Origin of the sequence: Arhodomonas sp. AD133 (assembly GCF_051195215.1) — a bacterium.
GTDB lineage: Bacteria > Pseudomonadota > Gammaproteobacteria > Nitrococcales > Nitrococcaceae > Arhodomonas.
Map to the genome: position 1 here is coordinate 57,154 of NZ_JBNAZM010000005.1, position 110,416 is coordinate 167,569.

Annotated in this window: 106 protein-coding genes (1 of these 106 cut by a window edge); 51 read left to right on the forward strand and 55 right to left on the reverse strand. The window is 67.2% G+C overall.

The annotated features are described in order from the left end of the window. The 6 genes from ACPEES_RS04695 to ilvN form a co-directional block, all read right to left on the reverse strand. Positions 1-1,088: the 5' portion of an MFS transporter gene (locus tag ACPEES_RS04695; protein WP_435101549.1), read on the reverse strand. The gene continues 169 nt to the left of window position 1, outside the view; only the first 1,088 of its 1,257 coding nucleotides appear in the window; the start codon lies at positions 1,086-1,088; its stop codon lies beyond the left edge, outside the window. Beyond that, on the reverse strand, positions 1,085-1,558 hold the full coding sequence (rimI, locus tag ACPEES_RS04700; protein ID WP_435101551.1) for a ribosomal protein S18-alanine N-acetyltransferase: 474 nt from the start codon (positions 1,556-1,558) through the stop codon (positions 1,085-1,087). Before rimI ends, ACPEES_RS04695 begins: the two co-directional genes overlap by 4 nt. Continuing rightward, positions 1,555-2,433, reverse strand: a complete 879-nt coding sequence (locus ACPEES_RS04705) for a uracil-DNA glycosylase (RefSeq protein WP_435101553.1) — start codon at positions 2,431-2,433, stop codon at positions 1,555-1,557. Before ACPEES_RS04705 ends, rimI begins: the two co-directional genes overlap by 4 nt. After that, positions 2,402-3,178, reverse strand: a complete 777-nt coding sequence (gene pssA, locus ACPEES_RS04710; RefSeq protein ID WP_435101555.1) for a CDP-diacylglycerol--serine O-phosphatidyltransferase — start codon at positions 3,176-3,178, stop codon at positions 2,402-2,404. Before pssA ends, ACPEES_RS04705 begins: the two co-directional genes overlap by 32 nt. Positions 3,179-3,297: 119 nt before the next feature. Continuing rightward, positions 3,298-4,314: a ketol-acid reductoisomerase gene (ilvC, locus tag ACPEES_RS04715; protein WP_435101557.1), complete on the reverse strand. Its 1,017-nt coding sequence runs from the start codon at positions 4,312-4,314 to the stop codon at positions 3,298-3,300. Positions 4,315-4,406: 92 nt separating this feature from the next. Further along, complete coding sequence (gene ilvN / locus ACPEES_RS04720) at positions 4,407-4,901, reverse strand: acetolactate synthase small subunit (RefSeq protein WP_435101559.1); 495 nt, start codon at positions 4,899-4,901, stop codon at positions 4,407-4,409. A 242-nt stretch (positions 4,902-5,143) separates the two neighbouring features. Here ilvN and ACPEES_RS04725 point away from each other — a divergent pair, with 242 nt between their 5' ends. The 3 genes from ACPEES_RS04725 to ACPEES_RS04735 all read left to right on the forward strand — a co-directional run bounded on the left by ACPEES_RS04725 (position 5,144) and on the right by ACPEES_RS04735 (position 8,045). Then, a complete protein-coding gene (locus tag ACPEES_RS04725) occupies positions 5,144-5,617 on the forward strand; it encodes a DUF4124 domain-containing protein (protein WP_435101561.1) in 474 nt (157 codons plus the stop codon). 120 nt (positions 5,618-5,737) lie between these two features. Next, positions 5,738-7,441, forward strand: a complete 1,704-nt coding sequence (locus ACPEES_RS04730; RefSeq protein WP_435101563.1) for a proline--tRNA ligase — start codon at positions 5,738-5,740, stop codon at positions 7,439-7,441. A 10-nt stretch (positions 7,442-7,451) separates the two neighbouring features. After that, entirely contained in the window at positions 7,452-8,045 is a 594-nt protein-coding gene (locus tag ACPEES_RS04735; RefSeq protein ID WP_435101565.1) for a lytic transglycosylase domain-containing protein, read from the forward strand. Between the two features lies 1 nt (position 8,046). Here the strand turns inward: ACPEES_RS04735 and trmH are convergent, their stop codons facing one another. Next, entirely contained in the window at positions 8,047-8,709 is a 663-nt protein-coding gene (gene trmH / locus ACPEES_RS04740) for a tRNA (guanosine(18)-2'-O)-methyltransferase TrmH (RefSeq protein ID WP_435101567.1), read from the reverse strand. A gap of 372 nt (positions 8,710-9,081) precedes the next feature. Between trmH and ACPEES_RS04745 the strand changes: the two genes are divergently transcribed. Beyond that, positions 9,082-9,951 carry a sugar nucleotide-binding protein gene (locus ACPEES_RS04745; RefSeq protein ID WP_435101569.1) on the forward strand — a complete coding sequence of 290 codons (870 nt, stop codon included), beginning with the start codon at positions 9,082-9,084 and terminating at the stop codon, positions 9,949-9,951. 30 nt (positions 9,952-9,981) lie between these two features. Here ACPEES_RS04745 and ACPEES_RS04750 read toward each other — a convergent pair whose 3' ends face one another. From ACPEES_RS04750 to ACPEES_RS04770, 5 genes are all read right to left on the reverse strand, one after another. Then, positions 9,982-10,341 (reverse strand): sirohydrochlorin chelatase, encoded by a 360-nt coding sequence (locus ACPEES_RS04750; protein WP_435101571.1) that lies wholly within the window; start codon positions 10,339-10,341, stop codon positions 9,982-9,984. A 12-nt stretch (positions 10,342-10,353) separates the two neighbouring features. After that, a complete protein-coding gene (locus ACPEES_RS04755; protein WP_435101573.1) occupies positions 10,354-10,686 on the reverse strand; it encodes a c-type cytochrome in 333 nt (110 codons plus the stop codon). Positions 10,687-10,698: 12 nt separating this feature from the next. Beyond that, entirely contained in the window at positions 10,699-11,022 is a 324-nt protein-coding gene (locus ACPEES_RS04760; protein WP_435101575.1) for a c-type cytochrome, read from the reverse strand. A 249-nt stretch (positions 11,023-11,271) separates the two neighbouring features. Next, positions 11,272-11,541, reverse strand: a complete 270-nt coding sequence (locus ACPEES_RS04765) for an acylphosphatase (RefSeq protein WP_435101577.1) — start codon at positions 11,539-11,541, stop codon at positions 11,272-11,274. A 42-nt stretch (positions 11,542-11,583) separates the two neighbouring features. Beyond that, positions 11,584-11,889, reverse strand: a complete 306-nt coding sequence (locus ACPEES_RS04770) for a DUF4398 domain-containing protein (protein ID WP_435101579.1) — start codon at positions 11,887-11,889, stop codon at positions 11,584-11,586. 84 nt (positions 11,890-11,973) lie between these two features. Here ACPEES_RS04770 and arsC point away from each other — a divergent pair, with 84 nt between their 5' ends. The 3 genes from arsC to ACPEES_RS04785 are packed head-to-tail and all read left to right on the forward strand — an operon-like array spanning position 11,974 to position 13,288. Beyond that, positions 11,974-12,318 (forward strand): arsenate reductase (glutaredoxin), encoded by a 345-nt coding sequence (arsC, locus tag ACPEES_RS04775; RefSeq protein WP_435101581.1) that lies wholly within the window; start codon positions 11,974-11,976, stop codon positions 12,316-12,318. A gap of 2 nt (positions 12,319-12,320) precedes the next feature. Then, positions 12,321-12,926 (forward strand): NAD(P)H:quinone oxidoreductase, encoded by a 606-nt coding sequence (gene wrbA, locus ACPEES_RS04780; RefSeq protein ID WP_435101583.1) that lies wholly within the window; start codon positions 12,321-12,323, stop codon positions 12,924-12,926. Further along, positions 12,923-13,288, forward strand: a complete 366-nt coding sequence (locus ACPEES_RS04785) for a DUF2069 domain-containing protein (protein WP_435101585.1) — start codon at positions 12,923-12,925, stop codon at positions 13,286-13,288. Before wrbA ends, ACPEES_RS04785 begins: the two co-directional genes overlap by 4 nt. 21 nt (positions 13,289-13,309) lie before the next feature. On the opposite strand, the gene hda is transcribed toward ACPEES_RS04785, so the two are convergent. Both hda and ACPEES_RS04795 read right to left on the reverse strand, forming a co-directional pair. Beyond that, positions 13,310-14,038: a DnaA regulatory inactivator Hda gene (gene hda / locus ACPEES_RS04790; protein ID WP_435101587.1), complete on the reverse strand. Its 729-nt coding sequence runs from the start codon at positions 14,036-14,038 to the stop codon at positions 13,310-13,312. After that, positions 14,035-15,078 carry a DUF2066 domain-containing protein gene (locus ACPEES_RS04795; RefSeq protein ID WP_435101589.1) on the reverse strand — a complete coding sequence of 348 codons (1,044 nt, stop codon included), beginning with the start codon at positions 15,076-15,078 and terminating at the stop codon, positions 14,035-14,037. Before ACPEES_RS04795 ends, hda begins: the two co-directional genes overlap by 4 nt. A gap of 180 nt (positions 15,079-15,258) precedes the next feature. Between ACPEES_RS04795 and purM the strand changes: the two genes are divergently transcribed. From purM to ACPEES_RS04810, 3 genes are read left to right on the forward strand one after another with little or no spacing between them, the layout of a single operon-like run. Continuing rightward, positions 15,259-16,314, forward strand: a complete 1,056-nt coding sequence (gene purM / locus ACPEES_RS04800; RefSeq protein WP_435101591.1) for a phosphoribosylformylglycinamidine cyclo-ligase — start codon at positions 15,259-15,261, stop codon at positions 16,312-16,314. After that, a complete protein-coding gene (gene purN / locus ACPEES_RS04805) occupies positions 16,311-16,979 on the forward strand; it encodes a phosphoribosylglycinamide formyltransferase (RefSeq protein ID WP_435101593.1) in 669 nt (222 codons plus the stop codon). The genes purM and purN overlap by 4 nt, the downstream gene beginning before the upstream one ends. Before the next feature lie 13 nt (positions 16,980-16,992). Continuing rightward, positions 16,993-17,727 carry a DUF3108 domain-containing protein gene (locus ACPEES_RS04810; protein ID WP_435101595.1) on the forward strand — a complete coding sequence of 245 codons (735 nt, stop codon included), beginning with the start codon at positions 16,993-16,995 and terminating at the stop codon, positions 17,725-17,727. Between the two features lie 581 nt (positions 17,728-18,308). Here ACPEES_RS04810 and dcd read toward each other — a convergent pair. Then, positions 18,309-18,878, reverse strand: coding sequence for a dCTP deaminase (gene dcd / locus ACPEES_RS04815; protein ID WP_435101597.1), 570 nt, complete (start codon positions 18,876-18,878; stop codon positions 18,309-18,311). Between the two features lie 106 nt (positions 18,879-18,984). Then, positions 18,985-20,076 carry an iron-sulfur cluster carrier protein ApbC gene (apbC, locus tag ACPEES_RS04820; RefSeq protein ID WP_435101599.1) on the reverse strand — a complete coding sequence of 364 codons (1,092 nt, stop codon included), beginning with the start codon at positions 20,074-20,076 and terminating at the stop codon, positions 18,985-18,987. Between the two features lie 182 nt (positions 20,077-20,258). On the opposite strand from apbC, the gene ACPEES_RS04825 reads away from it, so the two are divergent. From ACPEES_RS04825 to ACPEES_RS04905, 17 genes are all read left to right on the forward strand, one after another. Further along, on the forward strand, positions 20,259-21,404 hold the full coding sequence (locus ACPEES_RS04825; RefSeq protein WP_435101601.1) for a hypothetical protein: 1,146 nt from the start codon (positions 20,259-20,261) through the stop codon (positions 21,402-21,404). A gap of 175 nt (positions 21,405-21,579) precedes the next feature. Continuing rightward, on the forward strand, positions 21,580-22,110 hold the full coding sequence (locus ACPEES_RS04830; RefSeq protein ID WP_435101603.1) for a GNAT family N-acetyltransferase: 531 nt from the start codon (positions 21,580-21,582) through the stop codon (positions 22,108-22,110). Further along, positions 22,107-22,634: a shikimate kinase gene (locus ACPEES_RS04835; RefSeq protein WP_435101605.1), complete on the forward strand. Its 528-nt coding sequence runs from the start codon at positions 22,107-22,109 to the stop codon at positions 22,632-22,634. The genes ACPEES_RS04830 and ACPEES_RS04835 overlap by 4 nt, the downstream gene beginning before the upstream one ends. Before the next feature lie 194 nt (positions 22,635-22,828). Next, positions 22,829-23,287, forward strand: a complete 459-nt coding sequence (locus tag ACPEES_RS04840; RefSeq protein WP_435101607.1) for a PaaI family thioesterase — start codon at positions 22,829-22,831, stop codon at positions 23,285-23,287. Further along, on the forward strand, positions 23,284-23,931 hold the full coding sequence (locus tag ACPEES_RS04845) for a glutathione S-transferase family protein (RefSeq protein ID WP_435101609.1): 648 nt from the start codon (positions 23,284-23,286) through the stop codon (positions 23,929-23,931). The genes ACPEES_RS04840 and ACPEES_RS04845 overlap by 4 nt, the downstream gene beginning before the upstream one ends. Then, entirely contained in the window at positions 23,931-24,719 is a 789-nt protein-coding gene (locus tag ACPEES_RS04850) for an alpha/beta fold hydrolase (protein ID WP_435101611.1), read from the forward strand. The genes ACPEES_RS04845 and ACPEES_RS04850 overlap by 1 nt, the downstream gene beginning before the upstream one ends. An 87-nt stretch (positions 24,720-24,806) precedes the next feature. Beyond that, on the forward strand, positions 24,807-26,834 hold the full coding sequence (metG, locus tag ACPEES_RS04855; RefSeq protein ID WP_435101613.1) for a methionine--tRNA ligase: 2,028 nt from the start codon (positions 24,807-24,809) through the stop codon (positions 26,832-26,834). Positions 26,835-26,944: 110 nt separating this feature from the next. Next, entirely contained in the window at positions 26,945-27,532 is a 588-nt protein-coding gene (rsxA, locus tag ACPEES_RS04860) for an electron transport complex subunit RsxA (protein WP_435101615.1), read from the forward strand. Between the two features lie 4 nt (positions 27,533-27,536). Further along, the gene (gene rsxB, locus ACPEES_RS04865; RefSeq protein WP_435101617.1) at positions 27,537-28,094 is read left to right on the forward strand and encodes an electron transport complex subunit RsxB; all 558 of its coding nucleotides are present in this window, start codon (positions 27,537-27,539) and stop codon (positions 28,092-28,094) included. After that, complete coding sequence (rsxC, locus tag ACPEES_RS04870; protein WP_435101619.1) at positions 28,091-29,668, forward strand: electron transport complex subunit RsxC; 1,578 nt, start codon at positions 28,091-28,093, stop codon at positions 29,666-29,668. Before rsxB ends, rsxC begins: the two co-directional genes overlap by 4 nt. Beyond that, complete coding sequence (gene rsxD / locus ACPEES_RS04875) at positions 29,668-30,705, forward strand: electron transport complex subunit RsxD (protein ID WP_435101621.1); 1,038 nt, start codon at positions 29,668-29,670, stop codon at positions 30,703-30,705. The genes rsxC and rsxD overlap by 1 nt, the downstream gene beginning before the upstream one ends. Then, complete coding sequence (gene rsxG, locus ACPEES_RS04880; RefSeq protein WP_435101623.1) at positions 30,702-31,367, forward strand: electron transport complex subunit RsxG; 666 nt, start codon at positions 30,702-30,704, stop codon at positions 31,365-31,367. Before rsxD ends, rsxG begins: the two co-directional genes overlap by 4 nt. Then, positions 31,364-32,059 carry an electron transport complex subunit E gene (locus ACPEES_RS04885; RefSeq protein WP_435101625.1) on the forward strand — a complete coding sequence of 232 codons (696 nt, stop codon included), beginning with the start codon at positions 31,364-31,366 and terminating at the stop codon, positions 32,057-32,059. The genes rsxG and ACPEES_RS04885 overlap by 4 nt, the downstream gene beginning before the upstream one ends. Next, entirely contained in the window at positions 32,056-32,700 is a 645-nt protein-coding gene (gene nth, locus ACPEES_RS04890; RefSeq protein ID WP_435101627.1) for an endonuclease III, read from the forward strand. The genes ACPEES_RS04885 and nth overlap by 4 nt, the downstream gene beginning before the upstream one ends. A gap of 176 nt (positions 32,701-32,876) precedes the next feature. Then, a complete protein-coding gene (locus ACPEES_RS04895; RefSeq protein WP_435101629.1) occupies positions 32,877-33,323 on the forward strand; it encodes a DUF1841 family protein in 447 nt (148 codons plus the stop codon). A gap of 406 nt (positions 33,324-33,729) precedes the next feature. Further along, positions 33,730-36,228, forward strand: a complete 2,499-nt coding sequence (locus tag ACPEES_RS04900; protein WP_435101631.1) for a VWA domain-containing protein — start codon at positions 33,730-33,732, stop codon at positions 36,226-36,228. A gap of 127 nt (positions 36,229-36,355) precedes the next feature. Next, positions 36,356-36,913, forward strand: a complete 558-nt coding sequence (locus ACPEES_RS04905; protein ID WP_435101633.1) for a DUF2478 domain-containing protein — start codon at positions 36,356-36,358, stop codon at positions 36,911-36,913. 65 nt (positions 36,914-36,978) lie between these two features. Here the strand turns inward: ACPEES_RS04905 and ACPEES_RS04910 are convergent, their stop codons facing one another. Next, positions 36,979-38,061 carry a helix-turn-helix domain-containing protein gene (locus tag ACPEES_RS04910; protein ID WP_435101635.1) on the reverse strand — a complete coding sequence of 361 codons (1,083 nt, stop codon included), beginning with the start codon at positions 38,059-38,061 and terminating at the stop codon, positions 36,979-36,981. A 130-nt stretch (positions 38,062-38,191) separates the two neighbouring features. Continuing rightward, positions 38,192-39,406, reverse strand: a complete 1,215-nt coding sequence (locus ACPEES_RS04915; protein ID WP_435101637.1) for an argininosuccinate synthase — start codon at positions 39,404-39,406, stop codon at positions 38,192-38,194. A gap of 577 nt (positions 39,407-39,983) precedes the next feature. On the opposite strand from ACPEES_RS04915, the gene pyrC reads away from it, so the two are divergent. After that, the gene (gene pyrC, locus ACPEES_RS04920; RefSeq protein ID WP_435101639.1) at positions 39,984-41,015 is read left to right on the forward strand and encodes a dihydroorotase; all 1,032 of its coding nucleotides are present in this window, start codon (positions 39,984-39,986) and stop codon (positions 41,013-41,015) included. Between the two features lie 223 nt (positions 41,016-41,238). Beyond that, a complete protein-coding gene (rnt, locus tag ACPEES_RS04925; protein ID WP_435101641.1) occupies positions 41,239-41,907 on the forward strand; it encodes a ribonuclease T in 669 nt (222 codons plus the stop codon). A 60-nt stretch (positions 41,908-41,967) separates the two neighbouring features. Here rnt and grxD read toward each other — a convergent pair whose 3' ends face one another. Next, on the reverse strand, positions 41,968-42,297 hold the full coding sequence (gene grxD, locus ACPEES_RS04930; protein ID WP_435101643.1) for a Grx4 family monothiol glutaredoxin: 330 nt from the start codon (positions 42,295-42,297) through the stop codon (positions 41,968-41,970). A 160-nt stretch (positions 42,298-42,457) separates the two neighbouring features. Between grxD and ACPEES_RS04935 the strand changes: the two genes are divergently transcribed. The 3 genes from ACPEES_RS04935 to ACPEES_RS04945 all read left to right on the forward strand — a co-directional run bounded on the left by ACPEES_RS04935 (position 42,458) and on the right by ACPEES_RS04945 (position 45,438). Continuing rightward, positions 42,458-43,741 (forward strand): DEAD/DEAH box helicase, encoded by a 1,284-nt coding sequence (locus ACPEES_RS04935; RefSeq protein ID WP_435101645.1) that lies wholly within the window; start codon positions 42,458-42,460, stop codon positions 43,739-43,741. A gap of 118 nt (positions 43,742-43,859) precedes the next feature. Then, the gene (locus ACPEES_RS04940; RefSeq protein WP_435101647.1) at positions 43,860-44,828 is read left to right on the forward strand and encodes a GlxA family transcriptional regulator; all 969 of its coding nucleotides are present in this window, start codon (positions 43,860-43,862) and stop codon (positions 44,826-44,828) included. Between the two features lie 127 nt (positions 44,829-44,955). Next, positions 44,956-45,438, forward strand: coding sequence for a ferritin-like domain-containing protein (locus ACPEES_RS04945; RefSeq protein WP_435101649.1), 483 nt, complete (start codon positions 44,956-44,958; stop codon positions 45,436-45,438). A gap of 216 nt (positions 45,439-45,654) precedes the next feature. Here the strand turns inward: ACPEES_RS04945 and ACPEES_RS04950 are convergent, their stop codons facing one another. From ACPEES_RS04950 to ACPEES_RS04960, 3 genes are all read right to left on the reverse strand, one after another. Continuing rightward, positions 45,655-46,119, reverse strand: coding sequence for a thioesterase family protein (locus ACPEES_RS04950; protein WP_435101651.1), 465 nt, complete (start codon positions 46,117-46,119; stop codon positions 45,655-45,657). Then, the gene (locus ACPEES_RS04955) at positions 46,119-47,081 is read right to left on the reverse strand and encodes an L-carnitine dehydrogenase (RefSeq protein ID WP_435101653.1); all 963 of its coding nucleotides are present in this window, start codon (positions 47,079-47,081) and stop codon (positions 46,119-46,121) included. Before ACPEES_RS04955 ends, ACPEES_RS04950 begins: the two co-directional genes overlap by 1 nt. Before the next feature lie 69 nt (positions 47,082-47,150). Beyond that, a complete protein-coding gene (locus tag ACPEES_RS04960) occupies positions 47,151-48,035 on the reverse strand; it encodes a 3-keto-5-aminohexanoate cleavage protein (RefSeq protein ID WP_435101655.1) in 885 nt (294 codons plus the stop codon). A 141-nt stretch (positions 48,036-48,176) separates the two neighbouring features. Here ACPEES_RS04960 and ACPEES_RS04965 point away from each other — a divergent pair, with 141 nt between their 5' ends. Genes ACPEES_RS04965 through ACPEES_RS04975 form a run of 3 tightly spaced genes read left to right on the forward strand, consistent with a single transcriptional unit; the run spans position 48,177 to position 50,475 of the window. Beyond that, positions 48,177-48,602, forward strand: a complete 426-nt coding sequence (locus ACPEES_RS04965; RefSeq protein ID WP_435101657.1) for an acyl-CoA thioesterase — start codon at positions 48,177-48,179, stop codon at positions 48,600-48,602. Beyond that, a complete protein-coding gene (locus ACPEES_RS04970; protein WP_435101659.1) occupies positions 48,599-49,210 on the forward strand; it encodes an ACP phosphodiesterase in 612 nt (203 codons plus the stop codon). The genes ACPEES_RS04965 and ACPEES_RS04970 overlap by 4 nt, the downstream gene beginning before the upstream one ends. Then, entirely contained in the window at positions 49,207-50,475 is a 1,269-nt protein-coding gene (locus tag ACPEES_RS04975; protein ID WP_435101661.1) for a hypothetical protein, read from the forward strand. Before ACPEES_RS04970 ends, ACPEES_RS04975 begins: the two co-directional genes overlap by 4 nt. A 127-nt stretch (positions 50,476-50,602) precedes the next feature. Here ACPEES_RS04975 and ACPEES_RS04980 read toward each other — a convergent pair whose 3' ends face one another. After that, positions 50,603-51,961: a sigma-54-dependent transcriptional regulator gene (locus tag ACPEES_RS04980; protein WP_435101663.1), complete on the reverse strand. Its 1,359-nt coding sequence runs from the start codon at positions 51,959-51,961 to the stop codon at positions 50,603-50,605. A gap of 5 nt (positions 51,962-51,966) precedes the next feature. Further along, positions 51,967-53,442, reverse strand: coding sequence for a sensor histidine kinase (locus ACPEES_RS04985; protein WP_435101665.1), 1,476 nt, complete (start codon positions 53,440-53,442; stop codon positions 51,967-51,969). A 160-nt stretch (positions 53,443-53,602) separates the two neighbouring features. Here ACPEES_RS04985 and ACPEES_RS04990 point away from each other — a divergent pair, with 160 nt between their 5' ends. Beyond that, positions 53,603-53,959: a DUF4168 domain-containing protein gene (locus tag ACPEES_RS04990; RefSeq protein ID WP_435101667.1), complete on the forward strand. Its 357-nt coding sequence runs from the start codon at positions 53,603-53,605 to the stop codon at positions 53,957-53,959. A gap of 50 nt (positions 53,960-54,009) precedes the next feature. Here ACPEES_RS04990 and ACPEES_RS04995 read toward each other — a convergent pair whose 3' ends face one another. The 12 genes from ACPEES_RS04995 to ACPEES_RS05050 form a co-directional block, all read right to left on the reverse strand. Beyond that, positions 54,010-55,608: a ribulokinase gene (locus ACPEES_RS04995; protein ID WP_435101669.1), complete on the reverse strand. Its 1,599-nt coding sequence runs from the start codon at positions 55,606-55,608 to the stop codon at positions 54,010-54,012. An 83-nt stretch (positions 55,609-55,691) separates the two neighbouring features. Then, the gene (locus ACPEES_RS05000; protein WP_435101671.1) at positions 55,692-56,633 is read right to left on the reverse strand and encodes a sugar-binding transcriptional regulator; all 942 of its coding nucleotides are present in this window, start codon (positions 56,631-56,633) and stop codon (positions 55,692-55,694) included. An 18-nt stretch (positions 56,634-56,651) separates the two neighbouring features. Further along, positions 56,652-57,422, reverse strand: coding sequence for an SDR family oxidoreductase (locus ACPEES_RS05005; protein WP_435101672.1), 771 nt, complete (start codon positions 57,420-57,422; stop codon positions 56,652-56,654). A gap of 21 nt (positions 57,423-57,443) precedes the next feature. Next, the gene (locus ACPEES_RS05010; RefSeq protein WP_435101674.1) at positions 57,444-58,109 is read right to left on the reverse strand and encodes an HAD family hydrolase; all 666 of its coding nucleotides are present in this window, start codon (positions 58,107-58,109) and stop codon (positions 57,444-57,446) included. Positions 58,110-58,124: 15 nt separating this feature from the next. Further along, positions 58,125-59,258 carry an ABC transporter ATP-binding protein gene (locus ACPEES_RS05015; protein ID WP_435101676.1) on the reverse strand — a complete coding sequence of 378 codons (1,134 nt, stop codon included), beginning with the start codon at positions 59,256-59,258 and terminating at the stop codon, positions 58,125-58,127. Between the two features lie 17 nt (positions 59,259-59,275). Further along, complete coding sequence (locus ACPEES_RS05020) at positions 59,276-60,103, reverse strand: carbohydrate ABC transporter permease (protein ID WP_435101678.1); 828 nt, start codon at positions 60,101-60,103, stop codon at positions 59,276-59,278. 4 nt (positions 60,104-60,107) lie between these two features. Beyond that, the gene (locus ACPEES_RS05025; protein WP_435101680.1) at positions 60,108-61,049 is read right to left on the reverse strand and encodes a carbohydrate ABC transporter permease; all 942 of its coding nucleotides are present in this window, start codon (positions 61,047-61,049) and stop codon (positions 60,108-60,110) included. After that, the gene (locus tag ACPEES_RS05030) at positions 61,042-62,364 is read right to left on the reverse strand and encodes an ABC transporter substrate-binding protein (protein ID WP_435101682.1); all 1,323 of its coding nucleotides are present in this window, start codon (positions 62,362-62,364) and stop codon (positions 61,042-61,044) included. The genes ACPEES_RS05025 and ACPEES_RS05030 overlap by 8 nt, the downstream gene beginning before the upstream one ends. A gap of 132 nt (positions 62,365-62,496) precedes the next feature. Next, on the reverse strand, positions 62,497-63,270 hold the full coding sequence (locus ACPEES_RS05035) for an L-iditol 2-dehydrogenase (RefSeq protein ID WP_435101684.1): 774 nt from the start codon (positions 63,268-63,270) through the stop codon (positions 62,497-62,499). 243 nt (positions 63,271-63,513) lie between these two features. Then, positions 63,514-63,966 (reverse strand): PaaI family thioesterase, encoded by a 453-nt coding sequence (locus tag ACPEES_RS05040; protein WP_435101686.1) that lies wholly within the window; start codon positions 63,964-63,966, stop codon positions 63,514-63,516. Continuing rightward, a complete protein-coding gene (locus ACPEES_RS05045) occupies positions 63,963-64,430 on the reverse strand; it encodes a PaaI family thioesterase (protein ID WP_435101688.1) in 468 nt (155 codons plus the stop codon). The genes ACPEES_RS05040 and ACPEES_RS05045 overlap by 4 nt, the downstream gene beginning before the upstream one ends. Positions 64,431-64,765: 335 nt before the next feature. Beyond that, on the reverse strand, positions 64,766-65,968 hold the full coding sequence (locus tag ACPEES_RS05050; RefSeq protein ID WP_435101690.1) for an AGE family epimerase/isomerase: 1,203 nt from the start codon (positions 65,966-65,968) through the stop codon (positions 64,766-64,768). A gap of 145 nt (positions 65,969-66,113) precedes the next feature. Between ACPEES_RS05050 and ACPEES_RS05055 the strand changes: the two genes are divergently transcribed. Next, positions 66,114-67,076: a carbohydrate kinase family protein gene (locus ACPEES_RS05055; RefSeq protein ID WP_435101692.1), complete on the forward strand. Its 963-nt coding sequence runs from the start codon at positions 66,114-66,116 to the stop codon at positions 67,074-67,076. Positions 67,077-67,261: 185 nt separating this feature from the next. On the opposite strand, the gene mgtE is transcribed toward ACPEES_RS05055, so the two are convergent. Further along, positions 67,262-68,629, reverse strand: coding sequence for a magnesium transporter (gene mgtE / locus ACPEES_RS05060; RefSeq protein WP_435101694.1), 1,368 nt, complete (start codon positions 68,627-68,629; stop codon positions 67,262-67,264). Between the two features lie 93 nt (positions 68,630-68,722). Here mgtE and ACPEES_RS05065 point away from each other — a divergent pair, with 93 nt between their 5' ends. Next, entirely contained in the window at positions 68,723-69,415 is a 693-nt protein-coding gene (locus ACPEES_RS05065; protein ID WP_435101696.1) for a BON domain-containing protein, read from the forward strand. Between the two features lie 84 nt (positions 69,416-69,499). Here ACPEES_RS05065 and ACPEES_RS05070 read toward each other — a convergent pair whose 3' ends face one another. Continuing rightward, positions 69,500-70,459, reverse strand: a complete 960-nt coding sequence (locus ACPEES_RS05070) for a glycine betaine ABC transporter substrate-binding protein (protein ID WP_435101698.1) — start codon at positions 70,457-70,459, stop codon at positions 69,500-69,502. A gap of 168 nt (positions 70,460-70,627) precedes the next feature. Here ACPEES_RS05070 and betI point away from each other — a divergent pair, with 168 nt between their 5' ends. The 9 genes from betI (at position 70,628) to ACPEES_RS05115 (ending at position 82,833) form a co-directional block, all read left to right on the forward strand. Further along, the gene (gene betI / locus ACPEES_RS05075) at positions 70,628-71,239 is read left to right on the forward strand and encodes a choline-binding transcriptional repressor BetI (protein WP_435101700.1); all 612 of its coding nucleotides are present in this window, start codon (positions 70,628-70,630) and stop codon (positions 71,237-71,239) included. After that, entirely contained in the window at positions 71,223-72,686 is a 1,464-nt protein-coding gene (gene betB, locus ACPEES_RS05080) for a betaine-aldehyde dehydrogenase (RefSeq protein ID WP_435101702.1), read from the forward strand. Before betI ends, betB begins: the two co-directional genes overlap by 17 nt. Before the next feature lie 222 nt (positions 72,687-72,908). Next, entirely contained in the window at positions 72,909-74,564 is a 1,656-nt protein-coding gene (gene betA, locus ACPEES_RS05085; RefSeq protein ID WP_435101704.1) for a choline dehydrogenase, read from the forward strand. Positions 74,565-74,656: 92 nt separating this feature from the next. Then, the gene (locus ACPEES_RS05090; protein ID WP_435101706.1) at positions 74,657-76,036 is read left to right on the forward strand and encodes a sigma-54 interaction domain-containing protein; all 1,380 of its coding nucleotides are present in this window, start codon (positions 74,657-74,659) and stop codon (positions 76,034-76,036) included. A 224-nt stretch (positions 76,037-76,260) separates the two neighbouring features. Next, positions 76,261-77,310 carry a TRAP transporter substrate-binding protein gene (locus ACPEES_RS05095; protein ID WP_435101708.1) on the forward strand — a complete coding sequence of 350 codons (1,050 nt, stop codon included), beginning with the start codon at positions 76,261-76,263 and terminating at the stop codon, positions 77,308-77,310. Next, complete coding sequence (locus ACPEES_RS05100) at positions 77,303-77,923, forward strand: TRAP transporter small permease subunit (RefSeq protein ID WP_435101710.1); 621 nt, start codon at positions 77,303-77,305, stop codon at positions 77,921-77,923. The genes ACPEES_RS05095 and ACPEES_RS05100 overlap by 8 nt, the downstream gene beginning before the upstream one ends. Continuing rightward, positions 77,923-79,272, forward strand: a complete 1,350-nt coding sequence (locus ACPEES_RS05105; RefSeq protein WP_435101712.1) for a TRAP transporter large permease — start codon at positions 77,923-77,925, stop codon at positions 79,270-79,272. Before ACPEES_RS05100 ends, ACPEES_RS05105 begins: the two co-directional genes overlap by 1 nt. A 92-nt stretch (positions 79,273-79,364) precedes the next feature. Further along, positions 79,365-80,588 carry an extracellular catalytic domain type 1 short-chain-length polyhydroxyalkanoate depolymerase gene (locus ACPEES_RS05110; protein ID WP_435101714.1) on the forward strand — a complete coding sequence of 408 codons (1,224 nt, stop codon included), beginning with the start codon at positions 79,365-79,367 and terminating at the stop codon, positions 80,586-80,588. A gap of 109 nt (positions 80,589-80,697) precedes the next feature. Next, positions 80,698-82,833 (forward strand): 3-hydroxybutyrate oligomer hydrolase family protein, encoded by a 2,136-nt coding sequence (locus ACPEES_RS05115; RefSeq protein WP_435101716.1) that lies wholly within the window; start codon positions 80,698-80,700, stop codon positions 82,831-82,833. A gap of 60 nt (positions 82,834-82,893) precedes the next feature. Here ACPEES_RS05115 and ACPEES_RS05120 read toward each other — a convergent pair whose 3' ends face one another. Together ACPEES_RS05120 and ACPEES_RS05125 are read right to left on the reverse strand one after the other, a co-directional pair. Continuing rightward, positions 82,894-84,630: a carbohydrate-binding module family 20 domain-containing protein gene (locus ACPEES_RS05120; RefSeq protein WP_435101718.1), complete on the reverse strand. Its 1,737-nt coding sequence runs from the start codon at positions 84,628-84,630 to the stop codon at positions 82,894-82,896. A 203-nt stretch (positions 84,631-84,833) separates the two neighbouring features. Then, a complete protein-coding gene (locus ACPEES_RS05125; RefSeq protein ID WP_435101721.1) occupies positions 84,834-85,559 on the reverse strand; it encodes an SDR family oxidoreductase in 726 nt (241 codons plus the stop codon). A 123-nt stretch (positions 85,560-85,682) separates the two neighbouring features. Between ACPEES_RS05125 and ACPEES_RS05130 the strand changes: the two genes are divergently transcribed. After that, positions 85,683-88,589 carry an FAD-binding and (Fe-S)-binding domain-containing protein gene (locus ACPEES_RS05130; protein WP_435101723.1) on the forward strand — a complete coding sequence of 969 codons (2,907 nt, stop codon included), beginning with the start codon at positions 85,683-85,685 and terminating at the stop codon, positions 88,587-88,589. A 640-nt stretch (positions 88,590-89,229) separates the two neighbouring features. Here the strand turns inward: ACPEES_RS05130 and ACPEES_RS05135 are convergent. From ACPEES_RS05135 to ACPEES_RS05155, 5 genes are all read right to left on the reverse strand, one after another. Continuing rightward, complete coding sequence (locus ACPEES_RS05135; protein WP_435101725.1) at positions 89,230-90,204, reverse strand: sugar-binding transcriptional regulator; 975 nt, start codon at positions 90,202-90,204, stop codon at positions 89,230-89,232. Between the two features lie 67 nt (positions 90,205-90,271). Continuing rightward, positions 90,272-91,096 carry a carbohydrate ABC transporter permease gene (locus ACPEES_RS05140; protein WP_435101727.1) on the reverse strand — a complete coding sequence of 275 codons (825 nt, stop codon included), beginning with the start codon at positions 91,094-91,096 and terminating at the stop codon, positions 90,272-90,274. A 7-nt stretch (positions 91,097-91,103) separates the two neighbouring features. Further along, positions 91,104-92,042, reverse strand: a complete 939-nt coding sequence (locus ACPEES_RS05145; RefSeq protein ID WP_435101729.1) for a carbohydrate ABC transporter permease — start codon at positions 92,040-92,042, stop codon at positions 91,104-91,106. Between the two features lie 86 nt (positions 92,043-92,128). Then, complete coding sequence (locus tag ACPEES_RS05150; RefSeq protein ID WP_435101731.1) at positions 92,129-93,475, reverse strand: ABC transporter substrate-binding protein; 1,347 nt, start codon at positions 93,473-93,475, stop codon at positions 92,129-92,131. A 77-nt stretch (positions 93,476-93,552) separates the two neighbouring features. Then, on the reverse strand, positions 93,553-94,578 hold the full coding sequence (locus ACPEES_RS05155) for a zinc-dependent alcohol dehydrogenase (protein ID WP_435101733.1): 1,026 nt from the start codon (positions 94,576-94,578) through the stop codon (positions 93,553-93,555). A 126-nt stretch (positions 94,579-94,704) separates the two neighbouring features. Here ACPEES_RS05155 and ACPEES_RS05160 point away from each other — a divergent pair, with 126 nt between their 5' ends. Continuing rightward, positions 94,705-95,844 carry an ABC transporter ATP-binding protein gene (locus tag ACPEES_RS05160; RefSeq protein WP_435101735.1) on the forward strand — a complete coding sequence of 380 codons (1,140 nt, stop codon included), beginning with the start codon at positions 94,705-94,707 and terminating at the stop codon, positions 95,842-95,844. 4 nt (positions 95,845-95,848) lie between these two features. Then, a complete protein-coding gene (locus ACPEES_RS05165; RefSeq protein WP_435101737.1) occupies positions 95,849-97,381 on the forward strand; it encodes a xylulokinase in 1,533 nt (510 codons plus the stop codon). A 42-nt stretch (positions 97,382-97,423) separates the two neighbouring features. On the opposite strand, the gene ACPEES_RS05170 is transcribed toward ACPEES_RS05165, so the two are convergent. The 9 genes from ACPEES_RS05170 to ACPEES_RS05210 all read right to left on the reverse strand — a co-directional run bounded on the left by ACPEES_RS05170 (position 97,424) and on the right by ACPEES_RS05210 (position 108,141). Next, positions 97,424-99,181 carry an ABC transporter substrate-binding protein gene (locus ACPEES_RS05170; RefSeq protein WP_435101739.1) on the reverse strand — a complete coding sequence of 586 codons (1,758 nt, stop codon included), beginning with the start codon at positions 99,179-99,181 and terminating at the stop codon, positions 97,424-97,426. A gap of 388 nt (positions 99,182-99,569) precedes the next feature. Then, a complete protein-coding gene (locus ACPEES_RS05175; RefSeq protein ID WP_435101741.1) occupies positions 99,570-101,318 on the reverse strand; it encodes an ABC transporter substrate-binding protein in 1,749 nt (582 codons plus the stop codon). A gap of 114 nt (positions 101,319-101,432) precedes the next feature. Continuing rightward, positions 101,433-101,708, reverse strand: a complete 276-nt coding sequence (locus tag ACPEES_RS05180) for a DUF2160 domain-containing protein (protein ID WP_435101743.1) — start codon at positions 101,706-101,708, stop codon at positions 101,433-101,435. Positions 101,709-101,720: 12 nt separating this feature from the next. Then, a complete protein-coding gene (locus tag ACPEES_RS05185) occupies positions 101,721-102,623 on the reverse strand; it encodes a carbohydrate ABC transporter permease (RefSeq protein WP_435101745.1) in 903 nt (300 codons plus the stop codon). Between the two features lie 13 nt (positions 102,624-102,636). Then, positions 102,637-103,506: a carbohydrate ABC transporter permease gene (locus ACPEES_RS05190; protein ID WP_435101747.1), complete on the reverse strand. Its 870-nt coding sequence runs from the start codon at positions 103,504-103,506 to the stop codon at positions 102,637-102,639. A gap of 28 nt (positions 103,507-103,534) precedes the next feature. Beyond that, complete coding sequence (locus ACPEES_RS05195) at positions 103,535-104,611, reverse strand: ABC transporter ATP-binding protein (protein WP_435101749.1); 1,077 nt, start codon at positions 104,609-104,611, stop codon at positions 103,535-103,537. A 4-nt stretch (positions 104,612-104,615) separates the two neighbouring features. Next, positions 104,616-105,719, reverse strand: a complete 1,104-nt coding sequence (locus ACPEES_RS05200) for an ABC transporter ATP-binding protein (RefSeq protein ID WP_435101751.1) — start codon at positions 105,717-105,719, stop codon at positions 104,616-104,618. Continuing rightward, positions 105,716-107,242 (reverse strand): glycerol-3-phosphate dehydrogenase, encoded by a 1,527-nt coding sequence (glpD, locus tag ACPEES_RS05205; protein WP_435101753.1) that lies wholly within the window; start codon positions 107,240-107,242, stop codon positions 105,716-105,718. Before glpD ends, ACPEES_RS05200 begins: the two co-directional genes overlap by 4 nt. Positions 107,243-107,361: 119 nt before the next feature. After that, positions 107,362-108,141: a DeoR family transcriptional regulator gene (locus ACPEES_RS05210; RefSeq protein WP_435101755.1), complete on the reverse strand. Its 780-nt coding sequence runs from the start codon at positions 108,139-108,141 to the stop codon at positions 107,362-107,364. Positions 108,142-108,299: 158 nt separating this feature from the next. Between ACPEES_RS05210 and glpK the strand changes: the two genes are divergently transcribed. Continuing rightward, a complete protein-coding gene (glpK, locus tag ACPEES_RS05215) occupies positions 108,300-109,796 on the forward strand; it encodes a glycerol kinase GlpK (RefSeq protein WP_435101757.1) in 1,497 nt (498 codons plus the stop codon). Positions 109,797-109,915: 119 nt separating this feature from the next. Here glpK and ACPEES_RS05220 read toward each other — a convergent pair whose 3' ends face one another. Continuing rightward, positions 109,916-110,332 (reverse strand): GlcG/HbpS family heme-binding protein, encoded by a 417-nt coding sequence (locus ACPEES_RS05220; protein WP_435101759.1) that lies wholly within the window; start codon positions 110,330-110,332, stop codon positions 109,916-109,918. Positions 110,333-110,416: the final 84 nt, after the last annotated feature.

Below are 110,416 nucleotides of genomic sequence, written 5' to 3' on the forward strand. Positions count from 1 at the left end.
CCCAACAGATTGTAGAAACCGAAGAACTCGCCGGCGCGTTCCGCCGGAATCAATCGGGCGTAGAGCGAGCGGCTGAGTGCCTGCACGCCACCCTGCACCAGCCCCACGAGCACCGCAATCACGTAGAATTCCCAGGGCTCGCGAATAAGCGCACCCCATACGCAAACCACAGCATAGACCAGCAGCCCGAGGTAAATCGCGCGCCGCGGGCCGATACGTTCGCCCAGCCGCCCGTAGGCGATGGCCGCGGGAAAGCCGACGAACTGCACCACGAGCAACGCGATGATCAGATCCGACTGCTCGAAGCCCAGGGAGCGACCGTAAGCCACGGCCATGCGGATCACGGTATGCACCGCGTCAATATAGAGCCAGTAGGCGACGAGAAAGATCACCACGGCGCGCAGCCCGCGCAGGTGACGGAAGGTCGCCGCCAGCTGCCGCACACCGGCGCGCAATGCCCCGCTACGCGGTCGCACCGGACGTTCGGGCACCAAGGCGGCCAGCGGTACAGAGAATACCGCCCACCACAATGCCGTCGCCACGAAACCGGCGCGGGCCGCGGCGCCACCATCGGCGAAACCGAATACGCCGGGATTGAGCGCTGCGAACACGCACCCCAGGTAGAGCAGCCCCCCGCCGAGATAGCCGAGCCCATAACCGAACCCCGAGACCGAGTGCCAGCGCTCGCTCGGCGCGATCTCGACCAGCAGGGCATCGTAGAATACGTTGGCGGCCATGAAGCCCACGGACGCGCAGACGAACAATGCCGCCGCCGTTACCCAGGCACCGCCCGGCACCCAGGCCAATGCCGCGGTGGCGAACATGCCAGGAACGGCGAAAACGAAAAGCAGCCGTTTGTGCGCGTGGGTGCTGTCAGCGATCGCACCCAGCAGCGGAGCCGTCAGCATGAGAATCAGGCTGCCGAGCGCATTGGCCCAGCCGAGACGGAGATTGGAAGCCGCCGGCGTGGCGTCGGCACTCCAGTAGTCCTGGAACAGCAGCGGGAAGAAGCCTGCCATCACCACGGTGGAGAAGGCGGAGTTGGCCCAGTCGTACCACGCCCACGCCCAGATCTGGCGCCGATTCACGAGACGTCGACGCTCCGGCAGAGTACCAGTGCATCCTCGCGACCGTCGTCGCTCGGATAGTAGTCCCGCCGCCGCCCCACCTGTCGGAATCCTTCACTGAGATAGAGACGCAGGGCGTGCACGTTGCTCGGGCGCACCTCCAGGAAAACGTTGTCCGCGCCCAGACGCTCGGCCTGGCGGACGGCCCGCCGCAGCAGCCGACGGCCGAACCCCTGCCCCTGGCGCGCCGGCGTCACCGCGAGGTTGAGCACATGCGCCTCGCCCCCGGCCGAGGAGAGCAGCAGATACCCCACCACCTCGCCGGCGTCGAGCTGCACGGAGCAGTCGTAGCCCACCCGCAGGCAGTCCCGGAAGATGCCGCGTGTCCAGGGATAGTCGTAGGCGGCACACTCGATACGCAGCACGGCATCTAGGTCCGACTCCCGCATCGGCCGGATGACGGAGAGAAAGGCAGACGGCTCGGCACTCATGACACGCGCTCCTCTTCCCGCAGCCGATCACGGACCTGCTTCAGATCCTGCCATGCCTTGGCCTTTTGTGCTGGGCTACGTAGAAGGTAAGCGGGGTGATAGGTGGCGAGCAACGGCGTCTGCCGCGGCCCGTACTGATGCCAGCGGCCGCGCAGCCGCCCCAGGGGCTGGCCCGAGCCGACCAGGTGCTGCGCAGCGATGCGCCCCACGGCAAGCAGCACGCGCGGCCGGACCAGCTCTATCTGGCGGCGCAGGTAACCCTCGCAGGCAGCGATCTCCTCGGGACGCGGATCACGGTTGCCCGGCGGGCGGGACTTCAGAATGTTCGTGATATAGACGCCGTCGCGACTGAGATCGATGGCGCGGAGCATTTCGTCCAGCAGCCGGCCGGCGCGGCCGACGAATGGCTCGCCCCGCCGGTCCTCTTCGGCACCGGGAGCCTCGCCGACGATCATCAAATCGGCGCTGTGGCAGCCTACCCCGAACACCGCCTGTGTGCGGCTTTCGTGGAGGGGACAGGCGGTGCAGTCCACGACTTCCTCGCGCAGACGCTCCCAGGCCTGCTCGTCACCGGAGGGCGGCGGCTCCGCCTCGCCCCCGTCGCCAGTGATGGCTCGTTCCCGGGAGGGCGCTTCGGATTCCACTGCGGCCGGCGGCGCCCCCGTGGCGCATTCGCCGGCTGGGTCCGATTGGGGAGCGGGGATCTCCTCGCGAGCAGCGGTCGCCTGATCGGTGGCTTCATCCGCATCCGGCCCGGGGCGATGTCGGCGGACCCACACCGGCACGCCCATGCGTTCGAGGTAGGCCCGTTGCCGTTCGCCGCTCACCCCGTTCCCCCGGAAATCACGGGTGGTGATGATGCTGATGCCGGGCACGCAGCCGCCGGCGCCTGAGAATCACCGTCAGCACCGGCCCCGATCCCATGTACCCGAGCGCGACCAGGAACAGTACCGTGGGCGGATGGACCGAGGTGAGCGCCACTACCAGCACCAGCAGGACGATGACAATGAACGGCACCCGGTAGCGGAAGTCCACCTCCTTGAAGCTGTAGTAGCGGACGTTGCTCACCATCAGGATGCCGGCGGCCACCACCAGCAGGAAAGCAGGCACGCCCGCGCCCCAGCCTCCGAAGTCGAGGCGGTTGCCGGCCCACACCATTCCCGCCAGGGTGGCGGCCGCCGCGGGACTGGGCAGGCCCTGGAAAAAGCGCTTGTCGGCCACCCCGGCCTGGGTATTGAAGCGGGCGAGACGCAGCCCCGCGCAGGCCGTGTAGACAAACGCCCCCAGCCAGCCGAGCTTCGCCCAGAATTCCCCGAGCTCGGCGAGATCCCGCAGCGCCCACTGGTACATCACCAGCGAGGGCGCGATACCGAAGGAGACCATGTCGGCGATGCTGTCGTACTGCACGCCGAAATCGCTCTGGGTGTTGGTCAGCCGGGCCACGCGACCGTCCATGCCATCCATCACCATGGCGACGAATATGGCGATCGCGGCGGTCTGGTAAGCGTCGTTGTTGGCGGCCACCACCGCATAGAAGCCGAAGAACAGGGCAACGGTGGTAAGCAGGTTGGGTAGCAGGTAGATGCCGCGACGCCGCGGCCGTGGAGTGTCCTGGTTCATGGCCCTCTCGGGTCGCCGAATTCACGCCCGCCAGCATAGCAACGGACGGCCGCGGCCGACGGGGCGCGGCACAGCGCGCGGACGGCGTCCGGCCCCCGGACGCCGCCGTAACGTTACACCTAGTTACGCTCGCGATCGACGAGCTGCTTGGCCCGGATCCAGGGCATCATGTCGCGAAGCTTGCCGCCCACCTCTTCGATGGGGTGCTCGGCGGCCTTGCGACGCATGGCCTTCAGCGTCGGCGCGTTGGCCTGGTTCTCGAGGACGAACTCCTTCGCGAACTCGCCGTTCTGGATCTCGGTGAGAATCTCGCGCATCGCCGCGCGGGAATGCTCGTTGATCACCCGCGGGCCGCGCGTGAAGTCACCGTACTCCGCCGTGTTGGAGATGGAGTAGCGCATGTTGGCGATACCGCCCTCGTAGAGCAGGTCCACGATGAGCTTGGTCTCGTGCAGGCACTCGAAGTACGCCATCTCCGGGGAGTACCCGGCGTCCACGAGGGTCTCGAAACCGGCCTTGATGAGCTCGGTCATGCCGCCGCAGAGCACCACCTGCTCGCCGAAGAGATCCGTCTCGGTCTCCTCGCGGAAGGTGGTCTCGATGACGCCGGAGCGCCCGCCGCCGATGGCTGACGCGTAGGACAGCGCCACATCGCGGGCGCGCCCGGTGGGGTCGCGATGAATGGCGATGAGCGCGGGCACGCCACCACCTTCGACGTAGGTGGAACGCACCAGATGCCCCGGGCCCTTGGGTGCGATCATCATCACGTCGAGATCGGCGCGCGGCTCGATCTGGCCGTAATGCACGTTGAAGCCGTGGGCGAAGGCGATCGCGGCGCCTTCCTTGAGGTTGGGTTCGATCTTGGCCGCGTAGATGCTGGCCTGGTGCTCGTCCGGCGTGAGAATCATCACCATATCGGCGCGCGCGCTCGCGTCCTCGATGGACGCGGTCGCCAGCCCCGCCTGCTCGGCCTTCTTCGCCGAGGCCGAGCCCTGGCGCAGCCCCACCACCACGTCGACGCCCGACTCCTTGAGGTTATTGGCGTGGGCGTGGCCCTGGGAGCCGTAGCCGATGATCGCGACCTTCATGCCCTGGATGATGGAGAGGTCGGCATCTTTGTCGTAGAAAACCTTCATTGTTCCACCGTTGAAGTTGGGTTACTGCCACGTACCCGGGTCCCGCCGCGCCGAAGGCTGGCCGGGTCGCGCTGCGCGCATACCGCAGCGGCTCAGATGCGCATCTGACGGTCGCCGCGGGCGATGCCGATCACGCCGGAGCGCACGACCTCCACGGGCGTTTTGCGCCCGATGACCTCGAGGAAGGCATCCAGTTTGCTGCTGGTGCCCGTGAGCTCGATGGTGTAGGTCTTCTCGGTGACGTCGAGGATGCGCCCGCGGAAGATATCCGCCAGGCGCTTGAACTCCTCGCGCGCGTCATTGGCCGCGGCCTGGACCTTGACCAGCATCATCTCCCGTTCGATGTGCTCGGCCTCGGTGATGTCCAGGACCTTGACCACGTCCAGCAGCTTGTTGAGCTGCTTGATGATCTGCTCGATGATCTGATCGTCGCCAATGGTGACCAGCGTCATGCGCGAGAGCGTCGGGTCGTCCGTAGGCGCGACCGTGAGGGACTCGATATTGTAGCCGCGAGCGGTGAACAGTCCGGCGATACGTCCGAGCGCACCGAACTCGTTGACCACGAGGATTGAGATAATATGCCGCATGATCCCTACCAAGAAAGCGCCCTGGCAACGGTAATCGGCCCGCTGCCTCGGACTCGCGCATGGAAATGCCGGGAAACTCCAAAACCTACTTGGCGGCGCACAAGCCGTCAAGCATGGCACCCTGCGGCGCACAGCGATATCAATCCGGATTTCGACAGCGTTTCCGATTCCGGAAACCGGTGGTTGTGCACGCCCCGTGGGACCGGATAATGGGGCGGCACTGGACCTTCAGGAGGATTTCCATGCTCAGGACGGCCATTTTCCTCGCAGTGCTGGCACTTGCGACCACACCGCTTCAGGCGGCGAAAACGTACAAGTGGACCGACGCCGACGGCAAGGTACACTACGGTTCCCAGCCCCCCCAGGACGCGGACGCGAGGGAACTGCGCGTCCCGGGCGCCGGCAGCGGCGACGACGCCTCGAGTGCCGGCGACAGTGACCGGACCGCAGCGGACGACGAGCAGCAGGAGAGCGGGAAAGACAAGGACAGCGAGGACGACGAACGCGGCACGCCGGACCCCGAGTGGATGGCCAAGCAATGCGAGAGCGCGCAGAAGAATCTCCGTATCTTCACCGACGCGACCCCGAACCAGCGCTTCCGCCGGCCGGACGGCACTGTCGTGCGCTATACCGAGGAGGAGATCGCAGCCGAACGCGAAGAGGCCCGGAAATTCGTCGACCAGTACTGCAAGGACGGCGACAACACCGGCGGCTGACTCCTCCCCGGACCCGTTGAACGCGGCGCACGCAAGCGTCCGGCGTGACATTGCCCGCGTCAGGGCCTACGCTCTGACGCCTTGACAGAACCCCAGATTCCGCGGAGGCACGACGCGACCATGCGAGCCAGCCGATTCCCCCTGTTCACCTCCAAGGAGACGCCGGCCGACGCCGAGATCGTCAGCCACCAGCTGATGCTGCGCGCCGGGCTCATCAACCGGCTGGGCGCCGGGCTATACACGTGGCAGCCGCTGGGCCTGCGGGTGCTGCGCCGTGTCGAGCGCGTCGTGCGTGAGGAAATGAACGCCATCGGAGGCATGGAGCTGCTGATGCCGGCGGTGCAACCCGCCGAGCTGTGGCAGGAGTCCGGGCGCTGGGATCTCTACGGGCCGCTTCTGCTGCGGATCAAGGACCGTCACGAGCGCGACTTCTGCTTCGGCCCCACCCACGAGGAGGTCATCACCGACTTCCTCCGACGCGAGCTGCGCAGCTACCGCCAGCTGCCGCTGACGTACTACCAGATCCAGACCAAGTTCCGCGACGAGACGCGGCCTCGCTTCGGGGTCATGCGCGCGCGCGAGTTCCTGATGAAGGACGCCTACTCCTTCCACATGGATGCCGCCTCTCTCGGCGAAACCTACCAGGACATGCGCGGTGCCTACACACGCATCTTCGAGCGCCTGGGCCTCGAGTTCCGCGCCGTGAAGGCGGACTCGGGATCCATCGGGGGTAGCGTCTCCGAGGAATTCCACGTCCTCGCCGACTCCGGCGAGGACGAGATCGCCGCCTGCGACTGCTGCGACTATGCGGCCAACACCGAGCTCGCCGAGAGCCGGCCGGCGGCACCAGCCGACGAGCCCCCGGCGACCGCCGCCGAGCACGAGACACCGGGCATCTCCACGGTGGCAGAGCAGGCCCGGCTGCTCGGCATCGAGTCGCAGCGGGTCGTCAAGAGCGTCGTGGTGATGGCCGACGATCAGCCCGCCGTGCTGTTCGTCGCCGGCGACGACGAGCTCAATCTGGTCAAGGCCGCGCGCGCCCTGGGCGTCGAAGAGGTACGCCTCGCCGAGCCCGAGGAGGCCCTCGAGGCCACCGGCGTGCCGCGCGGATTCATCGGTCCGGCGGGCCTGCGCGACGGGCTGCGCACGCTGGTGGATCAGCGCGCGGCAGGAATCCGCAATTTCTCCTCGGGGGCCAACCGGGCCGACTGGCACTGGGTCAATCTCAACTGGGACCGTGACGCCGCCCTGCCCGAGACTGCCGATCTGCGCACGGTGCGTGCCGGCGAGCGCTGCCCGCGCTGCGACGGGCGGCTCGGCATCACCCGCGGCATCGAGGTGGGCCACATCTTCCAGCTCGGCACCAAGTACAGCGAGGCGATGGAGGCGACCGTGCTCGACGAGAGCGGGCGCAACGTCCCCATGCACATGGGCTGTTACGGCATCGGGGTCTCGCGTGTGGTCGCCGCGGCCATCGAGCAGAACCACGATGACAGCGGCATCATCTGGCCGGAGCCCATGGCCCCGTTCCAGGTGACCATCGTCTCCATCAATGCCCACAAGTCCGAGCGCGTCGCGACCGAATCGCAGCGCCTGTACGACGAGCTGCAGGCAGCGGGACTGGAGCCGCTGTGGGACGACCGCCAGGCGCGCCCCGGCGTGAAATTCGCCGACGTTGAGCTCATCGGCGTCCCCCACCGCATCGTCGTGAGCGATCGCGGCCTCGACGCCGGCACCGTGGAGTACCGCCACCGCCGTGCCGAGGACAACGAGACACTGCCGCTCGCCGAAGTCGTGGACGAGCTGCGGCAGCGCTGCGGCTGAGACGGGCCCGATGAGCGCACGGATGCGCGCCACGCTCGGCGGTTTCGTCCTGGCGGTCACCGTTGTCCTGGCCAGCACTCCGGTGGCCACCGCGTCCAGCGGCCAGGCGCCTGACCCGGCACTGCGCAAGGCGCTGGAACGGGCGCTGGAGAGCTCGGACAGCTTCCGTAACCGCTTCGACGCCGAGGTGTGGCTGATGGACATGTCCACCCGCCTCGCCGACGACATACCCGACCCGGAGGAGCGCATGAACTTCCTGCGCACGCTCCACTACGAGGCGACGCGCGCGGAGCTGGAGCCGGAGTGGGTGCTCGCGGTCATCGAGGTGGAGAGCGACTTCCGCCGCTTCGCGATCTCGAGCGCCGGCGCCCGCGGCTACATGCAGATCATGCCGTTCTGGCTGGAAGAGCTCGATCGCCCGGACGACAACCTCTTCCGCACCGAAACCAACCTGCGTATGGGCTGCACCATCCTGCGCCACTACCTGAATATCGAAAACGGCAACCTCACGCGCGCGCTGGCACGTTACAACGGCAGCCTGGGCAAGACCTGGTATCCGAACCTGGTGTTCGATGCGCTACGCGAGGAATGGCACGCGCAGTGATTTACTGCGGCAGACCGCCGCTCACGTGCCCTTCTTCGTCCAGCTGCGGATACGCCAGCCCCCGCTCCCGGCAGTACCGCGCGATGCGCGGCTGCATCCACTCGAAGAGCTTGCGCCGATAAGTCGCGGCATCCAGGCGGGGGCGGTCGTAGGCACCGGCGGCGGCGCGCTGACGCTGCGCCTCGAACAGCAACACGGCACCGGCCACGGACACGTTCAGCGACGCACCCAGCCCTGCCATGGGGATCACGACGTGCTCATCGGCGAGCTCCGCGCCCTGCGCGCTCACGCCGTGGAGCTCCGCGCCCAGGAGAACGGCGCAGGGGCGAGTGTAATCGACGCTGCGGAAATCGACGGCGCGCTCGGAGAGGTGGGCGGCATAGACCTTGAGATCCCGGGCCTGCAGCGCGGACACCGCCTCGTCGACGGCCTCGTGGGTGTGCACGTCCACCCACTGACCGATGCCCGCGGAGCTGTGGCGATGCAGGTCGAAGCCCTTCCCCGCAGCGGTCACCGCATGCGCCTCCGCCACACCCACAGCATCGCAGGTACGCAGGATCGCCGAGAGGTTGTGGGGCTTGTGGACCTGATCGAGCAGCACCTGAAGGTCCGGCTGGCGGCGGTCCAGGGTGGCGCGCATACGCGCGAGGCGCTCGGCTGACATAGTGTCTCCGCAAATGCCATGGGGTGCGTTACTAACCTTTGCGAAAGTATTGCCAGGTCTCAGTGGCCGTGTGCGCCGCTGTGGCAAAGCGCGAGGAGTGTGGTGTAGGAAGGTCACCATGAGCGACGAGCAACGCAGTCCACAGCGGCGCACACGGCCACCCGCAGGGCGCCACTGCGCGGCGCCTCGGCGGCGTTGCGCTCGCTTGACGTGAGCCTCGCCACGCCGGCGCTCCCGCGCCTTGCCGAGACACCGCGCAGTGACGCTGAAACCTGGCAATACTTTCGCAAAGGTTAGTATTGTACGGGGCTCCGTATCCCCCTCAACAGGCAGCGGGGAAAACGGAGAACGACAACGCTCAACGGAACGACTATGCCGCCACGCTACCGGGACATCCTCATCGCCGGCTGCGGCCGAATCGGCCAACGTCTGGGCCTCGCCCTCGCCACCACCGGTGCTCGCGTCTGGGGCCTGCGTCGCAGCGATGCCCCACTGCCCGCGCCGATCATCCCCGTGCGCGCCGACCTCACCGACCCCGAGACACTTACCGCGGCGCTGGACGGCTGCCGGCCACAGGCGGTGTTCTACATCACCACCCCCGCGGAATACACGGAAGCCGGTTATCGCGCTGCGTTCGTCACCGGGCAACGCAACCTCATCGAAGCCCTGCAGGCGCATGACGTACATCCGGCCTGGCAGTGCTTCGTCTCCAGCCTGAGCGTCTACGCCCAAAGCGACGGGGAATGGGTGGACGAATCGAGCCCCACGGAACCGGCGAATTTCTCGGGGCGGCGACTGCTGGACGGAGAAGCGATCACGGCGGGGGCACCATGGCCGGCCACGGTGGTGCGTTTCGCGGGCATATACGGGGGCGGGGGCGGGCGCGGCCGGCTCATCCGCCGGGTGCGCGACGGTAGCGGCTGCGTGGAATCGCCACCGCGGTGGACCAACCGCATTCACGAAGACGACTGCGTCGGCTTTCTCGCCCACCTGGCGAGCCTGCCTGAGCCCGAGCGCCTCTACCTCGGTGTCGACGACGAACCAGCGCTGCAGTGCACGGTCATGGACTGGCTGGCCGAACGCCTGGGGTGCCCACGGCCGCCCCGCGTCGCCGGCGAGACGCAACCCCCGCGTGGCGGCAATCGTCGCGCCCGCAACGAACGCCTGCACGCGAGTGGTTACCGGCCCCTTTACCCCACTTTTCGCGAGGGCTACGCGGCCGTGCTCGCGGGCAGCGACTGACGCTGCGACGAAGGCGACGAAGACGCCCGGCTAAGGCACGAGCTCGGCGATGAGCTGAGCGAGCCGGTGCTGGGCGCCCAGATAGCGCTCCAGCCGTATCGTTACACCGGGATGGCGCTCGCGAGCGGCCTCGATGATCCCCGGGACGTCACGGATTACGTGATGGCCGGCCGCCAGGAAGTAAGGGAAACAGACGATCTCAGTGGCACCGACGCCCACCTCGCGATCGATCGCCGTGGCGATGTCCGGCTCGGCGAGCTCCAGAAACGCGCAGCCGACCCGATCGTAGCGGCCGTCCATTTGTGCGGCGACGGCCGTCGCCAGCCCCCGGACCTCGTCATTGGACGCGTCCCGGCGGCTACCGTGAGCGATCAGCAGCAGGCTGCGCATGGCCACACGCCCTCAGTTGCGAGAGATGCTCTCCAGCCCGCTGTCGAGCGTGGAGAAGTACGTGGCGAGATCCGCCATGTCCTGCTGCGAAAGCCCCGCCGCCTGACCGCTCATGACGGCGTTCTGTCGATCGCCGTTCTTGTACGCCCGCAACGCCTGGTAGAGATAGTCGGCGTGCTGGCCGGCGATCTTCGGGAACGTGGGATTGTTGACCTCCGGGCCGTGGCAAGCCATGCATGCCTGGGCCTTGTCCTTGCCCGCGGCGGCGTCGCCGGGTTTCAGAGCCGCGGCATGGCCGGCGAACATCACGCTGGCGGCGGCAAGGCTCATGAGGGTGCGCTTCATACCTTCCTCCGTTTACTCGTCGCCGCCGGCCTGCTCGAAGTAGGCCGCGATGTCCTGCATGTCCCGCTCGCTGAGCGTGGCGGCCTGCGCGCGCATGGTCTCGTGGGAGCGCTGGCCGTTCTTGTAGGCTTTCAGCGCCGAAACCAGGTACTGGGCGTGCTGCCCCCCGAGCTTGGGCACATGGTAGTTGGGATAGGCATTCCGGTAGCCCTCGACCCCATGGCAACCCAGGCAGGTCGCCGCCTTGCGCTCACCGGCGGCGGGATCGCCGGCCGCATGGGCGGTACCGGCGAGCGCCAGCACCAGGCCGGCGACGGGTAGAAGCTTTGCTCTCATCGGTCCCCTCTTGCAAAGTCGAAAACGCAAACCGTTATGCGGCAACCCCGGCAGGCAGTCGCGCGCCGGGCTCCGGACGCGCAATTGGCGCAATATGGTTCCACGTCTCCCCGCGCGGGTAAAGGTAAGGCCGAGCAATTGTCGTGGCCGCACGGGCTCATTCCGGCGCTCCGTGGGCGTGCGCACCGGTTACAGCGCCGTCACCGCGCCGGCCGCTGCGAGCGCCATGGCAGCCGGTTCCGCCGGCGTTTAGCGGATGTGGAACCCGGCCGGCGCGTCGTCGGGCGCGGAAACTTCCTCCAATGCGTCCACCCGTGCATGTGGCGGACCTTCACGCAGCCACGCCTCGAACTGTCCCAGGGCCTCCTCCGCGCCGCAGGCTGCCACCTCCACACGGCCGTCGGCCAGATTCGCGGCATAGCCGCTCACGCCCAAACGTTGCGCGGCCTCCCGGGCGCTCGCACGAAAGAACACGCCCTGGACCCGTCCACGGACACGCCAGGCACGACATGTCATCATCGGCCTCCTGGTAGCTCGTTTCGGTGAATGCGCGGCGACGTGTCAGCGCGACCCCACGCCGGGACGCGCGGCACGGGCGTACTCACGCGCCCGGCGCGCCGCCTCGCGAGCCGCCGCATAATCGCCTTCACGCAGATGATCGCGGGCGCGCTCAAGCCAGTTGCGGGCACGGGCCAGCGTCGATCCGGCGGCGGACCGCGCGCCCGCGCGTTCCGCTGCCGCAACCGCCTGCCGGGCGTCGCTCATCTCCTGCACGGGGGGGCTGTCGGTAGCGCTGCCATTACCGGTGGCGCAGGCCGCGAGCCCCAGGCACAGCCCCACCAACACCGCTGCAGAGACTTTTCGCACCGTTGCCTTCCTGCCCGTCCGCCGCCAAGATGCACGCCATTGTAGCGGAGCTTCCACTGGATGAAAGCAACGAGGACGTGGGCAATGACGGTACGCATCTATCACAACCCGCGCTGCTCGAAGTCCCGGCAGACCCTCGCGCTGCTGCGCGAGCACGGCGTCGAGCCCGACATCGTCGAGTACCTCAAGACGCCGCCGTCGGCGACCGAGATCGAGCGCCTGCTCACTTTGCTCGAGCTCGAGCCGCGCGAGCTCATGCGGCGCAAGGAGCAGGAGTACCGAGATCTCGGCCTCGCCGAAATCAGCGACCGCGGCCGACTCATACAGGCCATGACGGAGCACCCGCGCCTCATGGAGCGCCCGATCGTCGTCAACGGCGAACGGGCCACGCTCGGCCGTCCACCCGAGCAGGTTCTGGAGATCCTGTGACCATGGCCGAGATCCTTGTGCTCTACTACAGCCGCTTCGGGGCGACGGCGACGATGGCCGAGCAGATCGCCCACGGCGTCGAGTCCGTGGAGGGTGCCTCGGCGCGGCTGCGCACCGTGCCCCCCGTGTCGACGGTGTGCGAAGCGACCGCCGACGACATTCCCGCAACGGGCCCGCCCTACGCGGAGACCGCGGACCTCGCCGAATGCGACGGGCTCGCGCTGGGAAGCCCCACCCGCTTCGGCAACATGGCCGCGCCACTGAAGTACTTTCTCGACAGCACATCGGACCTGTGGTTGTCGGGCACTCTGGCCGGCCGCCCGGCGGCGGTCTTCACCTCCACGGCCTCGCCCCATGGCGGCCAGGAGACGACCTTGCTCACGATGATGGTGCCGCTGCTCCACCACGGCATGTACCTGGTGGGACTGCCCTATACCGAGAGCGCGCTGCGCGAGACCAGCGGCGGCGGCACGCCGTACGGCGCGAGCCATTACGCCGGCAACCACAGTGACCGGCCGGTGGACGAGCACGAGCGCCGCCTGTGCCGAGTGCTGGGCGCTCGCCTCGCCGACGCTGCCGTAACCCTGGCGCGGGGACGCACCGCGTGAGTCGCGGGACGTGGTTCTACCGTGGCGCCCTCGCGGGCTGGACCGCCGAGTTCTGCCTGCTAATGGTCTGGTACCTGTGGCTGGCGCCACCGCCGGCGGCCCTGCGGGCGCCGGTACTGCTCGCGGTGGTGCTGCCCTGGTTGCTGCCGCTGCGCGGGCTACTCAGACGCCGGCGCTACACGATCGCCTGGAGCAGTCTGCTGGTGCTCGCCTATTTCATTCACGGCATCCTCGCCGCCGCGGCACCGCCGCCGGAACGTTGGCTGGGGCTGGTGGAAACGGGCCTGGCCGTCGGCTATTTCACGTGCGCGGTGATGTTCGTGCGGCGGACACGCAGCGCGCCCGCCGCACAGCAAGGCTGAGTCGCCGGCGGAGCGCGCCGGTCATTCGCGCGCGTCGGAGGGCCCGAGGACGCGCTTGAGAAACGGAATGGTCAGCCGCCGGTGGGCCTGCAGGGAGGCGACGTCGAGCTCCTCGAGCAAGCCGAAGAGATAGCGTGTGCGGCGCGGATAATGCGCCAGCAGGTAGCGGGCGGTTTCCTCCGGCAGCTCGATGCCGCGGCTCGCCGCGCGGCGGCGCAGCGCCTCGAGCCGATCCTCGTCGGAGAGCTCGCGCAGCCGGAACACCAGCCCCCACTGCAGGCGCGAGACCAGGTCGGGCAGGGTCAACCCGATACGGTCCGGCCGCTGGTCGGCGGCGACCATGAGCTGGCCACCGGCATCGCGCAGGCGATTGAAGAGAAAGAACAGCGCCTCCTGCCACGCTGGGCGGTTGCGCAACAGATGCAGGTCGTCCAGCGCGACGACGCCCACATTCTCGAGGCCATCCAGCAGACCCGCGCTCCACTCGAGCATGTCTTCCAGCGGCAGGTAGACGGCCGTGCGCCCCGCCGCTGTAGCAATGCTGCAGGCGGACTGCAGCAGGTGCGTCTTGCCGGTGCCGGGCTCGCCATACAGATAGACCGGTTGGCCAGGACGGACCGCGGCGCGCCGCACCGCTGCCACGGCCTCGGCGTTCGGCCCCGGCACGAAAGCGCCGAGCTCCGCGGACTCGTCCCAGCGGAAGTCGAGGGCGAGCTGGCGCCACCCGCGCTGTCCGCCCTGCCCGGTCATCGGCTGCCCCCACCGCCCAGCCAGCGGTAGTGCAGCCCCGCCCCGGCGACCGAATCGCGCTGCCACTGCGGGGCACGATCGAGCACGGTCTGCAGCCGCGCCGGGCCGACTTCGGCATCCACCCGGAAACGCCCCCGCCCGGCCTCGAGCGCCTCGAGGCGCACGCCGGTGACGCCGACGCTACCGGCGAGGCGCCGCTCTGCGGCGGCGAGCGCTGCAAGATCGTCGAGACCGCTGACAGTCACCTGAATGCCTACCGCTGCGGCGTCGGGCACCGCCGTGTATTCCTGGCGCAGGCGCGCCACCACCTCACCCCAGACGCGCTCCAACAGCGCGTCGCTCGCTGCCGCACGGGCATCGCCACTCGCCGCTGCCCTGCCGTCGTCGACGAGGGTCCAGCGCGCCTCCCAGCCCTCGCCCTGCCGGGTAAGGCTGAGCATGAGAGCCAGGGGCGTACCGTAGCGTCGAGTCGCCTCGGCAACCACGTCCGAGAAGCCACCAGCGATGTCCGCGTATCGCACCGCCTCACGGTCGGTGAGGTCGAGCACGGGCAGCAGAGTCGCCACACCATAAGCCGCTGCGGCCTCCCGCAGGGCCGGCGCGAGCACGCCGTCTCCCCCCACGAGCCGGCGTGCCCCCGTCTCGGAGACGGCAGCCCAGATCAGCACCGGCGGACGCTCGCTGAGCCATACGGACTCGCCCCGTTCCACCAGGCGCGCCCGCAGCGCATCAGCGTCGAAACTCACCGCGAGCAACTCGCGACCCTCGTCCTGACGAATCGCCGTGGCCGTGACATAGCGGTCCACGCGCGGTGCCAACGCCCGGCTTACCGTCGGCAGCGGCCGGCCGGCGAGGCGTTGGAGCATCTGCCCGAGCGCCTGCGCTTTGGCCCGCTCCTGCGCCTCGGCGTCGCCGCCCGCCAGGACCACGGTCACCTGATCGTTTACCGTCGCGGCCACCGATGCGCCCATTCCCAGGGCCAGCAGCAGACCGCATAGGCCCTGCCGCAACCATCGGCACCCCGCACCCGTTCGCCTCATGTGCACTCCATAGCTCGTTCCGCCCGCGGCGCAACGCCCGGTAAGTTATCATGGCCGCTCTCGGGCGACGACCGGCAATCCCCACGGCCGCAACCAGGTCACGACGCCGCGACCGGTGCGCGCAGCCACCATTGCCCTCGCCCTGCTGGTATTATCGTGCGTTTTTTCCGGGAGGCTGCCGTGGCAGAGGACAGGCACAGCGACGGACTCACCTACCGCGACGCCGGGGTCGACATCGATGCCGGCGCCGAGCTCGTCAACCGCATTCGCGCCGACGTGGCCGCCACCCGACGTCCCGGCATGCTCGGCGATCTCGGCGGTTTCGGCGCTCTGTTCGAGCTGCCGGTGGACCGGTACCGTCGCCCGGTCCTGGTCTCCGGCACCGACGGTGTCGGCACCAAGCTCAAGCTCGCCATCGAGACCGGACGCCACGAGGGCATCGGCATTGACCTCGTCGCCATGTGCGCCAACGACATCATCGTCACCGGCGCCGAACCACTGTACTTCCTCGACTACTACGCCACCGGCCATCTGGACGTGGACGTCGCCGAGCAGGTCATCCGCGGCATCGCCAAAGGCTGCCGCCAGGCCGGCGCCGGGCTGGTCGGCGGCGAGACCGCGGAGATGCCGGGCATGTACGCCCCCGATCACTACGATCTGGCCGGCTTCTGCGTGGGCGTGGTCGAGCGCGATGACATCATCGACGGCGCCAAGGTGTGCGCCGGCGACGCGATCATCGCCGCCGCCTCCAGCGGTGTGCACGCCAATGGTTACTCCCTGGTCCGTCGAATCGTCGAAACCAGCGGCGAGCCTCTGGACACCACCTTCGGCGATACCACCCTCGGCGACGCGCTGATGGCACCCACGCGCATTTACGTGGAGGCAACCCGGACGCTGCTGGAGACGGTGCCCGTTCACGCGATCTGCCACGTCACCGGCGGCGGACTCCCGGAGAACCTGCCGCGCGTGCTCCCCGAAGGACTCGCTGCCGCCATCGACACCGGTTCCTGGCAGTGGCCGGCCGTCTTCGAGTGGCTGCAGCGTCATGGCCGGGTGGACACGGCCGAGATGTACCGGACGTTCAACTGCGGCATCGGCATGGTGTACGTGGTGCCCGCCGAACACGCCCGCACGGCGGTCGAGCGCCTGCAGGCGAGCGGCGAGCAGGCCTGGGTCGCCGGTGATATCGTAGCGCATGGCGACGGTCCGGCGGTCCGCCTGGAGGCGCGGACATGAGCGAACCCCTTCGGGTCGTGGTGCTCATATCCGGCAGTGGCAGCAACCTCCAGACGCTCATCGACGGCCAGCAAGCAGGTCGCCTGCCCATCGACATCCGCGCCGTAGTGAGCAACCGCGCCGACGCTTACGGGCTCGAACGGGCCCGGGCCGCCGGTATTCCGACTCACGTGCTCTCTCACCGTGGCTACGCGGACCGCGCGCACTATGACGCCGACCTCGCAGCGCTCGTCGACGAATTCCAGCCCGGGCTCGTCGTGCTCGCCGGCTTCATGCGCATCCTCACGCCGGCGTTCGTCGCGCGGTACAGCGGCCGTCTGATCAACATTCACCCGTCGCTTCTGCCCGCCTACCGCGGCCTGCGCACCCACGAGCGGGTGCTCGCCGACGGGTGCGGCGAACACGGCTGCAGCGTGCATTTCGTGATTCCGGAGCTGGATGCCGGCCCCGTCATCGTTCAGGCGCGGGTGCCGGTGGAACCGAACGACACCCCCGAGAGTCTCCACCAGAAGGTCCAGGTTCAGGAACATCGCGCCTACCCGCTGGCCGTTCGCTGGATCGCCGAAGGGCGGGCGTGCCTCGACAACGGCGAGGTACGCTTTCAGCGCGTGCCGGACGGGCGCCCTCCTGTCATCGACGCGGACACCGACATCGACGCGCTCTAGATGTGAAACATTCATGGCCCGACTCCTACTGTGCCTTCTCGGCCTGCTCACCACCGCGGCCATCGCCGCGGAATTCGACCCGCCGCCGCCGTTCCGGGCCGAATACGAGCTGAACAAGGGTATGTTGACCCTGGGGCGGGCGACCCTGACCTTCAGCCGCCCGCAGCCGCAGCGCTATCGCTATCGGCTGTACACGCGGCCCACCGGCATCGCCGAATGGTTCACCGACGCCGAGATCCGGGAATTGAGCGAGGGGCGCATCGTGCCCTCGGGGTTCCAGCCCCTGCGCTACGTCTATGACCGCCGCGGGGACGAGCACGCCCGGCGGGCCGAGCTGCGATTCGACTGGTCCAGCGGCACGGTGATGAACGACGTCGGCGAGCACCCCTGGCGCATGGACGTGCCACCCGACGCACTCGACCGGGTCGTCAGTCCGCTGCAGCTCATGCACGACCTCACCGAGCGCACACCGACGAGCAACGAGCGCCTCACTTACCGCATCGCCGACGGCGGCAAGCTCAAGGCCTATCACCTCACCGTCGAGAAGCGCGAGACGGTCTCCACGCCGGCGGGCAACTTCGAAACCCTGCGCGTCGTCCGACGCGCCAGCGATGGCGACCGCATCACCCGCCTGTGGTGCGCACCGGCACTGGATTATCTGGCGGTGAAGGTGGAGCAATGGGAACAGGACGACGGGACGTTCGAGCTGGTGCTAACCGAGGTAGAGGGCTTGCCGAAAGCCGAGTGACGGCGCCCGAGTGACGAGTTTCAGGTTGACGCCGGCGCTCCGGGCTCGCCGAGCTGCGACTACTGGCGCCAGAAGCACGCAGCTCGAAGCGCAAAGTTCAAAGCGGCAAGCGCCCCGCACCGGCAACCGCGGTACCGTGATGCGCGGGCGCACGTCGGCCAGCGCTGCGCGCTCGCCGACCTACGACTTGACCGACAACGGAGCATCTACGCGACTACGCGAGAGGGGCCGAAAGTTGGAGGTCGGGGACCGCCGCAGGCGGTGCCCGACATCTGCAGTCACGTAGGTCGGGGACCGCCGCAGGCGGTGCCCGACATCGGTCACTCTGTGGGACGGGTTCGGCTGCCGGGTGCGAAGGGCGGAACCCGTGCGGGGAAAGTCGGTTGCCAAGAGCAACCGACCTACGAGTTGACCGGCAACGGAGTATCTACGGCCCTTTCCGGTCGACTATACCACTCGCCACCCATGGCACTCCGACGCCTCGATGCCCAGAGCGGGCGAGTCCATTCGATTACAGCCCGTCACCCACGTCCGGCACGCGTTGCTTTCGACTTGAAACTCGCGACGCTCACGTCGCGACCTCACGGCCGTGGCAACGTCACCCCGCGCTGCCCCATGTACTTGCCCTGGCGATCCTTGTACGAGAACTCGCAGCTCTCGTCCGACTCCAGGAACAGCATCTGAGCGACGCCCTCGTAGGCGTAGATCTTCGCCGGCAGGTTGGTGGTGTTGGAGAACTCGAGGGTCACGTGCCCCTCCCACTCGGGCTCGAGCGGGGTGACGTTCACGATGATCCCGCAGCGCGCGTACGTGGACTTGCCCAGGCAGATCGTGAGCACATTGCGGGGTATGCGGAAGTACTCCACCGTGCAGGCGAGCGCGAAGGAATTGGGCGGAATGATGCACACGTCCGAGGTCATGTCGACGAAACTCGCCTCGTCGAATGCCTTGGGATCCACCATCGCCGAGTTGATATTGGTGAACACCTTGAACTGGTTCGCACAGCGCACGTCGTAACCGTAGCTCGAGGTGCCGTAGGAAATGATCCGATTGCCGTCCTCGCCGGTGCGGATCTGGCCCGGCTCGAACGGCGAGATCATGTCGTGCTCGGCCGCCATCCGGCGGATCCATTTGTCGGACTTGATGGCCATGGGCGCTCCCACTGACACTGAATAAATTAGGCAAAAATAGGCGCTTATTTTGCCGTCTGCGCCCACGCCCGTACAGGCCGTCGATCCGGAACGCCGGGCATGATGTCTAGTCCTCGTCCACCTGGATGTTCGGGAACCGGCTCGCCCCCGCTTCGGCCTGGCGCGACAGCCGTGCGGCCGCACGCAGTGCCGCCTCGCGGTAGAGCCCGGCCACCCGGCCATCGGGGTCGGCGACAACCGTGGGCTGGCCGGCGTCCGTCTGCTCGCGGATGCCGATATCCAGCGGCATGGACCCGAGCAGCGCGACGCCCTCGGCGTCGGCGAGCTGCTGACCGCCGCCGGCACCGAAAACATGCTCCTCATGCCCGCAGTTGGAGCACACGTGCAGCGCCATGTTCTCGAGCACGCCGAGCACGGGAACCTTCACCTTCTGGAACATGCGAATGCCCCGCCGGGCATCCAGCGTGGCGATGTCCTGGGGCGTGGTGACGATCACCGACCCCGCCACGGGCACGCGCTGCGCCAGCGTAAGCTGAATGTCACCCGTGCCCGGCGGCAGATCGATGACGAGATAGTCCAGCTCCCCCCAGCGCGTGTCGTTCAGCAACTGGGTGAGCGCCTGGGTCACCATCGGCCCGCGCCAGACCATCGCCTCTTCCTGCTTGACCAGCACGCCGATGGACATGACCGCCACACCGTGGGCAGTCAGCGGCAGAATGGACTTGTTGTCCGGACTCTGCGGACGCTGCCCCTCGATACCCATCATCCGGGGCAGACTGGGACCGTAGATGTCCGCATCCAGCAGCCCCACCTTCGCACCTTCGGCGGCCAGCGCCAGCGCCAGGTTCACCGCACTGGTGGACTTGCCCACGCCGCCTTTCGCCGAAGCCACGGCAATCACGTTCTTCACGCCCTCCATGGGCTTGAGCGCCGCCTGGACCTGATGAGCGGACACCGCCCAGCGCACCTCCACGCTCACATCGTCGGCACCGACACCACGCAGATGCTCGCGCACCGCCTCGACAAGGGCTCGGCGGTAGCGCTCCACCGGAAACCCGAGCTCCAGGGTCACCTCTACGCGGCCGCCGTCCACACGGATCCCGCTCACCGCACCGGCGGTCACCAGGTCCTCGCCCAGATGGGGCTCCGTCCAACCCCGGAGCGCATTCTCCACCGCCGCCTGTGTCAGTGCCGCCATGATCCGTTACCTCGTGCCTTTGCCTGATCGATCAATTCTACGGGCCGGGCCCGCAACCGCGAAACCACCCCCCCCCCCCGGCGCAGGAGAGCAGTAAGCCTGCTGTAAGGCACCTGCTCCTAGGCTCCCGGGCGACCGACACCCCGTCGGCAGACGACGAACAACTCCACGGAGGAGACACAATGTTGAGCATGAATACCCCTCGCTGGTTTCTCGCGCTGCTGCTGGCCGCAAGCGTAGGCTTGGCCGGCTGCGGAGGCGGCGGCGACGACGACTCGGACAGCGACGGCGACACTGATACCCCCGGTCAGCCCGACGACGGCGGCGACACCGGCGACGGCGGTTCGGGCGACGATGGCGGCGACTCCGGAGGCTCCGGGCTGACGTCTTCGACGGTGGATGACGTCGCGCGGCTGGTCATCAGCACGGGCCTGTCTGCGCGCGGCAGCGTCAGCGCCGCGAACCAGTCGACACAAGCGGGCGGCGCTGGCACGAGCGGCCTGCAGACGAACACGCTGACCCGCGAGGCGGCGGTGCCGGACATGAGCATCGATTGCACGCAATCGGGCACCCTCACCTTCCAGTTCAGTGACGGCTATTTCGACGGCAACACGATCGCGAAGGGCGCCGAGTTCGCGCTCTCCTACGATGACTGTGTGTTCAACACGTCGCCGGATGAACGCATGAACGGCGCGATGACGTTGACTTTCCTCGAAGCCTTCGACATCGACTCCACACCGGACGAGCGCACCCAACACGTGCGCGCTGACTACGACGCGCTCACCAGAACCCGTGTAAGCGACGGGCGCGAGGAATCGTGGGTCGACGGCGCGCTGCGGCTGGATGCGTTCGTCGACATCGGCAGCGACAGCGGCGCGCTGCTACCATGGCCGGCCACCGCAGGCGTGCCCGCTGGTGCGGACACCACACGCGGTGACATCACCGACGTGGAAGACACGCCCCTGCACTCCCGCACGCGCCTGTCCGACGGTTCGATCGCCGAAAGCCGCCTGATCGACGCCGCCTACACGGTGCAGGTGAGCACCACCAACACCGGAGCAGACGCGGTGCTCTATACCGGGGAATACACCGTCGAGACGATCCAGCCGGACGTGGGCATCCTGGATGTCGAGGTCATCACCCCCATGGTGTGGACGATTGCGGCCGACGGCGACATCACCGGGGTACAGGGAGAGCTGCGTATCACCGGGCCCAACGGGCGTGTCGCGACGATACGCACGCTGACCGGCGCCGACGACGACACCGCCGAGCTCCAGTTCGACGGCACCACCCAACGCATTCTCTGGGAGGAATTCGACCAGCTCTGAACCCCGCCGCGACGGTGGCCGCTGGTCCATCGCCGAAAAGCGGGATAAGCTTCTCCAGACGAATGGCGCCCCGCCCACTGGCCACAGTGGCGGGGCGCCGTTACGTTACCCCACGGCCATGACCCGATATGGCCCGGCACGCACAACCCGCACCGCAAGACTGCAACCAGAAACCATGGAACATACCCTGACGAGTCATGCCCGCGGCCTTACCCTGCGATTCGCGCAGCCGCAGGACGTCACCACCATCCTCGGATTCATCCGCGAGCTCGCCGACTACGAGCACCTCGCCCACGAAGTGGTCGCCGATGAATCCAGCCTCACCGAGACGCTGTTCGGCGAGCGCCGCTACGCGGAAGTCGTGCTGGCCGAACAGGACGACGACCCTGCCGGGTTCGCCCTGTTCTTTCACAATTACAGCACCTTTCTCGCCCGCCCCGGCATCTACCTGGAGGATCTCTACGTGCGCCCGACACACCGTGGCTGCGGCATCGGCGAGGCGCTGCTCACCACGCTGGCACGCATAGCGTGTGATCGCGGGTGCGGCCGGCTGGAATGGTCCGTGCTCGACTGGAACGAGCCCGCCATCGGCTTCTATGAACGTCTCGGCGCCCGGCCCCAGGATGACTGGACCGTCTACCGCGTCACCGGCGAAGCGCTCGACGCCCTCGCCGCACGCTTCCCCGCCTCGGAGGACCCGGCATGAAGGGCGGGCGCAGCAACGTCGTTCTCATCGGCATGCCCGGCGCCGGCAAGAGCACGGTGGGCGTACTGCTCGCCAAGCAGCTCGGCAAGGGGTTCGTGGACACCGACGTGGTCATCCAGAGCGTGGAGGGCCGCACGCTGCAGGACATCGTCGACGGCGAAGGCCACCTGGCGCTGCGCGCCATCGAGGAGCGCGCGCTCTGTGAGCTCGACGTCCACGACCACGTGATCGCCACCGGCGGCAGCGCGGCTTACAGCGACGCAGCCATGGCAGCCCTGCGCCGCAACGGCGTAATCGTCTACCTCGACGTCCCCTGGTCGGAGATCGAGGCGCGGGTCACCAACCTGGGCAGCCGCGGCATCGCACGGGCCGAGGGACAGACCCTGCGCGACGTCTACGACGAACGAACCCCGCTGTACGAGCACCATGCCGACATCATCGTCGACTGCACCGGCCTCACCCAGGCCCAAGCCGTCGAACGCGTCGCCGCGGCGTTGGAGCAACCAGCGGCAAGTGGGAAGTAGCAAGCGGCAAGTGGCCAATGCCGTGCTACAAGCACAAGGCATACAGCGCCGTCCCCGAAACCCGAAACCCGAAACCCGAAACCTAGGACTTTGAACTTTGAACTTTGAACTTTGAACTCAGCCTCTTGCCCTGCCGCAACGTCACACGGCTATGCTGAACGCCCCTGGCATAGGTCTTGGGAGCGAGCTCTGGAGTGGACACACAGCGCGTCAATGAAGCGGAGATCGCGCGTATCTTCGGCAGCGCACCGTTCGTCCGCCACCTGGGGCTGGAACCGGTGAACGTCGAGCCCGGCCTGTGCGAGAGCCGCATCCTCCTCGATGACCACCACCGGCAGCAGGACGGATTCGTCCACGCCGGCGTCCAGGCCAGCATGGCAGACCACACCGCCGGCGCCGCCGCAGCCACGCTCATCGGTGACGACCGTCTGGTGCTCACCGCAGAGTTCAAGGTCAACCTCTTGCGTGCCGCCGCCGGCCGTTATCTGCGCTGCCGTGCCGCGGTGCTCAAGCCCGGATCGGCGTTGACGGTGGTGGAGTCCGAGGTCTTCAGCGGCGATGATGAAGGTCATGAACGCCTGGTGGCCAAGGCTACCGTTACCCTCGCGGTCATCGACAAGGCGCGGTACGCGTCACCGGAGGCAACCGTATGATTCGCGTCTACGGATACCCGCAAAGCCGCAGCGGCCGTGTCGTCTGGGCGCTGGAGGAAGCGAACGCCGAGTACGAGTACGAGCCGGTGGACCTAATGGCCGGCGAGGGCCGTTCGCGGCAGTACCTGGGCGTGAACCCGGGCGGCAAGGTGCCCGCGGTGGTCGCCGACGGCCAGCTCATCACCGAATCCGGCGCCCTCGTGCTGTGGGTGGCGGACCGCTTCCCGGAAGCCGGCCTGGCACCGGAGCCGCGCACTGCCGCGCGCACGCAGCTCCACCGCTGGCTGTTCTTCCTCATCACGGAGCTGGAACAGCCGCTGTGGACCATGGCCAAGCATCGCTTCATCCTGCCGGAGCGTTACCGGGTGCGCGATGTCCTGGATGCGGCGCGCTATGAGTTCGCCATCGCGGCGGACGTGCTCGCCGCCGCGCTCGGCGACCGGCAGTACCTGGTCGAGGACCGTTTCAGCGTCGCCGACATCGTTGCCGCCCACACCCTGGCCTGGGCCCGGGCTGCCAAAGCGCCCATGGATCGCGACGAATTGAGCGCCTACGCCGACCGCCTGCTCGAACGCCCGGCTCGGGCCCGGGCCCACGAGCGCGAGGAATCGGAGCTCGAGGCCCGGCGCCGGGACGAGCAGTGATGCGCGGCACCAGCCCCGAGCTCTTCCACGTCCAGGTCAACCACCGGCGACTCCGCTGCGCGGCCTGGCGCCGCGATGGCGCATGGCGGCGGGACCGTCCGGTGCTGGTCTTTCTCCACGAAGGGCTCGGCTGCATCGAGATGTGGCGGGATTTTCCCGCACGCCTCGCTGCATCGCTCGATCTGGACGCCTTCGCCTGGGACCGCCTCGGATACGGCGGCTCGGACCCGCTGGAGCGTTCGCGCACGCCCGCCTACCTCCATGAAGAGGCACACGAGTGGATGCCGGCGGTACTCGAGGCCGCGGGCATCGAGGATGCCGTACTGGTCGGCCACAGTGACGGCGGCAGCATCGCCCTGCTCTACGCCGCCCGCCATCGGGTGAGCGCCTGTATCACCATGGCCGCCCACGCATTCGTCGAAGCACATACACTGGCGGGCATCGCCGAGGCACGCCGACGCTTCGCGAACACCGACCTCCGCCAGCGGCTCGCCCGGCGCCATGGCGGGAAAACCGACACGGTGTTCCACGCGTGGGTCGATACCTGGCAGTCTCCGGAGTTCCGCGACTGGAACATCGAGGCGGATCTCGCGGGTGTACGCGCTCCCACTCTGGTGCTACAGGGCGAGGACGACGAGTACGGAACCCCCGACCAGGTCCACCGGATCGCGGCAGCGTGCGGCGGCCCCACAATGACGCATTTGCTGCCGGATTGCGCCCACGTCCCCCACCGTGAAGCGCCGGAAGCCACCATCGCGGCGATCGCCGAGTTCCTCAGCGCTCACTGACCGGCAGCCCGGCCACTTGCTTTCGCCAGTTCGACCAGGGTTCTGGCATAATCGTGCGTTCCTCTCGGCTTCCGGCAAACAGGCGATATGACGCGAAAGATCCTGGTCACCAGCGCCCTGCCCTACGCCAATGGCCCGATTCACCTGGGCCACCTGGTGGAGTACATCCAGACCGACATCTGGGCGCGCTTTCAGAAGCTGCAGGGCAACGAGTGCTACTACGTCTGCGCCGATGACGCCCACGGCACGCCGATCATGCTCAAGGCGCGCGAGCAGGGCATTACGCCGGAGGCACTCATCGAGCGCATGGGCCACGAGCACCAGCGCGACTTCGCCGGCTTCCACGTCGCCTTCGACAATTACTACTCCACCCACAGCGAGGAGAACCGCACGTTCTCGTCTCTGATCTACGAGCGGTTGCGCGACGCGGGCTACATCGAGCGCCAGACCATCACCCAGGCGTTCGACCCGAAAATGGAGATGTTCCTGCCGGACCGCTACATCAAGGGCACCTGCCCGCGTTGCGGGGCCGAGGATCAGTACGGCGACAACTGCGAGGTCTGCGGCGCGAGCTACTCCCCCGACGAGCTCAAGGACCCGGTGTCGGTGATCTCCGGCGAGCGCCCGGTGGAGCGCGAGTCCGAGCACTTCTTCTTCCGGCTGCAGGATTTCGAGGGCATGCTCCGCGACTGGGCCGGCTCCGGGCGGCTGCAGGAGGAGATGGCCAACAAGCTCCAGGAGTGGTTCGAGGAAGGCCTGCGCGCCTGGGACATCTCCCGGGACGAGCCCTACTTCGGCTTCGAGATTCCCGACGCCCCGGGCAAGTACTTCTATGTGTGGCTCGATGCCCCCATCGGCTACATGGCCAGCTTCAAGAACCTCTGCGATCGCGAGGGCGTCGACTTCGACAGCTTCTGGCGCGAGGATTCCGATGCGGAGGTCTACCACTTCATCGGCAAGGACATCGTCTATTTCCACGCGCTGTTCTGGCCGGCGATGCTCCACGGCGCAGGCTTCCGCACGCCCACCCGCGTCAATGCCCACGGGTTTCTCACGGTGGACGGGCAGAAGATGTCCAAGTCCCGCGGGACGTTCATCATGGCGGAGACCTATCTGCGCCACCTCAACCCGGAATACCTGCGCTATTATTTTGCCGCGAAGTTGAGTGCCGGCGTCCACGATCTCGATCTCAACCTGGAGGACTTCACCCAGCGGGTGAACTCGGACCTGGTGGGCAAGCTCGTCAACATCGCCAGCCGCTGCGCGGGCTTCATCACCAAGCGTTTCGACGGCCAGCTCGCCGATCGGCTGGACACGCCCGAGCTCTTCCGCCAGTTCACCCAGGCCGGCGAGCAGATCGCCGAGCTCTACGAGCGCCGCGAGTTCAGCCGCGCCGTACGTGAGATCATGGCGCTGGCCGACGAGGCCAACCAGTACATCGACGAGCAGAAACCCTGGGTGATCGCCAAGGAAGAAGGCCAGGAGCAGCGCCTGCAGGCCATCTGCACACAGGGGCTGAACCTCTTCCGGGTCCTCATGATCTACCTGAAGCCGGTGCTCCCGGCCATGGGCAAACAGGCCGAGGCCTTCCTCGGCCTTACGCCGCAGCAGTGGGGCGACGCGCGCAAACCGCTGCTCGGGCACACGATCAACAAGTTCAAGCCGTTGATGACCCGTGTCGAGCCCGACAGGATCGAGGCGATGATCGAGGAGTCGAAACACACCCTGGCACCGCGCAACGGCCAGGCTTCGGCGCCGGGCGGACCGCTCGCCGACGACCCCATCGCCGAGGAGATCGAGTTCGCCGACTTCGCCAGGGTGGATCTGCGCATCGCCGAGATCGTCGCCGCCGAGCACGTGGAAGGCGCCGACAAGCTGCTGCAACTCACCCTCGACCTCGGTGGCGAGCAGCGCAATGTTTTCGCCGGCATCAAATCCGCGTACGCCCCCGAGGACCTGCGCGGCAAGCTCACCGTCATGGTCGCCAACCTCAAGCCGCGCAAGATGCGCTTCGGCACCTCCGAGGGCATGGTCCTCGCCGCCGGGCCGGGTGGCGAGGATCTGTGGATACTGGAACCGGACTCCGGAGCGAAGCCGGGGATGCGGGTGAAATAGCGTTCAAAGCAGCAAGTTCAAAGTGGAAAGCGCGCCGTGCCGCACCGCCGGTGACACGGGCGGCACTTTGAACGTTGATCTTTCAACTTGAGCACTCTGCTATCGCAGGTATGACCGAACTCGCCCTGATCCTGGTCAGCACCGTGCTGGTCAACAACTTCGTGCTGGTGAAGTTTCTGGGCCTGTGCCCGTTCATGGGCGTCTCTCGCAGGCTCGAGAGCGCCATGGGCATGGCGCTGGCGACCACGTTCGTGCTGACCCTTTCGTCGGTGGCGAGCTATCTGGTCAACACCTACATGCTCGCGCCGCTGGGGCTGGAGTACCTCAGCATCATCGCGTTCATTCTGGTGATCGCGGCGGTGGTGCAGTTCACCGAGATGGTGGTGCACCGCACGAGCCCGGTGCTCTACCAGGTGCTCGGCATTTTCCTGCCGTTGATCACCACCAACTGCGCGGTGCTCGGCGTCGCCCTGCTCAACGTCCAGCAGGCGCACGGATTTCTGCAGTCGGCGGTCTACGGCTTCGGGGCGGCAGCCGGGTTCTCCCTGGTGCTGGTACTTTTCGCCGGCTTGCGTGAGCGGCTGGCCAACGCGGACGTGCCGGCCCCGTTCCAGGGGGGCGCCATCGCACTGATCACCGCGGGCCTCATGTCGCTCGCGTTCATGGGCTTCAGCGGGCTCGTGCCGGCGGGGAGCTGACGCAATGATCGAGGCGATCGCGGTACTCGGTGGTCTGGGAATCGTGCTCGGGGGAACCCTGGGCTTCGCCGCCGTTCGCTTCAAGACCGACGAGGACCCCCTCGTCGAGCGCATTGACGCGGTCCTCCCGCAGACGCAGTGCGGCCAGTGCGGATTTCCGGGGTGCCGCCCCTACGCCGAAGCCATCGCCCGCGACGAGGCGGACATCAACCAGTGTCCGCCCGGGGGCGAGGCAGGCGTGGAAGCGCTCGCCGAGCTGCTGGGCCGCGAGCCCAAACCCATCAACCCGGAAAACGGCGAGGCCAAGACCGAGCCCACCGTCGCCTGGATCGACGAGGACGTGTGCATCGGCTGCACCAAGTGCATCCAGGCCTGCCCGGTGGACGCCATCGTCGGCGCGCCCCAGCTCATGCACACCGTCATCCGTGGCGAGTGCACCGGCTGCGAGCTCTGCATCGAGCCGTGCCCGGTGGACTGCATCCATATGGAAACCGTGGACACGGACCTCACCACCTGGCACTGGCCCCTGCCGGACAACCGCCCCGAGGCGAGACGGGCATGAGGGCGCTGCACCGCTTCCCTGGCGGGCTGCGGCTGGACAATCACAAGGAGATTTCCACCGCCCGACCAGTCATGCCCCTGCCCCTGCCGGGAACGCTGGTACTGCCCTTGGGCCAGCACGTCGGCGCCGCGGGCAAGGCCTGTGTCGAAGCCGGGGAACGCGTTCTCGGCGGCCAGGCGCTCACCCGCTGCCTCGACTACGTCAGCGCGCCGATTCACGCGCCCACCTCGGGCACCGTGACCGCCGTCGAGGATCGCCTCGCACCGCACCCCTCCGGACTGACGACGCCATGCATCGTGCTCGAGCCCGACGGCAACGACGAGTGGGAGCCGGCCTGGCCGGCGCTACCCTGGCGCGAGGCCTCCACGCGGGCGCTCCGCCAGCGAGTGCGTGACGCCGGGATCGCGGGCCTGGGCGGCGCGGCCTTTCCCACGGCGGTGAAGCTCAACCCGACGCTGGAACGGGACATCCACACGCTGATTGTCAACGGCGCCGAATGCGAGCCCTGGATCACCTGCGACGACATGCTGCTGCGCGCCCGCGCCGGGGCGGTCGTGGAGGGAGCGCGCGTCATGGCGCACATGCTCGGCGGCGCACGCATCCTGCTCGCCGTCGAGGACGATATGCCCGAGGCGAAAGCGGCGGCTGAAAACGCCGCCGGCGACGACGTCGAAGTCGTTACCGTGCCCGCCCGGTATCCCGCCGGCGGCGAGCGCCAGCTCATCTATACGCTTACCGGTGAGGAAGTTCCCAGCGGCGATATCCCGGCGAGCCTCGGCATCGTCTGCCAGAACGTAGGTACCGCAGCGGCGGTCCACCGCGCTGTCAACGAGGGCCGGCCATTCACCCATCGCTACGTCACCGTCACCGGCGACGCGGTGACCGAGCCGCGCGTGCTGGAAGCCCCACTGGGCGCCCCCTTCACCGATCTTCTGGAAGCAGCCGGCGGCACCAGCCCGGTCCTCGATCGCCTGATCATGGGCGGGCCGATGATGGGCTTCACCGTGGAGCGTGACGACGTCCCGGTGATCAAGGCCACCAACTGCGTGCTAGCGGCCAGCGTCGAGCTCTTTCCGCCGCCGCAACCAGCGATGCCGTGCATCCGCTGCGGGGCATGCTCCGATGCCTGCCCGGTCTCGCTGCTGCCGCAGCAGCTCTACTGGCACGCACGGGCCACCGACCTGGAACAACTCGAAGCCCACGACCTCTTCGACTGCATCGAGTGCGGCATCTGCGCCTACGTCTGCCCGAGCCATATCCCACTGGTGCAGTACTTCCGCTACGCCAAGGGTGAGGCCGCCGAGGCCGAGCGGGCACGCCGCCAGGCGGAACTGTCGCGGGAGCGCTACGAGGCGCGCCAGGCACGACTCGAACGCGAGGCCGAGGAGCGCCGGCGCCGACGCGAGCGCAAGAAGGCGGCCATGCGCGAGCGCCGCGAAAGCACCCAGGCCGAAGGTGGCGAAAAGCCCGGGAACGGACAGGACGAACGCAAGGCCGCGATCGCCGCCGCGCTCGCCAAACGCCGCAAGCGCCATCGCGGCAGCCAGTCCACGGAAGGGGAGGAAGAGCGCTGATGCCGCTGCGCCAGGCCGTCTCCCCGCATCTCCGCCCACCCACCACTGTCGCCGGCACCATGCGCGCGGTGCTCTATGCCCTGGTGCCGGGCATCATCGCGCTGATCGGCTTCTTCGGCATGGGCGTCGTCTGGCAGTTGCTCCTTGGCGTCACCACCGCGGTCGCCACCGAAGCGGCGATGCTGCGGCTGCGTGGACGACCGCTCAAGCAGTTTCTCAACGACTGGAGCGCGGTGGTCACCGGCGTGCTGCTCGCCGTCGCAATCCCTCCCATCGCGCCCTGGTGGCTCATCGTCGTCGGCACGGCATTCGCGCTGGTCTTCGCCAAGCACCTCTACGGCGGGCTCGGCTACAACCCGTTCAACCCGGCAATGGTGGGCTACGTGGTCCTGCTCATCGCCTTCCCGCAGATCATGACGCACTGGGCAGCGCCCGCCGGCCTGGGAGGCAGTGCCCCGGGGCCGCTGACGAGCCTTCAGGTGATCCTCGGCAGCGGCGGGCTCGATGGCATCACCGCCGCCACCCCCCTGGACCAGGTCAAGACCGAGCTGGGCCTCGCCCGCACCCTGGCGGAGATCCGCCAGGGCGAGCTCTGGGGCGTGCTCGGCGGCCGCGGCTGGAGCTGGGTGAACCTGCTGTTTCTCGCCGGTGGCCTCGGGCTCATCGCCACACGGGTCATCGGCTGGCGTATTCCGGTGGGAGTACTCGCCGGCATCGTGATCCCGGCCGCCGTTCACTGGAGCGCCGACCCGAGCACCCATCCGGGCGCCTGGTTCCACCTGGTCAGCGGCGGCACCATGCTCGGCGCCTTCTTCATCGCCACCGACCCGGTCTCGGCGGCCACGACACCCCGCGGGCGGCTCATCTACGGCACCGGCATCGGCGCACTTACATGGCTGATCCGCACCTACGGCGGCTACCCCGACGGCATCGCCTTCGCCGTGCTCCTGATGAACATGGCGGCCCCCATGATCGACGCCTACACGCGGCCGCGGGTCTACGGTCATCGCCGTGAACGTGGAGGGGGACCGTCTTGAGCGCCGAGTGGACCCGCCACAGCCTGGTCGCCGCCGGCCTGCTCGCCGCGTTCGCCCTGGCCGGTGGCGCGATGGTGGCGTTCACGCACCGCTTCACGGCGGACGAGATCGAGGCACAGCAAAACGCAGCGGTCCGCGAGCGACTCACGAGCATCCTCCCCGCGAGCGCCTACGACAATGACATCGCCCGGGACACGACCACCGTGATCGCACCGGAGGCACTCGGCAGCGACGAGCCGCTGACCGTCTACCGGGCACGGCAGGATGGGGCCCCGGTCGCCGCAGTGCTCACCGTTATCGCTCCGAACGGCTACAACGGCGCCATCCGCCTGCTCGTGGGGGTGCGATTCGACGGCACCCTAGCCGGCGTGCGGGTGATCCGGCACCAGGAGACGCCGGGGCTCGGCGACGCCATCGAGGCGGACAAGTCCGACTGGACCGAGCAGTTCCCCGGCCGTTCCCTCGGCGATCCGCCCACCGAGGACTGGGCCGTGGCCAAGGATGGGGGGGCCTTCGACCAGATAACCGGCGCGACGATCACACCACGCGCGGTGGTGCAGGCGGTGCGCCGCGCGCTGGTATACTTCCGCGCACACCGTGACGAACTCTTCACCCGACAGGAGGCGGGCACCGGCCCCGCGGACGACGCAGTACGCTCATGAGCACGCCACGTTCCCGAGACATCGTCGCCGACGGCCTGTGGCACAACAATGCAGGCCTGGTCCAGCTGCTGGGCCTGTGCCCGCTACTGGCCGTTAGCGCCACCGTGGTCAACGCCCTCGGCCTGGGGCTCGCCACCACGCTGACACTGCTCGCCTCGAACACTACGGTATCGCTCATCCGGCGGCTCGTGCGCCCGGAGATTCGCATCCCCGTCTACGTCCTGGTGATCGCCTCGTTCGTCACCGTCATCGGCCTGGTGATGAACGCCTACTTTCACCAGCTCTACCTGATCCTGGGCATCTTCATCCCGCTGATCGTCACCAACTGCGCCATACTCGGCCGCGCCGAGGCCTTCGCCTCCCGCCACCCGGTTGGCCCGGCCGCGCTGGACGGCCTGGCCACGGGCGCCGGCTTCACCGGCGTGCTGGTGGTGCTCGGTGCCGGCCGGGAGCTCCTCGGCCAGGGCAGCCTTCTGCACAATGCCCACCTGCTGCTCGGTGACTGGGCGAAGGCCCTGCGCGTGGAGGTCATCCCGGGCTACGACGGTTTCCTGCTGGCGCTGCTGCCGCCGGGTGCGTTCATCGGCCTGGGGCTGCTGCTTGCGGCCAAGAACACCATCGACGCGCGCCTCGCACGCCGGCGCGAGGCGGCAGCGGCGGCCCCCGCCACCAACGCGGGGGCGCGCGCATGAACCGCGACACCCGCGCCGGGATCTTCCGCCGCCTTCGGGCCGAGAATCCAGAACCCACCACCGAGCTCGACTTCCGTACGCCCTTCGAGCTGCTGGTGGCGGTGACGCTTTCCGCACAGGCCACCGACCGGGGCGTGAACAAGGCGACCGCGAAGCTCTTCCCGGTGGCGAATACACCGGAAGCCATTCTGGCACTGGGCGAGGATGGCCTGCGCGAATACATCAAGACCATCGGGCTGTTCAATTCCAAGGCCAGGAACATCATCGCCGCCTGCCGCATACTCGTGGACAGGCACGGCGGCCAGGTCCCCGACAACCGCCGGGACCTGGAAGCGCTACCGGGTGTCGGCCGCAAGACGGCCAACGTCATCCTCAACACCGCCTTCGGCCAGCCGACCCTCGCGGTGGACACCCACATCTTCCGCGTGGCCAACCGCACGGGTCTCGCCAAGGGCAAGAACGTCCGCGAGGTGGAGGACAGGCTCCTGCGCTGGATCCCGAAGGAATACCTCAAGGACGCCCATCACTGGCTCATCCTTCACGGACGCTACGTCTGCACGGCCCGCAAGCCCCGCTGCGGCGCTTGCGTGATCTTCGATCTGTGCGAATTTCCGGACAAGGAGGCGTACGCGGAGGGATAGTTCAAAGACTAAAGTTCAAAGAGCAAAGAGGCGGCCCCGTGCCGATCTGATGGGCACCACCGTGATGGCCTCTTGACCGAGGCGCGACGATTCACGCCGCGGTACCATGGTCAGGAAACGCGCCCGGCTCGCCTCTTTCCTCTTTCAGCTTTGCCCTTTCAACACTGCAATTGCTTATGTTCTTCGGCCAGGACCGTAACCAGATCCGTCGCTTTTACCTCGAAGCCTGGCGCAAGGCCGAGGCGAACGAGGCGCTCGACCCCATGGAGCAGCTCGTCGCCGAGGTGGTGGCGGAGCACCCCGAGTACCACCACGTACTGCGCAGCGAGGACCGGGCGCTCGGCCGGGACTACCTGCCCGAAGAGGGCGAGACCAACCCGTTTCTCCACATGGGCCTGCACATCGCCATTCGTGAGCAGGTGATGACCGACCGCCCGGGGGGCATCGCGCGCATCCACCAGCGCCTCGCGGCCGCGCTCGGCTCACGCATGGACGCCGAGCACCGGATGATGGATTGCCTCGCCGAGGCCCTCTGGCACGCCCAACGCCAGGGCGGGATGCCCGACGAGCAGGCCTATCTCGCCTGCCTGGAAGGGCTGGAGCGAAGCCTCGCCCGCGGGTGAACCACACCCGCGTCGCAACGCCATCCCCTCGCGCGGGCAGACGCCGCGGATTGATGCCCGTGTGTTAGGTCGCTGTAAGGGCACTTCGGGTATCCTTCCTGTATCAGCAACAACAACGACTGATTCGTAGAGGATGCGGTTACTAATCTTCTCAGAGGTATTGTCATGTGTCAGAGCGCCAGAGCGGTTCGGGGGCAAGGCGCGCTCGCGCCGGCGTGGCCGGGTCACGTCAAGCGAGTGCAACGCCGCCACCGGGCCGCTCTGGCGCTCCCTTCGGGTCGGTCTGTGCGCCGATGGGGCTGCGTTGCTCGCCGCTTATGTAGCCCGGCTACACCGCGCGCCTCGCGCCTTGCCCCATCGGCGCACAGACCGGCTGACGCATGACAATACCTCTGAGAAGATTAGTGTGCGCAAGGGTTTGGCGCTGGCGGCAGGGCTCGTCGCCGGTTTGACCACGGCGCCGGTCATCGCCCAAGACGCGATGGTGGTGCTGGATGGCTCGGGAAGCATGTGGGGGCAAATCGACGGACGCAACAAGATCGTCATCGCCCGGGACGTTCTGGCCGATATCATCCCGGACTGGCCGGATGGCGGCGCCCTCGGGCTGACCGTTTACGGTCATCGCCGCAAGGGCGACTGCCGCGATATTGAAACCGTCATCGACGTGGGCCCGGTACAGCCGGAGACGTTCCTGGAACGGATCAACGCCATCAACCCCAAGGGCAAGACACCGCTCACCGACGCCGTGGAGCACGCCGCCGAAGCCCTGCGTTATCGCGAGGAGGCAGCGACGGTGGTGCTGGTCTCCGACGGCATCGAGACCTGTGGCCGCAATCCTTGTGAGGCCGCCGAGGCGCTGGCGCACAACGGCATCGACTTCACCACTCACGTCATCGGCTTCGACGTCACGGACAAGGCCGAGCAGGCGCAGCTTCGCTGCCTCGCCGACGCCACCGGCGGCGAGTTCTTCACCGCCGCCGACGCCTCCGAGCTGCGCAACGCCCTCGCCGAGGTCCGGGAACGGGCGGCGGCCCCGGAGCCGGCGCCCCTACCGGACGTAACCGTCTCGACACCCGAGACCGCCACCGTGGGCACCCGCTTCCAGGTGCGCTGGGAACCATCGGTGAACGAGGCGGATTACGTCACCGTGGTGCCGGCGGATGCGAAACCCGATACCGTCGGCAACCATGAACGTGCCGGCGACGAACCACAGGCCATGCTCCGTGCCCCGGGCAAGCCGGGTGGCTATGAAGTCCGCTACGTCAGCGAGGAACGCCGCAAGGTACTCGGCAAGTCGCCTGTGGAGATCGTGGACGCAACCGTCGAGCTGGACGCGCCGGAACACGTCGCCGTGGGCACCCGGTTCGACGTGAAATTCGACACCACGGTGGCGCCGCAGGACTTCCTCACCATCGTGCCCGCCGAGGCCGATGACAGCGAGATCGACGATCATCAGCGTGCGCGTCAGGGCAGCCCGGCCGAGCTGGTGGCTCCGGGAGAGGCGGGCGAGTACGAGGTCCGCTACGTGCTTGCCGAGGGCCGCCGTACGCTCGCCCGGGTGCCGGTGACCGTCGGCGACGCGACGGTGACCGTGCAGGCACCGGACACCGCCGCCGCGGGGAGCGCCATCGAGGTGAGCTGGTCGCGCACCGTCAGTGGCCGCGACATCCTCACCGTCGTCCCGGACAGTGCCGACGACAACGAGATCGGCAACCATACCCGGGCGCGCCGGGAAAGCCCGGTCACTCTGCGAGTGCCCGGTGAGCCGGGCGACTATGAAGTGCGCTACGTCCTCGACGAAGGCCGGCGGGTGCTCGGCCGCACACCCATCGAGGTAACAGGCTCCCAGGTGACGATCGAAGCACCGGAGGAAACGGCGGCCGGTAGCGACATCGAGGTCAGCTGGCAAGGCACGGTACACGACAGCGACCTCATCACCGTCGTCCCCGCCGACGCCCCCGACGACGAGGTCGGCAACCACCGACGCGCCCGCCGCGGCAGCCCGGCCTCCCTGCGCGTGCCTGGCGAGCCCGGCGACTACGAAGTCCGCTACGTCCTCGACGAGGGCCGGCGCACCCTCGCCCGCACGCCGATACGCGCCACCGAGCCCGAGGTCAGCGTCAGCGCCCCGGCCGAGACCGTCGCCGGCAGCACCATCGAGGTCACCTGGCAGGGCACGGTACACGACAGCGACTTCATCACCGTCGTCCCCGCCGGCGCCCCCGGCGACGAGGTCGGCAACCACCGACGTGCCCGCCGCGGTAGCCCGGCCTCCCTGCGCGTGCCCGGCGAGCCCGGCGACTACGAAGTCCGCTACGTCCTCGACGAGAGCCGCCGCACCCTCACCGGCACACCGATTCGTGCCACCGAACCCGAGGTCAGCGTCAGCGCCCCGGCCGAGACCGTCGCCGGCAGCACCATCGAGGTCACCTGGCAGGGCACGGTACACGACAGCGACTTCATCACCGTCGTCCCCGCCGACGCCCCCGGCGACGAGGTCGGCAACCACCGACGCACCCGCCGCGGCAGCCCGGCCTCCCTGCGCGTGCCCGGCGAGCCCGGCGACTACGAAGTCCGCTACGTCCTCGACGAGGGCCGCCGCACCCTCGCCCGCGTGCCAGTGACCGCCACGGCACCGCAGGTACGGCTCACCGCACCGGAGCGCGCGACCGCTGGTGACCCCGTGGAGATCGCATGGGAAAACACCGTGCACCGTTCCGACTACATCACCATCGTGCCCGCCGCGGCGAGCGCCGATGAGGTGAAACGCCACCGGCGTGCCGGTGAAGGCAGCCCGATCACCCTCGACGCACCGCAGGCACCCGGCGACTACGAGGTCCGATACGTGCTCGATGCCGACCGCACGCCGGTGGCGACGGCGCCATTGACCGTTACCGAGCCATGAGCAATGGGCGGGCGGCTAAAGCCGCCGCCCGCCCCCTCCGCCACCATCAGCGAAATGACATGAATCAAGGCATACCGACGCCACGACCGTAGACTCGGGCAAGAGCACGCTAGCCGAGTCGGTCCCCATGCCAGAATTCAACGAGAACACGGTGCCCGCCGCCGCTATACGCCGCGGCCACATCGACGACCTGTCGCCCCTGCTGCGCTCGGTGGCCGGTCAGCTCGGCCGCCAGGGATGGCGCATACGAGGCATCATTCAGACCCGGGAGACGGATATCGACGGCAATCGCAGCCGGGTACTGCATACGATCGACGGCTCAGGCCGTTTCCCGGTATCCCAGCGTCTCGGGCGGCAGTCGCAGGCGTGCTCCCTGGATACCCAGGCCCTGGCGGACGCTGCTGCCACATTGCGACGATGGCTCGATGAAGGGCCCGATCTGCTGATCGTCGACCGCTTCGGCCCCCTGGAAGCCCAGGGCAAGGGCTTCACCGCCGAGCTGCTCGAGATCATGAGCCGCGGCGTGCCGCTGCTAACGTCGGTCAAGCCCGCCGAGGAGCAGGCCTGGACGAGTTTCACCGGCAGCCTCGCACACTGGGTACCGCCGGAGCCGAAGACGGTGTGCGCGTGGGCGCACACCGTAACGCCACGGCCGGAGAGAATGGTTCACCCCCGCGTAGGTTAGCCCCCCGGAATCGCGTATATGGCCCGACAACTGGGCGCGACCGACACTGCGGAGCGAGCGCGGGGCTAGCCGGCGTCCGACACCACTTCCCGGATGAAGGCCTCGACGCCCGAGTAAAAATCCGAGGGGCCAAAAACAGTGTCGGCCGGTCGTTGCGCCAACGCCCGCTCGCGAAGCTCGCTGGGGGACATGCCGAAATGGGCGCGAAACGCGCGTCGCAGGCGGGCCTCGGAATCGAAGCCGGCATCGTAGGCAAGGGTTCGAAGCTCGTAGGTGTACCCCCGCCCGCCCTTGTCCAGCAGCGCTGCCGCCGCCCAGCGGGCGCGGCGGTGCCGGATGGCCGCTGCCACGCCGCCGTCCGGCCGGAAGAGACGATAGAGGTGTGTGCGGGAAAGGCGGAAGCGGCGCTGGATCGCCGCCACGGTCAGGTGCGGGTCGGTAACGTGTTCGTCGATGAAGCGCTCGATGCTCGCCTTGAGAGCCTGCTGGACGTGGCCGCGCAGTTCGTCGTCGCGGGCGGCCCGGCCGGGCGCCAGACCGGTGGCGATCAGCGCGTTCGCCCCGTCGAGCCAGCCGTCGACGGAGCACGGCGGCAGCGCCGGCGCGGTCTGTAACAGGCCCCGCAAATGCGAGCGGAGTAGCCGGGTAGTCGGCGCGCGGGCAGGCAGAAGCCGCCCGTGCAGGTACTCATCCGGGCACAGTGCCGCAAGTCTCGCACGGGGCACGATGTAGTTGATAACCGTGCTCCCCGGGGTCGCGTTGGTCCGGGGTGCATCCATATCCTCGACGACCAGATCGCCGGGTGCGAGTGCCACCTCCCGGCCTTCGTAACAGCCGGTGACGCTGCCCTCGATCACCACCATCAGGATATAGAAATCCAGTGGGTGCGCCGTCATCAATGCCGGGTCCCGTCGCCCGCGCTGCGCCCCGGAACGTGTCAGGCTGATGACGTGATCGCCCAGGGCGCAGGCATCCACGCTGCCACCCACCGGCTCGCCACGGGTCAGTGCATCCACCTCGATGACCGGGTAGACCAACTCCCGCCACGCCTGCTCCCCTTGTTTCGGGGCCAGGGCGAAGCTGTCGAAGCGCAGGCGCTCACCGACGTGCCCGGGCACACGCCCGGGCTCGCTCGCATCATCACGCATGGCGTACTGGACAACGGGTTGTTGTTATTGCGACCGGACTGGAATCGCGTGGCAGAGCCCCGGCATCACGACGCCCGGGCCGCCTCGTACGGCACCGGGCGCCAAACCACGCACAGCGCGGGAAATCGCGTCAGCGGCCGCGCTTCGCCGCCACGCGCAGGCGCAGGGCATTGAGCTTGATGAAGCCCTCGGCGTCCTTCTGGTCGTAGGCGCCGGCGTCGTCCTCGAAGGTGGCGATGCTGGCGTCGAAGAGGCTGTCATTCTCGGAGTCGCGGCCGACGACGATGACATTGCCCTTGTAGAGTTTCAGCCGCACCACGCCGTTGACCGTCTTCTGGGTCTCGTCGATCAATGCCTGCATGGCGCGCCGCTCCGGGCTCCACCAGTAGCCGTTGTAAATGGTCTCGGCGTACTTGGGCATGATCTCGTCCTTGAGGTGCGCGGACTCGCGATCCAGCGTGATGGACTCGATCGCCCGGTGCGCACTGAGCAGGATGGTGCCGCCGGGGGTCTCGTAGCAGCCGCGGGACTTCATGCCCACGTAACGGTTCTCGACGATGTCTATGCGGCCGATGCCGTTCATGCCGCCCAGCTTGTTGAGCCTGGACAGCAGTTCCGCGGGGCTCAGGCGCTCGTCGTCGATGGCCACCGGATCACCCTGCTCGAAGGTGATGTCGATCTCGGTGCCCTCGTCCGGCGCGCTCTCCGGGGCGACGCTCCAGCGCCACATCTCCTCCTCGCAGGGTGTCCACGGGTCCTCGAGCACACCGCCTTCGTAGGAGATGTGGAGCAGGTTCGCATCCATGGAGTATGGCGAACCGCCGCCCTCGGTCTTGCCCTCGATGGGAATACCGTGGCTCTCGGCATAAGCGAGGAGCTTCTCGCGGGAGTTGAGGTCCCACTCGCGCCAGGGCGCGATCACCTTGATGCCCGGCTCCAGGCCGTAGTAACCGAGCTCGAAGCGCACCTGGTCGTTGCCCTTGCCGGTGGCACCGTGGCAGACGGCGTCGGCGCCGGTCTCGCGGGCGATCTCGATCTGGCGCTTGGCGATCAGGGGGCGCGCGATGGAGGTGCCGAGCAGGTACTCGCCCTCGTAGATGGCGTTGGCGCGGAACATGGGGAAGACGAAGTCGCGCACGAACTCCTCGCGCAGATCGTCGATGTAGATCTCGCGCACGCCGAGCTGCTCGGCCTTCTTGCGGGCCGGCTCCAGCTCCTCGCCCTGACCTAGGTCGGCGGTGAAGGTCACCACCTCGCAGTCGTAGGTGTCGCGCAGCCATTGCAGGATCACGGAGGTATCCAGCCCGCCGGAGTAGGCGAGCACGACCTTTTTGACGTCACTCATCGCGCAAATGCCCCTGAAAACCTGAGCCTCGAGAAGGCCGACCATGATCGAACGCGCGTGCGGACAAATCAAGCCACTGGCGCGGCCGGCGCCGCGTAAGTGGGTTAGTGGCAAGGTATCAAGTGACAAGTTGAAAGCCGTTCGCTGCGCTGGCCGACGTGCCGGGCGCAGAGATGTCGGCTGCCAAGTGCAGCCGACCTACTGACCCCCGGAGCACAAGGGTTAAGAGACCGCATAGCGCCGCGGAGTCAACCCGCGCGGGACCGGGATAGACGGGCCGGACGCCGTCGGGAGCGTATGCCGCCATGGACGGCGGCATACGAGCTTACAAGGACGTACTCGCAGCGTCTCCCGACGGCGTCCGGCCCGTCTATCCATGGCAGTGCGTTCGATACCCCTCCCCACGCCGCGGATCACGGACGCGGATACAGCAGCCGCTCGCGCCCGAAACCTGCAACCTGCAACCTGCGACTTGTCACTTGTCACTTGCCGCTTTGGCCTTGCCGGCTCCCACGCAGATTTGCCCAGACCGCTATAATCGGTCGCACATCCGCGCGCCCGATTTCCGGAGTCGACCTTGGACGAGATCACCCTCACCCGCCCCGACGACTGGCACCTGCACCTGCGCGACGGCGAGGTCCTCGCCGACGTGGTGCCCCACTCGGCCCAGCAGTTCGCCCGCGCGATCATCATGCCCAACCTGAAGCCGCCGGTGACCAGCGCCGAACAGGCACTGGCATACCGCGAGCGTATCCTGGAACACGTGCCCACCGGCAGCGGATTCACACCGCTGATGACGCTCTATCTCACCGACAACACCAGCGCCGGGGATATCGAATCGGCGGCGGCAACGGGCCATATCCACGCGGTCAAGCTCTACCCGGCGGGCGCCACCACCAACTCCGATTCCGGCGTCACCGACCTGGAGCGTTGCGACGACGCCCTCGCGGCCATGGCCGATGCCGGCATGCCGTTACTCATCCACGGTGAAGTCACCACCGAGGGCGTGGATATTTTCGACCGCGAAGCCACCTTCCTCGAGGAACGGCTCGCGCCGCTGCTCGAGCGCCATCCGCGGCTGAAGGTCGTACTCGAGCACGTGACCACCGAGGCGGCGGTACGCTTCGTCGAACAGGGCCCGGAACGGCTCGCGGCGACCATCACCGCCCATCACCTGCTGCTCAACCGCAACCACATGCTTGTCGGCGGTATCCGGCCACACTACTACTGCCTGCCCATCCTCAAGCGCGAACGCGACCGCGAGGCGCTTATCGCCGCTGCAACGTCCGGCAACCCGAAGTTCTTCCTGGGCACGGACAGCGCTCCGCACCCGCGTGGTGCCAAGGAAAACGCCTGCGGTTGCGCCGGCATATACACCGCGCCCCATGCCCTGGCGCTCTACGCTGAAGCATTCGATGCAGCGGGGGCACTGGACAGACTGGAAGGCTTCTCGAGCCACCACGGCCCGGATTTCTACGGCCTGCCCCGTAATGAAGAGCGCATCAGGCTGCAGCGGGGTCCGACGGCGGTCGCCCGGGAGCTGCCGTTCGGCAACGGGGTGATCGTACCCTTCCGCGGCGGCGAAACGGTGGGCTGGTCCACGGCATGACACAAGGCGGCCCCGTCGGCGCACCGGCGGGGCCGCAATGGGAGGAGAGCGCCCGTCACCCACTGCTGCCGCTTAATGACACGCATAGCACACCCCGGATGAACGCAGGTGGACCGACTCGAGCGATCCAATCCGGTTCGGAGATATCCACCGACCTGTTGCGCGGGGGCGTCCGCCTGCCTACCATGCTCCGGCTAGCCGATCGCCCAGGAAACAGCCAGACGTGACCTCCGAAGAGCAGCACCAGCAGCCCGATCCACGGCGCCGCATCGCGAACCGGTTCCGCACCTTTCTACCCGTGGTGGTGGATATCGAGACCGGCGGCCTGAACGCGGCCACCGATGCAGTGCTTCAGCTCGCCGCGGTGATCCTCCGCACGGGCGAGGACGGACGCCTCTATCCGGCCGAAACCCACACCACGCATGTGGAGCCGTTCGAGGGCGCGAACCTCGACCCGAAATCACTCGAGCTCAACGGCATCGACCCGGACCATCCGTTGCGCATGGCCAAGTCCGAAGAGGAATCGCTTCGCCACATCTTCCAGCCGGTGCGCCACGAGATCCGCGCCACCGGCTGCACGCGGGCGGTACTCGTCGGCCACAACGCCTGGTTCGATCTGGGCTTTCTCAATGCCGCGGTGGAACGCGTCGGGATCAAGCGCAACCCTTTCCACCCGTTCTCGTGCTTCGACACTGCTACCCTCGGCGGCCTCGCCTTCGGCCAGACGGTGCTGGCCCGTGCCGTTCGCGCCTCAGGGGCCGAATGGGATGGGCGCGAGGCGCACTCGGCCATCTACGATGCCGAGAAGACCGCCGACCTGTTCTGTGCGGTGGTCAACCAGTGGGACGAGCTGAACGGTTTTCCCGACTATTCGGAGCTGGCGCGCCGATAGCCACGGCCGGGGGCGAACGACGGGCGGGACGGGCGACATCACCCGCCCCGGCCGGCGGAATCACTCCTGACTGGCGCCAGCAGCCTCGGTGACGGCCTTCTCCAGCTCGCCGGACTCGTACATCTCGAGAATGATGTCGCAGCCGCCGAGGAGCTCGCCGTTGACATAGAGCTGGGGGATGGTCGGCCAGTTGCCGAAATCCTTGATGCCCTGCCGGATGCTCTCGTCCTCGAGCACGTTCACGTAAGCGAACTCCACGCCGCAGCCGGCCAGGGCCTGTGCCGCACGCATCGAGAAGCCACACTGCGGGAACTGAGGCGAGCCCTTCATGTAGAGAATGACCGGGTTGCCCTCCACCTGCTGGCGGATGGTGTCCTGAACGTCGCTCATCAGATGTCACCTCGGATTGCCATGAGGCCGCCGACAACGGCCGGAATGTGCCCGGAATTGTACCGCCAACCCGCCGCTCGGAAAAATCCGGCGCCGACGATCAGTCCGCGGCGGTCGCGTCACTCCCCAGCGACGGGGAAATCCGTTATCCTCACGCGCCATGGACAATGACCATCTTAGCGAAACGACCTTCAAGTCCCTCGGACTGCACGACTCCCTCCTCCTCGGCCTCGAGGAAGCGGGCTTCACCCACTGCATGCCCATCCAGGCCGCGACACTGCCGCTCGCGCTGAAAAAGCGCGACGTCGCCGGCCAGGCGCAGACCGGAACCGGCAAGTCCGCCGCATTCCTGCTGGCGACGATGCACCACCTCATGACCACGCCCATCGAGGAGGGCAAGATCGGTCCGTGGGCGGTGATTCTCGCACCGACGCGCGAGCTCGCACTGCAGATTCACAAGGATGCCGAGAAGCTCGGCTACTTCACCGGGATGGAGTTCGCCTGCATCTACGGCGGCACCGGCTACGACAAGCAGCGCCGGCAGCTCGAACAGGGCGTGGACATCCTCATCGGCACACCCGGTCGAATCATCGATTTCTACAAGCAGCGGGTGTTCAGCCTCGAGAACGTGGAGGTCGCCGTCCTCGACGAGGCCGACCGGATGTTCGACATGGGATTCATCTCGGACATCCGTTACCTGCTCCGGCGCATGCCGCCGCCGGACAGGCGGCAGAACATGCTCTTCTCGGCGACGCTTTCCGAGCGGGTCAAAGAGCTCGCCTGGGAGCACATGAACGACCCGGAGACGGTGGAGATCGAGCCCGAGCAGATCACCGCCGACAAGGTCAAACAGCAGCTCTATCACGTCGAGAACAGTGACAAGATCGGCCTGCTGCTCGGCGTTCTGCGCGAGCACGACGTCACCCGCACGATGGTGTTCGTCAATACGAAGCGCGCCGCCGATCAGGTCACCGGTTACCTCCTGGGCAACGATATCAAGGCAGCCGTGCTCTCCGGGGATATCCCGCAGAAGAAGCGCGAACGCCTGCTCACCGATTTCCAGCAGGGCAATCTGCCGGTGCTGGTGGCCACGGACGTGGCCGCGCGCGGGCTGCACATCCCCGACGTCTCCCACGTCATCAACTACGACCTGCCGCAGGACGCCGAGGACTACGTGCACCGCATCGGCCGCACCGCACGGGCCGGCGCCGAGGGCGACGCCATCAGCTTCGCCTGTGAGAGTTACGTCTACTCTCTGCCGGACATCGAGGCCTACATCGACCAGAAGATCCCCGCCGAGCTCGCGCCTCCCGAGCTGATCGCCGAGGACATTCAACCGCCCAAACGCGTGGACAGCCAACGCCGCGGCGGCCCGCGAGGCGGCGGCAAGCGCGACGGCGGCGGCCGCCGCCGCAACGGCGGACAGCGCCGCGCCAGTCAGTAAGCCCGGCGCAGTCATTCCCCGGGGCGATACCGGCCTCGGGGAGACCGGCCGCGGCACACTTCGCGCGGCCTCCGGGAGGCCCCGGGACATCTCGCCATCGACCCAGTATCGCGGTGCCATGATCAGCCGCTACACCGGCCCACTCCCCGAACCGCTCGGCTTCTTTCTGGTTCCCGACTACTCGATGATGGCCTTCTTCTCGGCCGTCGAGCCGCTGCGCATCGCCAACCGCTGCGCTGGCGAGCCGCTTTTCCGCTGGCAGACGATCACCGCGGACGGCGAGCCCGTGGCCGCGAGCAACGGCATGCGGCTGATGCCGGACAGTGCCATGGAAAACGTCCACGATCTGCCCACGCTGCTGGTTTGCTCCGCCTTCGACGTCGAAGCCCACGCCGGCCGACGGGTGCTCACCTGGCTCAACCGCCTGGATGCCACGGGCACGGTGCTCGGCGGCATGGACACCGGCGCCTTCCTGCTCGCGCGGGCGGGGCTGCTCCACGGACACCGGGTCACCATGCACTGGGAAAGCCTGCCGGCCTTCCGTGAGGCGTTCCCCGACATCGAGACGTCGGACGAGCTCTACGAGATGGACGAACGGCGCTTCTCCTGCGCCGGCGGCGCCGCCGCCATGGACATGATGCTGGACATCATCGCTCAACGGCACGGCGCCGAGCTGGCGCTGGCGGTCTCCGAACAGCTCATCCACGCGCGCATTCGCAGCCGCCGCGCCCACCAGCGGATTGCGCTCGCCGCCCGCCTGGGCATTCACAACCGCCGACTCCTGCGTGCGGTGGAGCTCATGGAACGCAACCTGGAGCAACCGCTGCCGCCGGCCGAGCTCGCCGACCGATGCGACATATCCCTGCGCCAGCTCCAGCGCCTGTTCGCCGAGCAACTCGAGACCACGCCCTCGGCCTACTATCAGCGACTTCGCCTGGAGCGTGCCCAGCAGCTTCTCCAGCAGACCGACATGACCGTGCTCGGCGTCGGCCTCGCCTGCGGCTTCACGTCCGCGTCGAGCTTCTCCCGCGCCTACCGTAGCCACTTCGACCGCCCACCGCGCGAGGACCGGCGTTGGTTGAAGTAGCTTCTGTACGGGGCACGAGAATCACACGAAGGACGACGCCGGATTCAAAGGCAAACTGCAACGCGCTGGGGCCCGCTAGCGGCGCGAGTTGGGGAAAACGGCCAATACGGGGTCACGGCGACGGCCATTGAGCGGGGCGATCACGGAGGGCTACCGCGCGGACCGGGATGCCGTGGTGCAGATTCTCAACGAGGCGCTCGCCACCGAAATCGTGTGCGTGCTGCGCTACAAGCGCCACTACTTCACCGCCTCGGGCATCCACGCCGAGGGCGTGGCCGCGGAGTTCCTGCAACATGCCAATGAAGAGCAGACCCACGCCGACCAGATCGCCCAGCGCATCGTCCAGCTCGGTGGCGAGCCCAACTTCTCGCCGGAAGGCCTCGCCACCCGCAGCCACGCCGAGTACGTCGAGGGCGACTCCCTCATCGACATGATCCGCGAGGACCTCGTCGCCGAGCGCATCGCCATCGACAGCTACCGGGAGATCATCCAGTACCTCGGCGACGACGACCCGACCACCCGACGGATGATGGAAGGCATCCTAGCCATGGAGGAGGAGCACGCCGACGACCTGGTGGGCCTGCTGTCGGACCTCGGCGAGCCGTGCTGAGGCGCAGGGAGCAACGAGATCGGGACTGAAAGAGGACCCACGAAGGCGCCAAGAAGACCGCACAAGGGTAAAGAACAGCGGGTGAAAAGCGATCGGGCCACTGTCGGGCACCGCCTGACAGCGGTCCCCGACCTACCGCGCCGGCAGCCGCATTGCTCCCCTTACATGCCGTACATCCTTGTGTTCTTCTTTTGTGAATCGTTGTGGTCCCTTCACTCACCGGCGGATACCGATGCGCCGCCCCGCTTCCGGCGGCGTTTCGAGATCGGCCTGCTCGGCGGCAAGGGCGTCGACGGCGGCGGCGATGGGCGGAGGGAACGGCGCGGGGCGGCCGGCTTCGGTATCCATGCCCATGAGCATGTACTCACCCGTTGCCAGACAGGTCGCGCCGCTCGTCAGGGTGAAGAATACGTGCAAGCGCTTGGTGTCGTGATCGAGGAGCCGGGCGGTAACGGCCAGGGGATCGCCTTCCCGGGCTTCGCGGTGATAGCGGATATGCCCCTCCAGCGTGTAGACCGTATACCCGCTTCGCTCGCGAAAGGCCGCGTCGATGCCGAGAGTATCCATGAGTGCGTCGGTGGCGTTGCTGAACACCGCCGCATAGGCGGCATCGTTCATGTGGCCGTTGTAGTCCACCCACTCGGGGCGGACCTCGGCGTGCAGGATGGTGCGCGGGGTCATCAGATGCGCCCCTCCAGACCCTCGGCCTCCGGCCAGTACTCCTCGAGCACTGCCTGCAACCGGACCAGGAAGTCGTCGCGCCGGCGCTCGAGCTCGGCGACGCTGCGGCCGGCGGCCTGGTGCTCGCAGCCGGCGACCACACGCTCGACGAGCTCGTCGGTGAGCGCGGGCGCTTCCAACCGCGTCCACGGCAGCTTCAGCGCCGGCCCGAACTGTTCGAGCATGTGCCGCATGCCCTGCTCGCCGCCGGCGAGGTGGAACGTCAGGAACGTGCCCATGAGCGCCCAGCGCATGCCCGCGCCATAGACGACAGCGGCATCCACCTCTTCGGTGGTCGCCACGCCGTCGTTGACGATGTGCAGCGCCTCCCGCCAGAGCGCCTCCATCAAGCGGTCGGCGACATGCCCTTCTACCTCCCGGCGCACCACCATCGGGCGCATGCCGATGTCCCCGTAGAACGCCTGTGCGCGCCCGATCACCGCCGGAGTGGTCATCTCGCCGCCCACCAGCTCCACCAGCGGCAACAGGTAGACTGGATTGAACGGATGGGCCACGAAAACCCGCCCCGGGTTGTGCGCGCAGTCCGCCTGGAGACGGCTGGGCATGATCCCCGAGGTGGACGAGCCGATGAGCGCGTGGGCCGGTGCGGCAGCATCGATTCTGGCCAGCAGCTCGCGCTTGAGCGATTCCCGCTCCGGCGCGTTCTCCTGGACCACGTCGGCACCGGCCACGGCGCGCTCCAGATCCGGCTCGAAGCGTACACGCTCGCGCGAGCCCCCGTCGGCAAGGCCAACGCGCTCCAGGCTCGGCCAGGCGGTGTCGAGCGCAGCCCGCATGCGGGCTTCGGCATCCGGCGCCGGGTCGGTGGCGATCACGTCGTGGCCATGGGCGAGCGCACGGGCAATCCAGCCATTGCCGATCACACCCGTGCCCACGACAGCGATTGTATTCACGTCGCTCATGCGGGGTTCTCCTCGGAAACCATGTCAGGGGGGACCGCGCCCGCCGTTGCACGCGGGCGGGGGCAATGACTACTGCCGGGGGCTATGCAGGCCCAGGGCTTCGCGGGCCTCGGCGGGCGTCTGCACGCGCGCACCCAGGTTCTCGACGATGCTCACGGCACGCTCGACGAGCTGGCCGTTGCTCGCGTACACGGCCCTGGAAAGCCGCAGGTTGTCCTCCAGGCCCACGCGGACATGGCCGCCGAGCAGCGCCGCCTGCGCCACCATGGGCATCTGCTGGCGGCCGATGCCGAACGCCGACCAGTGGGCACGGGCCGGAAGCTTGTCGCGCATGGCGAGCATGGTCCCGGTATCCGCCTCGGCCGCCCAGGGGATCCCGAGACAGAGCTGGAACATGGGATCGCCGGCGATCAGCCCCTCCTCGACGAGCTGCCGTGCGAAGCGTACGTGGCCCAGCTCGAAGCACTCCATTTCCGGCTTGACGCCGGCCGCCTGGATGAGCCGCGCGTGCTCGCGCAGCATCGTCGCGGTGCTCACGTAAACCATGTCGCCCGAGTTGTAGCTGCCGCAGTCGAGCGTACAGATCTCGGGTAACAGGGCGCCTACCGGCTCGTGACGCTCGGCCGGGCTCTGCATGTCGGTCCCGTGGCCGCCCCGGCTGAGGTCGTGGGCCGACGGCACCCAGTCGCCTCCGCCACCGGCGGTCAGGTTGAGGACCACGTCCGTGCCTGACGCGCGCACACGTTCGACGACCTCGCGGAACAGTGCGGTATCGTGACTGATGCCCCCGGTTTCGGGGTCGCGCACGTGGATATGGGCGATCGCCGCACCGGCCTGCGCGGCCTCGATGGCGGCGTCAGCGATCTGCGCCGGTGTCACCGGGATAGCGGGATGCTTGTCCACGGTGTCCCCTGCACCGGTAACGGCACAGGTTACAATGACATTCCGATTCATGGCCTTATCTCCCTCGCGCCAGTCAGCACAGTGGGCCCATGCTGGCGGGGGAGCGGCTGTGTCAGTTTGCACATGACGACATATCAATGACCGTTGGCGCCGTATTGACGCCGCTGACCTTCACCACGGGAGGCAAACGAGTTGAGCGAGACCACACTGCTGATCGAATCCGAGCTCAGCGTGCGCTGGGCGGACATGGACGCACTCGGGCACGTCAACAACACGGTGTACTTCCGTTACTTCGAGCAGGCCCGCATCGAGTGGCTGGCGGAGATCGGCGCCGGGTCGAGCGTCGGTCACGGCAGCGACACCGGACCGGTCATCGTCAACGCGTACTGCGAGTTCATGCGCTCCATCACCTACCCGGCACGGCTGCGCGTGCGCATGCTCGGCGGAGCCCCCGGGCGCAGCAGCTTCGAGACCCATTACGAGATCGTGGACGCCGACCGTCCGGACGTTACCTACAGCGTCGGCACCGCCCGGATGGTCTGGGTCGATCACGGGGCCGGCAAATCCGTGCCCGTCCCCGACGACGTTCGCGCCCGTCTGCCACAGCCGGCCCCATGAACTTCCTCGCTCACGTCTACCTCGCCGACGTCGACGACGCCTTCCTGGTAGGCAACCTCATGGGGGACTTCGTCCGCGGCCGCCCCGACCCGGGGCTGCCGGCGGCGATCCGCGCGGGTATCCGGCTGCATCGGCGCGTGGACCGGTTCACCGACGAACACCCGGCGACCCGTGCGGCATGCCGGCGTCTGCCCCGGTACCGCCGGCGAGTGGCGGGGGTGATCGTCGACCTCGCCTACGACCACTTCCTCGCCCGCGATTGGGCACACTTCAGTAGCGAGCCCCTCGCCGCGTTCAGTGCCCGGGTCTACCGCACGCTGGAGGCGCACTACGACTACCTGCCGACACGGCTCGCACGCCTGTTGCCCGCCATGCGCGACGGCGACTGGCTTACCGCCTACGCCCGCCTGGAGAATACCGCCCACGCCCTCGACCGCATGGCTTACCGCCTGCGCCGCCCCGAGCTGCTGCGGGGCACACTGCCCGAATTGCGCGCGGCATATCCTCATCTCGATTCGGACTTCCACGCATTCTTCCCGCAACTGATACGCTACGTGCAGGCGCGGGGGCACGGGGCGCCGATAAATCAGGGACCGAGCCAACAATGATGCAAAGACTCGTACGATTTCTCGGGCGCACGCTGCTGCTCCTGCTGGTGGCGGTGATCGCCGGCTATGGGGCGCTTCGGGGCTATCTGTGGTACGAAAGCGGCAGAGTAATGGACGACATCGCCGCCGAGCTGTCGCCCTACGTGCGCCTGGACTGGGAGTCGGTGGACAGCAGCGTACCGGGCACGATCGAGGTGCATGAGCTCGCGTTGCGGCCGGCGAACGGCGAAGGTAGTGCCTTCATCCAGCGTCTCGAAATCAACAGCAGCGAGCTCGCCGGCCCGCGGGAGCTGCTCGCCCGGCTGCGCCGGCGCGAACCGCCCGCGCGCGTGGAGCTCATCGCCTCCGGGATTCGTATCGACAGCGACGATCCCCTGGTCGCCCGGCTCGATGCCGCGGCGGGTGGCGCCTCCCTGGGTACGCCCCTGGCAGCGGCCGGCTGCTCCGCGCCCGACGCCCCCTTCACCGCCAGCGTGCTCCAGGCGGTGAATCAGAGCACGCTGCGCGGCGAGGCGAGCCTGCGCATACGCCGCCACGAGGCGAGCGGCCGCACCGAGTTGCTGCTCGACGCCGAGTTCGCGCAAGTCGCTGCGGTCACTGCCGAAGGCGTTCTCTCGACCGCCGACACCCCGGCGTTGACGGGCCTGCGCGTGCGCTACACGGATCTCGGCTTCAACGCGAGCCGCAATCACTATTGCGCGGCGCGGGCCGACGAACCGGTCAAACGCTTCATCGACCGCCACCTGCAAGCCGTTCAGCGTGATTACCGCGAGCACGGCACGCCGCTTTCCCCCGAAGCGAGCCGCCGTTACCGCGAATTCATCCGCCACGGCGGCGATATGCTCATCGACCACTCTCCGCGCCGCGCGCTCGCTCTGACCGCGCTGACCAACGGTGACGGCGCACTGGCCTCGATCGCCAGGAGCGCGCCGTCGGTCAGCATCAACGGGATACCGGTGGATCTGTCGGTGGCGGCGTGGCTCCCGAGTGACGAGTCGGCCCCGGCACGAAGCGACGATCAATCCACGCGCACGGCCACGAACGATAGCGGCACGACGCCCCGCTACCGGCCTGTGCCGGTGGAGGCGCTCGCACAGCACGCCGGCGCGTCCGTGCGGCTGCATACCCGCGATGGCCAGACCCATCTCGGCCGGCTCGCTGGCATCGACAATGGCCGTATCGCCGTTACACGGACCATCGCCGGCGGCGAGATGCGCTATACGCTGCCCAAGACGATCGTCAGCGGCGCCGAGGTGCGGCGCTGACGGCACCGGGCACAGGCACCCGAAGCCCCTGCACGATGTCCCAAGCATTACCACAGATCCGCCATCCGACTGGGGCCAGGCAGTCGTGCTCTCCGGCTCGTCGTGAACCGCTACCAACCACCGTCTATCAGCCATCGCTGGCGAGCTTACGGTAGAGCGTCTGCCGGCCTATGCCCAGAATATCGGCTGCACGGCGTTTGTTGCCTCCCACCGCCTCCATGACCTCTTGGATATAGGCGTACTCCATTTCTGCGAGCGAGCGTAGGCGGGAAGACCCGGGCCGATCGTTGCCTCGCACCGGCGTGGATGCGTCCTGCAAGCGCGACGGCAGATCCGCGACAGTGAGCTGACCGCTGCGACAGAGCGTGACCGCACGCTCGATGGCGTTAGCGAGCTCACGCACATTGCCGGGGAAATGGTAGCGGTGCAGCGCTGCTACCGCCGATGGCTCGAGCGCCGGTACCTCGCGGCCGAGGCGGCGGGCGAACTGCTCAACGAAGCGCGCGGTGAGCAGGTCCAGATCATCGCCGCGCTGGCGCAGTGGTGGCACCTCGATGCGGAAGGTCTCCAGGCGGTAGAACAAGTCCTCACGGAAGCGCCCCTCGGCAACAGCCTCTTCAAGGTCCGCGTTGGTGGCGGCCACGACGCGAACGTCCACCTCGAGCTCACGTTGCGCACCGACCGGACGAAAACGGCCGCCCTCGAGCACGCGCAGCAATTTGGCCTGGAGCGCCACCGGCATCTCACCGATTTCATCAAGGAACAGGGTGCCACCGTCAGCCTCCTGAAAGAGACCGTCACGCTGGCGTTGCGCCCCTGTGAAGGCACCGCGGACATGGCCGAAGAATTCACTCTCGAGCAGATCCGGCGGTACACCCGCGCAATTCACCGCCACGAAGCTCCGCGCCGCCCGCGCACTCTCGGCATGGAGTGCGCGGGCAACGAGCTCCTTACCGGTACCGCTCTCGCCGGTGATGAGCACGGAGGCTTCCGTCGCACCGATACGGCGCACCACATCGAACAACGCAAGCATTGCCCGACTGCGTCCAACCATGCCGTGAAAGACATCGCCGGCCGGCGCCGCCTCCATCTCCGCGACACGCCTCAATAATCGACGATAGTGCAAAGCCTTTTGCACACTGACCGTCAAGTGCTCGAAATCCAGCGGTTTGGTGAGGAAATCGTCCGCTCCTTCTTTGAGCGCCGCCACCGCCTGCTCGATACTGCCGAATGCAGTGATGGCGATGAACCCCACCAGGTCACCGCCGCGGCGAGCACGCAGCGCCCGCAACAGCTGCATACCATCGGCGCCGGGCAGACGCAGATCACTGACAAGCAAATCGACGCCGCCGCCGGCAAGTAGATCCAGTGCAGCTTCCGCCGTCGCTACCGCACGCGCCTCGATACCGGTGTCCGCAAGCTCGTCGGTGATCAGGCCCGCGAGCGCCTCGTCGTCCTCGACCACCAGCACCTGCGCTTGGTACATGCCGCTCAACCTTCCCAAACCTCCGACGTTGCGCCGCACGCCAACCAAAGCTCGAAGCGTGCGCCGCTCAGGTGGACAGGATCGACCACGCCGATGCCTCCTCCGTGTTGCTCGGCAATGCCATGAACCACCGGCAACCCCAACCCCGCCCCCTCGCCAGTGGGGCGTGTAGAGAAAAACGGTTCGAAGGAACGCTCGCGCAGCTCGGCAGGCACGCCACTTCCCTCGTCCTCGACGAAAATCACCACCTGGCCGGGACGCTCGTCGACGCCCACCAGCACGCGGGCCGAACCGGCGGCGCGGACGGCGTTACTCAACAGGTGACCGAGCGCCTGTTCGAGCCTTGTCGGATCGACATTTACCCGCGGCAGATCTCGATCATCGGGCGGATCGCTCAACTCGATCACCGCCGGGGCATGTTCACCTTCGGCGCGCTCCACGGCCCGCTGTACCACGGCCCAAACGGCCACGTCACGCCGCCGTAGCGGCGTTCGCCGGGAGAAATCCATGAGTTGACGCAGGATATGGCTCATGCGCGCGGCTTGATCGCGTATGCGTGTGGCGGCACGGCGGACACCGGCATCGTCGCTGCGCCGGACGAGCCGCTGGGCCGTGCCGTCCACGACACTCAGCGGGGTTCCCAGTTCATGGGCCACACCGGCAGCGAACTCGCCAACGACGGCGAGGCGCCGTGACTGTCGCAAATCGTCGCGCAGACTCATCTCCACCATCTCACGGCGAGCAACCTCACGCTGATTGCGCTGCAGCGCATCCAGCATCTCGTTGATGTTTTCGGCGAGCCGCCGCAGCTCGAGCGGGCCGGCCGGTGTCAGACGATGATCACGCGCTCCGGCTGCGATACGGTGGAGACTGGCCAGGAGCTGTTCGAAGGGATGCACCACAGCCTGGCGATGTCCGATGAACAACACCGCCAGCAAACCGGTGGCGAACACCCCCAGCCCAACGGTTCCCCACCATCGTATCCGGGCGAGCACGGCGCGCATCTCGTTGCGGTTCCGGGTAATCTGCAGCAGTGCCTCGAAACGCCCGTCGGCGCCCACCAACGGCACGAAATAGGCGTACACCGGCTCACTACCAGAGCGCGCGTACACGCCCCAGCGATCCCCCGACCGCGTGGCCGCCGAGAGGCTGTCATCCGATAACACCCGTTCCGACCCCGCACCCGCGCCGGCCAGCACCTTGCCGTCAGCGGCGAGCACGTGCGCGCCGTAGACCCGACCGAAAGAAAACGCCGAGTCCAGCGCCTGCTGAAGCGCGCCCTCACGGCCACGACGCAACGCCCGGGTCAACGGTGGCTCCAGGGCACGGGCTATAAGCTGAATGTCTTCGCGTAGACGCCGCTCCGCCACCTGCTCCACCAGATGCAGGCTCATCCCCCCGCCCAACGCAACCAGCAGCACCACCGGGATGAGCACGGTCAGAATCACAGCGGTACGCAGCCGCAGCGTCGGACGTCTCATATCGATACACCTGTCCCAGTATCACCCACATTCATTCGGTCAAATCCCCCAGTCTTCGCCATTGGCCGGGAGCGACAGCCTTGGCACGACCCATGCCTCCACGTTAGGGGGAAGCGCATTCGCTCCCCTGACTAACCGTCGCAGACGAAAGAGGTTATCCATGCGACTCACCAGCAAAATTCTCACCAGTGCTGCCTTCGCGATGCTTGTCGCCACTGCCCCATTGCACGCGCAGACCGAGGGCAACCCCCAGGGTTCCGCCGAGGTGAGTGACACGAAGCTCGAGCAATTCAGCGAGGCATTCGGGCAAATTCAGGATATCCGCAGCGACTACTCCGAGAAGCTACGCGACGTCCAGGACGAGGAGAAGGCCCGAGAGATGCAGCAGGCGGCCAATGACGAGATGATCTCTGCGGTGGAGGACAGCGGCCTCAGCGTGGATGAGTACAACGCCATTTCCCAGCAGCTCCGTAAGGACCCGGAGATGGCGGAACGCGTGCAGGGGATGATCGAGTAACCTACACCTCCGCGTAACGCGCGCGGTGGCGCAGGCCACCGCTCGCCTACTCAGGGCCGGCCGGTGGCTCCGCGCAGCCGGCGTAGCGCGGGCATGACGTCGCTGTCCACCAGCGCGCGGGAGAGCGTGCGGTAGAGGCCGTAGAGTTCCGTGTAACGCACCGTGGCGCTGTCAACCGGCAGCACCCGGCGCGTGCGTTGGGCACCGAGCGCCGCGGCGCCGGCCTGGAAATCGTCCACCAGGCCGGCGGCGACGGCACCGTGAATCGCCGCACCCCGGGCCGTGGCTTCCTGGACGTCAGGCACGCGCACGTCGCGGCCGGTGACGTCGGCGACAAGCTGCACGATGAACGGATTCTTCTCGGCCAGGCCGCTGGTGACCACCAGCTCATCCACGTCGAGCCCGCCCTCGGTCAGGGTGTCCACCACCCGGCGCATGCCGAAGCCGAGACTCTCGAGCAGCGCGCGGTAGAGCTCTTCCCGGGTGGTCTGCAGCGTCATGCCCACGAACACCCCCGACAACTCGGGGTCGATGAGTGGGGTTCGGCAGCCGTTCCACCAATCCAGCGCCATGACCCCGCTCGCCCCCGGAGGCAGCGCCGCCGCGGCCCGGTTGTAGTGAGCAAAGCTCGCGTCGGCATCCTCCCCCGACGGGAACGTGCGCACAAACCACGCCAGAAGATCGCCGAAACCGGCCTGTCCGGCCTCGTACCCCCAGTAACCGGGCAGGATGCCGTCACGGACCACGCCGCCAATGCCGGGAATACGACGGCAGTCCGGGGAAACCAGCATATACCCCGCGGATGTTCCCAGCGTCGCGACCAGGGTGCCGGGGGTGCTCACCCCCACGCCCGGCATCACCGCGTGGGCGTCGATGGTGGCGACAGCCACCACCGGCGGCCGTGTCAACCCGATCCGGTCCATCCACGCAGGCGCGAGCTCGCCGGCCGGCTCGCCGATGGGCGTGGGCTCCCGCAGCCGCTCACGCAGACCAGGAATGAGTGTGTCCACCTCGGACGGATAGCCGGCACCGTCGAGATAGTGCGCCTTGTAGCCAGCCTGGCAGGTACTGCGCACCTCTGCGCCGACGAGCTCGGAGACGAGCCAGTCACCGGCCTCCATGAAACGCGCGCTCTCCGCCCAGAGCCCGGGTGCCTCGGAGCGCAACTGCGCGGCCTTCGCGAACATCCATTCACATGACGTCTCGCCGCCGGTATAAGCGAGGAACTCTCCGCCGGTGTCATTGATCTCGGCCACCCAGGGTTGAGCGGCGTGGTGCTTCCAGAGCTTCACGTAGGCATGAGGGTGCTGCGGATAGTGGCGGCTCAGCGGTACGCCCTGCGCGGTGACCGGCAGCACCGTCGAGGCAGTGAAGTCAATGCCGATCCCGGCAATATGACCGCCCGCGGCGACCGCCGCTTCGGATAGGCGACGCAGGATTTCCCCGGCGGCGTGCAGATAGTCGTCGGCGTCCTGAAGCGCCCAGTCCGGCGGCAACGGCGTACCGTCCGGCAGGGATTCGCTCATCACACCGTGGGGATAGACGATCCGATGAACGGCGAGAATCTCGCCGTCGGCGGCACCGATGAGCACACCGCGGGCGCTCTCGGTGCCGAAGTCCAATCCAACGACACAGGGCTGACTGGTCATTGCTCTCCTCGATGCATTCGTCGTTCGTTCTGGCCGACTGGTGATGCCGGCATGCGTAGACCTGCCCGCGCGCCCGGGAACGGCTAGTCCGTCAGCACCGCGCGGGCGACCTCCTCGTCGGTGATCAGACCGGACAGCCACCGCCCGCGCAGGGCGGCACGGATGGCGCCGACCTTGCTCCGCCCACCGGCCACACCGATGATGAGTTGTTCGTGCTCCGGCTGTATCGGAATGCTGGTCACGCGATCGTTGATCTCGTCGTCGAGCAGGCGCCCGTCCCGATCCAGCACCCAGCCGGTGATCTCGCCCACTGCCCCGCGGGAGCGCAGCGCATCCACCTCGGCCGGACTGATACATCCCTCCAGGCGTAGCGGCGCGTGCTCGTCGATGGTGCCGATCCCCACGAAGGATACGTCGGCACGCTCGGCCAGATCGTAGACCAGACGGTAGAGGCGCTGGTTCGCGAAATGCTCCCGCTCCTCCGCAGAGTCCGCCATGATGGGGGCGGGCAGCTGATAGCTGCGCGCGCCGGTCTTGTCCGCGAGCCAGGCCATCGCATCGAACGGGTTGGTCGCGCCGTCCGGGGAAATGACACCGACGCGGGCGACCAGACGATGATGCGCGCAGTCGACATGCGCCGTCTCGTCGATCATCGCCCGCAGCGTACGCCCGGTGGCAACACCGATGACCAGCCGCTCCGAGCGGTTCAGGTAGTTTTCCAGCTTGGCCGCGCCGACGACCGTCAGCGGCCGCAGGCTCGTGGTGCCCGGCATGATCGGCGCGACGTCGCAATAGCGCAGGCCGTAGCGCTCGCGCAGCGCTTCGGCGAGCTCCATGCAAGCGGCGACCGGGTGATCAAGGCGTACCTTGATGAGCCCTTCCGCACGTGCGAGGGTCAACGCGCGCTGGACGCCCTGACGCGACAGCCCGACCTGGCGGGCGATCTGGTCCTGGGTAGCCCCCTCCACATGGTACATCCAGGCAATGCGTGCCGCCTGGTCCAGCTTGGCGTCGAATCCTCGCATGCGTTGGCGCTTACCTCCCTACCAGCACGAATAGCCGCCGTCGGCCACCAGCACCGAGCCCGTACAGAAGCTCGCCGCGTCGGAGGCGAGAAACAGCACCGCGCTCGCGATCTCGTCGACCTCTGCGCAACGGTTCATCGGCGTCATTTCGAGCCAGGTGTCGTTCCAGTCCTGACGGGAACGCCCCATCAGGGTGAGCTCGGTGTTCACGTAGCCGGGTGCCACCGCATTCACGCGCACGCCGTGTTCCGCCCACTCGCAGGCCAGCGAGCGGGTCAGCTGATGCACGGCCGCCTTGCTGGCGTTGTATGGCGCCTGGGGCTGCGGCTTGTTGACGATGAGCCCCGACATGGAGCCGAGATTGACGACGGCACCGCTACCCTGGGCCACCATGTGCCGGCCGAACGCCCGACAGCAGTAGAACACACCGTCGAGGTTCACGCCCATCAGGTGGCGCCAGGCATCGTCATCGTAATCGGTGGCGTCGATGTTGGCTGCGACACCGGCGTTATTGACCAGCACGTCGACGTGGCCGAGGCGGGTGGCGAGGGCGCTGGCCGCCTCACCGACAGCCTCTGGGTCGGTCACGTCGAGCGCGAACGCCTCTGCGCTGTACCCCGCCTGACCGAGGCGGTCCACGGCCGCTTGCGCCCCATCGTCATTGACGTCGACGACGACGACGTGGGCGCCGGCCTCCGCCAGCGCCTCGCAGATCGCGAAGCCGATACCTCGGCCGCCACCGGTGACCACCGCGTTGCGTCCGGCGAGGCTGAACTTCTCCTGGTACATGATCTCTCCCCCTTCTGCGCCCTAGTTCTCGGTGAGGCGGGCGAGCGTCTCCGGCAGCTCGCGCATGGAAGCGATGGAGGTCACCGCGCCGATGCGCTGCTGGGTATCGGCATGACCGGCGGGTATATGGCCACCACCGGTGAAGCCGATCACGGTCAGTCCGGCCGCCACCGCAGCGGTAACGCCGGCCCGGCTGTCCTCGACGGCAATGCAGCGCGCCGGGTCATAGCCGAGCCGGGCCGCGGCGTGGCGGTATACGTCCGGGGCGGGCTTGGGCGCGGCGACGAGCTCGGCGGCGAAGACCGCCTCGCCGAAATACCGCGCCAGCCCCGTACGCTGCAACGCCCCGTGCACGCGGTCGAGACGGCTGTTGGAAACCACTGCCTTGGGCAGCTCGATGCGCCCCAGCGCCCACGCGACGTCCGGTATTGCGCGGTCGAGCTCGTGCAGGGCGAGCTCGACCTCGCGGTTCGCGCTATGCACCCACTCATCGTCGAAGGTCACGCCATGGCGCTGCCCGATCTCCCGGGCGATCGCCTCTAGCGGCAGCCCCAGCAATCCCGCGATGTCCGTTCGAACCGCCTCGCCTGCAGAAACTCGGGCGGCGAAGCGATCGGCAAGCACATCGAGCACGACGGCCTCGCTGTCGATGAGCACGCCGTCACAATCGAAAATAATGCAGTCCATGGTCTGTCCGTGGCTTCAGTGGGTTCCCGCGGGTGCATCCGCAATCGGGTGACGGAACAGCGCCGGCAGGGCGCGGGCGTGCGCGTCGAAGAGGTGGCAGGTGCCGCCGTCGAGACCCACGCGCACGGACTCACCGACGCGGGTGGCGTCGTTGCCGCCCGCTTCCACGGTGACGGTATTACCGTCGGCAAGGCGCACGTAGAGATAGGTCACACCGCCGAGGCGTTCCACCACCTGGACCTCACCGACAAGCGCCGGAGTGCCGTTGGTCGCGCCTGTGCAGAGGTGCTCGGGGCGCACACCGAGCGTGACGCCTGTACCGTTGGTGACGTCACCCCCTGCCACCGGCACCATCAGCGAGCAGCCGTCGTTGCCCACGTCCACCCGCACGCCCGTCTCTTCGACAGCGGTCACTCGTGCTTCCAGGAAGTTCATGGTGGGCGAGCCGATGAAGCCGGCGACGAACCGGTTCACCGGGTGGTGGTAGAGCGCCAGCGGCGAACCGATCTGCTCCACCGCCCCATCACGCAGAACCACGATCTTGTCGGCGAGCGTCATGGCCTCGACCTGGTCGTGGGTCACGTAAACCATGGTGGCGTCCAGGGTCTGGCGCAAACGCGCGATCTCCAGGCGCATCTGCACCCGCAGCGCGGCATCCAGGTTGGACAGGGGCTCGTCGAAGAGAAAGGCCGTCGGGTCGCGCACGATGGCCCGGCCGATGGCCACGCGCTGACGCTGGCCGCCGGAGAGCGCGCGCGGCTTGCGGTCGAGATAGCTCTCGAGCTGCAGGGTGCGCGCGGCGGCGTTGACCTTCTCCTCGATGCGCGCCTTGGGCTCCTTGGCCATTTTCAGGCCGAAGGCGATATTGTTGCGTACGCTCATGTGCGGGTACAGCGCGTAGCTCTGGAACACCATCGCCAGGCCGCGCCGCGATGGCCGCACCGCCGTCACGTCGCGCCCGTCGATGAGAATGCTGCCGCTGGTCACCGACTCCAGGCCGGCGACCAGGCGTAGCAGGGTCGATTTGCCGGATCCGGACGGACCCACGAAGACCACGAACTCGCGCTCGTCGATACTGAGATCCACATCGCGGATCACGTCGAAATTGCCGAAGGTCTTGTTGACCCCCGAGAGCTGGATGTTGCCCATGTTCGTCTCCTCCCGATCTATTTCACGGCGCCGAAGGTGAGTCCGCGCACCAGCTGCTTCTGGCTGAACCAGCCGAGCACCAGGATCGGCGCGATGGCCAGCGTCGAGGCGGCCGAGAGCTTCGCCCAGAACAGTCCCTCCGGACTGGAATACGAGGCGATGAACGCCGTCAGCGGCGCCGCGTCCGAGGAGGTGAGATTCAGGCTCCAGAACGACTCGTTCCACGCCAGGATCACCGACAGCAGCAGCGTCGAGGCGATGCCACCGAGGGATATCGGCAGCAGGATGTGGATGAGCTCCTGCCACAGCCCCGCCCCTTCCATGCGCGCGGACTCGAGGATCTCGCCCGGAATCTCGCGGAAGTACGTGTAGAGCATCCACACGATGATCGGGAGATTCATGAGCATGATCACCATGGTCAGGCCGAAGCGCGAATCCAGCAGCCCCCAGTCCCGGAACACCAGGTAGATCGGCACCAGCACGCCCACCGGCGGCAGCATCTTGGTGGAGAGCATCCACAGCAGCGTGCCTTTGGTACGGCGGCTGGGCATGAATGCCATCGCCCAGGCCGCGGGCACCGCGACCATCAGGCCGAGCGCGGTGGAGCCGAACGCGACGATCACCGAGTTCAGGGCGAACTTCAGGTAGTCGCTGCGCTCGTTCACCGTGAGGTAGTTCTCGAGGGTCGGCTCCAGCGGCAGGAAGGTCGGCGGCGTGCTCACCGCGGCGCCTTCCGTCTTGAAGCTGGTGATGAGCATCCAGTAGATCGGGAAGAACATCACCAGCGCCACCGCCCAGGCGGCGAGCCCGAGGCCGACGCGTTTCCACTTCAGGGTGTCGTTCATGGCCTCAACTCTCCAGGTTCCTGCCAATCAGCCGCACCAGGAAGATCGCGACGATGTTGGCGAGAATCACCGCCACCACGCCGCCCGCCGAAGCGCCGCCGACATCGAACTCCAGCAGCGCACGCGAGTAGACGAGAAACGCGATGTTGGTGGTCTGCAGGCCGGGGCCGCCGGTGGTGGTCACGAAAATCTCGGCGAAGACGACCAGCAGGAAGATCGTCTGGATGAGAATCACCACCGTGATCGCGCGGGCGAGGTGCGGCAGCACGATGTAGAAGAAGTACGGCAGCGGCCCGGCACCATCCATCTCCGCGGCCTCGCGCTGCTCCTCATCGAGCGACTGCAACGCCGTGAGCAGGATCAGCACGGCGAACGGCAGCCAACGCCAGGCGACCACCAGGATCACCGACAGCAACGGCCAGTCGCTGAACCAGACCACGGGCTCCAGACCGACGCTGGTCAGCGCCCAGCTGAAAAACCCGGAAGTCGGATCCATCAGGAGGTTCTTCCAGATCAGCGCGCTCACCGTGGGCATTACGAAGAACGGCGAGATCGCGAGAATGCGCGCCACGCCCTGCCCGAAAAACGGCTGGTTGAGCAGCAGCGCGATGCCGATTCCGCCGATCACGGTGATCGCGAGCACGGAGCCCACCAGGACCAGCGTGTTGGCGAGCGCCGTGAAAAACGCCGGATCCTGGAGAAAATAGGCATAGTTCTCCAGGCCGATGAACGCCCTGCTTCCCGGCTGCAGCAGCAGGTAGCGCTGCAGCGAGAAGTAAATGGTCATGCCCAGCGGCACCGCCATCCACAGGAACAGGAGCACCACCGAGGGCGAGACCGCCGCCAGACCGACCAGACGCTCCCTCGACATGGACGGCCGCCGCAGGCGAGGGGTCGAGAGCACCGGCGCGCGCATTCCGCGCGCCGGCGTGGCCTGCTCACTCATTGCCGTAACCCGCACGCGCCATGGTCCGCTCGGTGGACCGCTGCGCGCTCTCCAGCGCCTGGCTTACACTCACCTTGCCGGTGAGCGCCGAGGCGATCTGTTGGCCGACGACGGTGCCGATACCCTGGAACTCGGGAATGGCAACGAACTGCACGCCGATGTAGGGCGTCTCGCGCAGCGTGCTGTCGGCCGGGTCCGCGCTCTCGATGGCCGTTAGCACCTGGTCGGCGAAGGGTGCGGCCTCCTGGTATTTTGGGTTGTCATAGAGGGATTTGCGGGTTCCCGGCGGCGCCGCGCGCCAGCCTTCGCGCTCGGCGACGAGGCGCGTGTACGCCTTGGACGTCGCCCAGCCGATGAACGTCTCGGCGGCGTCGACCTTTTCGCTGCTCGCCGGAATCGCCAGCGACCACGCCCACAGCCAGTGCGAACCTTTGCCCGTGACCGCATGCGGCGCCTGGGCGAAGCCCACGCTGTCGGCCACCTCGCTCTCGTCGGGGTCGGTCACGAAGCCCGAAGCGACGGTGGCGTCCACCCACATGGCGCACTTGCCGGAATTGAACAGTGCCAGGTTCTCGTTGAAGCCATTGCTGGACGCACCGGGCGGCCCGTAGTTGCCGAGCAGATCCACGTAGAAGTCGATGGCGTGCTGCCACGCGGGACTGTCGAGCTGCGCCTGCCACTGCCCGTCGAACCAGCGCCCGCCAAAGGCGTTGATCATGGTGCTCACCAGCGCCATGTTCTCGCCCCAGCCCGCCTTGCCGCGCAGACAGATGCCGAACTGGCCCTCATCGGGGGCGTGAAGCTGCTTCGCGAATCCGTAGAGATCGCCCCAGGTGGGGTTGTCCGGCATCTCCAGCCCCGCCTCCTCGAAGAGGTCGCGGCGGTACATGGTCATGCTGCTCTCGCCGTAGAACGGCGCCGCGTACAGCTCGCCCTCGTGGGAGAGACCGGCCCGGATGGGCGCCAGCAGGTCGTCCACGTCGTAGGAATCGGGGAAGCTCAGGGCGTTCAGCCAGCCCTGCTTGGCCCAGATCGGCACCTCGTAGGTCCCGATGGTCATGACGTCGAACTGACCGCCCCCGGTGGCGATATCCGTGGTCACCCGCTGACGCAGCACGTTCTCTTCGAGGACCACCCATTCCAGGTCGATGTCCGGATGGTTCTCCTCGAAGACCTCCGAGAGTTTCTGCATCCGGATCATGTCGCCGTTGTTCACGGTGGCGATCGTAATCTCCACCGCGACGGCGTTCGCCGCGGCCCCGAAACCGAGGGCCGCGACGACGGCCGTGCTGAGCACACGATTACGCGTTCTCATCGCTCTCCTCCTCTGCTCATATGTTCACCGCGGCAGCCGCCACGGCGATCCGAGCCTTTACCTGAAGCACGGGCAAATGCCCAATCAATTCGAGCATTTGACCACTGAGCGGGCATTTTGACAACCCTTCGTTCAGTTCAGGCAATTTCCGCCGTCCACGTTGAGCGTCTGCCCGACCACGTAATCCGACTCGGCGGAGGCCAGAAAGACCGCGGCACCGGCGTGGTCATCCGGCACACCCATCCGGCCGAAGGGCACGGCCTCCCCCACCAGGCGCTTCTTCTCGCCGGGCTCGCGGTGTTCGTACCTGGCAAACAGCGCATCAACCTCGTCCCACATCGGGGTATCGACAACGCCGGGGGAGATCGCGTTGACGTTGATGCCGCGGCGCGCGAACGCCAGCCCCGCCGACTGCGTCAGGCTGATGACCGCCGCCTTGGAGGCACAGTAGACCGACACCAGCGCCTCGCCCCGACGCCCGGCCTGGCTCGCCATGTTGACGATCTTGCCGCGCCCGTCCTCACCGGGCATGTAGCGGGCGACGGCCTGCATCATGAACAACGCACCTTCCACATTGACGTCGAAGATCCGCCGGAAACTCTCCCGCGTGACGTCCTCGATGGGTGCCAGATCGAACACCGCGGCGTTATTGACGAGTATGTCCAGCCGCCCGAACTCCTCGTGCACGCCGGCCACGCCGCGCTCCACCGCCGCCTGGTCGGTGACGTCGAGATACAGCGCACGCCCGCGCTCCCCGAGGACGTCGTCCACCGCCGCCTGCAGCGCCTCGCGATCGACGTCGGCCACCACCACCCAGGCGCCTTCGTCCACGTACCGCCGCGCGATCGCGAGCCCGATGCCCCGCGCCCCGCCGGTTACCAGCGCCACCTTCCCAGCAAGCCTCACAACGCACCTCCTCCTCATCGAGCGCCTCTGCATGAGGCGCCATATTTGACCAATAACCGGGCAAATGCCCAAACAAGATTCAAACACCATACGCGGCCGACCGCAACCCGACACGAGCGGGCCTTCACGGCCACCGGTCATGGCAGGACGGCGGCGCCATGCCGGCGTAACGACGCCGGCATGCCAAGGGAGGATTCGTGAAAGGAAGGGAGCGGCGATTGCCCGCTCGTCAACGCGCGGACTTCAACCGGCGGGATCGGCCAGCAGGAAATGGCAGCGGGCGGTGGCGACGTCACGTTGCCCATCGTCGCCCTCCTGCCAGGCAGCGACGCCCACGTTCGCCACCCGCCGACCCTGGCGGCGGACATCGCAGGCCGCCCACAGCACGTCGGGATGCCCGGGACGCAGGTAATCGATGGAAAAGTCCACGACCTTGGGCACCCGCGTCGCCTCCTGGGTCCAGAGCAGGTGCAGGATCGCGGCATTCTCCATGAACGCGCCGATAACACCGCCGTGGAGCGCCGGCAGATACGGGTTGCCCACGTTGCCTTCATGGAAATCGAGGCGGAAGGTAAGCGCCTCGTCGGTGGCGGTGAAGCTCACCCCCAGTAGGCGGGCGTAGGGGATGAGCGCGACCAGCGCCTCCGGATCCTCGGCCTGCCGAGCGGCCTGCATGCGGCGAAGGAGATCGTTCATGCCACCCCCTCCACCATGCTCGGCGTGCCTTCGGCGGAACGCATGAACGTACTCATGCTAGTGGCGACCGGGTCGTCGATATCATCCTGATAGACGGTGCAGCGAACGAAAGCGATCTGCTCGGTGAGCTTGTAGCACTCGGCGTGGGCGTAGACGGGCTCGCCGGGTGTCGCCGGCCGCATGTAGTCGATGCGCAAGTCGAGCGTTGCCACCGCCCGGGAATCGGCCAGGGCGGCCATCACCGCACCGCCGCTGGTCTGATCCACGAGCGTAGTGATTACTCCGCCGTGTATGACGCCGGTGACCGGATTGCCGACCATCTCCGACTTGTATGGCAAGCGCGCGGTCAACGTGCGCTCGCCCACGGCGATGGGCTCCATCCCCAGCACCCTGCTGTGGGGGATGGTATCGAAGAACTGCCGGGCAAAGCGCAAGCGCATCTCGGCGGTGCGGTCGTCTGTCATTTGGCAACATCCTCGTAGTAGCACGTTGGCGGACCGCTGCGCGTCCACTCTAAAGGTGGGGCTTCGCCGCCTTCACGTCCATGCCGGCATCCGATGCGCTGCCGCGCACGTGTGCCGGCCTACGGCTACGGCGCTCAGCAGCCGCCGTAGGCCCGCTCCAGGCGAGCGCAGCGAGCTCGAAGCGGGCATGAGCGATCACGGCCGAAGGCCGTTCCCCAGTTCCAAGTTCAACGTTGCAAGTGCCAGGTCGCGAGTGGCAACGGCACCGCGGGCGCCGGCTCGCCACTTTCAACTTGTCACTTGCAACTTTCCACTAAACGTGCGGCTTCGCCGCCTCACGCGGAAATACGGTCGAGCACCCCCATCACCTCGTAGCACGCCCCCATGGTGTGGTAGTCGGTCTTGCCCGCCGGGCTTTTCTTGTCATCGTAGCGGCGGTTGGCCGCGTCGAGGATGCGGTACCAGCCACCGTGATCGTGATCGATGAAATGCGCCCACGCGTAGGCCCACAAACGCTCGTAGTCCCGCCAGTACGTGGTATCGCCGGTCAACTCGGCGAGCCGCGCGGCCGCGGCGAGGCTCTCGGCCTGTACCCAGAAGTACTTGTCGCCGTCGCAGACCCGATACTGCGGGTCGAAGCCATAGACCAATCCACCGTGCTCAGCGTCCCAGCCATGGCGCATGCCGGCGGCGAACAGCGCCTCGGCGCGTTCCAGCATCCAGGCCTCAGGGGCGTACCGGTACAGGCTCGCCAGCAGCTTCGCCCACTCGGTCTGGTGGCCGGTCTGAAAACCCCAGGGACGGAACAGGTGGCTCGGATCGTCGCGGTTGTAGTCCCAGTCGATCCGCCAGTTCCGGTCGTAGTGCTCCCAAATCAAGCCATCGCCGTGACCGGCGAGGTCCACGCTCACCCGCCGCGCCAGCGTCACCGCCCGGTCGAGATAACGCGCTTCGCCGGTGGCCTGCCAGGCGGCGATCATGGCCTCACAGGCGTGCATGTTCGCGTTCTGGCCGCGATAACCGCTCGCCTCGCCGAGGTCGGCGGAACGCTCGTCCAGGTACAGCCCGGCCTGCGGCTCCCAGTACCAGCGCTCCAGCAGCGCCCAGGTCTCCTCCAGCCACGGCCGAGCCTCGTCGAGGCCCGCTGAAACGGCGGTGGCGTAGGCGAGCACCACGAAGGCGAGGCCATAACAATGATTGGTGCCGTCGAGCACCGCATCGCCGCCACCCAGCACCCACGCGTAGCCGCCGGTTTCCGGGTTTCGGTGTGCCTCGCGCAGAAATCGCAGACCATGCCGGGCAGCCTCGCGATAGGCCGGCTCGCCGAAGTGCCGCCAGGCCATCGCGTAGTTGAAGACAAAGCGCGTGCTGCTCACCAGGTGCCGCGTATCGGCATCGTAGATGCTGCCGTCGTCGCGGAAGTGCTGGTAGAAACCGCCACGCCCGTGGTCCAGGCAACGCGGATGGTAGAAGGCCATGGTCTGCGCGACATGCCCGCGCAGAAAATCCTTGCTGTACCAGTCGGGGAATGCATTCATGCGCCGATTGCTCCAGATTGCGAAGCGCGCCCTGTCGGACGCCGTTAGTGTCCTGTGTCAGGGTGCCGGGAGCGGCGCGGCGAGTCTCGTGAGTGTTGGAAGCGTAGCGCCCCGGCCACGGTACATACAAACGGGAGGAGAGAGCATGCGACGAGTCTGGGCGTTCGGCGAAGCGCTGATCGACATGATGCCCCAGTACGCGGGAGCCCCCGGCGTCTCGGCGGTCGACGCATTCCGCCCCTGCCCGGGCGGTGCACCGGCGAACATCGCCGTGGCCGTCGCGCGTCTCGGTGGTGATGCCGCCTTCCTCGGCCGCGTGGGCGCCGATTTCTTCGGCGACCTCATCGAGGACGCGCTCGCCGGATACGGCGTCGACACGGCTCACCTGCTGCGGTCACAGCACGCGCCCACCACCCTCGCCTTCGTCGCCCACGATGCCTCCGGCGAACGGCGCTTCTCGTTCTACCGCCATGGCGCGGCGGATCTGGAGTTCGTCGCGAACGATTTCCCGTCGGCATGTTTCGAGACGCCCGGTATATTCCATGTGTGCTCGAACACACTCACCGACGAGGCGATTCGCGCCACCACGCTTGCCGGACTGGCGCAAGCACGTGCGGCCGGCCATATCGTCAGCGTGGACATCAACTACCGCGAACCACTATGGCCGCGGCCGTCAGAGGCACCCGCAGCCATCGCCGAAGCACTCGGCCACGCGGACGTGGTGAAAGCAAGCACCGAGGAGCTCGACGCGCTCTATGGCGATGCCGATGGTACCGAGCTCATCGAGCGCCTGTTCGCGAGCGGCACGTCACTCGTGCTGGTCACCGACGGCGGCGGCCCCGTGCGGATACACACGGCGGGCGGCACCATGACGGTAACGCCGCCGGCCATCACGGCCGTGGACACCACTGCCGCCGGCGACGCCTTCGTGGGCGCGTTTCTCCAGGCACTGGCGAACGCCGACGTGACCCGTGCGAGCCTCCCGGACTGGACAGCGGCGTCCGGTAACGTCACCACTGCGGTGGAACGCGCCACCCAGGCCGGCGCCCTCACCGCCTCCCGCTACGGCGCCTATGACGCCCTGCCCCGCGCGGAGGAGCTGACGTAACCGCCTCTTCCCGTGTTATCGAACTCAACGCGCGCACGATGCGTGCAAGGCAGTCACCAAGAACCAACGATGGCGGGTGCTCGATGCGATACGGGCGGTCACTACGTGCCTGTGTCCGTGCCAGCGCCTCGCCATCGATATCCCGCATTGCACGTTGCGTGTTTCCGCCGGAACACGGCAACGCCCTAGACCAGCACCCAGGTGGCGAAGCCGAGGAAGCTCGCGAATCCGATGATGTCGGTGAGCGCGGTGAGCAGCATGCCGCCGGCGAGTGCCGGGTCGATGCCCACGCGCTCGAGCAGTAATGGCACGAGCGTACCGGAAAAGGCGGCGTTGGCGAGATTGACGATCACCGCCGAGCCGAAGACCACCCCGAGAACGGGGTCGTGAAACCAGGCGAACGCGGCACCGCCGAGCACCGCCGCGAGGCAGACGCCGAGTACCGCGGCAACGCCGAGCTCGTGGGCGAGCAGGCGGGCACCGTTGGCGCGGCTGACCTGATCCAGCGCGATCCCCCGTGTCACGAGCGTGAGCGTCTGGATACCCGCCACACCTCCCATACTGGCAACGACGGGCATGAGAATGGCCAGCGCCACACGCTGCTCGATGGTCGCCCCGAACAGCCCGATCACCCATGACGCAAGCAGCGCGTTGACCAGGTTCGCCGCCAGCCAGATACCGCGTCGCCCGGCGGTCGCGAACACGGGGGCAAACATATCCTCGCTCTGCGCGAGTCCGGCGGCCTGCATCAGTGTTTGCTCGCCTTCCCGGCGGATGACATCGACCACGTCATCCACGGTGATACGGCCGATGAGCGCGCCATCGTCGTCCACAACGGGGGCGGAGGTGAGGTCGCGATCCTCGAACAGGCGGGCCACCCGGTTCGCCGAGAGCGCCGCGTCGATGGGCTCGAAATCCCGGTTCATGACATCGCCGACGAACGCCGCCTGGTCGCCGGCGACGAGATCCGCCAGCGGCAGCATGCCGATGAACTGGTTGTGGCGGTCCACCACGAACAACGCGGTGATGTGCTCGGGCAGCGCCCCATCCTTCTTGCGAACCCGGCGCAGGTATCGTTGCGCGGTTTCGAGGGTAATGTCGCCACGCACGGCGATGGCGTCGGCGTCCATCAAGCCGCCGGCGGTGTCCTGCGGATAGGAGAGCACCCGGCGCAAGCGCTCGCGGCGCTGGAGGTCCATGGTACGCAGCAGCGCGCGCACTACCTTGTGCGGCAGCTTGTCGTAGAGGTCGGCGACCTCGTCGAGCTCCAGGTCGGCCACACCCCGGGCGAGCACGGAGGGCTTCGTCGCCGAGATGAGTCGGTCGCGCACTTCGCGACGCACCTGGATCAACGCCTCACCACGGGCGGTGGGATCGGGCAGCGCATGCCAGAGCTGCAGGCGCTGCTCGTTGGGCAATGCCTCGAGGATGTCGGCGAGCGCGGCGGGGTGGCGTTCCGCGGCAACCGCGACGGCGTCATCCACCCGGCCCTCATCCAGGGCGTCGGAGATGATTCCCGTCCAGCTCTCGAGCTCCGCAGCGGCCTGATTCATCGCCTATGTGCCCTCCCGACCAATGCATTTGACCCATACGCCGCCGGCGCCAACGATACTGAGTATACGAACCCCCATGCTGCGGAGGCCGCCATGGAAGAACGCGAGCTCGTCGGCCGCATACGCGCCGCGCTCGAACACGACCGTGCCATCAACGTGCACGCCTACCCCATCGATATCCGTGCCGGAGAAAGCATTACTCTCGCCGGCACGGTCGCCGATATCGTCGCAAAGCGCCGCGCGGCCCAGATCGCCCGCCAGGTGGCCAGCAGCATACGGATTCGTGATGAACTGCGCATTGACGTCGCCCGCCACCGCCCGGACACGGAGCTCGCCGACGCGGTGATCCGGCGGTTGCACGGCGAGCTCGCGTTCCTGGAGATCCCCGTGGGCGGCGCACCGCCCGCCAACGGCCCCGCAATCGCCGTCACCGCCGGCGACGACGTGGCCACTCTGGCCGGCACGGTGCCGAGCATCGCCCACCGCCGCCTCGCCGAGGTGCTCGCGTGGTGGACGCCGGGCGTGGGGGATGTGGACAACCGCCTGCACGTCTACCCGCCCGAGGAGGACAGCGACGAGGAGCTCACTGACGTGCTGCGCCAGGTCATGGAGATGGATCCTTCCATCGACGCCGCACGCATCGGGATCACGGTGCGCGACCGCGGGGTGACGCTCACCGGCGTGGTCCACGACGACGTCCACCGTCGAATCGCCGTGCGCAACTGCTGGTACGTACCGGGTGTGCACGGCGTCGGGAATCGCCTGAGCGTCGTCGCCGGGAGCTGACCTGATGGTGAGTCGGAAAGATCGGAAAGAAACGGGCCGGCATCATGCCGGCCCGTGGACTCATCGGCGCACCGGATGGCGCGGTTACTTCACACCCATGGCCTTCTTGGCCACCGGCAGCGCGTCCTGACTGCCGTCAGCGGTCTTCACACCATCGAGCCATTCGGCGAGCTTCTCCGGACGCTGCTGGACGAATTGCTTCGCCGCCGGGCTGTAATCCATGCCCTCATTGAGCACGTAGTCGCCCATGAGGCTCTGGTCGTCCACGCTCACGCTGAACTGCTCGAGCAGCCGGCCCACGTTCGGGCACTGCTCGGTGTAGCCGGTGGAGGCGATGGTGTGCACCGTGGCGCCGCCCTGGTCGGGGCCGAAGAAATCCTCGCCCCCCTCCAGGAACTTCATGTCGATGTTGCGCGTCATCGGGTGCGGCGCCCAGCCCAGGTAGACCACCCAGTCCTCGTTGCGCATGGAGCGCTTGACCTGGGTGAGCATGCCCGCCTCGGAAGAGGCCATCAGCTCCCAGTCGCCGAGGCCGTAGGCATCCTTGTCGATCATGTCCTGAATGATCAGGTTGCCGTCGTTACCGGCCTCGATGCCGAGGATGCGGCCGTCGAACTTCGCCTTGTGCTCGTCGAGGTCGGAGAAATGCTCAACGCCCTCATTGTAGACGTGTTCCGGCACGGCCAGGGTGTACTTCGCACCTTCGAGGTTGGCGCGGACCTTCTCGACCTTGCCGTCCTCGAGGAAGGGCTGAATCATGCTCTGCTGCGTGGGCAGCCACAGCCCGAGGAAGAAATCACGCTCGCCGCTGCCGACGGCCTGGAAGGCAATGGGTACCGAGGCAGTGGTCAGCGTGACCTCGTAGCCGAGCGACTCCAGCAAATCCTGCATCAGGTGGGATTTCACCGACACGCCGGTCCAGTTGACGCTGGCGATGCCGACGCTCTGACACTCCTGAGGCTCGGCGGCCTGGGCGCCACCGAGACCGGCGGTCACGCAGAACGAGGCCGCGGCCGCCGTGGCCAGGATAGTGCGCTTACTCATGGAACCCCCTTGGCAGTTGTGGTTCATGATTCACAGGCAACAGCGATGTGACGCCGCTGCAACGATTGCCCGATTGATGTTAATTGAATGATCAAACAATTTCAAATATCCTACATGAGACGCTGGAGCCAGCGAGTGCTCCAAGCATAGTCCAGCAGGAGGTGTGCGATGCCCAAAGTCGGCATGGAGCCGATCCGGCAACAGCAATACATCGAGGCGACGCTCGAGACCATCCATGACGAGGGCCTGCACGCGACTACACTAAGCAAGGTAGCCCGTCGTGCCGGCACGTCCACCGGGCTGGTCGCGCATTACTTTCGTGACAAGTCCGGTCTGCTCGAGGCCACCTTCCGGCATCTCGCCCGTGAGCTCGGCCGCGAGTACCGGCGTCAGCTCGTGCGCGCGCAAACGCCACTGGAACGCGCGCTGGCACTGATCGAGGCAAACTTTGCGGAAAGCCAGGCACGGCCGGCGATCGTCAGCGGCTGGCTGTCGTTCTGGTCGCAGGTCAACCACCGGCCGGAGCTTGCGCGGGTTCAGCGCGTGGTGGCCTCGCGCCTGCGCAGCAATCTGCTCCACGACCTCCGCCACCTGCTGCCGCTGGAGGACGCCGTCCACGTTGCCACGGGCCTGCCGGTGCTCATCGACGGCCTGTGGCTGCGCGCCACGCTCACCACCGGCGGCGTGAGCTTCCCGGAGGCCCGGGAGCTCGCCCGCGACTACCTCATGACCCAGCTTGCCGTCCGAGAGAAGGAGGCGCCCCATGACCGAACAGCCTGACCGCCAGCTCTGGATTGGCGGCGAGTACGTCGCCGCCACCACCGGCGAAACCTTCGAGACCCACAACCCGGCCACCGGCGCGCCCATCTGCCGCATCGACGTCGCCGGCCGCGAGGACGTGGACCGTGCCGTGGTCAGCGCGCGGGCCGGCCAGCGCGAGTGGGCCGCCATGAGCGGTGTGGCCCGCGGCCGCGTGCTCCAGCGCGCCGCGGAGCTGCTACGCACCCACCGCGACGAGCTCGCCCGGCTGGAATCCCTCGACGGCGGCAAGCCCATCGCCGAAACCCCCGAGGCGGACGTGGACTCCGGCGCCGACTGCCTGGAGTACTTCGCCGGTCAGGCGGGCTCGCTCACCGGCGACTACCAGAGCGTCGACGGCGGCTTCTACTACACCCGCCCCGAGCCGTTGGGTGTGTGTGCCGGCATCGGCGCCTGGAACTACCCGCTGCAGATCGCCTGCTGGAAGAGTGCCCCGGCACTCGCCGCCGGCAACGCCATGATCTTCAAGCCCGCTGAGCTCACGCCGCTGTCGGCGACACGGCTCGCCGAGCTGTTCAAGGAAGCGGGCCTGCCCGACGGCGTGTTCAACGTGGTCCAGGGCTTCGCCGAGACGGGCCAGGCGCTCACCGGCCATCCGGGTATCGCCAAGGTCTCGCTTACCGGCGAAGTGGGTACCGGCAAAGCGGTGATGCGCGATGCCGCGAGCACGCTCAAGGCCGTGACCATGGAGCTCGGGGGCAAATCGCCGCTCATCGTCTGCGACGACGCCGACCTGGACAACGCCGTCTCCGGCGCGCTGCTGGGCAACTTCTACACCCAGGGCGAAATCTGCACCAACGGCACCCGCGTGTTCGTGCACGAGGCGGTGATGCACCGTTTCCTGGAGAAGCTGCAGAAGCGCACCGAGCACCTGCGCGTCGGTGATCCGCTGGACCCCGACACCCATGTGGGCGCGCTCATCTCCGAGGGCCACATGCAGCACGTGCTCGACTACATCGAGAAAGGCCAGGCCGAGGGCGCGAAGCTCCTCACCGGTGGCGAGCAGGTGACGGTCCCGGGCTGCGAGGGCGGCTATTTCGTGGCGCCCACCATCTTCGCGGACTGTGACGACGACATGACCATCGTGCGCGAGGAGATCTTCGGCCCGGTGATGTCGGTGCTGCCCTTCCGCGACGAGGACGAGGTACTCGAACGCGCCAACGCCACGGACTTCGGCCTGGCGGCAGGCGTATTCACCCGCGACCTCACCCGCGGCCACCGCATGGCCGCCGCCCTGGAAGCCGGCGTGGTATGGGTCAACCATTACAACCTGACGCCGATCGAGATGCCCTTCGGCGGGGTCAAGCAGTCAGGCCTCGGCCGCGAGAACAGCCGCCACGCGCTGGAGCACTATACGCGGATCAAGAGCGTTTTCGTGGCGATGGAGGACGTGGAGGCGCCTTACTGAACAGTGGCGGGTCGCGGGTTTCGAGTCCGGGTTTCGCGCGGGCCACGTCGTGCCGGTGCCCGGATTCCGACGCACGAAACCCGCCTTCTCAACCCGATGCTCGACACGCGCAACCCGCAACAGCTACGCGGAAACAGAGGTCATCAAACCTCGGCGGCTGACACGTTCAACTTGCAACTTTCAACTTGAAACTCGAGCCCCCGGCTCGGAACGGTTAAACGTATGGCCAGCGATCGATTCGACTACATCATCATCGGCTCCGGCTCGGCAGGCGCCACTCTCGCCCACCGTCTCACCGAGGACGCGGACACCTCGGTGCTGCTGCTGGAGGCCGGGCCCATGGACCGGAGCCTGTTCATCCACATGCCCTCGGCATTCGCGCACCCGCTCGCCAACGACAAGTACAACTGGTACTACCACACCGAGCCCGACCCCTACATGGACGACCGCCGCATGTACTGCCCCCGTGGCCGCGTGCTCGGTGGCTCGTCGTCCATCAACGGCATGGCCTACGTGCGCGGCAACGCCGGCGACTATCAGGACTGGGCGGCGGACTTCGACCTGCCCGACTGGGATTACGGACATGTCCTCCCTTACTTCAAGAAGGCCGAGGACTTCGATCAGGGCGCCAACGACTATCACGGCGCCGGCGGCCCCCTGCACGTCACCACGGGGCCCATGAGGAACCCGCTCTACGGGGCGTTCGTCGAGGCCGGCGTCGCTGCCGGCTATCCCCGCACCGACGACATGAACGGCTACCAGCAGGAAGGCTTCGGCCCGATGTTCATGACCACCAAGGACGGTCGCCGGTGGTCCACGGCCAACGCCTACCTGCGTCCGGTGATGCAGCGCGACAACCTCACCGTCTGGGTACGCGCCTTCACCGAGCGGCTGGTGATCGAGGGCAACCGGGCCACCGGCGCGGAAGTGGTGATCAACGGCGAGCGCCGCACCGTCACCGCCGAACGCGAGGTGCTCGTCTGCGGCGGCGCGATCAACTCGCCGCAACTGCTCATGCTCTCCGGCATCGGCCCGGCGGATCACCTGCGTGAGCACGGCATCGACGTGGTCGCCGACCTGCCCGGCGTGGGCCAGAATCTCCAGGACCACCTGGAGGTCTACGTACAGTACGCCTGCAAGAAGCCCATCACCCTCTACAGCGCGCTCAAACCCTGGAACCAGGCGCGCATCGGGCTGGAGTGGATTTTTCTCAAGAAGGGCCTGGGCGCCACCAACCACTTCGAATCCGGCGGATTCATCCGCAGCGAGCCAGGCGTGAAGTTCCCCAACCTCCAGTATCACTTCCTGCCCATGGCGATCAGCTACGACGGCAGCGCCACCGCCGAGACCCATGGATTCCAGGCACACGTGGGGCCCATGCGGCCGGACAGCCGCGGCGAAGTAACACTGAAGAGCGCCGACCCGCGCGAGGCGCCTCGCATCGTGTTCAACTATATGGCCACCGAGCGCGATCGTCGCGAGATGCGCGACGCTATCAAGCTCACCCGGGAAATCATGGAGCAGGGGCCGCTGGACGAGTTCCGCGGCGCGGAGCTCGGCCCGGGGCCGGACGTGCGCAGCGACGAGGCCATCGATGCCTGGGTCCGCCACAACGGCGAGAGCGCCTATCATCCCTCGTGCACCTGCCGCATGGGCCACGACGCGATGGCGGTGGTCGACGGTGCGGCCAGGGTTCACGGCATCGACAATCTGCGCGTGGTGGACGCCTCGATCATGCCGCGGATCACCAGTGGCAACCTCAACGCCCCGACCATCATGATGGCGGAGAAGCTCGCCGACACCATTCGGGGCCGGGAGCCGCTGGTGGACGAGCAGCCCTGGTTCGAACCGCAGGACTGGCAGAACCGGCAGCGCTGACCCTCTGCTATCCGGGCGGCGATATCCGCCGCCCTCTACCCACCGACGCCGCCGAATGATGGAATACCTCCAGACCGACAAGGGGAGGAGGTATGGCGGCTCAGCACGCACCGGAAGCGGACCGACTGCTGGCGATGGCGATCGACGCGATGGAAGAGTGCGTCGTCGTCGTCGACGTCAACGGCAGCATTCGCTACCTCAACACGGCCTACAGCCAGTTCCTCGGCATCGACCGCGCCGACGCGCTCGGCCGTCACGTCACCGAGGTCATCGAGAACACCCGCATGCACGTGGTCGCCCGCGGTGGTGCCGCGGAGACCGCACAGATGCAGTGGATCCGCGGCCGCCACATGATCGCGAGCCGCTACCCGCTGTTCGACGGCGACCGCGCGGCCGGGGCGGTGGGCATGGTCGTCTACCGCGACACCGCGGAATGGCGTGAGACCAACGCCCGCATCCGCGCGCTCATGGCCGAACTCGACTATTACCGCGAGGCCTTCGACGCCCGCGGCGCCCCGACCCGGGCCTGGGCGATGATCGGCGATAGTCCGGCACTCGAGGCGCTGCGGCAACGCATCCGCAAGGTCGCCGCGGGCGACGGCACGGTGCTGATCCGCGGCGAGTCGGGTAGCGGCAAGGAACTCTGCGCCCGGGCCCTGCACCAGGGCAGCGAGCGCGCCGACGGGCCATTCGTGGCGGTGAACTGTGGTGCGGTGCCCGAAGACCTGCTGGAGGCCGAGCTCTTCGGCTACGAGACCGGTGCCTTCACCGGTGCGCGCCGCGGCGGCAAGCCCGGGCGGGTCCAGCTCGCCGACGGCGGAACCCTGTTCCTCGACGAAATCGGCGACATGCCGCCGGCCATGCAGGTCAAGCTGCTGCGCGTTCTGCAGAACCGGGAGGTGGAGCCCATCGGCGGAACGCGCTCGATACCCGTGGACGTGCGCGTCGTCGCCGCCACCCACCGACCGCTGGAACGGCTGGTCGAGCGGGGCCAGTTTCGCGAGGATCTCTTCTACCGCATCAACGTCGTCCCCCTGACCGTCCCGCCATTGCGCGAGCGCCGCGAGGACATTCCGGCGCTCGTCGACCACTGCCTGGAACGGCTCGCCACCCGCATGACGCGTCCCCGTCCCCGGGTCACGGAGGCGGCGATGCGGTGCCTCAGCCGGGCCCACTGGCCGGGCAACATCCGGGAGCTGGAGAACTCCGTGGAGGCAGCCTTCTACCTGTGCGAAGCGGACACCATTACACCCGCCGACCTCCCCGCGACACTCACCGACGCCGCACCCGCGGCGGAGGGCACGCTCCAGCAAATTCTCGACGCCACCGAGCGACGTGCGCTCGAGCAGGCCCTGGCAGCCACCGCCGGCAACCGGACAGCAGCGGCACGGCGTCTTGGCATCGGTAAATCCACGTTCTACGAAAAATTGGCCCGCCACGGCATCCGTCCGGAAATTCGGACGGCGTCCTGAACGCCGGACGACTGCCTGATCAGGCCCGTCCCCCGGGTATCAGGGCGTGACGCCGTCGACCCGTCCGGTTTTCCGGACGGCGGCGCCCGACCCTGGCGAAACACAACCCATAACCCGCTGAAAAAACAGCGAATATCCAGCTGGCACGTTCCATGCTGCGGTGCCGGGCGTGCGGCACGACCGCCCCAGAAGAACCAGTACCCACCCTTGAGAGGAGGAATCGCATGCCCAAGCGCACGCTTGCCGGCGTGACCGGCGCGCTCGCCATGACCACGGTATTCGCGGCAACCGCCACCGCCCAGGGGCCCGAACGGCTCGACGTGGCGAGCACGTTCTCCACCAACAATTTTCTCGGCGCCGGAGCCACCCATTTCGGCGACGAGCTCGCCACCGTCACCGACGGCGAGGTAAACCTGCGTGTGCACGAGCCCGGCGACCTGGTGCCGGCCTTCGAGGTATTCAACGCCGTCTCCACCGGCGCCGTGCAGGCCGGCTGGGACTGGATCGGCTACTGGGCCGGCACCGTGCCCGTGACCAATCTCTACGGCGCCCTGCCCTTCGGCCCCAAGCCGGAAGCCTTCGCCTCCTGGATGTGGTCCGGCGAAGGTCTGTCACTGCTGCAGGACGCCTACGACCAGTACAACGTCAAGGTGCTGCCCTGCTTCATCTCACCGGCGGAGACCGGCGGCTGGTACAACCAGGAGATCGATTCCGCCGACGACTTCGACGGCCTTCGCATGCGCATCTCCGGCCTGGGCGCGAAAGTGCTCAACCGCCTCGGCGCCTCCACCCAGCTCATCCCCGGCGGCGAGATCTACCTCGCACTGGAGCGCGGACGTATCGACGCCACGGAGTTTTCGGTGCCCCAGGTGGACCAGGCCATGGGCTTCAGCGAGGTGGCGGATCATTACTACTTCCCGGGCTGGCACCAGTCGGCGAGCTGGTTCTCGTTCATCATCAACAAGGACGTCTGGGATCAGTACGACGAGGCGACCAAGGCCCGCTTCGAGAGTGCCTGCCGCTCCACGTTGCAGTGGTCCATGGCGGAGGCGGCCGCCGAGCAGGTGCGGGTCATCAACAAGCTCGAGGCGGAGGGCGTGAACGTGCAGCGCTTCCCGGAGCCCGTGCTGAAGACGCTGTACGCGACCTGGCAGGAAGTGCTCGCCGAGGAGAAGAAGAACAACCCGCGCTTCGCCGAGGCGTACGACTCCCTGGCCGAGCACGCCGATCTCGTGCGCGAGTGGTACGAGCTCCAGGAGGTGCCGCGTGACTGAACGCGACAGCCTCCCGCCCTGGCGCCGCGACGGCGCCCGGGTGCTGGCGGCGGCGGGCCGGGGGCTCGCCGCCCTCGGCCTGCGCGTCGGCGAGCTCACGAGCTGGCTGGTGGTGGGCATCATCGCGGCGGTGCTCACGACCGTGGCGCTGAACGCCCTGGGGGTGAACGAGATCGCCCGCTGGGGCAGTGACGTCCCCCTGTTCGGCCAGGCTGTCACCATCAACAGCGTCACCGAGCTGCAGTGGCACCTCTTCGGCGTGCTCACGCTCCTCGGCGGCACCTATGCACTGCATCACGACGACCACGTGCGCGTGGATCTGCTCTACCAGCGCCTCTCGCCGCGGGGGCGCGCGATCGTGGACATTGCCGGCCACGCCCTGCTTCTGATCCCGTTCTGCCTGCTCATCGCCTGGCTCTACCGCAACTCGGTGGCGATGGCCTGGATGTCCGGGGAACGCTCGAACTATGGCGGGCTCACCGACCGCTACCTGATCAAGGCCATGCTCCCCGCCGGCTTGGTGTTCCTGGCACTGGGGGCCTTGGGCCAGATCTGCGAGCGTGCCGCCGGTCTGCTGGAGCCCGCCCGGCTCACCGGTGAGGAGAGGCAGTGATGCTCGCGGAATACACCCTGCCCATCCTGATGGTCATCGCCCTGCTCACCGGCATCTTCAGCGGCTACCCGGTAGCTTTTCTGCTGGCGGGCATCGGCGTCGTGTTCGCCTTCATCGGCGACATACCCACCCTGTTCCTCGGCACCGTCGGCTCCCGCATCTACGGCGGCGTCATCGAGAACTGGCTGCTCATCGCCATTCCGCTGTTCGTCTACATGGGGTTGATGCTCGAACGCTCCGGCGTGGCACGCAACCTGCTGCTAACCCTGCAGCGGCTGTTCGGCCGGGTTCGTGGCGGGCTCGCTGTGTCAGTGGCAGTGCTGGGGGTGGTGATGGCGGCGAGCACCGGTATCATCGGCGCCTCCGTGGTCATGCTCGGGCTGCTGGCGCTGCCGGTGATGACCAGCCAGGGCTACCGCTCCGAGATGGCTTACGGTGTGGTCGCCGCCTCGGGCACGCTGGGCATTCTCATCCCGCCGTCGATCATGCTGGTGCTCATGGGCTCCATCCTGCAGGTGTCGGTGGGGGATCTGTTCAAGGCCGCGCTGTTCCCGGGACTGATCCTCGGCGGCCTGTACATCGTCTACCTGCTCGGCATGGCCCGCGCCCGACCGGACTGGGCGCCGCTGCCCGAGCCGGACGACGACACGGCGGCGCCGACGCCACTGGCCATCGCGCTGCTGCGCGATCTGGTCGGGCCGACGCTGCTCATCGTCGCGGTGCTGGGCTCCATCATGGCCGGCATCGCCACGCCCACCGAAGCCGCCGCCATCGGCGCCGCCGGTGCCTCCCTGCTCGCCGTCTTCCTGCGCCAGCTCGATCTCGCCACCGTGCGCGAGGTCGCGCGGGACACCTCGCGCACCAGCGCCATGATCCTCTTCGTGGTCATCGGCGCGACCTGTTTCAGCGTGGTGTTCAAGCGTCTCGGCGGCGACTACCTCATCGAGGACCTGGTCAGCGGCACCGGGCTCGGCGCCTACGCCCTGCTGTTCCTGATCATGGGGCTGATCTTCGTGCTGGGCTTCTTTCTGGAGTGGATCGAGATCAGCTACGTGGTGCTGCCACTGCTGCTGCCGGTGCTCGAGCGCCTCGACTTCGGACTGGCGCTCTCCGGCCAGGCGATCGTCATCTGGTTCGCGGTGCTGGTGGCCATCAACCTGCAGACGAGCTTCCTGACGCCACCGTTCGGCTACGCGCTGTTCTATCTCAAGGGCATCACCAACGGCGAAGTGGCGATCACCACCATCTACCGCAGCATCATCCCGTTCGTGCTCCTGCAGCTCGCCGGACTCGCCCTGTGCATCGCTTTCCCCAGCGTGGTGCTATGGCTGCCGGGGCTGATGCCATGAACGGCCGCTGACCAAAACGCCGCCCCCAACGGGGCGGCCGCGGCATACAACACCCATACCGCCGCGCATTCACCAAGGAGGAGGAGACCACCATGACAACCCTTCGCCAACGACTGGCCCGGGCCACCCTTGCGGTGGCCCTGGGATTCACCGTCGCGCCGGCCGATGCCGGCACCCTGATCTCGGACACACTCCCCGCCGGCGACCACTCCGGTTCCCGTGACCGCGACTATCAGGTCTACGTACCCGAGCAACTCCCCGACCCGGCGGCCATGGTCATGGCGTTGCACGGCTGCGGCCAGAGCGATGACAACGTGATGGATCAGTGGGGCCTGAAGGCGGCGGCGGACCGGTTCGGCTTCGTACTCGTGGCACCGTTCATCACCAGCTATGACGGCCTGCGCAACGAGAACTGCTGGGGTTTCTGGTTCGATCGCCACCGCCAGGAAGGCCGGGGCGAGCCGGAAGACCTGCACCGGCTGGCGCGCCACATCGAAAGCCAATACGCCATAGACCCCAAGCGCCGGTACATCACCGGCCTTTCCTCCGGTGGTGCGATGGCCGTGGTCGCCGCGACCACCCACAATGAGTACTGGGCCGCTGCCGCCTCGGCCGCCGGGCTCCCCTACGGCGAGAGCGCCGCCTCGGTGTCCTTCTACTGTCCCGGCTTCGCCAGCTTCCACAGCGTCGGCCGCGTCGCCGAGGACATGCGCGCCGAGCTCGACAATGATTACCCCATCCCCCTGATGGTGCTCCAGAACAACAATGACTGCACTGTCATCCAACCGGCCGGACACAACCTGCGTGACGCACATCTGCGCGTTTTCGGTAGCGATGGACGAGACACGGCAGAGTCGGCACGCAAGTCGGAGACCTCGTGCACGCCCTACTACCGGGAAGCATTCGACTGTGTGCACACACGCTACGGTGACAGTGGCGAACGCTCCACCGTGGAGACGGTTTTCTTCGACGGCCCCATCGACACGGCAAACACTGCCGATACCGACCACGGCCACTACTGGGTCGGCGGTGCGGATGGGCAGGAAGGCCCCTGGGCGGTCAGAACGGGACCGAGCTACCCCGACTTGATCTGGGATTTCTTCCAGCGCCACCCACGCACGGCCGCGCCCCCTGTCGAGCCGCAGTGCACGGACTGGTATGCCACCAACACGGCGCACCACGCCGCCGGACGTGCCTACTACGGAATAGGCTATTTTACCGTAGGAGGAGACGACGCCCTCGGTTTCGCTTCCCTCACCGAAGGCTGGGTACACGAAACGACAACCGGCGTGTTCGAAGCGGGCCGATGCCCGTAATTGACCACCGCGACCCGCATCGGGCGCTCTGCGTTACTGACGGATCCCGTCGGAGCATGCGGAGCGCCCGCGAACAAGCGCAATGATTCGCTTAGTGGAGGAGTCACCCATGCGATACGCCCGGCATTGCCTGCTGCTCGGCACGGGTCTGCTGGCCCTCACGGGCTGTCTCGGCGACGATGACGACGACAGGGCCCGTAACGAGCGTCCCGATTTCCTCGCCGGCGAGATCCACCACACGCGTTACGACGGCGTGAGCAACGACCTGCTTACCGGCGGGCTCGGCGCCTCGGGTCTCGCCAGCGCTACCGCCCCGACCTTTGCCGACCCGGCGAATCCCACAGCGGCGGAGCTGCGCACGCTGGCCCTCTACAACAACTACCGCGCCCTGGTGGATACCGCCGATGGCGGGGGTTACGGGACGTTTTTCGGCCCTCACGTGTCTGCCGATGGCACGCCCACCGGGGACGAGGGGCTGATCCCCGGCGACGAGTATCTCGCGTACATGCGCGGTGACGAAGGCGGCCACGTCACCGGCATGGTGCAGATACCCGAGCGCTTCGATCCCGATTCGCCCTGCATGGTCACCGCGCCATCTTCGGGCTCCCGGGGCATCTACGGCGCCATCGGCACCGCCGGCGAGTGGGGCCTAAAGCACGGCTGCGCGGTGGTCTACACCGACAAGGGCACGGGGACCGGCTCCCACGACCTCGCCGGCAACACGGTGCAGCTCATCGATGGCCGCCTCGCCAACGCCGACACCGCCGGTGACGACGCGCAATTCCGCGCCGATCTCTCCGCCGCCGAGCGCGAGGCGTTCAACGCTGCCAACCCGGACCGCTTCGCTTTCAAGCACGCCCATTCCCAACGCAACCCCGAAGCGGACTGGGGCCAGCACGTGCTGCAGTCCATCCGCTTCGGCTTCTACGTGTTGAACGAGCGCTTCGGCGAGGTGGACGACGACGGCGACCGGCTGCGCACCATCAAGCCGAAGGACACCGTCGTCATCGCCTCCAGCGTCTCCAATGGCGGCGGCGCCTCGGTGCTCGCCGCGGAGCAGGACAACGACGCCCTGATCGACGGCGTCGCCGTCTCCGAGCCCAACGTCAACCCGATGGTGGACGACAGCTTCGCCATTCAGCAGGGCGACGACGCGCCCATCACCGAGCACAGCCGCAGCCTCTACGACTACACCACGGCCCTCGCCGTCTACCAGGGCTGCGCCAACCTGGCGCCGGGGGTACGCGAGACGGCCCCCTTCAACGACACTTTCAACGACTTCACGGTGGACGAGAACATCTGCAACACGCTGGCCGCCAAGGGCCTCGTCACCGGCACCACCACCGAGGCGCAGGCCGCCGATGCCCAGCGCATCCTCAATGAGCGTTTCGGCATCCAGCCGGAGCAGAACCTCATCGCACCGTCACATTTCGGCCTCAACGTGGCCCAGAGCATCTCGGTGACCTATGCCAACGCGTATGGCCGCTTCAGCGTCACCGACGGGCTCTGTGACGTCTCCATGGGTGCCACGTCCGACGGCATGCCCACGCCGCTCTCCGACCAGGCGGAGGCGGCGCTGTTCGCCACGAGCAACGGCATCCCGCCCACCGGCGGCGTCAACCTGATCTACGACGACGCAAGCGGCGGCCCTACCAACCTGCCGGTGGCGGTATCGCCTTCCAGCGGCGTGATGGATTACGGCCTGGATGCCCTGCTCTGCCTGCGCGGGCTCGCCACGGGCAGCAATCCGGTCACCGACATGCCGCTACCGGAAGATCTGGCCAATGCCTCCGAGCGCATCGACGAGGGCATCGAGGGCGTGCGCGCGAGCGGCGATCTCGACGGCACGCCCGCGGTTTTCGTCACCGGCCGCAACGACGCCATCCTGCCCATCAACCACACCTCGCGCCCCTACTTCGGCCTCAACCGCCGGGTCGAAGGAGGGGACAGCGGGCTGCACTATTACGAGATCCTCAACGCGCATCACCTGGATGCCCTGAACGGCCTGCCGGGCTTCGCCTCCCGCTACGTGCCGCTGCACCATTACTACTTTCAGGCGCTGGATCTCATGTTCGCGCACCTGCGCGACGGCACGAGCCTGCCGCCGAGCCAGGTGGTGCGCACCACCCCGCGCGGGGAGGAGGCACCGCCACTCACCGAGGCCAATGTGCCGCCGATCGCGGCCGATCCGGCGGCGGGTGACCGCATCGTCTTCGCCGACGACCTCGTGCAGATTCCGCAGTAGTGACTGCGCGCCAGCCGGGGACGGCACCACCGTCCCCGGCTCGTCACACAACGGCGCCTTTCAGAACGAGCCCGTCGTCGAGACGTTGCCCTCCACCGAGGTCTGCACCGTGTTGTTGTCACCGCCTTCCCAGACGACGCCGGCGGTCGCGTCCGCCTCTTCGCGCTTGACGCACTTCCAATCGACGGTGGTCTCCGCCGGCAGTGCGATCGTGCCGGTCCAGGTGGGATAGTCCGCCGGGTCGAGCTTTACGGCATCGGCCAGTCTCCAGTCACCGAGCTCGGCGCCGTCACCGGTCACGTAGACGCTCTGCCCCATATAGGTCTCGCCATTCTGGCAGGTGAAGGCGACATCCGCCGACTCGCCGGCGCTACTCCCGCCGATGCTCTGTAGCCGTGCGTTGACGTGCAACGCCACGGCGTCCATGGCATCGACGCTGATCTGCGCCCAGCCGTTGCCATCCACGGTGACCTGTGGGCTGGAACAGGTGCCGTCCTCCATGGGGGCGTGGATGACATCGCAATACTCGCCTGCCGGCAGTCCGGTCTGAAAGCTGCGGTTGAGGGCGTTGCCCTCACGATTGATCACCACGAACCCGGCACCGTCGCGGGCAAAGGCGATTTGATCGCCGCCGTTGTCCCACCAGTGGGTGACGGGCGCGCCACCGACGGCGTTGCGGAACGCCACCATGTTGGCGATGGGGCGCCAACGGTGCTCGCACTTCCATGTGTCGCCGAAGCAGTTCACGGAATCACCATCGTGTACCGGGGTATCGGGCGGCCCGGCATCGGTGTCGGTGAAGGCATAGCTCGACATCAGCCGCGGGCGTCCGTAGGGCCAGGCCAGCATGAAGACATTGGCCAGGTCGTAGAGACTTCCGTCCTTGTGCGTGATGACACCGCCCCCGCCGCCATGGCCACGCTGATTGTCGTGATTATCCACGAACACCAGAGCGTCGCTGCTGGCGAGAAAACCCCAGGATTCGCCGAATTCGGACAGCCAGGCAAGATTACCGTCGCGGAAGACCCGGGCGAGCTCACTGCCATAGCGGAACTCCGTCACGGCGCCGTTACCCACGTACTCACCGGCGCTGATCGCTTCGCCGCCCTGGTCGATCACCTCCTGGTACCAGTAGTCGATACCCGATACCCGCGACTGAACCGCGGCGATATCTCCGGGGCTCATGTGCTTGGCGGCGTCGATGCGCACGCCGCTGACCCCCAGCGACGTCAGGTCGTTGAGGTAGCCAGCGAGTGTGTCGCGAACGTAGTCGCTGCCGGTGTCCAGATCGGGCAACCCGGAGAGCTCGCAGTTGCGCACCCGCCATGGGTCATCCGCGTAGTCGGATTGCCGGATCGTGCAGGTATCGTGATAGTCCCACGACGAGTACATGGGATGATCCTTGTAGGACCACTGCGTGCCCCCGACGCCGACGCCACCGCCGTTGAGCGCGGCCGTGTGGTTGATCACCGCATCCGCGTAGACAGCGACGCCGGCGGCGTTGCACCGCTGGACCATGTCGGCGAATGCCGCGCGATTGCCACTGCGGCTGACCAGCTGATAGCTCACCGGCTGATAACGCGCCCACCACTCGCTGCCGGTGATGTGCTCGTTGGGCGGCGAAACCTGCACCGCGCTAAAGCCCTTGGGTCCGAGGAACGTCTCGCACTCGCGGGCGACATCGTCCCATTGCCACTCGAACAAATGGACCGTGACGCCGTCCGATGCGGCCGCCGTTCCGGACGCCGACAACAGTACCCCCAACGCGGCCGTTGCCGCGGACCGTGTTGCGAACATTAGCTTTCTCCTCCTCCTTGCGGATATCGGTTAGGCGCGGTCAGCCATAGACGCGCCCATCGCCTCACCGCCAATGCGCAACTGCCTGGCGGGGGCTGAGAAGAAAGCTAGCAACGCCCCTACGGGGCAGCCATTTGAAAGCGGTTACATGAAGTTTTATTTATCAGTTGGTTACGTGATCACCATGGCAGCGGCCGATGCCTTTAGCCGGCGGTGAAGCCGCCGTCCACCGGCACGCTCACGCCGTTGACCATGGCGGCGTCGTCGCCGAGCAGGAAAGCCACCACCCCGGCGACGTCGGCCACGTCCGCAAAACGGCCCAGGGGGATACGTGCTTTCATGGGCCCGGATTTGGCCGGATCGCTCCACACCTTCTCGGCCATGGGTGTCCAGGTGACCACCGGATTGACGCTGTTCACGCGAATGCCGTGAGGTCCGAGCTCCACCGCCATCACCCGCGTGAGCGCGTCCAGAGCCGCCTTGGACGCGCAGTAGGCCGCGTGCCCCGGGGTGCCCACCGTCGCCGCGATACTGGAGACGTTGACCACCGACGCCGACAGCCCGCGTGCAATGCAGTCGCGCGCAACAACCTGGCCAAGACGCAACGGCGCCCAAGTATTCACCACCATGGTTTCATTGAAGTTACGGGCGGAGGTTTCCAGAAAGGGCTCCACGGTTACAACGCCCGCGCAATTCACCAGTCCATCGAGGGGTAGGAACTCGCTCACGCGCGCGGCGGCCGCCTCGGTATCCTCCAGATCTGCCACGATCGGCCGCGCGCCCGTTTCCCCTGAGAGGATATCCAGCGCCTCGGCGTTGCGACCGAGTGCGAATACCGTCGCACCCTCCCCGGCCAGACGGCGGACGATCGCGCGACCGATACCCTTTGCGGCACCGGTGACCAGAACACGGCGCTTTTCGACGCTCATGGTGCTCTCCTCCTCGTTCCACGCCACTCCTCGTTCCACGCCACAACAAATGTATATTAAAAATTACAAATGTAATGGTAGTCTATCTTGAGCACAGGACTACCGTCGCAGAGAGATCCGCGAATGAACGCCGTCGCCGACCCGGCACATCCAGCCGTTCCGGCATTCGATGCCGCCGCGCTAGACGACGCGCTGCGTCAGACCATCGCCGGAGAGGTACGCTTCGAGGCAGGAAGCCGAGCCCTTTACGCCACCGACGCTTCGAACTATCGCCACGTGCCGGTGGGCGTGGTCGTGCCCCGCAGCGTGGACGACATCATCACCACGGTGGCGCTCGCGCGCCGGTTCGACGCACCGTTGCTGATGCGCGGTGGCGGCACCAGCCTCGCGGGCCAGACCTGCAACGTCGCGATCGTGCTGGATACCTCCAAGTACCTGAACCGCATTCACGCCATCGACCCGGACAGCCGCAGCGCGGCCGTGGAGCCGGGGGTGGTGTGTAACGTCCTGGGTCTCGCCGCCGCGGAGCACGGGCTTACCTTCGGGCCGGACCCTTCCACTCACGCCCGCTGCACCCTGGGCGGGATGATCGGCAACAATGCCTGCGGCGCCCACTCGGTGATGGCAGGCAAGACCGACGAGAACATCGAGACCCTGGACGTGCTCACCTACGACGGCGTGCGCATGACCGTCGGCCCCACCACTGAAGAAGAGCTCGCCGCCATCATCGACACCGGTGACCGCCGTGGCGAGATCTACGCGGGGCTCAAGTCACTGCGCGACCGCTACGCCGAGACGATCCGCCAGGGCTTTCCCCGGATCCGCCGGCGCGTGTCCGGCTACAATCTCGATGCCCTGCTGCCCGAGAACGGTTTCAACGTCGCCCGCGCCCTGGTGGGCACCGAAGGCACCTGCGCCATCACGCTCGGCGCACGCACACGCCTGGTGGAGAACCCGCGCCACCGTGTGCTCGCGGTGCTCGGCTACCCGGACATCTGCGCCGCCGGGGATGCCGGCCCGGCCGTGGTCGCCACTGGCGCGCTGTGCTGCGAGGGCCTCGACGAGCAGATCATCGGCGACATGCGCAAGAAGGGCTTCGGCCTGGACGCCATTGCGGAACTGCCCATGGGCAACGCCTGGCTGCTGCTGGAGTACGGCGGCGCCACACCCGAAGAGGCCGAACACAACGCCCGCGAGGCGATCACGACACTCGCCGCCGATACCCTGGACCACCGCGTGATCACCGACCCCGGCGAGCAGCGCACCGTGTGGTCCGTCCGCGAAAGCGGCGCCGCGGCCACCAACGCCGTGCCCGGCGAGGCGGAGACCTATCCGGGCTGGGAAGACGCGGCCGTGGACCCGGCCCACGTCGGCGACTACCTGCGCGACTACCGTGAGCTGCTGGCGCGCTACGGCTACCGCTCCTCGCTGTACGGCCACTTCGGCGACGGCTGCATCCACGGCCGCGTCGACTTCGACCTCATGAGCCGAAACGGCGTCGCCAAGTGGCGGCGCTTCACCGAGGCCGCCGCGGACCTGGTGGTGCGCTACGGGGGCTCACTCTCCGGTGAGCACGGCGACGGCCAGGCCCGCGCCGAGCTGTGGCCGAAGATGTTCGGCCCCGAGCTCATGACCGCCTTCCGCGAGTTCAAGCACATCTGGGATCCGGAAAACCGCCTCAACCCGGGCCGGCTCATCGACCCGGAACCCTTCGACACCAACCTGCGCACGGGCCCGGACTACGCGCCCATCGACCCACCCACGGAATTCGCCTTCGTGCGCGACGAGGGCAGCTTCGCCAAGGCCGCCGGACGTTGCGTGGGCGTGGGCAAGTGCCGCCGCCATGCCGGGGGCGTCATGTGCCCGAGCTACCGCGCCACCGGTGAGGAGCGCCACTCCACGCGTGGCCGGGCGCGTCTGCTCTTCGAGATGCTCCAGGGCGACCCGCTGGAGAAGCCCTGGAACAGCGACTACGTCAAGGACTCCCTGGATCTCTGTCTGGCCTGCAAGGGTTGCCGCCACGAGTGCCCGGTGCAGGTGGACATGGCCACCTACAAGGCGGAGTTCATGGCGCACTACTACCGCCATCACCCTCGCCCGCGGCAGGCCTACACCCTCGGCTGGATCCATCGCTGGGCACCACTCGCCGGCGCCGCTCCGAGGCTGGTCAACGCCCTCACCCAGACGCCGGGCCTCGCGCGCCTCGCCAAGGCGGTGGCAGGGGTAGCCCCCCGGCGCGCGCTTCCGGCGTTCTCACGCCGGCCGTTCACGCGCGACTTCCGCCCGGCGGCCGATGACGGGCGCCCGGCGGTGATGCTGTGGGCGGATACCTTCAACAATTACCTGCACGCCGATACCGCCCGCGCCGCCGCCGACGTACTGGCACAGGCCGGCTTCCGGGTGACGCTCCCCGAGCGCCGGGCCTGCTGCGGCCGGCCCCTCCACGACCACGGCCGTATCGATCAGGCGAAGGCGGCGCTCGCCGATAGCATGGCGGCACTCGCGCCGGCCATCGAAGCCGAGATCCCGGTGGTGGGGCTCGAACCCTCGTGTCTCGGCAGCTTCCGCGACGAGCTGCCCAATCTTTTCCCGAACGACGGTCGCGCGCGCTGGCTCGCGGAGAACAGCTACCTGCTGCCCGACTTTCTCGCCAGCCGCGAAACGCTCGACCTGCCTCAGCTCGAGGGCCGAGCGCTGGTGCACCTCCACTGCCACCAGCGCGCCCTCTTCGGCGTGGCCGGTACCCGACGCTTGCTGGAGCGGCTGGGGCTCGAGGTGGAGATACTGGATTCCGGCTGCTGCGGCATGGCGGGGGCGTTCGGCTTCGATCCCGACAAGATCGAGGTGAGCCTCAAGGTGGGCGAGGAGGTGCTGCTGCCCGCCGTGCGCGGCGCCGACGCGCAGACCCTCATCGTCAGTGACGGCTACAGCTGCCGCGAGCAGATCGCCCAGACCACCGAGCGGCGTGCCCTGCACACGGCGGAAGTGCTCGCGCTCGCCTACGGAATACGCTGCGGCGCCAGGGCTTGAGCCGGACGCATGCGGGCAACGTGCGCTTTCGGCATAACGGACTATCCGTGAAGGCTCGCTGGACGAGCACTAATTGCCACCAGTAAGCAATTTGGCGACCGCGCTTTTGAAGCGGACGCCGAAACGCTACGGCACTGGTGCGAGAACATCCTTACCGCTGACAGCGTCGACGACGTGTTTTGGTCTTAGCCGTCGTGTCGGCTGCCGAGAGCAGCCGACCTACGGCTGCTGACACGGTTCGCACCGGTACCGGCCAACAGTGGCGCGGAAGCGCCCCTCCTGGTTGCAGGGTGTGTCGGTGAGGATGCGGCCGGAAGCGTATGCGGCCAGGGACGGCCGCATACGAGCCTACATGGACGTACTCGCGGCGTCTCCCGGCCGCGTCCTCGCCGACACACCCGAACGCGACCGTTTCGTTGCCCCCGAAGAGCGCGGCAGCAGGCGATCGGTGAACAGCAAGTGCATTTTCGAACGACCCAAGCCTCGGGTGGTGCTGGTAGCCGACATCTCTGCACCCGGGATGTCGGCCAGCGCTTCGCGCTCGCCGCCCTACGGCCTACAGCCTTGAGCTCTTCGATTGGCGCGGCTACGGCGCACTCACCCCCGCCGCTTGCTACGTGAAACTTTCCACTCGCGACGCTCAGGGGTTGTCCACCAGCGCCGTCGCCGTCGCCTCGTCCGTGACGAAGACACTCGCCAGGCCGCCGCGCAGGGCCGCGCGGACGACGTCGAAACGGTGCATCCCGCCGGCGGCCAGAACCACCCGGCGAATCTGCTTGAGATCCTCCAGGGAAACGGCCACCGTGCGGCGATTGAGCGGATGGTCCACTTCCTGGCCGTCGGCATCGATAAAGTGGCCGATGATATCCCCAACAGCGCCCCCGTCCACCAGGCTCTCGCGATCCGCCAAGGTCTCGACGCCGTAGGTCACGATCAGCGACTCGTTCATGTCGCCGGCGGTGATCACCGCCACGTCCGCCGCGCGCGCCTTCTCGTAGGTCTCGCGGATGGCGCCCTGGGCCAGGATCACGTCCCGCGCCGCCTCGTTGCTCGCGAAGATGGGGGCGGCGAAGAAGTGCTGGTCGGCACCGTAGAGGTCGGCAAAGTCGGAGACAATCTCGAAAGTGTTGATGCCCGAGCAGTGGGCGAGCCCACCCTGGAGACAGACCACCGACACCTCGGAGAGATTGCGGCTCGGCATCGCGCGCAGGATCGCGCGCAGCGTGCGTCCCCAACCGATGGCGATGGTGCAACCGTCCGAGACCACCGACGATAGATAAGTGCCCGCCCCCACGCCGATGGCATCGCGCAGGTAGGTCACGTCGTCGGGGGTGGGCACGACCACGGCCTCGTGGAGGGCATAGGTCTCCAGCAAACGGTGCTCGAGCTCGACACACGAGGCCAGCTTGCTGTTGATGGTGATCTGGACCAGGCCGTTTTCGCGACAGGCGGCGAGCAGGCGATTCACCCGGACCCGGCTGGTGCCGAGCCGGTCCGCGATCTGCTGCTGGGTGAGGTTACCGATGAAATAGTGCCACGCGACCCGCGCCTGGAGCTGTTCCTCCGGGTCGAGCAAAGGTTCCGGCAGGTCGTCGCCGCTCGCCACTGTCGTCACTGTCCACTCCCGTGATCCCTACCGCGCCGGGCCGGCGAATCCGGCCGCCTGCCCGGCGGGTGCAAGGCTATTTCACGGCACCCAGGGTCAGCCCGCGCGCCATGTACTTGTGCACGATGATGCCACCGACGATCACCGGCGCGCAGATCATCGTCGCGCTCGCCATCACCTTCGTCCAGGGCACGATGTAGCCGCCGAGGTAGGACAGGGCGATGGTCGGCGCTGTGCGCGCCGCATCCGCCGGGGTCAGGATGTAGGCGTAGATGAGGTTGTTCCAGGCGAAGATCCCGGAGAGGATAGCCGCCACCGCGATGCCGGGTTTCACCAGTGGCAGGGTGATGCGCAGGAACACGCCGAAACGCGTGAGCCCGTCGAGCATCCCTGCCTCTTCCAGCGCGATGGGCACCGAGCGGAACTGATCCACCATCAGCCAGACGACCAACGGTACCACGAACACCTGGTAGACCAGCACGAGGATCAGCCGATTGTTGATCATGCCGAGCTGGGAAGCCACCAGGTAGAACGGGATCAGTATCACGACGGGCACCAGCATCCAGTTGGTGACGTACCAGAACCAGATGTGCTTGCGTGCACGGAAACGGTAGCGCGACAGCCCGTAGGCCGCAGGCGCACCGACCAGAAGTCCGAGGCCCACCGAAGCGCCCGTGACCAGTACCGAATTCCACAGGGCCTGCAGGATCGGGGATTCATGGATCGCCAGGCCGTAGCCCTCGAAGGTGGGCACCCAGGTCCACACAGGCGGAATGCTGAACAGTTGATCCTCGGTCTTCAGCGACGCCGCCGCCATCCAGTAGAGCGGAAAGAGGATCACCAGCAGCGCCAGCAGGATTCCCAGGGCATGCAATACACGAAAGAGCAGTGATCTTGGCATCGGGGGCTCACTCCGCCTCGCTGTAGAAGGCCTTGATGTAGATCTGCGCGAGCACGATGGAGATGATCAGCATCAGGATCGACTGTGCCGAGGCGAGCCCGATATCGAACCCGCGGAAGGCGGTGCGTTCGATCTGCAGCATCGCCGTCTGCGTGGCCGACCCCGGCCCGCCCTTCTGGATCGCGTAGATCATGCCGAACTGCTTCATCACGAACGCCGTCTGGAAGACCAGCGCCGCCGTGATGCCAGGCCAGAGAAAGGGCAGCTGCACCTTGCGGAAGCGCGGCCACCAGCGCTCGGTCTCCAGCAGGGCCGCCTCCTCGATCTCGCCAGGCACGGTGGCGAGACTCGCCGAGAGCACCAGCGCCACGAACGGCGTCCACTGCCAGATCTGGGCAATGCACACGGTGACGTAGGCCATCGTCGGGTCACCCAGCCAGTCGACGTTGGCCAGACCGACCTGGGCGAGAAAATGGTTGATCACCCCGAGCTGGTTATCGAAGAGCAGCTGCACCAGCAACCCCACCACCGCGGGGGTAATGGCGATGGGCACCACCAGCGCCACCTGCAGGATAGTGCGAAGGACGCGGTTCTCCTGAACGTTGAGCGCCAGGGCGATGGCGAGACCGAGCACGAGCTCCACCGGCAGGGTGATCACCAGCAGCAACAATGTCCGCCCCACCGACGCCCGGAACGCCTCCGAAGTGATAGCGTTGGCGAAGTTGTCGAAGCCGGTGAACGTGGGAGCGCCCATGCCCAGCGTCCAGTTGTGCAGCGACATGTAGCCGGTGTAGACCACCGGATAGAGGCCCACCGCCAGTAGCAGGATGAGCGAGGGCGCGATGAACAGCCACGGTTCGGCGCGTTCGAGCCGGGACGGGACGTCCGCTGCCTCTTCCTGCACTGCGGTGGCCGCGACGGTCTGGCTGTCGAGTCGACTGGCCATAGTGTTCATTCTCCGCATCGGCCGCCACGCAGGCGGCCTACCGGGACCGGCACCGGGCCGAGGACCCGGCGCCGGCCGTTACGGGCTCAGTCCTGGGCGACGTTGCGCGGCTGGTTGGCGGTCTCCCAGCACTGCGCGGACTCCATGTACTCGCTGAGCTCGGTGTCCATCTTCGCCAGGCCCTCCTCGAGCTCGATGTCACCCAGCTGAATCCGCGTTCCCCAGTCGGAAACGATCTCCGAGAACTTGGGATAGCAGCGCAACTGCGGGCGCCAGTCGGGCACGGTCGCATTCTCCCAGGTCTCCACCATGGGCTCGAGATGCGGGAACTGCGCCTGGATCTCCGGATCCGTGTCGACGCTGCGTCGTGCGACCACGGCCCCGTTCTCCACCAGCGCCTTGCCCATCTCCTTGGAGGTGAGCCACTGCACGAAAAGCCACGAGGCGTTCTGCTTCGCCTCGGGCACCTGCGCGCTGACCATGTAGGCGAAACCGCCGAAAGCCGAGTAGGTACCGTCCGGCCCGCTGGGCTCGGGCGCGATACCCAGATGCTCGGCGACCCCGGATTCCTTGAGCGTGGAATAGAATGCCGACCACTCGGTGATCATCGCCGCCTTGCCCTGGGAAAACAGCGCCACGACCTGGGAGTGGTTGTCGGCGACGATGCCCTCGGGCATGTACTCCATCAGGCTCTGGCGGAACTCGATGCCCTCGGTGGAAGCCTCCGAGTCAACCAGCACCTCGCGGTTGTCGATGTCGATGAACCGTCCGCCCCAGGGCCACAGGAACCGGGCGAAGGAGTCGGCGGTCTGGGTCTCGCCCTTCGCCGACTGCAGCGCAAATGGATAGACGCCGTCACCATTGGCCTCCATCAACTTGGGCGCGTACTCGTCACGCAGCTCCGCCCAGGTCTCGGGCGGCCCATCCAGGCCGGCCTCCTGGAGCATCTGCTTGTTGTAGTAGAGCAGCCCCGCGTAAGAGTCGAACGGCAGGCCCATGAGCTTGCCGTCGATGGTGAAGGCCTTGCGCCACACCGGGAAGAAATCATCCAGGTCGATATCCGGATCGGCGAGCTCGGGATCGTCGAGGAAATGCTCCACCGGCACCACCCAGTCGGCTGAGGCGAAGGTCACCGGCCAGACCACGTCGGTGATGATCAGGTCGAACTGCTGACTGCGGGAGACGAAGTTCAGCGTCTCCGCCTTGAGGGTACTCTCGTAAGGGAAACTCACCCAGTTGACGTTGATGCCCGTGCGCTCCTCGAACTGCGGCGTGAGCTTCTGCGCGGCCTTGTAGCTGGGACGTTCCAAGCCCACCACCGTGATGCTGGTGCCCTCGTAGGGCTTCGCCGCCTCCTCCAGGGACCAGGCCTGCACGCCGCCCGCGGCGGTCGCCAGACCGACCCCTACCAGGGTCGTCGTTATACGTTTCATGGCGCTCTCCTTCCTCTTCGTCGTTACCGGTGTTGTTGGTGTCGCGATCGCCGCTTCGCTGGCGGGGGAGGCGATACTCAAGTGTCGGGATTGGGCACGATGATGCTCTTGAGTGCGCCGTCCCGGCAGCCGGACTGCAGCTCGAATGCCTGCCCGGAATCCTCCAGGGTGAAGCGGTGGGTGACGATGGAGTCCACGTCCACCCGCCCCTCGGCGACCAGCCGAATCGCCCGCGGATAGACATGACCCATGCGTCGGGAGAACTTGATATTGAGCCCCTTGCGCCGCGCGAGCGACGCATCGAGGGTATACTCGTTGCCGTCGGGGATACCCGCCATTACGATTCGCCCGCCAATGCGCGCCGTCTCGCAGGCGTACTGCAGGCCCGCCGGGGCGTTGGTGGCCTCCAGCACCAGGTCCGCCCCGCGACCGTCGGTCCACTCGTCGATGGCACCGTGATGGGCGGCAATGCGGTCGGCGCCAAGGCGCTCACCCGCGGCACGGCGATAGTCGACGGGATCGACGGCGTAGACACGGTCGGCACCCTGCAGCCGTGCGAGCTGGACCAGACACAGACCGATGGGACCGCAACCCAGCACCGCGACGCTCTCCACCACCCGTTGTTTGGCGAGATCCATGGCATGAATCGCCACGCCCAGCGGCTCGAGCATCACCGCCTGCTCCACGGTGAACCCGCCCGGCACGGCGAATACCTGATCGGGCCGCACGGCGATGGTTTCGGTCATGGCACCGTGATAAGGGGGCGCTCCGAGAAACTCCACGTTGGGGCAGAGATTGATGTGACCTCGCTCGCACCACTCGCAGTGCCCACACGGTTTCGCCGGCTCCACCGCCACCAGCTGCCCCCGCGCCAGCCCGAGCTCCGGGCGCTCTTCCACGACCCAGCCGGCGAGCTCGTGGCCGGGCACGAACGGCTCGTGAATGCACGCGCTGCCGATCCCGCCCTCCAGGTAATAGTGAAGATCGCTACCGCACACACCCACGCCGCTGACACGGATGAGGACATCGTCATCCTGGCGCTGGGGATCGGACTTCTCGCCGACGCGCACGTCGCGGACGCCATGTAGATAGGTGGCACGCAAGGGTCGGTCCTCTCAGTCGCGTGAACATTTGTATAAACGTTATTACACATGTAATCTCACCTATAGACGTTGTCAAGCGCATCGCGATCGCACAACCATGAAATCGGGTTCGGGAGGAGAGCCGGGATGAGTGGAGTACGCCTTTCCGGAGTGACCAAGCAGTTCGGGGACCAGACGGTGCTCGACGACATCAATATCGCCATCGAAGACCGGGAGTTCATGGTCTTCGTCGGCCCGTCGGGCTGTGGCAAGTCCACCCTGCTGCGGACCATCGCGGGGCTCGAGCGCGCCAGCGGCGGACGCATCCTCATCGGCGACGACAATGTCACGCGGCTGGCTCCGGCACGCCGCGGCGTCGCCATGGTGTTCCAGTCCTATGCGCTCTACCCCCACATGAGCGTCTACGAGAACATCGCCTTCGGCCTCCGCCTGGCGAAAATGCCCAAAGAGGAAATCGACACCCGTGTTCGCGAAGCCGCCGGCATTCTGCAGATCGAGCCCCTGCTCGAGCGCAAGCCCCGGGCGCTGTCCGGCGGTCAGCGCCAACGCGTGGCCATCGGGCGGGCCATCGTGCGTCAACCGCGGGTATTCCTGTTCGACGAGCCGCTTTCCAACCTGGACGCCGCCCTGCGGGTGCAGATGCGCGTGGAGCTGATCCGCCTCCACCAGAAGCTGGACGCCACCATGGTCTACGTCACTCACGACCAGGTGGAGGCCATGACCATGGCCGACCGCATCGTGGTGCTGAATGCCGGCGAGGTGGCACAGATCGGCACGCCGCTGGAGCTCTACCGCTACCCACGCAACCGCTTCGTGGCGGGCTTCATCGGCTCACCGAAGATGAACTTCCTGCCCGTGGAAGCGACAGGCGCGGACACCGCCACGGTAACGGTGCGGGTCGCCGGGGAAACGGACATACGGGTGCCGGTTCGCAGCACCCCGGGCACCGGGCGGCTCACGCTGGGCGTGCGCCCGGAGCACATCCACGAACCGGACGCCAGCGAAGCAGCGGATGCGTATCTGCGCGGCGAGGTGCTGGTGGTGGAGCACCTGGGCGGCGAGACGCTCATCCACGTGCGACTCGGTGACGGGGAAACCGTCGCCGTCAAGGGCTCGGGCGAAACCACCGTGGATGTCGGCGACACGGTAACCATCGGGCTGGCGGCCCGGCGTTGCCATCTCTTCGACGGCGACGACAACGCCCTGCCGCGCGCCGAAACCGATATCGGAGAACGCCCCGTGGCACCGGCCCACGCGGGTCATTGATGCCATGGCCGGATCATCCTCGCAGGCAGTCGTCGGGGTCGATGTCAGCACCACAGCGGTCAAGGCCATCGCCTGGGACATGGCCGGGCAGGCACTCGCCGAGGCACGCCAACCGCTGACGACTCGTCGGCCCGATGCCGAACGCTTCGAGCAGGACGCCGACGAGTGGTATTCGGCGCTGTGCACGTGCCTGTGCGCCCTCACTGCGACGGTTCCACCGGCGCGCATTCAAGCACTCGCCCTGGCCCATCAGCGCGAAACCATCGTACCGCTGGATGCCGACGGCGCGCCCACCGGCCCTGCCATGCTCTGGCTGGATGGTCGCGCCCGGGCGTGGATCGAGGGTCTCTCACCGGTGATCGACGCTACAACGTTACGCCGGATCACTGGCAAGACACCCAACTACGGCCTCAGCCTCTACAAGATCGCCTGGCTGCGCGATGCGGAACCGGAGCGCTTCGCCCGGACCGCCCGCTTTGCCGACATCCAGGGTTACCTCGCCGAGCGGCTTACGAACCGATTCGTCACCAGCTACGCCGCCGCCGATCCCACAGGGCTGTTCGATATCTCGGCCCACGCCTGGAACAGGTCGCTGTGTGAGGCAATCGGTATCAGTGCACGCCAGCTTCCCCAAGTGGTGGCCCCGGGGACGATCATTGACTCACTGACCGAAGAGGCCGCAGCAGCCACCGGTCTCGCCCCCGGCACACCACTGGTGGCGGCTGGCGGTGACGGTCAGTGCGCGGGCCTCGGAGTTGGCGCGGTGACGCCGGGACAGGCCTATCTCAACCTGGGCACCGCCGTGGTCGCCGGCGTGCCCTGCGACGAGGCGGCCACTGATCCGGCCTGGCGCACGCTCTGCCGGGCCGGCGCACAGGGCTACTACCTGGAAAGTAGCCTGCGCAGCGGCGCGTTGCTCTCGGACTGGCTACTCAAGGATGTGTTCGGTCTGGACCCCGACACCGACCCGACGACCCTCGCCGATCTGGAACAAGCCGCCGCGAATCGGCCGCCGGGCGCGGACGGGCTGTTGCTGCTGCCGTACTGGCAGGGCGTGATGAACCCGCACTGGGATGAACGCGCCCGCGGCGCCGTGCTCGGACTCGCCAGCGGCCACGACCGTGCGAGCCTGTATCTGGCGGTGATCGAGGGCATCGCCATGGAACAGGCGCTGTTCCTCGAGGCCACGCACCGGCACGCGGGCGCGAACGTGGAGACCCTGCTCGCCATGGGCGGGCTCGCGGCAAGCGGGCTGTGGTGCCAGACGCTCGCCGATGTCACGGGCCGCTGCGTCGCCCGCTCGAGATCCGTGGAAGCCGCGAGCCTGGGCGCGGGCATGTGCGCCAGCGCCGGCATCGGGCTGCACGCGAGCCCCGATGCCGCGGTCTCGGCGATGGCGGGCGACACGGACGCCACGTTCCATCCGGATCCGAGGCGCCTGGCGCGATACCGGGATTTGCTCGCGATTTACGCCGATCTCTACCGCCAGGTTCGCCCGCTGCTCGACCGCCTCGACGCCTTCAGAAGCCGCCGGTAGCCCGGCGGCTGGCGCCGGCACCGCCACGAATGAACGGTAACGTCAGTGCGCCTGCCGCCAACTGCGAACGAGCTCGTCATAGGGGATCGTCTGCCCCTGGGGTTTTTCGTCAGCAAGCTTCGGCTTGGGAGAACCGGGCTGGTCGAGCCAGTACTGCCGGCCACGCTCGGGATACAGCGACGGCTTGCAGAAACTGAAGTCGTCGGACCGGGAAAGCTCGTCCATCACGTCATTCTGGGCGGCGGCGAGCTGATCCAGCGCTTCCCGTGGCGAGGCCTCGCCGGATACCGCACGGCCGATGTGTCGCCACCACAGCGAAGCGAGCTTGGGATAGTCCGGGACGTTGATGCCGGTGGGCGTCCAGTTCTCGCGGTCGGGGCTGCGATAGAACTCCACCAGGCCGCCGAGCCTGGGGGCCACCTCGGTCATGGCCTCGCTCTCGATATCGGAACGACGAATGGGTGTGAGCCCCTCCAGCGTTTTCTTCAGCGATACGGTCTTTGCGACGGTGAACTGTGCATACAACCAGGCGGCCTTGCGCCGTTTCGCATCGGTGTGGCGGAACAGCGTCCAGGAGCCGGTGTCCTGGTAGCCGAGCTTCATGCCGTCCTCCCAGTACGCACCATGGGGCGAGGGAGCCATCCGCCACTTGGGCGTGCCGTCGGCGTTGACCACCGGCAGCCCGGGTTTGTTCATGTCCGCCGTGAACGCCGTGTACCAGAAGATCTGCTGGGCGATATGCCCCCGCGCCGGGACCGGGCCGGCCTCGGTAAAGTTCATGTTCGACGCCTCGGGGGGCGCGTAGCGGTCGAGCCACTCCAGGTACTTGCTGAGCGCGTACACGGCCGCGGGGCTGTTGGTCGCCCCGCCGCGCGCGACATTCGCACCCACCGGCCGGCAGCCCCACACGCGGATCCCCCACTCGTCCACCGGCTGGCCGTTGGGCAGGCCGACATCACCGGCGCCTGCCATCGACAGCCACGCGTCGGTAAAACGCCAGCCAAGCGAAGGATCCTTCTTGCCATAGTCCATATGGCCGTAGACTCGCTCGCCGTCGATGCGCTTGACGTGCTCGGTGAAGAACTGCGCGATGTCCTCGTAGGCGGACCAGTTCACCGGTACGCCCAACTCGTAGCCGTAGAGCTCCTTGAAGCGCCTGCGCAGATCCGGGCGCTGGAACCAGTCGTAGCGAAACCAGTAGAGGTTGGCGAACTGCTGGTCGGGAAGCTGATAGAGCTTGCCGTCGGGCCCGGTCACGAAGCTGCGGCCCATGAAGTCGTCGATATCCAGCGTGGGCAGGGTCACATCCGCCCCTTCACCACGCATGTAGTCGGACAACGCCACCACATCGCCATACCGGAAATGAGTGCCGATGAGATCGGAGTCGCTGATATAGGCGTCGTAGAGCTGTTGCCCCGTGCGGCGTTCGCGCTGAAGGGTCTCGATCACGTCGCCCTCGGGTTTGAGGGTATGAGTCACCTCGATCCCGGTGAGCTCGGAGAACGCCCGTGCAAGCACCTTCGATTCGTAGGCGTGAGTGGCAATGCGCTCGGAGACCACCTCGATTTTCATGCCGCGAAAGGGCTCGGCGGCGTCGATGAACCACTCGAGCTCGCTCAACTGCTCGCTTCGCGACAGGGTGGAAGGTTGGAATCGTGGCAGCCAGCGCTCGGCTACCTGTATCTGCTCGTCAGTCGCCGCCTGCGCGGCCACCAGCGGCGCCAGCAGGAATACACCGACCGACGCACTCGCCAGCAACAAGTGCCGGCCTCCCCGCGGAAACCCCCAAGGCATAATCATGCCCCTCCTTGGTCCGTCTACCCCCAAAAAAGTTGATCTTCGCAGAAGACGGGTCCCGCGTCAGCCTGGCGATGGATATTGAAAGTCTCCGCTCCGTGGTCCCGCGGGCTGTCGCGCCACTAACAAGGGGAGCATCTTGGTAGGTCGGCGAGCGCGAAGCGCTGGCCGACATGTCCGTCGGAGGCGATCATTTACCGTACGAGCGGATTCCGTTGGCTGCCAAGAGCAGCCAACCTACGACTTGACCGGCAACGAAGTATGTAGCGACCCCCAGAGACCGAAACCGTCTAAGAACGCTAGCGCTGGTCAGCAGGCAGTTGCATGCGAAAAAAAGCAAAGAGGGCGCCGCAGCGCCCTCTCGTTGGTTCTCCTCGGGTGGCTACCAGGCTCAGGTCTCCCGCGCCTGCTCCCAACGCTGGATCAGCTCGTCATAAGGGATCGTCTTGCCCTGGGGCTTTTCGTTGTCGAGCTCGGGCTTGGGTGCTCCCGGCTGGTCGTACCAGTACTGGGCGTCACGCGGCTCGTTGAGCTTGGGCCCACAACGCTCCTGCACCTTGGCACGCTCCAGGCGCATCATCACCCGGTCCTGCTCACGAGCCAGGCTGTCCATCGCCTCTTGCGGGGTCTTGGCGCCGGTGACCGCCTCGGCGATGTTCTGCCACCAAAGCTGCGCGAGCTTGGGATAGTCCGGCACGTTGGTTCCGGTAGGCGTCCACTGCACGCGCGCCGGGCTACGATAGAACTCGACCAGACCGCCGAGCTTGGGCGCACGCTCAGTGAAGGACTCGTGATTGATGTCGGACTTGCGGATCGGCGTGAGGCCCTCGTGGGTCTTCTTCAGCGACACGGTCTTGGAAACGGTGAACTGGGCATACAGCCAGGCCGCCTTGCGCCGCTTCGCGTCGGTGTGCTCGAGCAGGGTCCAGGAACCGGCATCCTGGTAGCCGAGTTTCATACCCTCTTCCCAGTACGGGCCGTGGGGCGAGGGGGCCATACGCCACTTGGGATTGCCGTTCTCGTCCACCACCGGCGTGCCTTCCTTCGCCATGTCGGCAGTGAAGGCCGTGTACCAGAAGATCTGCTGGGCCACGTTACCCTGCGCGGGCACCGGCCCGGCCTCGGAGAAGGTCATGCCGGACGCTTCCGGCGGCGCATACTGCTTCAGCCAGTCGATGTACTTGGTCAGCGAGTAGACCGCCGCCGGACCATTGACCGCACCACCACGGGTGACGTCCGAGCCCACCGGGCGACACTCGTCGACGCGAATGCCCCACTCGTCCACGGGCTCACCATTAGGCAGCCCCTTGTCGCCGGCACCGGCCATGGACAGCCAGGCATCCGTGAACCGCCAGCCAAGCGACGGATCCTTCTTGCCGTAGTCCATGTGACCGTAGACCTTCTGGCCGTCGATCTCGCCGACGTGCTCGGTGAAGAACTCGGCGATGTCCTCGTAGGCGGACCAGTTCACCGGTACGCCCAGCTCGTAGCCGTACATTTCCTTGAACTGCTTGCGCAGCTCCGGCTTCTGGAACCAGTCGTAGCGGAACCAGTACAGGTTGGCGAATTGCTGGTCGGGGAGCTGATAGAGCTTGCCGTCGGGGGCGGTGACGAAGCTCTTGCCCATGAAGTCGTCGATGTCCAGCGTCGGCAGGGTCACGTCGGCGCCCTCGCCCTTCATGTAGTCGGACAGCGCGACCACGTCACCGTAACGGTAGTGAGTGCCGATCAGATCGGAGTCGTTGATGTAGGCATCGTAGATGCTGCGCTGGGTCTGCATCTCCGTCTGCAGCTTCTCGATGACGTCCCCTTCCTGGATCAGGTCGTGGGTGACATTGATCCCGGTGATCTCGGAGAAGGCCTTGGCGAGGGTGTTGGCCTCGTATTCGTGGGTAGTGATGGTCTCGGAGACCACCTTGATGTCCATGCCGCGGAATTCCTCGGCGGCATCGATGAACCACTCGAGCTCCTTCAGCTGCTCCTCGCGGGACAGGGTCGAGGGCTGGAATTCCTTCACCCATTTCTCGGCGACCTCCATCTGCTCGGCGGTGGCCGCCTGGGCACCGCCGGCGAAGAGCAGACCGAACGCTGCGGCAGCCGCCAGGGCCGACCATCGGTTCTTGTGCTTGATGCGCTCCATACGTCCTCCCCTCCAGGGATTGGGTTGAGACTCAGGCGAAATTGCTCGACGCCGGCCGTGCCGGCACTCCCGCGGGTCGCCTGCCGCCCGCGGAAGCCTAACCCATCGCGACGCTCACCCCCAGCGCAGCAACGCGGCAAGCCACACGGCGGCGATGGCCACCGACCACCACAGGCTGAGCCCGTCGGTGAAGGCGAGCCAAGCGAGCTGGATGTAGGCACTCGTCAGAAGGCCGATGAACAGCCGATCGCCACGCGTGGTGCGAATGGGCAGAAAGCCCTTGCGTTCGACCGTCGGCCAGACCGTCTCCAGTACCCCCATACTCACCAGCATCACGGCAATGGCGGTAAAGAAAAGCGCCGTGGGCAGGGTCCAGGCCATCCATTCCATCGCTCTGCCTCCTCAGACGCGGCCCAGGGCGAAGCCCTTGGCGATGTGTTTGCGCACGAAGTAGATCACCAGTGCCCCGGGCACCAGCGTGAGCACGCCGGCCGCGGCGAGCAGACCCCAGTCGATACCGGAGGCGCTTACCGTGCGCGTCATGACCGCGGCGATAGGCTTGGCTTCGGTGGAGGTGAGCGTACGCGCGAGCAGCAGCTCCACCCACGAGAACATGAAGCAGAAGAAGGCGGCGACACCGACCCCGGCGCGGACCAGGGGCAGGAAGATCATCACGAAGAACCGTGGCCAGGTGTAACCGTCGAGATAGGCCGTCTCGTCGATCTCACGGGGCACACCGGACATGAAGCCCTCCAGGATCCACACCGCGAGCGGCACGTTGAACAGGGTGTGCGCCAGCGCCACGGCGATGTGCGTGTCAAAGAGCCCCACGCTCTGGTAGAGCTGGAAGAACGGCAGCAGGAACACCGCCGGCGGCGCCATGCGGTTGGTCAGCAGCCAGAAGAACAGGTGCTTGTCGCCCATGAAGCTGTAGCGCGAGAAGGCATACGCCGCCGGCAACGCCACCGCGAGCGAGATCAAGGTGTTGAGCACCACGTAATAGATGGAGTTGAGATACCCCGTGTACCAGGACGCATCGCTGAAGATCCTCGCGTAGTTGTCGAAGGTCAGCGTGTGCGGATACAGGGTGAACGCCCCCAGGATCTCGCTGTTGGGCTGAAGGGACATCTTCAGCATCCAGTACAGCGGCAACATCAGGAACACGATGTAGATCCCGAGGAATACGTAACGCCGGCGTGAGCCCGCCGCCGTGGAACGCGCCTTGCTCGCCGCGCGACGGGTTGCCGCCGGAGCCGCGGCAGCCGCCGCCGGGGCGTTGGCGCTGGTAGTCTGATTCGCTGACATGCCTCGTGCCTCCTCAGCTCACGCCCTTGCCCAGGTTGTTGATCACCACGTAGAAGACGTAGCTGAACAACAGGATGATCAGGAAGTAGATCAACGAGAACGCCGCTGCCGGCCCCAGGTCGAACTGCCCCACCGCCATGGTGGTCAGGCGCTGACTGAGGAAGGTGGTGGCGTTACCGGGGCCGCCGCCGGTGAGCACGAACGGCTCGGCGAAGATCTTGAAGCTGTCCATGAAACGCAGCAGCACCGCGATCATCAGCACGCCGCGGAGCTTGGGCAGCTCGATGTAGCGGAACACCGCCCAGCGCGAAGCACCGTCGATACGCGCGGCCTGGTAGAAGGCGTCCGGAATCGCCTGCAATCCCGCATAGCACAGCAATACCGACAGTGACGTCCAGTGCCAGACGTCCATCACCAGCACGGTAACCCAGGCGTCCACGGGATCACCCGTGTAGTTGTAATCGAGGCCGATACCGTTGAGGAGCACGCCGGCGAGACCGATGTCGGGACGTGCGAACAACTGCCAGATGGTGCCCACCACGTTCCACGGCACCAGCAGCGGCAGCGCCAGCAGCACCAGCGCGAACGACACGCCGGCACCTTTGCGCGGCATGGTCAGCGAGATGGCGATACCCAGCGGAATCTCGATGGCGAGCACGGCGAACGAAAAGCCGAACTGGCGCAGCAACGCGCCGTGTAACTCGGCGTCGTGCAGGAGCATCTCGTACCACTCCGTGCCAACGAAAAAGCGGGAGTTGGGGCCGAAGATGTCCTGTACCGAGTAGTTGACCACGGTCATCAGCGGCACGATGGCGCTGAACGACACGATGGCCACCACGGGCAGGACCATGAACCAGGCCCGTTGATTGACGGGTTTGTCCATTGCGTTCTCTCCTCCAGAGCCGTCGGGCTCAGCCCACCAGACGGCTGTCGGCGTACAGTCGGGTCCACTCGCGCGGGAATACCAGCCGCGCGTCCTCCGAGGGCACGGGCTCGCCCTCGCCGAGCTTGGCGTAGAGCGTGCGCTCGCCGAAGCGCACGGTCGCGATCTGGAAGTTGCCCAGATCCTCCACGCGGGTCACCTGCGCGGGCACCCCCCGGTCACCGCCGCGGGCGAGCTGCAGGAACTCCGGGCGGATGCCGAGTTCCAGGCGGGCGCCGTCGGCACGGGCGCCGGCGCCCTCTCGCAGCGGGATGGGCTGGCCGTCGACGAGCGCGGCGTCACCGTCGACGCGGCAGTCCAGGAGGTTCATTCCCGGGCTGCCGATGAAGTAACCCACGAAGGTATGCGCAGGGTCCTCGAAGAGCTCCTGGGGCGTGCCGAGCTGCACCACCTCGCCGCCATACATCACCGCGACCTTGTCGGCGAACGTCAGTGCCTCGGTCTGGTCGTGGGTCACATAGACCAGCGTCAGGCGCAGCTGCTCGTGCACCTCCTTCAACTTGCGGCGCAGATGCCATTTGAGGTGGGGATCGATGACGGTCAGGGGTTCGTCGAAGAGCACGGCGGCGACGTCGTCACGCACCAGCCCACGCCCCATGGAGATCTTCTGCTTGGCGTCAGCGCCCAGGCCCACGGCCTTGTGGTCGAGCACGTCCTCGAGCCCGAGCATCGCCGCGATCTCGCCGACGCGGCGAGCGATGTGGTCGGCGGGCAGGCGACGATTGCGCAGGGGGAAGGCGAGGTTCTCGCGCACGGTCATCGTGTCGTAGATGACCGGGAACTGGAAAACCTGGGCGATATTGCGTTGCTCCGGCGACAGGGCCGTCACGTCGCGCCCGTCGAAAAGCACCTGTCCCTCGGTGGGCTGCACCAGCCCGGAAATGATGTTCAGCAGCGTGGTCTTGCCGCAGCCGGAGGGGCCCAGCAACGCATAGGCGCCGCCATCCTCCCAAACGTGGTGCATCCGCCGCAGGGCGTAGTCCTCGGGGCGCGTCGGGTTCGCCATATAGGAGTGCGCCAGCTCCGAAAGATCGATGCGTGCCATAGCGTTATCCGTTCTCCGCCGTGCCGCTCGGACGCCGCGGCGCGGCCACGAGCCGCCCGGTGCCAGTGTCGAAAGCGAACAGGTGGGCGGGGTCGATGTAGACGTTGATGCGTTCGCCGAGATCGAAGCGGTGCACGCCCTCGCGCTGCGCCACCCAAGCGGAGTCGCCGTGGCGCAAATGGATGAACGTTTCCGAGCCGGCGATCTCCGCGACCTCCACTTCGCCATCCAGTGCCACGGCCTCTCCATGAGGCGGGGTCACGTGGATGTGCGGCGGTCTCACTCCGATTCGGTAGCCACCCGGCGCGAGCTCACGCAGGTGCGCGGGCGCCGCGAACGGCTGGTCCGCGCCAAGGCGCAGATGACCGTCCTCGAGATGGCCGTCAATGAGATTCATGGGCGGATCGCTGAACACCTGCGAGACGCCTATCGAGCCCGGGTTGTGATACACCTCGGGCGTCGCGCCGTATTGCACGAGCCGGCCCTCGTGCATGACCGCGGTGTACCCGCCGAGCGTGAGCGCCTCCAGCGGATCGGTGGTGGCGTACACCACGACGGCGTCACGCTCCTGGAAGATTTCGCGCATCTCCGCGCGCAGCTCTTCGCGGAGCTTGTAGTCGAGATTCACCAGCGGCTCGTCGAGCAGCAGCAGCTCGGCATCGCGCACCAGCGAACGTGCCATGGCGAGGCGCTGCTGCTGGCCACCGGAAAGCTCGGCGGGCAGGCGGTCCAGCAGGTGCTCGATATGCAGCCGTTCGGCCTCGCGCCGCACACGCCGATCGATTTCCGCCCGCTCGAGCCGGGCGAGCTTCAGCGGCGAGGCGATGTTGTCGTAGCAGGTCATCGACGGATAGTTGATGAACTGCTGGTAGACCATCGCCACGTTGCGCCGCCGCACGGGCACGTTGGTGACGTCGACGCCGTCGACGAGCACGCGCCCGGCGGTGGGCCGGTCCAGGCCGGCCATGAGCCGCATCAGCGTGGTCTTGCCGGCGAGCGTCAGCCCCAGGAGCACGTTGAAACTCCCCGGGGCACACTCGAGCGTCACATCGTCGATGTGCGTCTCGCCGGTGACCACCTTGCTGACATTTTCCAGTTTCAGGGTCATGCGATGTCGCCCTCTTTTCTCTCCTCCAAGCGGGCGGCGAGGTACGCCGCCACCCGGGCCGCCTGATCGGCGCCCAGGCGCAGGCCCAGTTTGCTTCGCCGCCACAGCACGTCGTCGGCGGTATACGCCCACTCGTACCGGGTCAGGTAATCCACCTCCGCGGCATACAGGTCGGCCCCGAAGCACTCGCCGAGGTCGTCCAGGCTGGCAGCATCGCCGAGAAGGCGCTCGACCCGGGAACCATAATCCCGCACGAGCCGTTCAGCGAGCGCCGCCGGCAACCAGGGGCGACGCTCGCGCAGGCGGGCCACGAAGTTGCCGGGATCGCCACCGGGCAGGTCCCCGCCCGGCAACGCTTCGGTTCCGGTCCAGTCGTGCCGCGGTGCCCCGAGGGTATCGGCGAGCCGGTCCATGGCCTCGCGCGCCAGCGTCCGGTAGGTGGTGATTTTCCCGCCGAAGACCGACAGCAAAGGTGCGCCGCCGTCGGTGTTCAGATCCAGCAGGTAATCGCGGCTCACCGCCGACGCGCTGCCCGTGTCGTCCTCGTCATAGAGTGCGCGCACTCCGGAGTACGTCCATACCACCTCGTCAGGGGTGACCTCGCGGCGGAAATAGCGATTCACGGCCGTGCAGAGATACTCGATCTCCTCACGCGAGGCCGAGGCCGACGCCGGGTCGCCATCGTAGACCACGTCAGTGGTGCCGATGAGCGTGAAATCACGCTCGTAGGGGATGGCGAAGACGATGCGTCCGTCAGTGTGCTGGAAGATGTAGGCGTACTCGTGGTCGAACAACTGCGGCACCACGATGTGACTGCCCTTGACCAGGTGCACGCTGCGCTCCGAGCGAATGCCCGAGTCGTCCAGGAAGCGCGCGACCCACGGACCGCCGGCATTGACCAGCGCCCGCGCGGTGACCTCTTCGCGGGCGCCGTCCAGGGTGGATTCGAGGGTCACGTGCCAGAGACCGTCCACGCGCCGGGCGCCGACGCAGCGCGTCCGCGGCAGCACGCGGGCGCCGCGCTCGGCAGCATCCAGCGCGTTCAGCACCACGAGTCGCGCATCCTGCACCCAGCAGTCGGAATAGATGAAGCCACGGGTCAGAGCCGGGTCGAGCGGTTCGCCGGCGACATGCTGGCGCAGGCGCACCCCTTCGGAAGGCGGGAGTCGCTTGCGGCCACCGAGGTGGTCATAGAGAAAGAGCCCCATTCGAATCATCCACGCCGGACGCAGCTCGCGCACGTGGGGCATGACGAAGCGCAGCGGCCAGATGATGTGGGGGGCGATGCCGAGCAGCACCTCGCGCTCCTTGAGCGCCTTGCGCACCAGCGAGAACTCGTAGTACTCGAGATAGCGCAGCCCGCCGTGCACCAGCTTGGTGCTCGCCGAGGAGGTATGGCTGGCGAGATCGTCCTGCTCAGCGAGCAGAACGCGCAAGCCGCGGCCGGATGCATCCCGCGCGATACCCGCGCCGTTGATGCCGCCGCCGACGACCAGTAGATCGTAGGGGTCGTGTTCGCTCATTGGGTGTGTCCGTCCTCTCCCGGGTACCCGTCTTCCGCGGGCTTCTTATGTTCGGATTCAAACATAGCACGCCCAAATCGCATTGCAAACCGAAAATACGAACACGATCCGAACAGCGGTCACGCCACCACGACCCGCCCGCCGCTCTCCGCCATCAGTCGCCGGATAGCCGGGGGCGGCTCCTCGTCGGTGAACAGGCTGTGCACCTGGGCGAGATCGCCGAGCCGCACCATGGCGTTGCGGCCGAACTTGGTGTGGTCTGCCACCAGGAAGACACTGCGCGCGTTGTCGATGATGGCCTGCTGCACGCGGACTTCGCGGTAGTCGAAATCGAGCAGGGTGCCGTCCTGATCGATGCCCGATATCCCGATCACCGCGCAGTCGACACGAAACTGGTTGATGAAGTCGATGGTGGGCTCGCCGGTGACGCCGCGGTCGCGGTGACGCACGACGCCGCCGGCGATGATCACCTCGAAACTCGGGCTGCCGCTCATGATGGTGGCCACGTTGAGGTTGTTGGTGATCACGCGCAGCCCGTGGTGATCCATGAGCGCCTTGGCCACCTCCTCGGTGGTGGTGCCCAGGGTGATGAACAGTGACGCCTGATCCGGAATCTCCTCGGCGACCGCCGCGGCGATCCGCTGCTTCTCGGCAAGGCACATCACCTGCCGCGCGGTGTAAGCCACGTTCTCGACGCTGGACGGCAACCCCGCCCCGCCGTGATAGCGCCGCAGCAACCCCACGCGGCAGAGCGAGTTGATGTCACGGCGAATCGTCTGGGCGGTAACATCGAAGTGCTGGGCGAGCGCCTCGACCGACGCGAACCCTTGCTCCCGCACCACCGCCAGCATGGATTCCTGGCGCGGGTTGAGCTCCATCGGCGTGTCATCGACGGGCATGCGCGATCTCCTCCTGTTGCACCGTGTTCGGAGTTTAGAACAATATTCGCTTCCGAACATCCGATGCTTGACTTTTTTCGGCTGCGACCGATCATTGCCGCAAATGTCGGGGCCGGCAACGATCGGACCCCGACCCGTCACCGCACACGGAGGAGAGCATGGCAACACGACAAGGCATCCTCGCCATCGACCAGGGCACGACGAGCTCGCGCGCCATCGTTTTCGACCTGGACGGCCAGATCGTCGCCACCGCCCAGGAAGAGTTCCCGCAGCACTACCCGCAAAGCGGCTGGGTGGAGCACGACCCGGCCGACCTCTGGCAGAGCACCCTGCGCGTATGCCGCGGGGCACTCGCCCAGGCCGACGAACAGGGCGTGGAAGCGGTCACCGTCGGCATCACCAACCAGCGCGAAACCACGGTGGTGTGGGACCGCGAGAGCGGCGAACCGGTCTACAACGCTATCGTCTGGCAGGACCGACGCACCGCCGACCGTTGCGCCGAGCTGCGCGACCTCGGTCACCAGCGTGCCGTCACCGCGCGCACCGGGTTGTTGCTCGACCCCTACTTCTCCGCGACGAAAATCGCGTGGATCCTCGATCGCGTGGACGGCGCCCGCGCCCGAGCCGAGCGCGGCGAGCTCGCCTTCGGCACGGTGGATACCTGGCTGCTGTGGCAGCTCACCGGCGGCCGCAGCCATGCCACCGATGCCACCAACGCCGCACGCACTCTGCTGTTCAACATTCACGAGCAGGACTGGGACGACGAACTGCTGAAGCTCTTCCGCGTGCCCCGACCGCTGCTACCGACGGTCTGCGACTGCGCCGACGATTTCGGCAGCGTGGACGAGGCCCTGCTCGGGCGGCGCCTGAGCGTCGAGGGCATCGCCGGGGACCAGCACGCCGCAGTGGTGGGTCAGGGCTGCTTCGAGCCGGGCATGGTCAAGTCCACCTACGGCACTGGCTGTTTCGCGCTGCTCAACACGGGCGAACGCCCGGTGCATTCACGCAACCGCCTGCTCACTACCCTCGCCTACCGGCTCGACGGGCAGCCCACCTACGCCCTGGAAGGGTCCATATTCGTCGCGGGTGCGGCGATACAGTGGCTGCGCGACGGTCTGGGCCTGATCAACAGCGCCGCGGAAACCGAGGCCATTGCCGCGGGCACTCAGGGCAACAAGGGCGTCTACCTGGTGCCCGCATTCACCGGCCTGGGGGCCCCGCACTGGGACCCGGACGCCCGCGGGGCGATATTCGGGCTCACTCGGGATACCGGTGTCCCCGAGTTCGTCCGCGCCGCCCTGGAGTCGGTGTGCTATCAGACCCATGACCTGGTCAACGCGATGGGCCGCGACGCCGGCGAGCCACCTCACGAGCTGCGGGTCGACGGCGGCATGGTGGCGAACGAGTGGCTGCTGCAGGCACTCGCCGACCTCGTCGGCCTCGAGGTCGCCCGGCCGACGGTCACCGAGACCACAGCCCTGGGCGCGGCCTACCTGGCCGGCCTGCGCCACGGCATCTGGTCGTCTCTCGACGAGGTGCGGGGCCAGTGGCGGCTCGACCGGCGATGCACGCCGCAGATCGCCGCCGTGGATCGAGACCAGGCCATCGCCGGCTGGCGCGACGCCGTCCAGCGTGTGCTCAGCAACGGCCGCTAGCGGCGCACCGTTGCGAAACGGGCGCGGGTTGTCTTCATGAACGGCCCGGGCCTCGCCCGGGCGGGACCATGCCCCCCTGCGCCTGAATACCAACGGAACCGGCAACGGCGGCGCGGCGCTCAGCGCTCGCCCGACTCCCCGACCTCGGCGCCGATCGCCTCCAGACCAGCACGGGCGCAGGCCTCGTCCAGGTCACCACCGGGCGCCCCGCCCACGCCGATACCGGCGACGACCTCACCGTCGAACCGGATGGGCAGGCCTCCGGCAAGAAACAACAGCCGTTCATCCATATCCCGCAGACCACCAAGGGCCGGCTTGTCCGCGATGAGCCCGGCGTATTCCGCCGTGGATCGGCGCATGCTCGCCGCGGTGAATGCCTTGCCGGCACTACTGCTCAGGGTGTGCGGACCGGCGCCGTCACCGTGGAGCTGGACCCGCATCACCCCGTGACGATCCACCACCGCGACACTGACGCGGTAGCCGTCCGCCTGGCAGGCGTCGAGTGCCGCGCGCGCGGCACTCGACGCCCTGGTCAACGGCAGGTACTAATCTTCTCAGAAGTATTGTCATGCGTCAGCCGGTCTGTGCGCCGATGGGGCAAGGCGCGAGGCGCGCCGTGT

What these genes read in the sequence shown, in the direction of transcription:
- rimI (WP_435101551.1), bottom strand. Translation starts at nt 1,558, where the DNA reads ATGAGTGCCGAGCCGTCTGCCTTTCTCTCCGTCATCCGGCCGATGCGG.
- pssA (WP_435101555.1), bottom strand. Translation starts at nt 3,178, where the DNA reads ATGAACCAGGACACTCCACGGCCGCGGCGTCGCGGCATCTACCTGCTA.
- ilvC (WP_435101557.1), bottom strand. Translation starts at nt 4,314, where the DNA reads ATGAAGGTTTTCTACGACAAAGATGCCGACCTCTCCATCATCCAGGGC.
- ilvN (WP_435101559.1), bottom strand. Translation starts at nt 4,901, where the DNA reads ATGCGGCATATTATCTCAATCCTCGTGGTCAACGAGTTCGGTGCGCTC.
- ACPEES_RS04725 (WP_435101561.1), top strand. Translation starts at nt 5,144, where the DNA reads ATGCTCAGGACGGCCATTTTCCTCGCAGTGCTGGCACTTGCGACCACA.
- ACPEES_RS04730 (WP_435101563.1), top strand. Translation starts at nt 5,738, where the DNA reads ATGCGAGCCAGCCGATTCCCCCTGTTCACCTCCAAGGAGACGCCGGCC.
- ACPEES_RS04735 (WP_435101565.1), top strand. Translation starts at nt 7,452, where the DNA reads ATGAGCGCACGGATGCGCGCCACGCTCGGCGGTTTCGTCCTGGCGGTC.
- trmH (WP_435101567.1), bottom strand. Translation starts at nt 8,709, where the DNA reads ATGTCAGCCGAGCGCCTCGCGCGTATGCGCGCCACCCTGGACCGCCGC.
- ACPEES_RS04745 (WP_435101569.1), top strand. Translation starts at nt 9,082, where the DNA reads ATGCCGCCACGCTACCGGGACATCCTCATCGCCGGCTGCGGCCGAATC.
- ACPEES_RS04750 (WP_435101571.1), bottom strand. Translation starts at nt 10,341, where the DNA reads ATGCGCAGCCTGCTGCTGATCGCTCACGGTAGCCGCCGGGACGCGTCC.
- ACPEES_RS04755 (WP_435101573.1), bottom strand. Translation starts at nt 10,686, where the DNA reads ATGAAGCGCACCCTCATGAGCCTTGCCGCCGCCAGCGTGATGTTCGCC.
- ACPEES_RS04760 (WP_435101575.1), bottom strand. Translation starts at nt 11,022, where the DNA reads ATGAGAGCAAAGCTTCTACCCGTCGCCGGCCTGGTGCTGGCGCTCGCC.
- ACPEES_RS04765 (WP_435101577.1), bottom strand. Translation starts at nt 11,541, where the DNA reads ATGATGACATGTCGTGCCTGGCGTGTCCGTGGACGGGTCCAGGGCGTG.
- arsC (WP_435101581.1), top strand. Translation starts at nt 11,974, where the DNA reads ATGACGGTACGCATCTATCACAACCCGCGCTGCTCGAAGTCCCGGCAG.
- wrbA (WP_435101583.1), top strand. Translation starts at nt 12,321, where the DNA reads ATGGCCGAGATCCTTGTGCTCTACTACAGCCGCTTCGGGGCGACGGCG.
- hda (WP_435101587.1), bottom strand. Translation starts at nt 14,038, where the DNA reads ATGACCGGGCAGGGCGGACAGCGCGGGTGGCGCCAGCTCGCCCTCGAC.
- ACPEES_RS04795 (WP_435101589.1), bottom strand. Translation starts at nt 15,078, where the DNA reads ATGAGGCGAACGGGTGCGGGGTGCCGATGGTTGCGGCAGGGCCTATGC.
- purN (WP_435101593.1), top strand. Translation starts at nt 16,311, where the DNA reads ATGAGCGAACCCCTTCGGGTCGTGGTGCTCATATCCGGCAGTGGCAGC.
- ACPEES_RS04810 (WP_435101595.1), top strand. Translation starts at nt 16,993, where the DNA reads ATGGCCCGACTCCTACTGTGCCTTCTCGGCCTGCTCACCACCGCGGCC.
- dcd (WP_435101597.1), bottom strand. Translation starts at nt 18,878, where the DNA reads ATGGCCATCAAGTCCGACAAATGGATCCGCCGGATGGCGGCCGAGCAC.
- apbC (WP_435101599.1), bottom strand. Translation starts at nt 20,076, where the DNA reads ATGGCGGCACTGACACAGGCGGCGGTGGAGAATGCGCTCCGGGGTTGG.
- ACPEES_RS04825 (WP_435101601.1), top strand. Translation starts at nt 20,259, where the DNA reads ATGTTGAGCATGAATACCCCTCGCTGGTTTCTCGCGCTGCTGCTGGCC.
- ACPEES_RS04830 (WP_435101603.1), top strand. Translation starts at nt 21,580, where the DNA reads ATGGAACATACCCTGACGAGTCATGCCCGCGGCCTTACCCTGCGATTC.
- ACPEES_RS04835 (WP_435101605.1), top strand. Translation starts at nt 22,107, where the DNA reads ATGAAGGGCGGGCGCAGCAACGTCGTTCTCATCGGCATGCCCGGCGCC.
- ACPEES_RS04845 (WP_435101609.1), top strand. Translation starts at nt 23,284, where the DNA reads ATGATTCGCGTCTACGGATACCCGCAAAGCCGCAGCGGCCGTGTCGTC.
- ACPEES_RS04850 (WP_435101611.1), top strand. Translation starts at nt 23,931, where the DNA reads ATGCGCGGCACCAGCCCCGAGCTCTTCCACGTCCAGGTCAACCACCGG.
- metG (WP_435101613.1), top strand. Translation starts at nt 24,807, where the DNA reads ATGACGCGAAAGATCCTGGTCACCAGCGCCCTGCCCTACGCCAATGGC.
- rsxA (WP_435101615.1), top strand. Translation starts at nt 26,945, where the DNA reads ATGACCGAACTCGCCCTGATCCTGGTCAGCACCGTGCTGGTCAACAAC.
- rsxB (WP_435101617.1), top strand. Translation starts at nt 27,537, where the DNA reads ATGATCGAGGCGATCGCGGTACTCGGTGGTCTGGGAATCGTGCTCGGG.
- rsxC (WP_435101619.1), top strand. Translation starts at nt 28,091, where the DNA reads ATGAGGGCGCTGCACCGCTTCCCTGGCGGGCTGCGGCTGGACAATCAC.
- rsxD (WP_435101621.1), top strand. Translation starts at nt 29,668, where the DNA reads ATGCCGCTGCGCCAGGCCGTCTCCCCGCATCTCCGCCCACCCACCACT.
- ACPEES_RS04885 (WP_435101625.1), top strand. Translation starts at nt 31,364, where the DNA reads ATGAGCACGCCACGTTCCCGAGACATCGTCGCCGACGGCCTGTGGCAC.
- nth (WP_435101627.1), top strand. Translation starts at nt 32,056, where the DNA reads ATGAACCGCGACACCCGCGCCGGGATCTTCCGCCGCCTTCGGGCCGAG.
- ACPEES_RS04895 (WP_435101629.1), top strand. Translation starts at nt 32,877, where the DNA reads ATGTTCTTCGGCCAGGACCGTAACCAGATCCGTCGCTTTTACCTCGAA.
- ACPEES_RS04905 (WP_435101633.1), top strand. Translation starts at nt 36,356, where the DNA reads ATGCCAGAATTCAACGAGAACACGGTGCCCGCCGCCGCTATACGCCGC.
- ACPEES_RS04910 (WP_435101635.1), bottom strand. Translation starts at nt 38,061, where the DNA reads ATGCGTGATGATGCGAGCGAGCCCGGGCGTGTGCCCGGGCACGTCGGT.
- ACPEES_RS04915 (WP_435101637.1), bottom strand. Translation starts at nt 39,406, where the DNA reads ATGAGTGACGTCAAAAAGGTCGTGCTCGCCTACTCCGGCGGGCTGGAT.
- grxD (WP_435101643.1), bottom strand. Translation starts at nt 42,297, where the DNA reads ATGAGCGACGTTCAGGACACCATCCGCCAGCAGGTGGAGGGCAACCCG.
- ACPEES_RS04935 (WP_435101645.1), top strand. Translation starts at nt 42,458, where the DNA reads ATGGACAATGACCATCTTAGCGAAACGACCTTCAAGTCCCTCGGACTG.
- ACPEES_RS04940 (WP_435101647.1), top strand. Translation starts at nt 43,860, where the DNA reads ATGATCAGCCGCTACACCGGCCCACTCCCCGAACCGCTCGGCTTCTTT.
- ACPEES_RS04950 (WP_435101651.1), bottom strand. Translation starts at nt 46,119, where the DNA reads ATGACCCCGCGCACCATCCTGCACGCCGAGGTCCGCCCCGAGTGGGTG.
- ACPEES_RS04955 (WP_435101653.1), bottom strand. Translation starts at nt 47,081, where the DNA reads ATGAGCGACGTGAATACAATCGCTGTCGTGGGCACGGGTGTGATCGGC.
- ACPEES_RS04960 (WP_435101655.1), bottom strand. Translation starts at nt 48,035, where the DNA reads ATGAATCGGAATGTCATTGTAACCTGTGCCGTTACCGGTGCAGGGGAC.
- ACPEES_RS04970 (WP_435101659.1), top strand. Translation starts at nt 48,599, where the DNA reads ATGAACTTCCTCGCTCACGTCTACCTCGCCGACGTCGACGACGCCTTC.
- ACPEES_RS04975 (WP_435101661.1), top strand. Translation starts at nt 49,207, where the DNA reads ATGATGCAAAGACTCGTACGATTTCTCGGGCGCACGCTGCTGCTCCTG.
- ACPEES_RS04980 (WP_435101663.1), bottom strand. Translation starts at nt 51,961, where the DNA reads ATGTACCAAGCGCAGGTGCTGGTGGTCGAGGACGACGAGGCGCTCGCG.
- ACPEES_RS04985 (WP_435101665.1), bottom strand. Translation starts at nt 53,442, where the DNA reads ATGAGACGTCCGACGCTGCGGCTGCGTACCGCTGTGATTCTGACCGTG.
- ACPEES_RS04990 (WP_435101667.1), top strand. Translation starts at nt 53,603, where the DNA reads ATGCGACTCACCAGCAAAATTCTCACCAGTGCTGCCTTCGCGATGCTT.
- ACPEES_RS04995 (WP_435101669.1), bottom strand. Translation starts at nt 55,608, where the DNA reads ATGACCAGTCAGCCCTGTGTCGTTGGATTGGACTTCGGCACCGAGAGC.
- ACPEES_RS05000 (WP_435101671.1), bottom strand. Translation starts at nt 56,633, where the DNA reads ATGCGAGGATTCGACGCCAAGCTGGACCAGGCGGCACGCATTGCCTGG.
- ACPEES_RS05005 (WP_435101672.1), bottom strand. Translation starts at nt 57,422, where the DNA reads ATGTACCAGGAGAAGTTCAGCCTCGCCGGACGCAACGCGGTGGTCACC.
- ACPEES_RS05010 (WP_435101674.1), bottom strand. Translation starts at nt 58,109, where the DNA reads ATGGACTGCATTATTTTCGATTGTGACGGCGTGCTCATCGACAGCGAG.
- ACPEES_RS05015 (WP_435101676.1), bottom strand. Translation starts at nt 59,258, where the DNA reads ATGGGCAACATCCAGCTCTCGGGGGTCAACAAGACCTTCGGCAATTTC.
- ACPEES_RS05020 (WP_435101678.1), bottom strand. Translation starts at nt 60,103, where the DNA reads ATGAACGACACCCTGAAGTGGAAACGCGTCGGCCTCGGGCTCGCCGCC.
- ACPEES_RS05025 (WP_435101680.1), bottom strand. Translation starts at nt 61,049, where the DNA reads ATGAGTGAGCAGGCCACGCCGGCGCGCGGAATGCGCGCGCCGGTGCTC.
- ACPEES_RS05030 (WP_435101682.1), bottom strand. Translation starts at nt 62,364, where the DNA reads ATGAGAACGCGTAATCGTGTGCTCAGCACGGCCGTCGTCGCGGCCCTC.
- ACPEES_RS05040 (WP_435101686.1), bottom strand. Translation starts at nt 63,966, where the DNA reads ATGAACGATCTCCTTCGCCGCATGCAGGCCGCTCGGCAGGCCGAGGAT.
- ACPEES_RS05045 (WP_435101688.1), bottom strand. Translation starts at nt 64,430, where the DNA reads ATGACAGACGACCGCACCGCCGAGATGCGCTTGCGCTTTGCCCGGCAG.
- ACPEES_RS05050 (WP_435101690.1), bottom strand. Translation starts at nt 65,968, where the DNA reads ATGAATGCATTCCCCGACTGGTACAGCAAGGATTTTCTGCGCGGGCAT.
- ACPEES_RS05055 (WP_435101692.1), top strand. Translation starts at nt 66,114, where the DNA reads ATGCGACGAGTCTGGGCGTTCGGCGAAGCGCTGATCGACATGATGCCC.
- mgtE (WP_435101694.1), bottom strand. Translation starts at nt 68,629, where the DNA reads ATGAATCAGGCCGCTGCGGAGCTCGAGAGCTGGACGGGAATCATCTCC.
- ACPEES_RS05065 (WP_435101696.1), top strand. Translation starts at nt 68,723, where the DNA reads ATGGAAGAACGCGAGCTCGTCGGCCGCATACGCGCCGCGCTCGAACAC.
- ACPEES_RS05070 (WP_435101698.1), bottom strand. Translation starts at nt 70,459, where the DNA reads ATGAGTAAGCGCACTATCCTGGCCACGGCGGCCGCGGCCTCGTTCTGC.
- betI (WP_435101700.1), top strand. Translation starts at nt 70,628, where the DNA reads ATGCCCAAAGTCGGCATGGAGCCGATCCGGCAACAGCAATACATCGAG.
- betB (WP_435101702.1), top strand. Translation starts at nt 71,223, where the DNA reads ATGACCGAACAGCCTGACCGCCAGCTCTGGATTGGCGGCGAGTACGTC.
- betA (WP_435101704.1), top strand. Translation starts at nt 72,909, where the DNA reads ATGGCCAGCGATCGATTCGACTACATCATCATCGGCTCCGGCTCGGCA.
- ACPEES_RS05090 (WP_435101706.1), top strand. Translation starts at nt 74,657, where the DNA reads ATGGCGGCTCAGCACGCACCGGAAGCGGACCGACTGCTGGCGATGGCG.
- ACPEES_RS05095 (WP_435101708.1), top strand. Translation starts at nt 76,261, where the DNA reads ATGCCCAAGCGCACGCTTGCCGGCGTGACCGGCGCGCTCGCCATGACC.
- ACPEES_RS05105 (WP_435101712.1), top strand. Translation starts at nt 77,923, where the DNA reads ATGCTCGCGGAATACACCCTGCCCATCCTGATGGTCATCGCCCTGCTC.
- ACPEES_RS05110 (WP_435101714.1), top strand. Translation starts at nt 79,365, where the DNA reads ATGACAACCCTTCGCCAACGACTGGCCCGGGCCACCCTTGCGGTGGCC.
- ACPEES_RS05115 (WP_435101716.1), top strand. Translation starts at nt 80,698, where the DNA reads ATGCGATACGCCCGGCATTGCCTGCTGCTCGGCACGGGTCTGCTGGCC.
- ACPEES_RS05120 (WP_435101718.1), bottom strand. Translation starts at nt 84,630, where the DNA reads ATGTTCGCAACACGGTCCGCGGCAACGGCCGCGTTGGGGGTACTGTTG.
- ACPEES_RS05125 (WP_435101721.1), bottom strand. Translation starts at nt 85,559, where the DNA reads ATGAGCGTCGAAAAGCGCCGTGTTCTGGTCACCGGTGCCGCAAAGGGT.
- ACPEES_RS05130 (WP_435101723.1), top strand. Translation starts at nt 85,683, where the DNA reads ATGAACGCCGTCGCCGACCCGGCACATCCAGCCGTTCCGGCATTCGAT.
- ACPEES_RS05140 (WP_435101727.1), bottom strand. Translation starts at nt 91,096, where the DNA reads ATGCCAAGATCACTGCTCTTTCGTGTATTGCATGCCCTGGGAATCCTG.
- ACPEES_RS05145 (WP_435101729.1), bottom strand. Translation starts at nt 92,042, where the DNA reads ATGGCCAGTCGACTCGACAGCCAGACCGTCGCGGCCACCGCAGTGCAG.
- ACPEES_RS05150 (WP_435101731.1), bottom strand. Translation starts at nt 93,475, where the DNA reads ATGAAACGTATAACGACGACCCTGGTAGGGGTCGGTCTGGCGACCGCC.
- ACPEES_RS05160 (WP_435101735.1), top strand. Translation starts at nt 94,705, where the DNA reads ATGAGTGGAGTACGCCTTTCCGGAGTGACCAAGCAGTTCGGGGACCAG.
- ACPEES_RS05165 (WP_435101737.1), top strand. Translation starts at nt 95,849, where the DNA reads ATGGCCGGATCATCCTCGCAGGCAGTCGTCGGGGTCGATGTCAGCACC.
- ACPEES_RS05170 (WP_435101739.1), bottom strand. Translation starts at nt 99,181, where the DNA reads ATGATTATGCCTTGGGGGTTTCCGCGGGGAGGCCGGCACTTGTTGCTG.
- ACPEES_RS05175 (WP_435101741.1), bottom strand. Translation starts at nt 101,318, where the DNA reads ATGGAGCGCATCAAGCACAAGAACCGATGGTCGGCCCTGGCGGCTGCC.
- ACPEES_RS05180 (WP_435101743.1), bottom strand. Translation starts at nt 101,708, where the DNA reads ATGGAATGGATGGCCTGGACCCTGCCCACGGCGCTTTTCTTTACCGCC.
- ACPEES_RS05185 (WP_435101745.1), bottom strand. Translation starts at nt 102,623, where the DNA reads ATGTCAGCGAATCAGACTACCAGCGCCAACGCCCCGGCGGCGGCTGCC.
- ACPEES_RS05190 (WP_435101747.1), bottom strand. Translation starts at nt 103,506, where the DNA reads ATGGACAAACCCGTCAATCAACGGGCCTGGTTCATGGTCCTGCCCGTG.
- ACPEES_RS05195 (WP_435101749.1), bottom strand. Translation starts at nt 104,611, where the DNA reads ATGGCACGCATCGATCTTTCGGAGCTGGCGCACTCCTATATGGCGAAC.
- ACPEES_RS05200 (WP_435101751.1), bottom strand. Translation starts at nt 105,719, where the DNA reads ATGACCCTGAAACTGGAAAATGTCAGCAAGGTGGTCACCGGCGAGACG.
- glpD (WP_435101753.1), bottom strand. Translation starts at nt 107,242, where the DNA reads ATGAGCGAACACGACCCCTACGATCTACTGGTCGTCGGCGGCGGCATC.
- ACPEES_RS05210 (WP_435101755.1), bottom strand. Translation starts at nt 108,141, where the DNA reads ATGCCCGTCGATGACACGCCGATGGAGCTCAACCCGCGCCAGGAATCC.
- glpK (WP_435101757.1), top strand. Translation starts at nt 108,300, where the DNA reads ATGGCAACACGACAAGGCATCCTCGCCATCGACCAGGGCACGACGAGC.